104 protein-coding genes, 1 tRNA gene and 1 pseudogene (2 of these 106 cut by a window edge) are annotated in these 115,343 nt (G+C 72.9%); 48 read left to right on the forward strand and 58 right to left on the reverse strand.

Going from position 1 to position 115,343, the window contains the following annotated elements:
- From SJY06_RS01110 to SJY06_RS01130, 5 genes are all read right to left on the reverse strand, one after another.
- Positions 1-431, reverse strand: partial view of an RNA-directed DNA polymerase gene (locus SJY06_RS01110; RefSeq protein ID WP_380163772.1) — the 5' portion only. The gene continues 805 nt to the left of window position 1, outside the view; 431 of the gene's 1,236 nt are visible here — the first part of the coding sequence; it begins with the start codon at positions 429-431; its stop codon lies beyond the left edge, outside the window.
- Between the two features lie 724 nt (positions 432-1,155).
- A complete protein-coding gene (locus SJY06_RS01115; protein WP_380163774.1) occupies positions 1,156-3,633 on the reverse strand; it encodes a DEAD/DEAH box helicase family protein in 2,478 nt (825 codons plus the stop codon).
- Positions 3,626-5,848 (reverse strand): site-specific DNA-methyltransferase, encoded by a 2,223-nt coding sequence (locus SJY06_RS01120; RefSeq protein WP_380163776.1) that lies wholly within the window; start codon positions 5,846-5,848, stop codon positions 3,626-3,628. Before SJY06_RS01120 ends, SJY06_RS01115 begins: the two co-directional genes overlap by 8 nt.
- A 411-nt stretch (positions 5,849-6,259) precedes the next feature.
- Positions 6,260-6,961: a creatininase family protein gene (locus SJY06_RS01125; protein ID WP_380163778.1), complete on the reverse strand. Its 702-nt coding sequence runs from the start codon at positions 6,959-6,961 to the stop codon at positions 6,260-6,262.
- Between the two features lie 33 nt (positions 6,962-6,994).
- Positions 6,995-8,044: a helix-turn-helix domain-containing protein gene (locus SJY06_RS01130; protein ID WP_380163780.1), complete on the reverse strand. Its 1,050-nt coding sequence runs from the start codon at positions 8,042-8,044 to the stop codon at positions 6,995-6,997.
- Positions 8,045-8,324: 280 nt separating this feature from the next.
- Here SJY06_RS01130 and SJY06_RS01135 point away from each other — a divergent pair, with 280 nt between their 5' ends.
- The 7 genes from SJY06_RS01135 to SJY06_RS01165 all read left to right on the forward strand — a co-directional run bounded on the left by SJY06_RS01135 (position 8,325) and on the right by SJY06_RS01165 (position 14,209).
- Positions 8,325-8,741, forward strand: a complete 417-nt coding sequence (locus SJY06_RS01135; RefSeq protein ID WP_380163782.1) for a hypothetical protein — start codon at positions 8,325-8,327, stop codon at positions 8,739-8,741.
- A 13-nt stretch (positions 8,742-8,754) separates the two neighbouring features.
- Positions 8,755-9,033 carry a hypothetical protein gene (locus SJY06_RS01140; protein ID WP_380163784.1) on the forward strand — a complete coding sequence of 93 codons (279 nt, stop codon included), beginning with the start codon at positions 8,755-8,757 and terminating at the stop codon, positions 9,031-9,033.
- A 257-nt stretch (positions 9,034-9,290) separates the two neighbouring features.
- Positions 9,291-10,748 carry an FtsK/SpoIIIE domain-containing protein gene (locus tag SJY06_RS01145; RefSeq protein ID WP_380163786.1) on the forward strand — a complete coding sequence of 486 codons (1,458 nt, stop codon included), beginning with the start codon at positions 9,291-9,293 and terminating at the stop codon, positions 10,746-10,748.
- Complete coding sequence (locus SJY06_RS01150; protein ID WP_380163788.1) at positions 10,745-11,113, forward strand: WhiB family transcriptional regulator; 369 nt, start codon at positions 10,745-10,747, stop codon at positions 11,111-11,113. Before SJY06_RS01145 ends, SJY06_RS01150 begins: the two co-directional genes overlap by 4 nt.
- Positions 11,110-12,849, forward strand: a complete 1,740-nt coding sequence (locus SJY06_RS01155) for a replication initiator (protein ID WP_380163789.1) — start codon at positions 11,110-11,112, stop codon at positions 12,847-12,849. Before SJY06_RS01150 ends, SJY06_RS01155 begins: the two co-directional genes overlap by 4 nt.
- A 14-nt stretch (positions 12,850-12,863) precedes the next feature.
- Positions 12,864-13,106 carry a helix-turn-helix domain-containing protein gene (locus tag SJY06_RS01160; RefSeq protein WP_380163790.1) on the forward strand — a complete coding sequence of 81 codons (243 nt, stop codon included), beginning with the start codon at positions 12,864-12,866 and terminating at the stop codon, positions 13,104-13,106.
- On the forward strand, positions 13,106-14,209 hold the full coding sequence (locus SJY06_RS01165) for a tyrosine-type recombinase/integrase (RefSeq protein ID WP_380163791.1): 1,104 nt from the start codon (positions 13,106-13,108) through the stop codon (positions 14,207-14,209). The genes SJY06_RS01160 and SJY06_RS01165 overlap by 1 nt, the downstream gene beginning before the upstream one ends.
- 20 nt (positions 14,210-14,229) lie before the next feature.
- On the opposite strand, the gene SJY06_RS01170 is transcribed toward SJY06_RS01165, so the two are convergent.
- The 5 genes from SJY06_RS01170 to SJY06_RS01190 all read right to left on the reverse strand — a co-directional run bounded on the left by SJY06_RS01170 (position 14,230) and on the right by SJY06_RS01190 (position 17,229).
- Positions 14,230-14,688, reverse strand: a complete 459-nt coding sequence (locus SJY06_RS01170) for a hypothetical protein (protein WP_380163793.1) — start codon at positions 14,686-14,688, stop codon at positions 14,230-14,232.
- 140 nt (positions 14,689-14,828) lie between these two features.
- Positions 14,829-14,899: transfer RNA gene (locus tag SJY06_RS01175), tRNA-Gly, on the reverse strand.
- A gap of 68 nt (positions 14,900-14,967) precedes the next feature.
- Positions 14,968-15,474 (reverse strand): hypothetical protein, encoded by a 507-nt coding sequence (locus SJY06_RS01180; RefSeq protein ID WP_380163795.1) that lies wholly within the window; start codon positions 15,472-15,474, stop codon positions 14,968-14,970.
- A complete protein-coding gene (locus SJY06_RS01185) occupies positions 15,467-15,955 on the reverse strand; it encodes an RNA polymerase sigma factor (protein ID WP_380163797.1) in 489 nt (162 codons plus the stop codon). Before SJY06_RS01185 ends, SJY06_RS01180 begins: the two co-directional genes overlap by 8 nt.
- Before the next feature lie 137 nt (positions 15,956-16,092).
- Entirely contained in the window at positions 16,093-17,229 is a 1,137-nt protein-coding gene (locus SJY06_RS01190) for a glutathione-independent formaldehyde dehydrogenase (RefSeq protein WP_380163799.1), read from the reverse strand.
- Between the two features lie 145 nt (positions 17,230-17,374).
- Here SJY06_RS01190 and SJY06_RS01195 point away from each other — a divergent pair, with 145 nt between their 5' ends.
- Complete coding sequence (locus tag SJY06_RS01195) at positions 17,375-18,454, forward strand: hypothetical protein (protein WP_380163801.1); 1,080 nt, start codon at positions 17,375-17,377, stop codon at positions 18,452-18,454.
- On the forward strand, positions 18,451-19,005 hold the full coding sequence (locus SJY06_RS01200) for a hypothetical protein (RefSeq protein WP_380163803.1): 555 nt from the start codon (positions 18,451-18,453) through the stop codon (positions 19,003-19,005). The genes SJY06_RS01195 and SJY06_RS01200 overlap by 4 nt, the downstream gene beginning before the upstream one ends.
- Here the strand turns inward: SJY06_RS01200 and SJY06_RS01205 are convergent.
- Both SJY06_RS01205 and SJY06_RS01210 read right to left on the reverse strand, forming a co-directional pair.
- The gene (locus tag SJY06_RS01205) at positions 18,987-20,258 is read right to left on the reverse strand and encodes a hypothetical protein (protein ID WP_380163805.1); all 1,272 of its coding nucleotides are present in this window, start codon (positions 20,256-20,258) and stop codon (positions 18,987-18,989) included. The genes SJY06_RS01200 and SJY06_RS01205 overlap by 19 nt on opposite strands.
- A 10-nt stretch (positions 20,259-20,268) precedes the next feature.
- Entirely contained in the window at positions 20,269-21,384 is a 1,116-nt protein-coding gene (locus SJY06_RS01210; RefSeq protein ID WP_380163807.1) for an FAD-dependent oxidoreductase, read from the reverse strand.
- A 152-nt stretch (positions 21,385-21,536) separates the two neighbouring features.
- On the opposite strand from SJY06_RS01210, the gene SJY06_RS01215 reads away from it, so the two are divergent.
- The gene (locus SJY06_RS01215) at positions 21,537-21,677 is read left to right on the forward strand and encodes a hypothetical protein (RefSeq protein WP_380163809.1); all 141 of its coding nucleotides are present in this window, start codon (positions 21,537-21,539) and stop codon (positions 21,675-21,677) included.
- Between the two features lie 196 nt (positions 21,678-21,873).
- The gene (locus SJY06_RS01220) at positions 21,874-23,733 is read left to right on the forward strand and encodes an acyl-CoA dehydrogenase (protein ID WP_380163811.1); all 1,860 of its coding nucleotides are present in this window, start codon (positions 21,874-21,876) and stop codon (positions 23,731-23,733) included.
- Between the two features lie 88 nt (positions 23,734-23,821).
- Here SJY06_RS01220 and SJY06_RS01225 read toward each other — a convergent pair whose 3' ends face one another.
- From SJY06_RS01225 to SJY06_RS01245, 5 genes are all read right to left on the reverse strand, one after another.
- Positions 23,822-24,265 (reverse strand): PA2169 family four-helix-bundle protein, encoded by a 444-nt coding sequence (locus SJY06_RS01225; RefSeq protein ID WP_380163813.1) that lies wholly within the window; start codon positions 24,263-24,265, stop codon positions 23,822-23,824.
- A gap of 39 nt (positions 24,266-24,304) precedes the next feature.
- The gene (locus tag SJY06_RS01230) at positions 24,305-24,979 is read right to left on the reverse strand and encodes a nitroreductase family protein (protein ID WP_380163815.1); all 675 of its coding nucleotides are present in this window, start codon (positions 24,977-24,979) and stop codon (positions 24,305-24,307) included.
- Positions 24,980-25,088: 109 nt separating this feature from the next.
- On the reverse strand, positions 25,089-25,352 hold the full coding sequence (locus SJY06_RS01235; protein ID WP_380163817.1) for a DUF6458 family protein: 264 nt from the start codon (positions 25,350-25,352) through the stop codon (positions 25,089-25,091).
- Positions 25,353-25,388: 36 nt separating this feature from the next.
- Positions 25,389-27,392 (reverse strand): NHL domain-containing thioredoxin family protein, encoded by a 2,004-nt coding sequence (locus tag SJY06_RS01240; RefSeq protein WP_380163819.1) that lies wholly within the window; start codon positions 27,390-27,392, stop codon positions 25,389-25,391.
- 29 nt (positions 27,393-27,421) lie between these two features.
- A complete protein-coding gene (locus SJY06_RS01245) occupies positions 27,422-28,471 on the reverse strand; it encodes a GGDEF domain-containing protein (protein WP_380163821.1) in 1,050 nt (349 codons plus the stop codon).
- A 91-nt stretch (positions 28,472-28,562) separates the two neighbouring features.
- On the opposite strand from SJY06_RS01245, the gene SJY06_RS01250 reads away from it, so the two are divergent.
- Together SJY06_RS01250 and SJY06_RS01255 are read left to right on the forward strand one after the other, a co-directional pair.
- Positions 28,563-28,907: a DUF952 domain-containing protein gene (locus SJY06_RS01250; protein WP_380163823.1), complete on the forward strand. Its 345-nt coding sequence runs from the start codon at positions 28,563-28,565 to the stop codon at positions 28,905-28,907.
- Between the two features lie 46 nt (positions 28,908-28,953).
- Positions 28,954-29,922 (forward strand): endonuclease/exonuclease/phosphatase family protein, encoded by a 969-nt coding sequence (locus tag SJY06_RS01255; RefSeq protein ID WP_380163825.1) that lies wholly within the window; start codon positions 28,954-28,956, stop codon positions 29,920-29,922.
- Between the two features lie 26 nt (positions 29,923-29,948).
- Here SJY06_RS01255 and SJY06_RS01260 read toward each other — a convergent pair whose 3' ends face one another.
- The gene (locus tag SJY06_RS01260; protein WP_380163827.1) at positions 29,949-30,359 is read right to left on the reverse strand and encodes a YccF domain-containing protein; all 411 of its coding nucleotides are present in this window, start codon (positions 30,357-30,359) and stop codon (positions 29,949-29,951) included.
- Between the two features lie 161 nt (positions 30,360-30,520).
- On the opposite strand from SJY06_RS01260, the gene SJY06_RS01265 reads away from it, so the two are divergent.
- Positions 30,521-32,248, forward strand: a complete 1,728-nt coding sequence (locus SJY06_RS01265; protein ID WP_380163829.1) for a PHP domain-containing protein — start codon at positions 30,521-30,523, stop codon at positions 32,246-32,248.
- Positions 32,249-32,258: 10 nt separating this feature from the next.
- Positions 32,259-32,924 (forward strand): hypothetical protein, encoded by a 666-nt coding sequence (locus SJY06_RS01270; RefSeq protein ID WP_380163831.1) that lies wholly within the window; start codon positions 32,259-32,261, stop codon positions 32,922-32,924.
- A 58-nt stretch (positions 32,925-32,982) separates the two neighbouring features.
- Here the strand turns inward: SJY06_RS01270 and SJY06_RS01275 are convergent, their stop codons facing one another.
- Positions 32,983-33,891 carry a hypothetical protein gene (locus tag SJY06_RS01275; protein ID WP_380163833.1) on the reverse strand — a complete coding sequence of 303 codons (909 nt, stop codon included), beginning with the start codon at positions 33,889-33,891 and terminating at the stop codon, positions 32,983-32,985.
- A gap of 147 nt (positions 33,892-34,038) precedes the next feature.
- A complete protein-coding gene (locus SJY06_RS01280; RefSeq protein WP_380163835.1) occupies positions 34,039-36,093 on the reverse strand; it encodes a glycogen debranching N-terminal domain-containing protein in 2,055 nt (684 codons plus the stop codon).
- Between the two features lie 136 nt (positions 36,094-36,229).
- On the opposite strand from SJY06_RS01280, the gene SJY06_RS01285 reads away from it, so the two are divergent.
- From SJY06_RS01285 to SJY06_RS01300, 4 genes are all read left to right on the forward strand, one after another.
- Positions 36,230-37,252, forward strand: coding sequence for a LacI family DNA-binding transcriptional regulator (locus SJY06_RS01285; RefSeq protein ID WP_380163837.1), 1,023 nt, complete (start codon positions 36,230-36,232; stop codon positions 37,250-37,252).
- Positions 37,253-37,339: 87 nt separating this feature from the next.
- Positions 37,340-38,620: an extracellular solute-binding protein gene (locus SJY06_RS01290; protein WP_380163839.1), complete on the forward strand. Its 1,281-nt coding sequence runs from the start codon at positions 37,340-37,342 to the stop codon at positions 38,618-38,620.
- 67 nt (positions 38,621-38,687) lie between these two features.
- Entirely contained in the window at positions 38,688-39,902 is a 1,215-nt protein-coding gene (locus tag SJY06_RS01295; protein WP_380163841.1) for a carbohydrate ABC transporter permease, read from the forward strand.
- Entirely contained in the window at positions 39,899-40,807 is a 909-nt protein-coding gene (locus SJY06_RS01300) for a carbohydrate ABC transporter permease (protein WP_380163843.1), read from the forward strand. Before SJY06_RS01295 ends, SJY06_RS01300 begins: the two co-directional genes overlap by 4 nt.
- Before the next feature lie 8 nt (positions 40,808-40,815).
- On the opposite strand, the gene SJY06_RS01305 is transcribed toward SJY06_RS01300, so the two are convergent.
- Positions 40,816-41,577 (reverse strand): sulfite exporter TauE/SafE family protein, encoded by a 762-nt coding sequence (locus tag SJY06_RS01305; protein WP_380163845.1) that lies wholly within the window; start codon positions 41,575-41,577, stop codon positions 40,816-40,818.
- Positions 41,578-41,699: 122 nt separating this feature from the next.
- Between SJY06_RS01305 and SJY06_RS01310 the strand changes: the two genes are divergently transcribed.
- The 5 genes and pseudogenes from SJY06_RS01310 to SJY06_RS01330 form a co-directional block, all read left to right on the forward strand.
- The gene (locus tag SJY06_RS01310; RefSeq protein WP_380163847.1) at positions 41,700-42,281 is read left to right on the forward strand and encodes a YceI family protein; all 582 of its coding nucleotides are present in this window, start codon (positions 41,700-41,702) and stop codon (positions 42,279-42,281) included.
- A 194-nt stretch (positions 42,282-42,475) separates the two neighbouring features.
- On the forward strand, positions 42,476-43,027 hold the full coding sequence (locus SJY06_RS01315) for a DUF805 domain-containing protein (protein ID WP_380163849.1): 552 nt from the start codon (positions 42,476-42,478) through the stop codon (positions 43,025-43,027).
- Positions 43,028-43,055: 28 nt separating this feature from the next.
- Complete coding sequence (locus SJY06_RS01320) at positions 43,056-43,682, forward strand: DUF805 domain-containing protein (RefSeq protein WP_380163851.1); 627 nt, start codon at positions 43,056-43,058, stop codon at positions 43,680-43,682.
- Positions 43,679-44,089, forward strand: a complete 411-nt coding sequence (locus tag SJY06_RS01325; protein ID WP_380163853.1) for a DUF805 domain-containing protein — start codon at positions 43,679-43,681, stop codon at positions 44,087-44,089. Before SJY06_RS01320 ends, SJY06_RS01325 begins: the two co-directional genes overlap by 4 nt.
- A gap of 199 nt (positions 44,090-44,288) precedes the next feature.
- Positions 44,289-44,873: pseudogene (locus SJY06_RS01330) on the forward strand (DUF805 domain-containing protein); the annotation flags it as partial.
- A 45-nt stretch (positions 44,874-44,918) separates the two neighbouring features.
- Here SJY06_RS01330 and SJY06_RS01335 read toward each other — a convergent pair.
- From SJY06_RS01335 to SJY06_RS01350, 4 genes are all read right to left on the reverse strand, one after another.
- Positions 44,919-45,977 carry a Gfo/Idh/MocA family protein gene (locus SJY06_RS01335; RefSeq protein ID WP_380163855.1) on the reverse strand — a complete coding sequence of 353 codons (1,059 nt, stop codon included), beginning with the start codon at positions 45,975-45,977 and terminating at the stop codon, positions 44,919-44,921.
- A 25-nt stretch (positions 45,978-46,002) separates the two neighbouring features.
- Positions 46,003-48,087 (reverse strand): alpha/beta fold hydrolase, encoded by a 2,085-nt coding sequence (locus tag SJY06_RS01340; RefSeq protein WP_380163857.1) that lies wholly within the window; start codon positions 48,085-48,087, stop codon positions 46,003-46,005.
- Between the two features lie 79 nt (positions 48,088-48,166).
- The gene (locus SJY06_RS01345; RefSeq protein ID WP_380163859.1) at positions 48,167-49,750 is read right to left on the reverse strand and encodes a metallophosphoesterase; all 1,584 of its coding nucleotides are present in this window, start codon (positions 49,748-49,750) and stop codon (positions 48,167-48,169) included.
- Complete coding sequence (locus tag SJY06_RS01350) at positions 49,747-51,756, reverse strand: cytochrome c oxidase assembly protein (RefSeq protein WP_380163861.1); 2,010 nt, start codon at positions 51,754-51,756, stop codon at positions 49,747-49,749. The genes SJY06_RS01345 and SJY06_RS01350 overlap by 4 nt, the downstream gene beginning before the upstream one ends.
- A 224-nt stretch (positions 51,757-51,980) precedes the next feature.
- Between SJY06_RS01350 and SJY06_RS01355 the strand changes: the two genes are divergently transcribed.
- From SJY06_RS01355 to SJY06_RS01365, 3 genes are all read left to right on the forward strand, one after another.
- The gene (locus SJY06_RS01355; protein ID WP_380163863.1) at positions 51,981-52,427 is read left to right on the forward strand and encodes a MarR family winged helix-turn-helix transcriptional regulator; all 447 of its coding nucleotides are present in this window, start codon (positions 51,981-51,983) and stop codon (positions 52,425-52,427) included.
- A complete protein-coding gene (locus tag SJY06_RS01360; protein ID WP_380163865.1) occupies positions 52,424-54,175 on the forward strand; it encodes an MDR family MFS transporter in 1,752 nt (583 codons plus the stop codon). The genes SJY06_RS01355 and SJY06_RS01360 overlap by 4 nt, the downstream gene beginning before the upstream one ends.
- Before the next feature lie 266 nt (positions 54,176-54,441).
- A complete protein-coding gene (locus SJY06_RS01365) occupies positions 54,442-56,199 on the forward strand; it encodes an LVIVD repeat-containing protein (protein WP_380163867.1) in 1,758 nt (585 codons plus the stop codon).
- Positions 56,200-56,533: 334 nt separating this feature from the next.
- Here SJY06_RS01365 and SJY06_RS01370 read toward each other — a convergent pair whose 3' ends face one another.
- The 7 genes from SJY06_RS01370 to SJY06_RS01400 all read right to left on the reverse strand — a co-directional run bounded on the left by SJY06_RS01370 (position 56,534) and on the right by SJY06_RS01400 (position 64,565).
- Positions 56,534-58,120: a dihydrolipoamide acetyltransferase family protein gene (locus SJY06_RS01370; protein WP_380163869.1), complete on the reverse strand. Its 1,587-nt coding sequence runs from the start codon at positions 58,118-58,120 to the stop codon at positions 56,534-56,536.
- 28 nt (positions 58,121-58,148) lie between these two features.
- Positions 58,149-59,147, reverse strand: a complete 999-nt coding sequence (locus SJY06_RS01375; RefSeq protein WP_380163871.1) for an alpha-ketoacid dehydrogenase subunit beta — start codon at positions 59,145-59,147, stop codon at positions 58,149-58,151.
- The gene (pdhA, locus tag SJY06_RS01380) at positions 59,144-60,349 is read right to left on the reverse strand and encodes a pyruvate dehydrogenase (acetyl-transferring) E1 component subunit alpha (protein WP_380163873.1); all 1,206 of its coding nucleotides are present in this window, start codon (positions 60,347-60,349) and stop codon (positions 59,144-59,146) included. Before pdhA ends, SJY06_RS01375 begins: the two co-directional genes overlap by 4 nt.
- Before the next feature lie 152 nt (positions 60,350-60,501).
- The gene (locus SJY06_RS01385; RefSeq protein WP_380163875.1) at positions 60,502-61,596 is read right to left on the reverse strand and encodes a hypothetical protein; all 1,095 of its coding nucleotides are present in this window, start codon (positions 61,594-61,596) and stop codon (positions 60,502-60,504) included.
- A gap of 160 nt (positions 61,597-61,756) precedes the next feature.
- Complete coding sequence (hisC, locus tag SJY06_RS01390; RefSeq protein ID WP_380163877.1) at positions 61,757-62,827, reverse strand: histidinol-phosphate transaminase; 1,071 nt, start codon at positions 62,825-62,827, stop codon at positions 61,757-61,759.
- A gap of 31 nt (positions 62,828-62,858) precedes the next feature.
- Positions 62,859-64,247: a hypothetical protein gene (locus SJY06_RS01395; protein ID WP_380163879.1), complete on the reverse strand. Its 1,389-nt coding sequence runs from the start codon at positions 64,245-64,247 to the stop codon at positions 62,859-62,861.
- Positions 64,248-64,307: 60 nt separating this feature from the next.
- Positions 64,308-64,565 (reverse strand): hypothetical protein, encoded by a 258-nt coding sequence (locus tag SJY06_RS01400; protein WP_380163881.1) that lies wholly within the window; start codon positions 64,563-64,565, stop codon positions 64,308-64,310.
- 210 nt (positions 64,566-64,775) lie between these two features.
- Between SJY06_RS01400 and SJY06_RS01405 the strand changes: the two genes are divergently transcribed.
- Genes SJY06_RS01405 through purB form a run of 3 tightly spaced genes read left to right on the forward strand, consistent with a single transcriptional unit; the run spans position 64,776 to position 67,768 of the window.
- Positions 64,776-65,363 (forward strand): low molecular weight protein-tyrosine-phosphatase, encoded by a 588-nt coding sequence (locus SJY06_RS01405; protein ID WP_380163883.1) that lies wholly within the window; start codon positions 64,776-64,778, stop codon positions 65,361-65,363.
- Entirely contained in the window at positions 65,360-66,253 is an 894-nt protein-coding gene (locus tag SJY06_RS01410) for a fructosamine kinase family protein (RefSeq protein ID WP_380163885.1), read from the forward strand. Before SJY06_RS01405 ends, SJY06_RS01410 begins: the two co-directional genes overlap by 4 nt.
- 60 nt (positions 66,254-66,313) lie before the next feature.
- On the forward strand, positions 66,314-67,768 hold the full coding sequence (purB, locus tag SJY06_RS01415; protein ID WP_380163887.1) for an adenylosuccinate lyase: 1,455 nt from the start codon (positions 66,314-66,316) through the stop codon (positions 67,766-67,768).
- A 13-nt stretch (positions 67,769-67,781) separates the two neighbouring features.
- Here the strand turns inward: purB and cls are convergent, their stop codons facing one another.
- The 5 genes from cls to SJY06_RS01440 all read right to left on the reverse strand — a co-directional run bounded on the left by cls (position 67,782) and on the right by SJY06_RS01440 (position 73,820).
- Entirely contained in the window at positions 67,782-69,245 is a 1,464-nt protein-coding gene (gene cls, locus SJY06_RS01420) for a cardiolipin synthase (RefSeq protein ID WP_380163889.1), read from the reverse strand.
- Between the two features lie 51 nt (positions 69,246-69,296).
- Positions 69,297-70,610, reverse strand: coding sequence for a lycopene cyclase family protein (locus SJY06_RS01425; protein WP_380163891.1), 1,314 nt, complete (start codon positions 70,608-70,610; stop codon positions 69,297-69,299).
- 118 nt (positions 70,611-70,728) lie between these two features.
- Positions 70,729-71,742 carry an alpha-hydroxy acid oxidase gene (locus SJY06_RS01430; protein ID WP_380163893.1) on the reverse strand — a complete coding sequence of 338 codons (1,014 nt, stop codon included), beginning with the start codon at positions 71,740-71,742 and terminating at the stop codon, positions 70,729-70,731.
- 10 nt (positions 71,743-71,752) lie between these two features.
- Complete coding sequence (locus SJY06_RS01435) at positions 71,753-72,934, reverse strand: DMT family transporter (RefSeq protein WP_380163895.1); 1,182 nt, start codon at positions 72,932-72,934, stop codon at positions 71,753-71,755.
- A gap of 100 nt (positions 72,935-73,034) precedes the next feature.
- Positions 73,035-73,820: a hypothetical protein gene (locus SJY06_RS01440; RefSeq protein WP_380163897.1), complete on the reverse strand. Its 786-nt coding sequence runs from the start codon at positions 73,818-73,820 to the stop codon at positions 73,035-73,037.
- Between the two features lie 106 nt (positions 73,821-73,926).
- On the opposite strand from SJY06_RS01440, the gene hrpA reads away from it, so the two are divergent.
- Together hrpA and SJY06_RS01450 are read left to right on the forward strand one after the other, a co-directional pair.
- On the forward strand, positions 73,927-77,949 hold the full coding sequence (gene hrpA / locus SJY06_RS01445) for an ATP-dependent RNA helicase HrpA (protein WP_380163899.1): 4,023 nt from the start codon (positions 73,927-73,929) through the stop codon (positions 77,947-77,949).
- A gap of 352 nt (positions 77,950-78,301) precedes the next feature.
- Positions 78,302-79,825 (forward strand): IS30 family transposase, encoded by a 1,524-nt coding sequence (locus tag SJY06_RS01450; protein ID WP_380163901.1) that lies wholly within the window; start codon positions 78,302-78,304, stop codon positions 79,823-79,825.
- A gap of 393 nt (positions 79,826-80,218) precedes the next feature.
- Here the strand turns inward: SJY06_RS01450 and SJY06_RS01455 are convergent, their stop codons facing one another.
- Positions 80,219-81,019: an ABC transporter permease gene (locus SJY06_RS01455; protein WP_380163903.1), complete on the reverse strand. Its 801-nt coding sequence runs from the start codon at positions 81,017-81,019 to the stop codon at positions 80,219-80,221.
- A complete protein-coding gene (locus SJY06_RS01460; protein WP_380163905.1) occupies positions 81,016-81,969 on the reverse strand; it encodes an ATP-binding cassette domain-containing protein in 954 nt (317 codons plus the stop codon). Before SJY06_RS01460 ends, SJY06_RS01455 begins: the two co-directional genes overlap by 4 nt.
- Positions 81,970-82,051: 82 nt before the next feature.
- Here SJY06_RS01460 and SJY06_RS01465 point away from each other — a divergent pair, with 82 nt between their 5' ends.
- Positions 82,052-82,672 carry a TetR/AcrR family transcriptional regulator gene (locus SJY06_RS01465; RefSeq protein WP_380163907.1) on the forward strand — a complete coding sequence of 207 codons (621 nt, stop codon included), beginning with the start codon at positions 82,052-82,054 and terminating at the stop codon, positions 82,670-82,672.
- A gap of 131 nt (positions 82,673-82,803) precedes the next feature.
- On the forward strand, positions 82,804-83,346 hold the full coding sequence (locus SJY06_RS01470) for a GNAT family N-acetyltransferase (RefSeq protein ID WP_380163909.1): 543 nt from the start codon (positions 82,804-82,806) through the stop codon (positions 83,344-83,346).
- A 130-nt stretch (positions 83,347-83,476) separates the two neighbouring features.
- Here the strand turns inward: SJY06_RS01470 and SJY06_RS01475 are convergent, their stop codons facing one another.
- Positions 83,477-84,244, reverse strand: coding sequence for an aminoglycoside adenylyltransferase domain-containing protein (locus SJY06_RS01475; protein ID WP_380163911.1), 768 nt, complete (start codon positions 84,242-84,244; stop codon positions 83,477-83,479).
- Positions 84,245-84,595: 351 nt separating this feature from the next.
- Here SJY06_RS01475 and SJY06_RS01480 point away from each other — a divergent pair, with 351 nt between their 5' ends.
- Positions 84,596-85,087, forward strand: a complete 492-nt coding sequence (locus SJY06_RS01480; RefSeq protein WP_380163913.1) for a hypothetical protein — start codon at positions 84,596-84,598, stop codon at positions 85,085-85,087.
- Between the two features lie 139 nt (positions 85,088-85,226).
- Positions 85,227-85,721, forward strand: coding sequence for a DUF5956 family protein (locus SJY06_RS01485; protein WP_380163915.1), 495 nt, complete (start codon positions 85,227-85,229; stop codon positions 85,719-85,721).
- Positions 85,722-86,132: 411 nt separating this feature from the next.
- Here the strand turns inward: SJY06_RS01485 and SJY06_RS01490 are convergent, their stop codons facing one another.
- Together SJY06_RS01490 and SJY06_RS01495 are read right to left on the reverse strand one after the other, a co-directional pair.
- The gene (locus SJY06_RS01490; protein ID WP_380163917.1) at positions 86,133-86,822 is read right to left on the reverse strand and encodes a hypothetical protein; all 690 of its coding nucleotides are present in this window, start codon (positions 86,820-86,822) and stop codon (positions 86,133-86,135) included.
- A 1-nt stretch (position 86,823) separates the two neighbouring features.
- Positions 86,824-87,975, reverse strand: coding sequence for an OmpA family protein (locus SJY06_RS01495; RefSeq protein ID WP_380163919.1), 1,152 nt, complete (start codon positions 87,973-87,975; stop codon positions 86,824-86,826).
- Positions 87,976-88,229: 254 nt separating this feature from the next.
- Here SJY06_RS01495 and SJY06_RS01500 point away from each other — a divergent pair, with 254 nt between their 5' ends.
- Positions 88,230-88,883: a GPP34 family phosphoprotein gene (locus SJY06_RS01500; RefSeq protein WP_380163921.1), complete on the forward strand. Its 654-nt coding sequence runs from the start codon at positions 88,230-88,232 to the stop codon at positions 88,881-88,883.
- Positions 88,884-89,046: 163 nt separating this feature from the next.
- Here the strand turns inward: SJY06_RS01500 and SJY06_RS01505 are convergent, their stop codons facing one another.
- Positions 89,047-89,214 carry a hypothetical protein gene (locus SJY06_RS01505; protein WP_380163923.1) on the reverse strand — a complete coding sequence of 56 codons (168 nt, stop codon included), beginning with the start codon at positions 89,212-89,214 and terminating at the stop codon, positions 89,047-89,049.
- A 178-nt stretch (positions 89,215-89,392) separates the two neighbouring features.
- Between SJY06_RS01505 and SJY06_RS01510 the strand changes: the two genes are divergently transcribed.
- Complete coding sequence (locus SJY06_RS01510; RefSeq protein WP_380163925.1) at positions 89,393-89,782, forward strand: PadR family transcriptional regulator; 390 nt, start codon at positions 89,393-89,395, stop codon at positions 89,780-89,782.
- Positions 89,779-90,558: a hypothetical protein gene (locus SJY06_RS01515; protein ID WP_380163927.1), complete on the forward strand. Its 780-nt coding sequence runs from the start codon at positions 89,779-89,781 to the stop codon at positions 90,556-90,558. Before SJY06_RS01510 ends, SJY06_RS01515 begins: the two co-directional genes overlap by 4 nt.
- 189 nt (positions 90,559-90,747) lie before the next feature.
- Here SJY06_RS01515 and SJY06_RS01520 read toward each other — a convergent pair whose 3' ends face one another.
- Both SJY06_RS01520 and SJY06_RS01525 read right to left on the reverse strand, forming a co-directional pair.
- Positions 90,748-91,086: a hypothetical protein gene (locus SJY06_RS01520; RefSeq protein WP_380163929.1), complete on the reverse strand. Its 339-nt coding sequence runs from the start codon at positions 91,084-91,086 to the stop codon at positions 90,748-90,750.
- On the reverse strand, positions 91,083-92,126 hold the full coding sequence (locus SJY06_RS01525; protein WP_380163931.1) for a medium chain dehydrogenase/reductase family protein: 1,044 nt from the start codon (positions 92,124-92,126) through the stop codon (positions 91,083-91,085). The genes SJY06_RS01520 and SJY06_RS01525 overlap by 4 nt, the downstream gene beginning before the upstream one ends.
- Before the next feature lie 184 nt (positions 92,127-92,310).
- Here SJY06_RS01525 and SJY06_RS01530 point away from each other — a divergent pair, with 184 nt between their 5' ends.
- Positions 92,311-92,997, forward strand: coding sequence for a TetR/AcrR family transcriptional regulator (locus SJY06_RS01530; protein WP_380163933.1), 687 nt, complete (start codon positions 92,311-92,313; stop codon positions 92,995-92,997).
- Between the two features lie 798 nt (positions 92,998-93,795).
- Entirely contained in the window at positions 93,796-94,185 is a 390-nt protein-coding gene (locus SJY06_RS01535; protein WP_380163935.1) for a hypothetical protein, read from the forward strand.
- 396 nt (positions 94,186-94,581) lie between these two features.
- Here the strand turns inward: SJY06_RS01535 and SJY06_RS01540 are convergent, their stop codons facing one another.
- The 3 genes from SJY06_RS01540 to SJY06_RS01550 form a co-directional block, all read right to left on the reverse strand.
- Positions 94,582-94,869 carry a type II toxin-antitoxin system PemK/MazF family toxin gene (locus SJY06_RS01540; RefSeq protein ID WP_380163937.1) on the reverse strand — a complete coding sequence of 96 codons (288 nt, stop codon included), beginning with the start codon at positions 94,867-94,869 and terminating at the stop codon, positions 94,582-94,584.
- A 38-nt stretch (positions 94,870-94,907) separates the two neighbouring features.
- Positions 94,908-95,153, reverse strand: a complete 246-nt coding sequence (locus SJY06_RS01545; RefSeq protein ID WP_380163939.1) for a ribbon-helix-helix domain-containing protein — start codon at positions 95,151-95,153, stop codon at positions 94,908-94,910.
- Between the two features lie 900 nt (positions 95,154-96,053).
- Positions 96,054-96,587, reverse strand: a complete 534-nt coding sequence (locus SJY06_RS01550; protein WP_380163941.1) for a GNAT family N-acetyltransferase — start codon at positions 96,585-96,587, stop codon at positions 96,054-96,056.
- Between the two features lie 209 nt (positions 96,588-96,796).
- On the opposite strand from SJY06_RS01550, the gene SJY06_RS01555 reads away from it, so the two are divergent.
- The gene (locus SJY06_RS01555) at positions 96,797-97,462 is read left to right on the forward strand and encodes a hypothetical protein (protein ID WP_380163943.1); all 666 of its coding nucleotides are present in this window, start codon (positions 96,797-96,799) and stop codon (positions 97,460-97,462) included.
- A 335-nt stretch (positions 97,463-97,797) separates the two neighbouring features.
- Here SJY06_RS01555 and SJY06_RS01560 read toward each other — a convergent pair whose 3' ends face one another.
- A complete protein-coding gene (locus SJY06_RS01560; RefSeq protein ID WP_380163945.1) occupies positions 97,798-99,102 on the reverse strand; it encodes an epoxide hydrolase family protein in 1,305 nt (434 codons plus the stop codon).
- Here SJY06_RS01560 and SJY06_RS01565 point away from each other — a divergent pair.
- Entirely contained in the window at positions 99,002-99,976 is a 975-nt protein-coding gene (locus SJY06_RS01565; protein WP_380169658.1) for a helix-turn-helix transcriptional regulator, read from the forward strand. The two genes, SJY06_RS01560 and SJY06_RS01565, sit on opposite strands and share 101 nt — an antisense overlap.
- Before the next feature lie 48 nt (positions 99,977-100,024).
- Here SJY06_RS01565 and SJY06_RS01570 read toward each other — a convergent pair whose 3' ends face one another.
- Both SJY06_RS01570 and SJY06_RS01575 read right to left on the reverse strand, forming a co-directional pair.
- A complete protein-coding gene (locus tag SJY06_RS01570; RefSeq protein WP_380163947.1) occupies positions 100,025-100,801 on the reverse strand; it encodes an RCC1 domain-containing protein in 777 nt (258 codons plus the stop codon).
- A 382-nt stretch (positions 100,802-101,183) separates the two neighbouring features.
- Positions 101,184-101,501 carry an NIPSNAP family protein gene (locus SJY06_RS01575; protein WP_380163949.1) on the reverse strand — a complete coding sequence of 106 codons (318 nt, stop codon included), beginning with the start codon at positions 101,499-101,501 and terminating at the stop codon, positions 101,184-101,186.
- 394 nt (positions 101,502-101,895) lie between these two features.
- Between SJY06_RS01575 and SJY06_RS01580 the strand changes: the two genes are divergently transcribed.
- Positions 101,896-103,065: a hypothetical protein gene (locus SJY06_RS01580; protein WP_380163951.1), complete on the forward strand. Its 1,170-nt coding sequence runs from the start codon at positions 101,896-101,898 to the stop codon at positions 103,063-103,065.
- A 196-nt stretch (positions 103,066-103,261) separates the two neighbouring features.
- On the opposite strand, the gene SJY06_RS01585 is transcribed toward SJY06_RS01580, so the two are convergent.
- A complete protein-coding gene (locus SJY06_RS01585) occupies positions 103,262-103,750 on the reverse strand; it encodes a MarR family winged helix-turn-helix transcriptional regulator (RefSeq protein ID WP_380163953.1) in 489 nt (162 codons plus the stop codon).
- A 71-nt stretch (positions 103,751-103,821) separates the two neighbouring features.
- Here SJY06_RS01585 and SJY06_RS01590 point away from each other — a divergent pair, with 71 nt between their 5' ends.
- Entirely contained in the window at positions 103,822-104,532 is a 711-nt protein-coding gene (locus SJY06_RS01590) for an NAD(P)-dependent oxidoreductase (RefSeq protein WP_380163955.1), read from the forward strand.
- A gap of 213 nt (positions 104,533-104,745) precedes the next feature.
- Here SJY06_RS01590 and SJY06_RS01595 read toward each other — a convergent pair whose 3' ends face one another.
- On the reverse strand, positions 104,746-105,231 hold the full coding sequence (locus SJY06_RS01595) for a hypothetical protein (protein WP_380163957.1): 486 nt from the start codon (positions 105,229-105,231) through the stop codon (positions 104,746-104,748).
- 307 nt (positions 105,232-105,538) lie between these two features.
- Between SJY06_RS01595 and SJY06_RS01600 the strand changes: the two genes are divergently transcribed.
- Together SJY06_RS01600 and SJY06_RS01605 are read left to right on the forward strand one after the other, a co-directional pair.
- Positions 105,539-106,261, forward strand: a complete 723-nt coding sequence (locus SJY06_RS01600; protein ID WP_380163959.1) for a response regulator — start codon at positions 105,539-105,541, stop codon at positions 106,259-106,261.
- A complete protein-coding gene (locus SJY06_RS01605; protein WP_380163961.1) occupies positions 106,258-109,995 on the forward strand; it encodes an MMPL family transporter in 3,738 nt (1,245 codons plus the stop codon). Before SJY06_RS01600 ends, SJY06_RS01605 begins: the two co-directional genes overlap by 4 nt.
- Before the next feature lie 54 nt (positions 109,996-110,049).
- Here the strand turns inward: SJY06_RS01605 and SJY06_RS01610 are convergent, their stop codons facing one another.
- The 5 genes from SJY06_RS01610 to SJY06_RS01630 form a co-directional block, all read right to left on the reverse strand.
- A complete protein-coding gene (locus tag SJY06_RS01610) occupies positions 110,050-110,304 on the reverse strand; it encodes a three-helix bundle dimerization domain-containing protein (RefSeq protein ID WP_380163963.1) in 255 nt (84 codons plus the stop codon).
- Between the two features lie 88 nt (positions 110,305-110,392).
- Complete coding sequence (locus SJY06_RS01615) at positions 110,393-111,349, reverse strand: methyltransferase (protein WP_380163965.1); 957 nt, start codon at positions 111,347-111,349, stop codon at positions 110,393-110,395.
- A 26-nt stretch (positions 111,350-111,375) separates the two neighbouring features.
- Positions 111,376-111,864 (reverse strand): SRPBCC domain-containing protein, encoded by a 489-nt coding sequence (locus SJY06_RS01620; protein ID WP_380163967.1) that lies wholly within the window; start codon positions 111,862-111,864, stop codon positions 111,376-111,378.
- Position 111,865: 1 nt separating this feature from the next.
- Positions 111,866-112,216, reverse strand: coding sequence for an ArsR/SmtB family transcription factor (locus SJY06_RS01625; protein ID WP_380163969.1), 351 nt, complete (start codon positions 112,214-112,216; stop codon positions 111,866-111,868).
- Between the two features lie 61 nt (positions 112,217-112,277).
- The gene (locus tag SJY06_RS01630; protein ID WP_380163971.1) at positions 112,278-112,721 is read right to left on the reverse strand and encodes a hypothetical protein; all 444 of its coding nucleotides are present in this window, start codon (positions 112,719-112,721) and stop codon (positions 112,278-112,280) included.
- A gap of 191 nt (positions 112,722-112,912) precedes the next feature.
- Between SJY06_RS01630 and SJY06_RS01635 the strand changes: the two genes are divergently transcribed.
- Positions 112,913-115,343, forward strand: the 5' portion of a protein-coding gene (locus SJY06_RS01635) for a hypothetical protein (protein ID WP_380163973.1). The gene runs 518 nt beyond the window's last position; only the first 2,431 of its 2,949 coding nucleotides appear in the window; its start codon is at positions 112,913-112,915; the stop codon falls past the right edge of the window.

The following is a 115,343-nucleotide window of genomic DNA, read 5'->3' on the forward strand; positions in this document are numbered from 1 at the left end:
TCTCGCAAGATCTGCTCGTATCTCCCGAGCACTTCATAAGCCTCGGCGGTGGACGATGCATAGAAGACCATGTCGTCGACGAAACGAAATGCACGACTACTGAGTCTTGGAAATTCTCGACAGAGTGCCTCGTCGACACGCGCCAAAACCAGCTCCGACACGAGCAGTGAGGTGTCGGGCCCCACCGAGACGCCGATTGTTTGACCGTTGCGTGATTCGCGAACGTAAGCGTCCAGCAACTGACCCGTGGTGCGCGACGAAGAACGCATTGCACGCTTAGCGGCTGCCTTCCCGTGTACAGCCCAATCAATCGCATGCGTGTAAATCGACGAATAGAACGAGGAGATGTCTGTTCTTAGTGTCACCGAGCCGCCGGGCATGCGTGAGACCGCAATGCCGGATCGGCGGTCAACACCGTGAATGTAGCGCACGGATCGACCGCCTCGTGAGCTTCGGACTGGTCGAGTGAGGGAGATGGGGCTCTTGGCGGTCACGCGCTGTATGACGCTCCAGTGAGCTTCACACATACGGGTCAGGTTCAGTTGGCTCATTGGGTTTGGTATCTCCATGGATCGCCTTAAGCCGCCAGCTCGCGACAAACTGAACGAGACCGGTGCTGTCCAGGGACGTCGCCCAGACGGGGAGGGTAGACCGCCTGCTGCACCAGCGAAGCCCACTGAAGAGAATGAGCTAGGCATCTCCACCGGGAATAGACCGTGACTCAGAGCTTTGTCTGCTCGCATCAGGCCGAGCGTAGTCGGCCCGCGGTCGACACGGGTAGGAGTCGGGGAACTGTGCGAATCGGTAGCGTGCCGCCGCGGCTGCCACCAGATCCTAGGCGCGGCGCAACCCACCGGGATGCTCCCGCGCAGTCCGCCCGCGCCCGGAACGGCGCCCTCGCCGCATGCCCGGCGCGGGCGGGCCGGCGAAGCCGGCCCGCCTTGATCCCATAGAGGTCAACGGAGCAACCCGCTTGTGGCCTGGTGGTGCCTGCTCGTGCACTGCTCGCTGCTCGTCGGGCCAGGCACGATCAACTAGCTTCCGCCCGTGAATCCTTTCGCGCTGGCGGTCCTCGATCCGTTGCGCTTGTCGGTGCAAGTGCACTGATGGCTAGCGACCACGCAGCGACCTGGCCTTTGCGTGTGGGTCGGGTTGCTACTGCCCGAACCCCTTCATATGGGTCCATGAGCCAGCAGCGTCGGCAACGTCGTCTTCCGAGAGCAGCAGGTAGCGCCAGCGACCATTCGCCTGTCCAGAGTTGTTCACCGTGTTCGCCCAGGTCAACGCAGCTCGACGCTTCGCGATCACTTCTGCTGAGGTCATCTCGCGGTTCATCTTCGTCTCGACCAACCAGCAGGTTCGAGCCCCGTCCATCTCTTCGATGACGACTAGGTCGGGGTTGTACTCACGTCCCTCAATTGTCCACATGATCGGAATGTCGCCTCGGTGCAGGCGCGCCCAGACAACCACCGAAGGGTCGTTGTCGACTGCCTGCGCGGCACGGAACTCTGGCGAGCTGTCGAACCAAGCGAACTCGTACAGGTTCTTCTTCCAGTCGTTGTAAGCCACGGCACGACGGAAGGTCCCCTCGTGACTGTCTTCGTGAAGGCGCTGCGCTCTGCGAAGCTTGTCGAGGTTGTTGGTGCGCACTTCCTCGCTGAAGGTGACGTCGCTGCCAGCGAACTGCCGTAGCTGCCCCGCAACCAGGTCCTGCAGCCGCCGTGATGCGCGATCCAGATACGCAGACAGACTCGCCTCGGCGCTCTCACCCATGGCGTCAACGACTGCTTGAACGATCGCCTTTGCGGCTACGACCTCGCCAGCGCGGCGCTCCACGCCCCGTACTTGCATGACACTCTCCACGAGACTTCGCTGCAGTTCATCGAACGGCAGGTCAAACGCGGTGGCCTGAACGACATCCTCCGCTCGGCGAGCCTGGATGCGACCACCCTCGGCGGCGAGCACTGTGCGACGAAGGGCAGTGTCCGACTCGCTCGTCAACGTCCGGCCCAGGCGGGAGAAGGGCGTCATGTTGTGCACCTGGTTGAGGGAGACTGCTCGAGCCTGGGCCACACGTTGCACCCAGGGGACCTGGATCGGGGACCTTCCGAGGATTGGGAAATGTTCCCTCAATTCGCCTGAGGCCTCGTTGGCGCGTTCTTCGGCCTCTCGGACGCGCTCCTGAAAAGACTGAACCCTCGCCGCGGGCGTGGCCTCCTCCGTGCCCTGCTCCGACGTTTCGGCAACCTGGCGGGGCAGCTCTGTGGTCGGCTCGAAGGTGACAGGCGCCTCTTGGGTTTGCCGGCGTGCCACGGTCCTCCCGTCTCGCGTCTGACGGGCGGCGAAATAGACTCGGTGGTCGACAAACGACTTGTTGAGTGACTCTCGGCGCCGCAACAGATCTTCGTAGCGCTCATGAGCCAAGACCTCGACTGTGTTGAGCATCTCGTCATCCGTGTAGCCACCGAACGGCAGGCGCATACCGCGCCCAAGGGTCTGCTCCGTAAGCACGTCTGAGATGGATGGTCGCATCGAGGCGATTACGTAGACGTTCTTAACGTCCCATCCTTCCTTGAGCATCCCTACTGCGATGATGATCCGTACAGGAGAATCGGGATCCTCCACGGCGTCCAGAGCGGCAAGCCCGTCCTCCTTATCTTCGCCGGTCAACTCGGAGTGGATGAGCAAGGTCGATCCTTGCCATCGGCCACCATCGAAGGAGGAGGACTCGAACATGTCGCGGAACTCATCCGCACGTCCAATGTTCTCGGCGATGACGAGCATCACCGGATTGACTAGCGGCAGGTCATTCTCCCTGCAGAAACTATGTGCGACCCGCTCCTTGGCCCGCAGCAGGGTGACTCCGTCCAGCAATTTGGTGCGGTCGTCGTGACGGTCGTCCTGCCGCGCCACCAGCACCGGTGTTTTGACGAACTTGTCTTCGATAGCCGCGGCCAGGGGATACCGGAAGATAATGAGGTTTTCGTCGCGCCTATCAGGGGTGGCAGTAACTCCGATGACCACCTCCGGGTTGAGGTTTGCAATTGTACGGGCGAAGGCTTGGCCGCGGTAGCAGTGATGCTCGTCGGCCAAGATGACTAAGTCATCGAGGCCAGCAAGGAATTGGTAGAAAGAGCCCGCCAGCGTCTCCTGATACTCGTGCGTCTCCCGGCCGTCCCCTGTCGCCGAGGTTAGTGCTTGCACGGTGAAGACGTAGAGTTTGGTGCGGGACGCATCCTTCATGACGGCCAGCGTCGCTGGACTCTTGAAATTGTTCTTATCGATCACATATGGGTCTGAACGCAGGAGGTGTGTGATTGATTTGGGGTGTCCGGGCGTGAAGTTGTTGACCGACTTGTCCCGGATGGTGCGTCCGGGGGCCAGCAGCAAGAAATTGCGTGAAGCATCCTCAGCCCCCGCAAGGTATTCCATGATTCCCGCCATGATGTAGGTCTTCCCGACACCCGTGGCTGAGTCGACGATCATCTCCAGCGGTCTCTCTTTGCCTTCGACATCGAAGTACTGAGAGATCACGTTGGCGACGGATTCGACTGCAAGCGCGTTCGGGTCTCGCAATGTCAGACGATGACGGACCTCCTCAAGCAGGTTGCTGTCAACGTTTAGGTCAGACATTGGGTGTCCTCGGCTCCGTCGGGCTGCTGGCGTCCTGTTCGCTGCGCTTGCGGGTAAACGGAGACCCCTTGGCGGCTTTCCTCCGATACGAATTTAAGACTGAATCCGGAATGGCTTCCAGCCGTGACCCCGGCCGTTCCACGCGTAGCTTGGTGGACGCGCTGTCGTCGTATTGTGTCGCCCAGACTTGCACAATCTGACCAGTTGGCACCTGTTCGAGTATCGAGGCGATCGTGCCTTCTCCAACCAGCCCGTCCACGACGACGTAGCGCACAGTGCCCTTACTTGCCGCAAAAATGCCGTCTGGCTTGTAACGAACCTCCAATTGGGCGCACATGGCTTTTGCCAGCGCGCCGTGGGTCGCCCAGTCGGCCAACACAACAAAGCCATCAACGTCCTCGAACATTGATGGTCCGACCTCCAGATGAACGAATCCACCGCCGCCGTGCCAGAGTTGCGTCCTCACGTCGACGGTGTCTGTTCGCTTGACAAGGGCAGATTTCACGGACTTGGTGATGTCCAACTCCGACAAGTCGGAGTTGCTGACCTTGCGAAGTAGACGAGTAAGGTACGTGACTTCTTCCGGATTTAGGGGCGACACACCGGCTCGAGCGGCCTCTCGAATTGCCTTCAGCAGCTCGGCTCCGGCGTCCAGCGTCAGCGGGGCCGTGGCCACATCCTCGCTATCTCCTTCGGTCTCGGGTGTCTCCTCAGAGGCCAGGAGCCGTTTGAGATTCGTCTGCCACTGCTGAGCTGTTCTCGGGGCGACCTTCGACGGGAGCGTCACCCCTGGAGCGGCTTGACGCTCCACTCGGCTGGTGATCCCACCAGGATCTTCGCCCGCAACGACCTTCGTCAAGCGGGGCTTGGTGAAGGTGTTCATGGTTGCGGCACGCAATTCACTTGCTACCCACCGTCGACCCAATTTGTGGGCCACGGCGGCGGTCGTTCCGGAGCCGGCGAAGCAGTCAAGGACGATGTCACCGGGGTTGCTGCCGACACGAATGATTCGCTCCAACAGGCGCTCCGGCTTTGGAGTCGCGAACGGCGTGATGTCGGGGAACATGGCTTGGATCTCTGCCTTGCCCTCGATGTTGGCGCCGACTTCGGCGGCAGGCCACAGGGTTCCTGGGATGCGGTCTATGTCGGTCTGGTGTGCTTTCAACTGAATGCCACGACGGGCCTTGTTCGTTAGATACACGGACGGCCAGTTGCCTGCGTCATAGCGCGCCTTCGCCATCCTGGCCCCCACTTCAAGTGGTACCGCCAGCATGATTGCTTTAACGCCCTTGCGCACCTCGCCGGGCTTGACCCCACAGATGAATGCACGCTTAGGGGCATCGTCGATTTCGCGTAGCTCGTACGGGGCGTATTCAGACATTTGCTCCAAGAACCAGGACTGCTCCCGACCCCAGCAGCGCCCAACCTTGGTGTACATCAAGGCGCCAGTTATCGGGTGCTGAATGGCGTACACCATGCCCTGGTGAGATTTCGCGCCCGGTGCGTCGGTAGGATTATCGCGCCACGGAATCGGGTCCCCGTCCTGAGACTTGTGCCGCGAGTCCGACAATGCCAACCGCGGAAGACGATTGATTCGCCAAGCCCTCGATTTCTGATAGACCAGAATGGCGTCCTGCGAGACGGTCATCTTGTTTGTGTTGTTGCGGGGCGTGACAGCCTTCTGCCATGCAATCTCAGCAACGAAGTTCTCCGGCCCAAACTGTTCGTCCAGCACCACCCTGCAGCGGTGAGACTCGACATGGTCGAGGTGCACCCAGACTGATCCATCGTCGGATAGCAATGGCTTGATCTGCTTGAGGCGGTCCCGAAGCAGCGTGAGCCAGATTGAGTGATCAATGCTGTCCTCGTAGTGGTCGAACGTCTCGCCGGTGTTGAAGGGTGGGTCGATGTACACCAGTTTTACATTTCCGACGTAGCGCTCTGAATACTCGGGGGTTTTGCTGAGTGCGTCGAGGACGTGCATGGAATCACCAGTGACCAATAGGTTGTCGTCAGTCGGTTCGGGTAGCCCATCCGGGTAGCTGGCCGCGCGGATGCCCTCTACTTGCTCAACGAACTGAAGCAGACGCACCTCGGAGACGCGGTAGTCGCTCGGTTCAACGAACGTGTAGTCGTACTGGCCATCGCCCACCGACAAGATTGCCTTGTCCTTGTCCGTCCACGTCAGCTCCAGGCCACCGCTGTGCTTCCCCACTCGTCGTCTCCCCGTTCCTTGCGCTGGCTGCTGGTCGGGGGTCAGTCTGCCCCAGCGGAGCTGGGCGTCATGTCCGCCTCGGGCGAGTCCCCGACGCAGCCTGAGTAGGGTCCGGCTCGCTCAGGGCCAGGTGTACCGAGGCCTCGCGTGCTAGGTCACGGCCGACCCCGACCAGCTGCAGTCGAGTGGCGATCCCCTCGCGTCGGCGGTCTCCGTGTCGGGCGGGAGGTACGGATCCAGGGCTGGCACACCGACCGTGCAGCGGCATTAGCGTTGCTGCCGAACCTTCCGCCCGACATCTCCCTGCGGTCGCTGACGTGAGGGGATCACCACGTGGTTGGCTAACCGCCGCATCCTCGAGCGGAGGGCAGCGTGTGGGGCGGAGCCCCGCGGTCGTCACCGTTTGGCGCGTTATCCACCGATCGAGTGCAAACGGTCGGCGAAAATCTTCGTCAGGCTGGCTAGGGCGGCAGCGCCCTTCGCCGCGGTGGCTGCTGACGGCTTGCCGACCACGCCGGCGGTTGTCAGAGCCCGCATGCCTTGGGTTAGTAGGAGGCGGCGGTCCGGGGCGAAGTGGTCCGCGCGCTGCCACCCCTCGCGGACGAGAGTGTGGTTGAGGTGCAGCAGTAGGGAAGTTTCGAGCTCCCCGGCGTGCATGTCGGTGCTGTGGTCCGTGTCGCAGCCGGCGGCCGTCCGTGCCTCAGCCCATTCGGCCTTCTCCGGGTAAAGGGCGACATGTCGGGGTCCGCGGTTGACCTGTTGGACAACGTTGCTGAGGACGTAGTTGCCTCCGTGCCCGTTAACGATGACGGTACGGGTGATGCCCTGTCGTGCGAGGCTGTCGAGCACGTCATCCACTACGGCGGCAAGGGTGGTCGCACGAATGCTGACGGTGCCGGGGAAGTCCTCGTGCTCGTGGGAGCAGCCAATGGTGACGGGCGGCAGCAGGAAGAGTCCGTAGGCGTCGGCGATCGCGGTAGCGACGGCGGCAGCGACGAGGGTGTCCGTGGCTAGGGGAAGGTGACCACCGTGCTGCTCGAAGCTACCGACGGGCAACACCGCGATGTTGGGGCTGGCGTCGCGGACCTCGTGCGAGGTCGCTGTGGTGATCACTTGTGCCTCCTGTCGACAGCCGACGTGCAGGTATCAGCCTACGGCGGCGAGGCGAAGCAGGAGCGGCTGGACGGAGGGGTCCCGGCGGTGGGTGCTGAGACGGTTTCGGACACGGCGCAGCGTGCGTGCTGTCCGAGCCGACGGCGCCGCGGCGTGGATGGCCATGCTTGCGGTCGCCGCGTTGCACGCCTCGTCGACGGCGTCGAGGCAGGCGTGGGTATCCGCCAACCTCGCAAGGCACAGCGCCTGGTCTCGTTCCTGGTGGTACGGCCAGGCGTCGAGCGCGGCCACAAGGTGCTCGATGGCGTCCGGTGAACGGCCGAGGACTCGCAGCGCCTGGGCCGCCTCCATGTGAACGTAGGACGGAGAGCAGTAGTGGCCGGGGTGGTCGGCAGGGGTCGGCTCCCGGACGGCGGCCAGGGCTTGGTCGATGGCCCTCGCCGTCGCTGCGGTGTCTTCCACCTGCGCGGCGGCGAGAGCCACCTGGCGACCGGCCAGTGCCCTTGTCGCACCGGGAAGGCCCACCGCACGCCGTTGCGCGAGCTGGGCCAGGTCGAGGGCATCCTGTGCTCGGCCTGCATCACTAACGATGGCAGCGCGTCGAACGGTGACATAGGTTGCGAAGTCGTCGTCGCCCAGCACGTTCGCTTGGTCACCAGACCGGGCCGTCAACCGCTCTGCGAGCTTAAGGTCGCCGCTGTCCTGAGCCAGCCAGCCGGCCAGTTCGAGATAGCGGGCGCTGGCTCTCAGGAGTCGCTGCGCCGTCGCGCCGGACGCGCTTCGGCGCGCCTCCTCTAGCGCCTTCACCTGCGCCATGACGACGGGGCGGACGTCCGCAGGACCGACGACCTGGTCTGCAGTGACGTGAAGCCGAAACGCCGACTCGTAGTAGGCGACCAGGTCGGGACCGACCAGGCGCTTCGGCGCGAAGGGTTGCGGAGCAGGGTCATCGAACCCTAGATCTGCGACCGGCACGCCCAGGGCGTCCGCTAGTAGGCGCCGGTTAGTTCCGTCGGGGATCTGATGGCCGTTCTCCCAGCGAGACAACGCCACCTTCAGCGACGCGTCCGAAGCCAGCGTCATACCCCGACTCTCCGCTCCCGCGCGTACGGCATGCAGTAGACGCGACTGGGACCAACCGCGTTCACGACGTAGTGCGGAGAGCTGCGGTCGACTCCCTCGCAGGACAAGCCCGGCATCACCGTCCATAACGAACAGCATGACCCTCTTCGCCTGCCCCAGTGGGGACCGTTAGCGCGCCTGTGGACGAGTCGCGCTAACTGGCGCCATCTTCTGCGCCGCCACCAACTCCGCTGCCCTTGGAGCACGGCCCGGAACGGGCCCGAGACGAGAGGAGCGGGCAATGCCTGCATACGTGGTGGACAGCAGCAAGCAGCCGATGGTGGCCACAGGGGTTGTCGACGCGAAGTTCGACTGGGTCGAGACCGCCGGCGGTGGTCGCGCGCAGTCCGACGTCCAGACGCGAGACGACGACACCGGGATGCCGGTATGGGGCGTGGAGGTGATGTACCAGCAGGTGCAGTACGGCCGGACCAGCAGCGTCATCGCCTCCATCACGGTCCCGGCGTACGACCGCCCCGACGTCACCGCACTGGGCCCGATCACCTTCGAGGGCCTGAAGGTCGAAGTCCGGATCAACAAGAACACGGGCGGGCTGGTCGAGTACTGGTCCGCCGAGACCATCGCCGCTCCCGTGCCGGGATCCGGCCGCCGCCCGTCCGCCACGTCGAGCAGCACCAGCTCGTCCGAGGCGGCCTGACATGACCGCCGGCATGACTTCCACCAACGGCGCAGCTATGCCCTCTGGCCGGGTGGACGTCGTGGTGTGGGCCCGTGCTCTCGGCGTCGGCAACGGCGACGAGGTGTGGGACCACGTCATCAAGACCTCCGCGGACATCGCGCGGGTGCTGGACGAGCTCGCTGCCCTCATCGCCCGGGCCCGGGACTACCCCGACGACGAACTCCGGGGGGATCTCCTGCGGGCGTTCGGGCTGGTCGAGAACGTCGGCCACGAGGTGCTGCGGGTCGCACGCTCGACCCACGCCGACTGATGACGACAGCGCCCACGCCCCGTGAGACCACGGACGGTGTGAAGGCCCGCGACGGTCAGGGCCACTCACGCCGCTCTTGGGGGTCTTCCGGCCTTCTGGTCGTGATGTGCCGGCGCGGCTGGTGGGTTCTACGGCTCGTTCTGGCCGACGCGACGAGGCGCCCGGTCCGGACTCTCGTCGGCGTGGTCCTGCTGGGTCTTGGGGTGTACGTATGGGGCCTGTCCGCGCCCTGGCAGGTGCAGGCCAGGGTGGCTGCCGTGGCCGTTCTGTGCGGCCTGTTTCTGGCGCTGTGGCGGTGGCGGGCGCGCCGGTCGTACGAGTGGGCCATCGGCCGCTGGTGGGGCTCTTGGTGGCGCCGGCGGTACGTCTACGGCCCCTCGTGGAGGACGCTGGCGTTGCGGCACCGCTTGTACGTCACCGACCGTCGGGACGACCCGGGCGCTGGCCACGCCCTGACCCTCACCTGGGCCGACACCCCTCGGGCGCTGCGGCAGGAAGGTCAGTCAGTCGAGGTCGTTCGACTCAAGCGGGTTCGCTTCACCGGCTCCACCGATCACCTCATGATCGCGCTGCCCGCGGGCGTCTCGCCGGACACCGTGGCCGCGGCGTGCGACTCCCTCGCCCACGCGTGGCGGGCCCTGGCGGTCAGGGTGCGGCCGGCGGGTCCGGGGTGGGTGTGGCTGGACATCACCCGCGCCGACACCCTCGCCCGCCCCCTCGTCCTCGGCCGCGTCCCCCAGCTGACCGACCCGGTGGCGGTGCTCGCGGGGCTGGGTGGACTGTCGGTGGGGGTTCTTGAGGACGGCGCTTCGTGGCGGCTGCGGCTGCGTGGGGCGCACGTCCTCATCGCCGGCACGACGGGGTCGGGGAAGTCGTCGCTGCTGTGGGCGATCGTCGCCGGCCTCTCGACGGCGATTCATGCGGGCCTGGTGAGGGTGACGTGGTTGGACCCCAAGGGCGGCATGGAAGCCACCCCCGCCCGACCCCTCGCCCACGTCGTCGACCGCATCGACGACATGGCCGACGCCCTGGAGTCCCTGGTCGTCGAGCTCGACCAGCGCGCCGCCTCTTTGGCGGGCACCACTCGTCAGCACGTCCCGTCGTTGTCGTCGCCGCATCGGTTGGTGGTGGTTGATGAGCTCGCGACCCTGACCGCTCTGGCCGACAGCAAGACGACGCGGCGGGTCGAGGCCGCCCTCGGTGCCCTGCTGTCCCGGGGCCGGGCAGTGGGGTTCACGGTGATCACGACGACGGTGGATCCGTCCAAGGAGGTCGTGCGCTGGCGGGGTCTGCATGCGGTGCGGGTGGCGTTCCGGCTGGACGAGCCGATCCAGGTCGACATGGTCCTGGGCGACGGGGCCCTGCACCGCGGCGCCGTCTGCGACCGCATTCCCCTCGCCACCCCCGGCGTGTGCTTCGTCCGCCTCGACGGCATCCCCGACCCCCAGCGGGCCCGGGCGGTGTACGTCCCCGACGACACCATCGAGGAGCTCGGCCGCGCCTACCCCGCCCTTGCTGACGCAGGGCTGCCCGTCTTCGCGGGCCCTTCGACCGATGGGGGGATCGGTGGGGGTGAAGGGCTCTCCGGCAAGCCAGGCGAGGACGGGCAGCAGGGCCGAGTGGGGGAACTCGACCCGGAGCCCGACGCTACGCCTGGCTGGGCCAGCACCACCAGCCGTCCGGGCGTGGACGCCGGTTCGGCGGCGCACTCGTGAACAGCCACGCGCGGACCGTCACCCCGGAGACGCTGGCCGGGCTGGACCACCAGTGGATGACGCGCGCTTCGTGTGCCCGGCGACCGGATCTGCCCTGGACGGAGGACGCGCACCGGGTCCCGGACGGAGTTCGAGAGGCGATGGCGCAGCTCTGCCGGGCATGCCCGGTGTGGGATTGCTGCCGGCACTACGCCAAGGCGTCCTACGCGTCGGCCGGGTTCTGGGCCGGCAGCTTCCGCGACGGCGTCGACACCCCCGACCTCCTGAAACTGCTCACGGAGCTGGGCGACGAACCGCTCGGGGCGGACTGCGGCCAGGACGCCGACCGAGCCCGGCCGCCGCAGCGCAAGGCGGTGGCGACGTGACTGCCGTCCTCGACCGCGGCCTGGTCGACAAGGCCGGCACCCGGTGGACCACCGGAGAACAGCGCGTCGTCGACGACCCGACCCTGCGCGTGGACGGGCAGATGGTCCGCACCTGGGCCGAGCACGCGGGCGTCTGCGTCCGGCCCCTCCTTCGTCTGGTCGTGGACCATGAGACCGGGGACACGACCAGGGTCCCGATCCCCTGCAAGTCCACCCGGGAACGGGTCTGCCCACCGTGCGCGGCCAAGGCGCGGAAGGTACGGCAGCAGCAGTGCCGCGAGGGCTGGCACCGCGAGGACGAACCGGAACCTGATCTCGAGGACTCACCGGTGGATCAGGCGCCGGTCGACGAGGAAGGGGTTGACGCCGAGCTCGGCGACTCTGACGGTGATCGTCGGGTGCGATCGACCCGCCGCCGTGACGATGTGTCGGCTCTGCCGCGGGTGCCTCAGGAGAACCGCACGGTGGGCCGCACCTTCACCGGCAACCGCGGCCAGGTCTACCGACCGAGCATGTTCGTCACCCTGACCCTGCCGTCGTACGGGCGGATCACGCCCGGCACCGGCACCCCCGTCAACCCGGCCACCTACGACTACCGACGGGCCGCGCTCGACGCGATCCACCTGCCCCGGTTGTTCGCGCGGTGGGTGCAGAACCTCCGCCGCTGCGCCGGCTACAGGGCCCAGTACTTCGCCGCGATCGAGCCTCAGAAGCGCTTGGCGCCGCATGTGCACGTCGCCATCCGCGGTGCCGTCCCTCGGCAGGTGCTCCGTGAGGTGACGAAGGCGACCTACGTGCAGGTGTGGTGGCCCGCCTTCGACCACGTCGTCTACGACGAACACACCACCGGCGTCCCGGCTTGGTGTGACGGTGCCTACCGCGACCCCCAGACCGGCATGCCGCTGCCGGCGTGGGAGGAGGCGATGGACGACCTCGACGCCCAGCTCGACGCCGACCCGGGACAGCCGGCGGCGCACACGATGCGGTTCGGGCAGCAGACCGACGTCAAGGGCATCCTCGGCACCAGCGAGGACGCCGACCGGACGATCCGGTACCTGACGAAGTACCTGACCAAGAGCCTCGCGGACACGTTCACGCCCGAGGAGCCGGACGACCCGACCGCCGACCATGTCGGCCACCCCGACGAGTGGGACGCCCGCTCCGCCCGCCAGCAGGCCCGCGCCGCCGCCCGCCGCGCGGCGTACGAGACGCACGTGGACCGGTTGCACGAAGAGGTCCGCTGGCTGCCCTGCTCCCCGGAGTGCGCGAACTGGCTCCGCTACGGGATTCAGCCGAAGGACTGCCTGCCCGGCCTCGAACCCGGAAGGTGTGAGAAGCGGGCCCACGAACGGGACAACCTCGGCTACGGCGGCCGCCGCGTCCAGGTCTCCAAGCAGTGGTCCGGCAAGACCCTCGCCGAGCACCGCGCCGACCGCGCCACCGTCGTCAGGGAGACGTTGCTGGCGGCGGGCATCGAGGCCCCCGAGGTGGATCGGATGGGCGTCGATCATGTCCTCGACGACGGGTCCCCCCGGTTCACGTGGGAGGACGTCCCCATGCCTGAGGCGGACTACGCCGGCGCCATCTTGGCCGCGGTCCAGGAGCGCAACCGGTGGCGGGCGCAGTACGAGGCCGCGAAGCAACTGACGGCTACCACCGGACCCGGAGCGACCGGGCCACCCGGCGGGGCTGTGGATAACCCGCGAGGCAACCCGTCGAGCGGTCACGCTGCATAGGAGAGGAGAGGGCCATGGGGGCAGTGAGCACCACCAAGGAGCGGTCCCGACCACCCGGGGACGTCATGTTGACGGTCACGGAGGTCGCCGAGTGGCTCGGTGTGGCGCGTGGGTTCGTGTACCGGTTGGTGCACGAGCGCCGTATCCGGTTCGTTCGGGTCGGCAAGCACGTGCGGATTCCCGAGTCGGTCGTCCGGGACTACATCGCGGCCGGGACGGTCGAGCCCACCCCGCGACGCCGTGGGCAGGTGGCCTGATGCCTCGGCCCCGTCGACGGTTCGGTCGCGTCCGGCAACTGCCGTCCGGCCGTTGGCAGGCGAGGTATCACGGGCCAGACGGCATCGACCGGGCGGCGCCGCACACCTTCGAGCGGCGCGCTGACGCGGACCGTTGGCTGGCGCGTATCGAGGACGACCTTCGGGCGGGTGACTGGCTCGACCCGGACGCCGGCCGCGAGCCGCTCGGCGAGTACGGCACGCGGTGGGTGAGCGAGCGAGCTGGGCTGCGACCTCGAACGCGTCGCCTGTACGAGGGACTGTTCCGGTTGCACATCTCCCCCGGGCTCGGTGGACTGCTGCTGACGGACATCAGCCCGGCGCGGGTGCGGACGTGGCGCGCGGACCTGCTGCAGAAGGGCCTGGGTGAGGTGACGGTGGCGAAGGCCTACCGGCTCCTGAAGACCATGCTGGGGACGGCGGTAGAGGATCGGGTCCTGCGGTCGAACCCCTGTCAGATCCGGGGCGCGTCGACGGAGCGGATCGCTGAACGTCCGCTGCTCACGCTGTCGCAGGTGTCAGCGCTCACCGATGCCCTGCCTGAGCGGTTCCGGTTGCTGGTCGTGCTGGGCACGTTCTGCTCGATGAGGTGGGGCGAGCTGGCGGCCCTGACCCGCGACGCCATCGACCTGGACCGCGGCGTCGTGCAGGTGCGGGTGACTCTCGTCGAGCTAGCGGACGGTCGATTGGTGACCGGCCCACCGAAGTCGGCCGCCGGCCGTCGTGTCGTGTCCATCCCGCCGAGCCTCGTGCCGGTGGTGGCTTCGCACCTCGAGGAGTTCACCGGCCGGAAGTCCTCGGCGTTGGTGTTCACGGGGGCGAAGGGAGCGCCGCTACGGCGGAGCAATTTCCAGAAGCACTGGGTGGCAGCCATCGAAACGGCCGGTGTCCCTCCGGTGCACTTCCACGACCTGCGCCACACGGGCAATACGTTGACGGCCCACTCGGGCGCGACGTTGTCGGACCTCATGGCTCGGATGGGGCACAGCTCGACGCGTGCAGCGCGGATCTACCTGCACACCTCGTCGGACCGGGACCGCGATGTCGCGGCCGCGCTGGACACGCTGATCCTGGGGCAGCGATGAGACCGCCGGCTAGTGCCGGGTCACGGTTCCGGCACGAGGAGGTCCGGGGACATACCCAGGTCCCGGAGGCGGCCGTCAACTTCGGTTCTCTGGGCTGCGGTGAGCAAGAAGTAGCAGCTGGTGCCTGCGTCGTCGACGCCGTAGGCGATACCTCCGAGGTCGACGCTGAAGCCATGCGACGCCTGCGTGCGGGTGGCCAGGGCCAGGACGGCCTCAAGCACTGTTGCGTCGGCATCGCCGTGCTTGCCCAGCTCGATGTCCGCTTCCTGGGTGGGTCGGCGCCGGAACAGGGTTCGTCCTCGGTAGGGAGCGAGTGCGGCTACGGCTGCCGCAGTGTCCGGCGTATCGCCCAGGTCGGTGAGATCGATTATAAAGCCGTCGAGGTCCGACCAGATGGTGGTCAAGACGGCGCGGCAGATCGCATCCGTCTCGGCAGGGGACGCACGGTCGGAGACGGTGAGGTCTTCAGCATCCATCACGCGGCCCAGTCTGGCGGGAGGCGGGGCGACCACAAGTCCGACCCCCGCCGGCCTCGCCTCGAGGGCCACAACGGGCACGTAGCGGGCACGCGGGTCGATCTCGGGCTCTCGCGGCGGGCGGAACCCCGCTCTGACCTGGGAGCGGATGACGGGAATCGAACCCGCACTATCAGCTTGGGAAGCTGAAGTTCTACCATTGAACTACATCCGCGAACGCCCACCGTGGCGGGCGCGACTCGAGAGCATACCCGGCCTGGCGTCGCGGTCGACTCTCCCCTCCTAGGACGGTGCCTCGAACGACGGGTCGCGGGCCGTCGTCCAGCCGGGCACCGCCTCGACGCAGGCCCGGACCTCCGCGGCGTTGTCGCGTCCGGTCACACGGACCGACCACTGCATGGGTGAGGAGAAGAAACCCAGCGCGGCAGCGACGCCGGGCAGGTCGAAGCAGCGCGCGACGGCCTCGTGGCTCGTGTCCTCGCGGGCGTCCGCGTGGCCATCGCTCTGGACCCGGAAGCCGAAGGTCTGCGCGTCGTCCGCGGTCTCCGCTGCGACAGACTCCTGCCGCACCGCCGGCACCGTTGTCGTAGCCGAGTCACGTCCGCCCAGCAGCGCGCCCGGGACGAGGGCGGCGGCTGCGACGGCGAGGGCCGACACGGTGGCCCCTGCTGCTGCCGCCCGCCGGCGGTCGCGCCGACGCCGGCGTTCCGCGAGCAGGCCGAAGGGCGGTGGCTCCGCCGGCGTGTGGGCGGCGATCTCGGCCTGGACGGCCTCACGGAGCTCAGACACGGTCGTCCACGTCCTCTCGGAGCATCGGGGCCAGGGCGGCGCGGGCACGCGACAGACGCGACTTCACCGTGCCCTGCGGAACGTCGAGCTGCTGGGCGATCGCCGCGATGCCGAGGCCCGCGCCCTGCAGCACGACCACCTCGCGCTGGGCCCGGGGCAGCGAGGCCAGGGCCCGCCGCAGGTCCACGGCGTCGCCCGTCGGCGACGGAGCCTCGGGCGGAGGGCCGTGCCGCAGGACCGCCCGGACACCGTTGAGCACCTTGCGACGACGGTTGCTCGCGAACCCCAGCGCCACCTTGCGCACCCACGCCTCCGGGTCGTCGTACGTCGACACCTTCGGCCACTGGTCCAGCAGTCGGACGAACGCGTCCTGGACGGCCTCCTCGGCGTCCTGCCGGCTGCCGCACACGGCGCCGACGACGCCGACGAGCCGCGGGTACGTCGCGGCGTACAGCTCGCGCAGCGCCTGCTCGTCGCCCACCCCACCCGTCCTCACACCTCTGACCCCCGCGAACCCGGCGTCAGGTTCCATCGTGGGACGACACCACCCCCTCGCACGCCGACCGCCCGCCCCGCGGACGGGACGGGCGGTCGGGGACGTGCAGACGGACGGGTCGCTCAGGCGGCGGGCTTGAGCAGGACCTTGGTCCAGCCGTCGACGCGCTTGTCGAACTGGTCGTAGCCCTTGGGGGCCTCCTCCAGCGACAGCTCGTGCGACACGATGGCGCCCGGGTTGGCGCGGCCGGCGACGATCAGGTCGCGCAGCTCGCGGTTGTAGGCCTTGACGTTGGCCTGGCCGGTGCCCATGGTCTGGCCCTTGCTGAAGAACGTGCCGTAGTCCAGCGTGATCCGACCCTGCTTGAGGTCGTCGGTCGGGGCGCCCGGATCCTCGGGCAGGAACACCCCGACGACGCCGATGCCACCGGTGGCCTTGACCGCACCGAACAGCTGGTTGAGCGTCATGGCCGGGTCCTCGTCGCCGGAGGCGTCGTGGGCCTGGTAGCCGACGGCCTCGACGCCGCGGTCGACGCCCTTGCCGCCGGTCAGCTCGGTGAGCTGCTCGACGACGTCGCCCTTGCTGTAGTCGACCGGGGTGCAGCCGTACTGCTCGGCGAGCTTGAGCCGGTCGGCCTGCTTGTCGACGACGAACACCTGGGTGGCGCCGCGGATCATGGCGCTGTGGGCGGCCATCAGGCCGACCGGGCCGGCGCCGATCACGGCGACCGTCTCGCCGGGCTGCTGGCCGGACAGCTCCACGCCGTGCCAGCCGGTCGGGAAGATGTCGCTCAGCATCGTGAAGTCGTTCTCGTGCTCGGTGCCCTGCGGCAGCACGAGCGCGTTGAAGTCCGCGAACGGCACGCGCAGCAGCTCGGCCTGCCCGCCGCGGTACGGCCCCATCGACGCGTAGCCGTAGGCGCCGCCGGCCATGGCGGGGTTGACCGTGAGGCAGAACGCGGTCAGGCCCTTGTTGCAGTTGTTGCAGAAGCCGCAGCCGATGTTGAACGGCAGCGACACCCGGTCGCCGACCGTGAGGCCGCTGACGCCGGCGCCGACCTCCTCGACCACGCCCATGTTCTCGTGGCCGAACACGGTCCCGGGCTCCACACCCGTACGCCCCTCGTACATGTGCAGGTCCGACCCGCAGATGTTGGTCGTGGTGATCCGGACCACCGCGTCGGTGGGGGCCTCGATGGTGGCGTCGGGGACGTCGGTGACGGTGACGTCGAACGGGCCGTTGTAGACGAGCGCGCGCATGGTTCTCCTCTGATCGGGTGCGTCGTGGTGCATGGGTGGGGTACCCGCCTGACCGGTTCGTACACTTCTCAACCACATCCGGATCCGGTCGAGGTTGGGACCCCGGGCCCACCCGGGGTCGTCGGCGTGGGAGCACGCTCGGGCCGTGGGGAGACTCGGGGCACGACGCGGCGACGCCGGTGCAGGGGCGCTGGAGTACATCGGCGTCACGCTCGTGGTCGGGCTGCTCGTCGCCGCCGTCTTCACCGTGTTCGGCGGGGCCCCGATCGCGAGCCAGGCGGCCTCGGCCGTGCAGTGCTACCTGGGCCAGGGCTGCGCCGACGGCGACGGCGGCACGACCCCGGTCGCCGCTGGCCCCGACGGCGGGTCGGCCGACGCCGGCGACTCCGCGGACGAGGACGAGGACGAGACCGACCGCGGCGACACGGCCCGTGACGCACGGGGCGACCGCCGGGACGACGCCCGCCGCGACGACGACGACACCGAGCAGGACCCCGGCGCACCGGGTGACCCCGGCAGCGAGTCCCCGTCCGTCGGGGACGGCGTCCCCGGCACCACGCCCGTCTTCCCGGACCCGCCGCCGTGGGAGCCGGTCGACGCGGGAGCCGGCGACTACGACTCCGAGGACGCGGACCTGCGGCTGCGGGCCACCGAGGTCGCCGCGGAGGTGGCCGCGAACGCCATGTCGGGCCGCTGGCCCGAGGCGGCCCGCAACCTGCTGCACTTCCTCGGGGGCAGCGGTGACGCGCTCGAGCAGGACGTCGACGCCATGCTCGGCGACCTGCCCGAGTTCCAGCAGGCCACCGACGAGACCCGGCAGCTGCTGATCAACCAGGCCATCGCCCAGGCCCAGGCCGACGGGGCCACCGGGCCCGTGACGTTCCCGATCAGCTCCGGCTGGACCGGCTTCGGCTACGACGCCAACGGCCAGCTGGTCTACGACAGCCAGAACTACTTCTACGCCCTGGGCGGCTGGCAGTACTCCGAGACCGGCTACGTGACGGTCACGCCCCCCAGCACGCCGGGCGGGGAGTGGACGTACACCTCGGAGACCACCACGCACCTGCGGGACCAGTACAACTGGGACGGCAGCAAGTCCACGAACATCCTGGGGGTGGACATCACCGACGAGCAGCTGGCCGAGCTGCACCGGGCCGGCCTCGCCCAGGAGTTCACCGCGTACGGTCAGTCCTCGACCAGGCGGACCGAGGGGAGCACGCCATGACACGGCACGCACACGCCCGCACGGCGGCGCTGGGCGCCGCGGTCCTGCTCGGGCTGGCCGGCTGCGGCTACGACATCACGGGCAAGCCGACCGGGGAGACCACCGTGCGCGACAGCACCGACCGGGCCGCACCGGCGACGGGCGGCGCCTCGACCGCCCCGACCGTCGCCCCCAGCACCGCCACCGACGCCCCCGCCGAGCAGGCCTGGGCGCTGGCCGACCTGACACCGCCCGCGGACGCCGAGGTGGTGTCGTCGGTGCAGCGGCCCAACGAGCAGGACGTGGCGTCCTACCTCGTGGTGTCGACCACCACCCCCGAGGCGGCAGCCGCGCTGTGCGACCAGCTGGGCGGGCTGCTGCCGACGCTCGGGGCGCCCCTGAGCGACCGGCAGCGGGCGCCCTTCGAGCTGACGGAGGACCCCGAGGGCGAGCTGGGGCTGTGCTTCGGGGCCGTCGACGGCGCCGAGCGCGCGGTGCAGCGCGACGTGCTGGTGGCCGAGTCCGGCGGCACGGCGACCGTGTGGCTGTCGGTCTACGAGATGCCTCGCTGAGCCACCCCGACCCGGCCGCGCCGCACCGACCGCAGCAGCCACCGCGCCGCCCAGCCGGCCAGCAGCAGCGACACCAGCAGCCCTGCCAGGGGCCACGGCCACACCACCGCGGCCGTGCCGGTCCCGGCGTCGACCTCGGCGTCGGCCGGAGCCAGGTCGTCGGCCGGAGCCAGGTCGTGGGGCTGCGCCCGGGCCCAGACCAGGAACGCGTCCGCGACCGGCAGCACACCGCCGGCGTACCGGCGGGCCGGGCCCAGCTGGACCGGGACGCCCGCCCACTCCGCCTCCCGCTGCAGCGAGTCGGCGAGCACGGCGTCGCCGTGACGGCGCGCCCCGGCCAGCGCCACGGCCGACGCGCTCAGGCTGACCCCGGCCACCAGCGGGCCGGAGTCAACGTCGCCGAGCACGGGCGACGGCACACCGGCCGGGTGCTCCCGCACCCCCACCAGCCCGGCCCGGCGCACCACGAACACCTCGGTGACCACGGCCCAGCGCCGCGCCGACAGCGCCGGGTCGACGTCGGGCCAGAACGCCGACTCCAGCAGGCTGGACGTCCCCCGCGGGCCCTCGACCGGTCGCATCGCGGCGTCCACCTCGTGCGGCAGCAGACCGGTGGCCGGGTCGGCTACCGGCCCGGCGGCGTCGACCCAGCGCTGCACCAGGTCGTCGTCGGCGCCCGTGCGCGCCAGCGCCGACACCGCGACGACGGTGTCGACCGGCCACCGCCGGCCGGGGTAGGACTCCAGGAACGGCTCGCCGCGGTCCAGGCCCGCCCGCAGCGACGCGGCGAGGCGGGCGGCCCGCTCGGCCACGTCGGCGGCGTCGTCGGGGCGTCCGGTCAGGGCGGCGCGGCGCTCCTCGACCTGCAGGGCCCAGCCCTGCAGGAACACCCCGCCGCCCTGGACCCCGAACCGGGCCGCCGTCGCGGGGTCGCGCAGCACGCCGGTGGCCTCGTCGGCCGCGGCCAGCGCCTGATCCGTCCCTGACCCGTCGGCCAGGGCCAGGTCGAGCGCGGCCATCGCGACCAGCGCCTGCGTCAGCTCGCGGCCCTCCGGGAACAACCGGGCCATGTCGTCGTCGGCGCCGGCCGCGACGGCGGGCACGAGGTGGCGCAGCTGGGCCGCGGCGAGCTCCTGGTTGCGCGCCTCGTCGACCCCGACGACCGAGCGCACCAGCCCGACCCCGGCCAGCAGGCTGCCCAGCACAGCGAGCACCAGCAGCAGCGCGACGGCGACCGTGCGGCCGCGGCTCACAGGACTGGGTTCACAGGGCGCTGGAGTGGCCGGGGAAGACGTGCGCCGACGGGTCCAGGTCGACGGCCAGGTTGTTGACCGCCGTTGCCGCCTCGCCGAAGCCGGTCGCGATGAGCTTGACCTTGCCGGGGTAGGTGCAGACGTCACCGGCGGCGTAGACCCGCGGCCTGGACGTCGCCATCCGGGAGTCGACGACCACCGCCCGGTGGTCCAGGTCGAGGCCCCACGACCCGAGGGGCCCGAGGTCGGCGTGGAACCCCAGCGCGGCCACGACGGTGTCGGCGGGCAGCTCGTGCTCCTCGCCCAGCGTCGCGGGCATCCGGCCGGACACGACGACCGAGGCCAGCACGCCCTCGACGTCGGCCCGCAGCTCGCTGACCTCGTAGCCGCCCAGCACCGGCACGCCGAGCGCCCGGACGGCCTCCACCGTGCCGGCGTGGGCCCGGAACGCGTCGCGCCGGTGGACCAGGGTCACGCTGCCGGCCACGGGCGCCAGCATCAGGGCCCAGTCGAAGGCGGAGTCCCCGCCACCGACCACCACGACGTGATGCCCGGCCAGGTCGGTCGGCCGGGGCACGAAGTGGACCAGGCCGCGGCCCAGCCAGTCGTCGCCGGCCGCCGGCAGGGGCTTGGGCGTGAACTCCCCCATCCCGGCCGTGACCAGCAGGGCCCGCGCCCGCACGCTGCGCCCGTCGGCGAGCGCGACCAGCAGGCCGTCGCCGTCGGGCTCGTCGACGAGCTCGCGGGCCTGGCAGCCCAGCAGGTACGTCGGCGCGTAGCGCGACGCCTGCTCGACCAGCCCGGCGACCAGGTCGCGGCCCTTGACGGCGGGGAACCCGGCCACGTCGAAGATCAGCTTCTCGGGGTACATCGCGGTGACCTGACCGCCGGGCTCGGGCAGCGAGTCGACCAGCGCCACCCGCAGCCCCCGGAAGCCGGCGTAGTAGGCGGCGTACAGGCCGACCGGTCCGGCCCCCACCACGAGCAGGTCCACCGGCTCGGGGTCGGTGGCCACGGCCAGCGGCGACACCCCCGGCAGCGGGTCCACCGCAGCCTCGAGCACCGCGACCTCGGCCACCCCGGCCACCCCCGGTGCCCCCGCGCCGTCCCCGCTCGTCGTCTGCACCCGCCCAGGGTGCCCCGGGGGCACCGCCGCAGGGAAGGCTCACCGGGCCGTAGGCGGCGCTGCGGATCCGTGGGATGGTGCCGGGAGCGCCCATCAGCTGCCGGGGACCCCGGGCACGTGCTGGCGACGCCTCCAGGTACGAGGAGATCCTCATGGCAGGCAAGAACAAGGGCGGTCGCGAGACCAAGAAGCCCAAGGCCGACAAGAACAAGAAGGCCAAGGGCCAGACGCCCAGCGCCGTCAGCCCCGCGATCGCGGCCATCAGCAGCAGCGGTGGTGCGGGCCGGCGCTGACGCCGCCCGTGGCTCCGGGTCGTCCTCCGACCCGCCGCAGGGGTTCCCCGACCGTCGCACGAGGGTCGGGGACCCCCTGTCGGGTGACCGCCCTTGCCAAAGTTACCGGCGAGTAGCATCCTGGTGGTTGCCAGCGGGTAACCCACGCTGACCAGGTACGGGACGAGGTCGTCCCGCGAGCACGGAGGACAGGACCATGGGCCACTACAAGGCGAACCTGCGGGACATCGAGTTCAACCTGTTCGAGGTGTTCGGCCGTGACGCGGTGCTCGGCGCGGGCCCGTACGGCGACGTGGACCGCGAGGTGGCCCACGAGATCCTGACCGAGGTCGGCCGGCTGGCCGAGAACGAGCTGGCGGCCTCGCTGCAGGACTCCGACGCCCACCCGCCGGTCTTCGACCCCGCGACCCACTCCGTGACGCTGCCGGAGTCGATCAAGAAGTCGTACCAGGCCTACCTGGACGCCGAGTGGTGGCGGATGGACGTGCCCGCCGAGCTGGGCGGCACGGTGGTCCCGCCCTCGCTGCGCTGGGCCGTGGCCGAGCTCGTGCTGGGCAGCAACCCGGCCGTGCACATGTACTCCTCCGGCTTCGCGTTCGCCAACACGATGTACCGCCTCGGCAACGAGGACCAGAAGACCCTGGCCCGGCACATGGTCGAGCAGCAGTGGGGCGCCACCATGGTGCTGACCGAGCCGGACGCCGGCTCCGACGTCGGGGCCGGTCGCGCCAAGGCGGTCCAGCAGCCCGACGGCACCTGGCACATCACCGGGGTCAAGCGGTTCATCACCTCCGCCGAGCACGACATGACCGACAACGTCGTCCACCTGGTGCTGGCCCGCCCCGAGGGCGCCGGCGCGGGGACCAAGGGCCTGTCGCTGTTCGTCGTGCCCAAGCTGCACGTCGACCTCGAGACCGGGGCGACCGGCGAGCGCAACGGCGCCTTCGTCACCAACGTCGAGCACAAGATGGGTCTCAAGGTGTCGACGACCTGCGAGGTCCGCTTCGGCGAGGTCGACGGCCTCCCCGCGGTCGGCACCCTGCTGGGCGACGTCCACGACGGCATCGCCCAGATGTTCAAGATCATCGAGTACGCCCGGATGATGGTCGGCACGAAGGCCATCGCCACGCTGTCCACGGGCTACCTGAACGCCCTGGAGTACGCCCGGACCCGGGTGCAGGGCGCGGACCTGGTGCAGATGGCCGACAAGACGGCCCCGCGGGTGACCATCACCCACCACCCCGACGTCCGCCGGTCCCTGATGACGCAGAAGGCCTACGCCGAGGGCATGCGGGCGCTGATCACGTACACGGCGACGTTCCAGGACACGGTCGACGCGGCCGAGCGGGCCGGCGAGCACGACGAGCAGGCCGAGCGGGTCAACGACCTGCTGCTGCCGCTGGTCAAGGGCTGCGGGTCGGAGCGCTCCTGGGTGCTGCTGGGCACCGAGAGCCTGCAGACCTTCGGCGGGTCGGGCTTCCTGAGCGACTACCCCGTCGAGCAGTACGTCCGCGACGCCAAGATCGACACCCTGTACGAGGGCACGACCGCCATCCAGGGTCTCGACTTCTTCTTCCGCAAGATCGTCCGGGACAAGGGCCGGGCCCTGGGCTACGTGTCGGGGCAGATCATGGAGTTCGTCAAGGCCGACGACGGCTCCGGCGAGCTCGCGGCGGAGCGGGACCTGCTGGCGCACGCGGTGGACGACGTGCAGGGCATCGTCGGCACCATGGTCGCCGCGCTGACCTCGGCCGACCCCCGCAGCGGGCCGGAGGCCGACCCGCGCAACGTGTACCTGGTGGGGCAGAACTCCTCGCGGCTGCTGCTGGCCGCGGGCGACCTGGTCGTCGGCTGGCTGCTGCTGCGTCAGGCCGAGGTGGCCCTGGCTGCGCTGGGCGGCGAGGGCGTCAGCGCCCGGGACCGCGACTTCTACACCGGCAAGGTGGCGGCGGCCCGGTTCTTCGCCCGCACCGTGCTGCCGCGTCTGACCGCGGAGCGCCGCATCGCCGAGACGGTGGACAACGGCCTGATGGACCTGCCCGAGAGCGCGTTCTGAGCCTGCGGCACCGCACGACGGGCACCGCGCACGACGGAGGGGCCGAGCATGTGCTCGGCCCCTCCGTCGTGCTGCGTGGTGCTGGCTGTCAGCTGGCGACCTTGAGGCCGCGGACCTCGTCGCGCGCGGCGACGACCTCGGCGTGCTGGCGCTGCACGACGGTGCGGAAGCCGTCGCTGAGGTCCTCCTTGAGGGCCTCCTCGTAGGCCTGGACGCTGTGGTCCTCGCCCTGGACCGCGGCGTCGAGGACGCCGTCGGGGTCGTCGCCGGACACGGCGTCCTTGAGGGCGAGCCAGCCGCGGTGTGCCGCGGCGGCGACGGAGCCGCTCTCGTCGACGTCGTCGCCGTAGGCGTGGCCCATGTCCACGATCTCCTGCGCGAACTGGCCGCGCTGCGTCGCGAAGCGGCTCATGGTGGCGGCCCACTCGGGCCGGTTGCTGCTGGTCAGCTTGTCGGCGGCCTCGCCGAAGCCCTTCTGGCCGTCCTTCAGGGTCGTGACGAGGTTCTTGGCTGCGTTCTTGTCATCGGACATGCGGGGTGTGTACCCACGCAGACCGGACGTGAACCTCGCTCAGCGGTCGGGTTGGAGCGGGACACCGAACCGCCCGTCGTGGACCACGTCCGCCAGCGGGCGCCGCCCCCGTCGCAGGCTGGGCGAGCGCCGGTCGGGTGCGGGGTGGCCCAGGCTGACCACGCCCACCAGGCGCCGCCCGGCGGGCACGTCGAAGGCCGCGCGGACCGCGTCGTGCCGGTGGTCCGGCACCCCGAAGAAGCAGGCCCCGAGGCCGGCGTCGACCGCCCCCAGGAGCAGCAGCAGGGCCGACATGCCGGTGTCGACGTCCCAGTAGGGCACGGGCCAGGCCTCTGTCCCGGCGCCGCGCGCCGCGGCGCCGGGTGCCGCCCGGCTGCCGGCCTTGTCGGCTTCGGCGTAGCGCGCGACGTACCGGTCGGGGTCGGACAGGCACAGCACGAGGACGGGGGCGCTCCGCATGCCCCGCAGCCAGCGGTCCGGTTCCGAGAGCGGCCCGTCGTGGGACCCGTCGCCCGGGACCCCCGCGGCCACGTCCCAGAACCGGTCGCGGTCGGCGCCGCGCAGGACCAGCAGGTCACGACCCTGGGTGTGACCCGCTGACGGTGCGCGGCCGGCCTGCTCCAGCAGGTCGGTCAGGACGTCGTCGTCCACCGGTCGGTCCGGGTCGTAGCTGCGCACCATGCGTCGGGCGCGGACGACGTCTCGGTGCTCCACGACCTCAGCCTGCCCGCCGGGCACGCAGCAGGCACGCCGACCGGCGGTGGCCGGTCAGGCGTGCCTAGGGTGCTGCGGTGCGGTCGTCGACCTGTCGGTCGGTGACGTGTCAGTCGATGACGTTGTCGCTGCGGCGCACGGTCTCGGTGCCGTTGGCCGTCTGGTTCTGCTCGACGACCTCGGTCCGGCTGGTCCGGCGCGGCCCCGCCCGACGGGACATCAGGCCGATGCCGATGATGAGCCCCACGGCGCCACCCAGCATCAGGATGTAGCCGATGAACTGAAGGTTGAAGCCGCCGATCGCGTCGGACTCGACGCCGAAGGCGAGGATGGCGCCCAGGATGATGAGGCCGATACCGCTGCCGATAGTCATGCGGCCCGGGTACCCCGGCCCCGTCACGACGAAACCTCAGCCGGCCCGCTCGACCCCGCGAAGGTCCAGGTCGCACCGGTTCGTCCCGGTCTCGGACAGCCGCACCGGAATCCCCCAGTCCTGCTGGAACAGGTGGCACGCGGCGTGCTCGGGGACGTCGCCGGTCACGGGGTCGCCGTCGCAGGAGGCCGCCTGCACGCTGACGTGCAGCACCCCCTCGGCCCCCGGCTGCCCGCTGAGCCGGATCGTGCGGGTCAGGCCGGTGGCGGCGCCCCCGCCCCCGGCGAGCAGCTCGGGCGGGCTGGCCGAGACCGTCAGGCGCGTGGGGTCGCCCCAGCGGTCGTCCAGCTTCTGCCCCGACGGGGGGACGAAGGCGACGGCCAGCTCGACCGGGCCCGGGCGCAGCAGCGTCGTCGGGCGTCGGGTGCGCCGCTCGCCGGTGTCGAAGTGCGCCGCGCTGCGGGGCAGCCGCACGCGGACCACCTCGTGGGCGGCGGAGGCCACCACCAGCAGCAGGCTGCTGTCGTCCGGGTCGAGCCGGACGTCCGACGGCTCGGCCAGGTCGGTGGCCAGCGTCGTGACCTCGTCGCTGGCCGGGTCGTAGCGACGGACCGCGCCGTTGTAGGTGTCGGCCACCGCCACCGAGCCGTCGCCCAGCACGCCGACGCCGAGCGGGTGCTGCAGCCGGGCGGCCGCGGCCGGGCCGTCGACGTGGCCGAAGTCGAACAGGCCGCTGCCGACCGACGTCCCCACCACGTAGCCGGGCAGCGCGGCCGCGGCCTCGTTGGCCAGCCGGGTGTCGGCGACGTGCGGCGTGCCGCGGTCCGGCGCGGGCGCGGCGCCGTCGCCCTGCTCGCCGTCGGCGCGCTCCAGCCAGCGCAGGGCGCTGGTCTCGGAGTCGGCCAGCCACAGCCGCCGGCCGTCGGCGGAGACCGCCAGCCCGGAGGTCTGCGCGAACCAGGCCTGCTCGGCCGCGCCGTCGCGGATGCCCTCGGCCGACGTGCCGGCCAGCAGCCGGACCACGCCCGCGGCGGGGTCCGGTGCCGGGTCGAACGCCCACAGCTGGTGCAGCCCGGCCATGGCCACCACGACCTGCCCGTCGAACCAGGCCACGTCCCACGGGGTGCTCAGCGGCTCGCCGAGCGCCGGGCCGCCACCGGCCCGCTCGCGCAGCTGCTCCCCCGTGCCGGCCACCGTCCGCAGCGAGCCGTCGGCCAGCCGCAGCCCGCGCAGCACGTGGTTGGCCGTGTCGGCCACCACGACGTCGTAGCCCACCCGGGCCGCAACGTCGGGCGGCAGCAGCGCGAGGCCCTGCGGCTCGGCCAGCCGGGCGACGTCGGGGGCGCCGTCGCGCAGGCCCCGCTCGCCGTCGCCGATGCTGCGCAGCACCGTCTCGCCGTCGGCGTCGAGCTCGACCAGGCGGTGCCGGGCGGAGTCGCTGACCAGCAGCGTCGTCCGGCCGGCGGTGCTCAGCGGCAGCACCTTGCCCGGGAAGCGCAGCGTCGTGCCCTGCGGCGTGGGCGGCACGTACGGCCCGTCGCCCCGGCGCAGCGTGCCCTTGGCCTCGTGCTCGGCGACCAGCTCGTCGACGAGGCTCCGCAGCCCCGGACCGTGGCCCTCGCCCGACATCTGGGCGACGACGTAGCCCTCGGGGTCGACGACGGCCAGCGTCGGCCAGGCGCGGGCGGCGTAGGCCTGCCAGGTCAGCAGCCGCGGGTCGTCGAGGACCGGGTGGTGCACCTCGTAGCGCTCGACCGCGGCGGCCAGCGCGTCCGGGTCGGCCTCGTGCTCGAACTTGGGCGAGTGGACGCCGACGACGACCACGGTGTCGGCGTACTCCTGCTCCAGCGGGCGCAGCTCGTCCAGCACGTGCAGGCAGTTGACGCAGCAGAACGTCCAGAAGTCGAGCACCACGACCCGGCCGCGCAGCGCGGCCAGCGACAGGGGCTCGCCGCCGGTGTTGAGCCAGCCCCGCCCGGCGAGCTCGGGGGCCCGGACCCGGGCGCGGCTGCGGGCGGAGGCGGAGGTGGGGGCGCTCACGGCTGCATTCAACCGTCCCGGGCCGGTGCCTATGCCCGGGGTGCCGGCACCGGTGCCTCTCGGCCGGGCCGGGCGACGGCGACCTGGTCCCGTCCGCCCCGCTTGGCCTCGTACAGCGCCGTGTCGGCCGCGCGGTACAGCCCGGCCAGGTCGACGGCGTGGTCCGGGGCGTGGGCGACGCCCACGCTGACCGTGACGGCGACCCGGCGGCCGTCGTCGAGGCGGACGGGCTCCTGCCGCAGCCGCTGCCCGACGAGCTCGGCGCAGTGGCGCGCGGCCTGGACGGAGGTGCCGGGCAGCAGCACGGCCAGCTCGTCGCCACCGATCCGGCTGACCACCGCGTCGGTCCCGGCCACCTCCGTGAGCACCCGGGCGACGTGCACCAGGACGGTGTCGCCGACGGGGTGACCGAAGTGGTCGTTGACCCCCTTGAACCGGTCCACGTCGAACAGCACGAACGACGTGCCCGCCTCGGCGTCGGCCGCGGTCAGGGCGCACGAGGCCGCGTCGTCCAGGACCCGCCGCGTGACCAGCCCGGTCAGCGGGTCGACCGCCGCCAGGTGGCGCAGCTCGGCCAGCAGGTCGTCGGTGCGGCGGTTGGCCCGGACCAGCAGCGACGTGGTGATGACGGCGACCGCGCTCAGGTAGGCGGTGTCGGTGAGGGCCTCGGCGACGGGAAGCAGCACCAGGGTGGTGACCGCCTCGCCGGCCATGGCGACGGCCGTGATGGTCCAGGCCGCGGCCCGGCGCAGGTGGGCGGCGGCGAACACGACGGGCAGCAGGAAGAACACCTGGGCGGCGGCGGACGCGTCGTCGGTCGCGATGTCCAGCCCGGCCAGCACGACGACCCCGAGCACCAGGGCGATCGCGACCGTGGGACGGGGCAGGCCGGTGCGGTCCAGGACCAGGGCGGCGGCGCCCAGCAGCAGGGCGGCCACCACGACCCACGCCAGCAGCAGCGACACCCCGGGCGGCGGGGTGATCAGCGTGTAGGCGGCCAGCACGGCGGCGACCACCAGCATCATCGCCTGCAGGGACCGCCGGGCGCTCCTCGGGTCCCGGGGGGCGAAGACGTCCACGCCACCGGCCATCGGCAGCGGAGCGCGGCGCCTTGACCGGTTCGCACGTGCGTCCCTCGCCCGGGCGTGCCGCGCGTGCCAGGCTCGCCCGATGGCCGAGCTGCTGCACCTGACCGAGCCCGCCGACTGGGCCGAGGCCCAGCGGGCCGGGTCCTACGACCGCTCCTCGCGCGGGCTGTCCCTGGGCGAGGTGGGGTTCGTGCACTGCGCCTGGGCGCACCAGGTCGAGGCCGTGGCGGCCCGGGTGTACGGCGACCACGAGGGTGAGCTGGTCGTGCTGCGCATCGACCCCGACCGGCTGGGCGTCGAGGTGGTGCAGGAGGCCGCGGAGCCCGGTGGCGAGACGTTCCCCCACGTCTACGCCCCGATCCCGGTCGAGGCGGTCGTCGGGGTGGAGCCGGTGACGCGCGTGGCCGGGGCCTGGCGCCTGGGCTGAGGTCCCGCCCACCGCATCAGCGGGGCCGTGCGGTGCTCCTGGGGTCATGCGGGTCGTCACCTGGAACGTCGAGAACCTGTTCACGCCGTCGACCACGGGTGAGCCCGACCGGCCGTCGCAGGAGGTGTACGCGGCCAAGCTGCGGACGCTGACCGACGTGGTGGCCCGGCTGGACCCGCAGGTGCTGGCCCTGCAGGAGGTCGGCGACGAGCGCGCCCTGGACGACCTGCGGGAGACGCTGGAGTCGGCCACCGCGGGCGGCTGGGTCTCCCGCTGCTCGCGCGAGCCGGACGGGCGCGGCATCCGGGTCGCGTTCCTGACCACGCTGGACGTGCTGGAGACCGACGACGTGACGGCGCTGCCGCCGGGGCTCGCGCCGGTGCAGGTCGACGACGCCGGCCGGACGACCGACCGGATGGGGCGGGGCGCGCTGCGCATCCGGGTGCAGGGCGGGCTCGGCCCGGTGGACGTGGTCACCGCCCACCTCAAGTCCAAGCTGCTCAGCTACCCCGGGGGCCGGTTCGCCCCGCGCGACGAGGTCGAGCGGGCCCGCGCCGGGGCGTTCGCCCTGTTCCGTCGGGCCGCAGAGGCCGCGGCGCTGCGGGTGGCGGTCGACGACGTGCTGCGCGGCCGCGGGCGCGAGCAGGCGGTCGTGGTGTGCGGCGACCTGAACGACACCGTCGAGGCCGCGACCACCCAGCTGCTGCAGGGACCGGGCGGCTCGGAGCTGGGCACGGCCGGGGCCCTGGTCCCCGACCAGGGCGACGCGCACCGGCTGTGGAACGTGGCGCCGCTCATCGACGACCACCGCCGGTTCTCGCGCGTCTACCGCGGTCGGGGCGAGCTGATCGACCACGTGCTGGTGTCGCGGGCGTTGCTGGAGCGGGTCCAGCTGGCCGACAGCGCCGTCGACGCCACCGGCGCCCCGCTGGACAGCGTCACCGAGGACCCGCGACCCCGGGTGCGTACGCCGGGCTCGGACCACGCACCGGTCCTGGTGGACCTGGACTGGTGAGCCCCGGCTCGGGTCCCCGGGTCCGGTCAGGGGATCCGGGGCACGTACCGGCCGCGGGCCTCGGCGCTGCTGACGACCTCCTTGCCCAGCGGGTTGAACGACAGGATCGCCAGCTTGAGCACGGCGATCCCGAACGGGATGCCGATGACGGTCAGCATCAGGCTGACCGCGTACAGCACCTGCGACAGCGCGAGCCACCAGCCGACGAGCAGGAACCACAGCACGTTGCCGAGCGTGCTCATCACCCCGGCGCCGCGCCGGTCCACCACGGTGCGCCCGAACGGCCACAGCGCGTAGCCCGCGAGCCGGAAGCAGGCGATGCCGAACGGGATGGTCACGACCAGGACGCAGGCGACGACGCCGGCCAGGACGTAGCTGAGTGCCGTCGCCAGCCCGGCGAACACGAACCAGAGGACGTTGAGGACCAGGGCGATCACCCGTCGATGGTCCCAGGCCGGACCGACGGCCCGGTCATGGTGAGAGGTCTCTCATTGTTCGTCCGGTGTTCATCGGCCGGCCGTCACCCGGATGCACGGATGTCGACGTGTGCATGTTGCGTCGCCTCGTCCCCTCCCGCGCAGCCACCGGAAGGTCCCGCATGAGCCACGACCACGGCCACCCGCACGAGCACCCGCACGGCCACAGCCACGCGCACAGCCACACGCACGAGGCGGCGCCGGTCGACGACACCACCGCCGTCGCCATCGACACCGCCGTCCCGGACGCCGAGCTGAGCCCCACCCAGCTGTCGCGGCGCAACCTGCTGCGCGCCGCCGGGGTGGTCGGCTCGGTCGCCGCCGTCGGCCTGGGCCACACGGCCCCCGCCGCGGCCGCCGCCACCGGTCCGAGCCAGCCGCGCGGTCGCAACGTGGTCAACCAGTGGGTCGCCGGGGACCACCACATCCACACCCAGCACAGCTCCGACGCGATCTACACCGTCGCCGACCAGGCCCAGTACGCGAAGTCGTACGGCCTGGACTGGCTGGTCATCACCGACCACGGCGGCGCCACGCACGCCCGGATCGGCGTCGACATCGTCAACCCCGACATCCGCGCCGCCCGCGAGGCGCTGCCCGGCACCCTGATCTTCCAGGGGCTGGAGTGGAACATCCCGTCCGCCGAGCACGGCACGGTGTTCGTCGCCCCCGGCGACAACGAGGTCGCGGTCCTCAAGCAGTTCGAGACCGACTACGACGGCTCGGTCAACGGCACCAGCTCCTCCAGCCCCGCCAACGAGGCGCAGGCGATCGCCGGCGTGCAGTGGCTCGGCAAGCAGGTCGACGACAAGCGGATCGAGTCGGCGCTGTTCCTGGCCAACCACCCCGCCCGGCAGGGCATCGACAGCCCGCACGAGATCCGGGCCTGGCGTGACGCCGACCCGCGCGTCGCCGTGGGCTTCGAGGGCGCGCCCGGCCACCAGGCGGCGGGCCTGCCGAACGGGGCGGCGTCGGGCCGTGGTTTCTACACCAACGCCGGGACCAACCCGAACCGGTTCGTGCCCTACCCGCCGGAGTCGTTCCGCACCTGGGGCGGCTTCGACTGGATGACCGCGACCGTCGGCGGGCTGTGGGACTCGCTGCTGGCCGAGGGCAAGCCGTGGTGGATCAGCGCCAACTCCGACAGCCACTTCAACTACCTGGCCACGGCCGCGCGCGGGCCGGGCAGCAACTTCAACGCCGAGGGCCGCTACCGCGACCCGGTGTACTCCGGCGCCCCGGACGAGACCGCCGGCGACTTCTGGCCCGGCCAGTACAGCCGCACCGTGGTCGGGGTGAACCGTCCCGGCTACCTCGAGGTCATGCAGGGCCTGCGCGACGGCCGGGTGTGGGTCGACCACGGCCGCCTGGTCAAGGGCGTCAACATGGTCGTGCGTCGCCCGCGCAACCCGCGCAGCGACTCCCCCCTGGGCTCGACGGTCGCGGTGCCCCGCGGCACGGCGCTCGAGCTGTCGATCACGATCACGCTGCAGGACCTGCCCAACTGGGCCTCGTTCCTGCCCGTCCTCAACCGGGTCGACCTGATCCAGGGCTCGATCGACGTGGCCGGTCCGGCCGACCGCGACACGTTCCTGGCCCCGGACACCCGGGTGGTCCGGTCCTGGGACACCTCGGGCACGAGCGGCACCATCGAGCTGGTCCAGCCGCTCGGCAACGTCACCGAGCCGTTCTACGTCCGCGCCCGCGGCACCGACGGCAACTACTCCCAGCCCGGTTACCTGGGGGCGGCGATCGACCCGCAGGGGCCGAAGCTCGACGTCGTCGGCGACGCGGACCCGTGGGAGGACCTGTGGTTCTACACGAACCCGATCTTCGTCACGCCGCTCTGAGCGACGCCTCGTGATCCTCGGGGTCGACGGCTGGTCCCACGACGGCGAGGACGCCGACCACCTCGCGCACCGGGTGCGCGAGGTGGTCGGGGCGCTGCTCGGCGACGACGTCGGGCAACGCCTGGAGCTGGCCACGCACGAGGTGCGCTCGGGCCACCCCCACACGGCGGTGTCGTGCCGGGTACCGCTGGGGGTGGCGGCGCTGTCGACCCCCGGCCGGGTCGACGGCCTGCTCGACGTGCTGCACGACCTGGTCGCCCCGGCCGCGCGGGTCGGTGCGGTCGGGTCGGCCGGTCCCGACGGCGCGGTCGTCGCCACTGGCCCCGGCCTGGCCGACGGCGCCTGCCGGGGCGACGGGACGGCCGCGCTGGCCGGGGCGTGGGCCGCGGTGGCGGCCGCCGCGACCCGGGTGTCCGGGCGGCTGGTCCGCTACCCCGGCGTCGACGAGCTGCGCGGGGTGCTGAGCGTCAGCGAGCTCCTGGGCCGCTCGGTGGTCGACGAGGTCGTGGTGGTCGGCGGCAGCGGGCACGACGGCACCACGCTGGTCGACACCCGCGACTTCGTCCGGCCGGTGGTGACCGAGGGGCGGGTCCGGCTGCTGGTGCAGCCGGCCGTCGGTGGCGTCATGGTGCCGTTCGAGAAGCAGAACCCGGAGCGCTGCTGCGAGGACCACTGACGGGCGCGTCGGCGTCTGCGCACCGGCCGCGGTGGCCACAGCGGCACACGCAACGCCGTCACATCGCGTCGAGCCGTTGCAGACGACGTCCGATGTGTGGCCCTGCTCTACCGACGACCCGCTGGGAGGCCGCGACGAGGGCCTGCTCGCCCACCCAGCGTCGACGACGGAGCACTTGCTCGTAGGCGAAGCGGCGAGTTACCCACCCCTCGCCCTGGAGGTCGTCGTGGCGGGCGAGGTCGGCGGCGAAGGCGCGCCGGGTGCCGTGCACCCCGTACCCGTCCGCCTCGAAGGCCACGCGCCGGTCGGGGTCACCCAGGTCGACGCAGGCGAACAGCCCACGACCGGTCACGACGAGCTGGGGGACGAAGCCGCGCAGCCCCACCTGCAGGACCACGGCCCGCAGCGCGGACTCGAACGGGTTCGCGGCCCGCTCGTCGGCCTCGCGCACGACCCGCCGGGCCCGGAGGATGCCGGGCGCCCGGGTGCTCGCGGCCACGTGGGCGAGCTCGTCGTGGGTCACGAGCCCGGACCGCAGCGCCGAGTCGGCCACGGCGAGACCGGCGGCGAACGGCAGGGTCCGGGCGCAGTGGAGCACCGTCCGCACCGGTGAGGTCACACCCAGGTGCTGCTCGTCGGCGTCCAGGGCTGTCGCCGCCCACCGCGTGCCCGCCCGGTCCGGGTGCCGCCGGCCGCGCGGCACCGCCAGGTGCAGCCCGACGGGCAGGTGCAGCACACCCCAGCCGAGGTGGATCGCGGCCGACAGGTGGGACAGGCACGCCCCGTGCCCGAGCGCGGTCGCCAGGTCCGTCGGCAGCCCCGGCAGCGCGTAGCGGTTGCGACCCAGCCGGACCACCTGGCCGTGGGCGAGGGCACGGCGCAGGGCCGGCCGCCCGCAGGCCGCGGTGATGCGCCGGTAGGGCGCGACACCGCCGGACGTGGCCAGCAGCTCCGTGGGCAAGAGCACCGCGACAGCCTGGTCCGGGTGGGGCCCTCCCCGCTCCGGTCGTCCACAGGCCCTGGTCCCACGGCCCCTCGCGAGCCACGGCGACACACCGGACGACCCGATGACATGGTCACCGTCCGATCGACCCGTTCCGTGTGTCGCCGTGGCCTACCAGGTCAGTGAGGCCTCGCCGGTGGCGGTGACGGACAGGGCGACGTCGCGGCCGGCGGCGCGCAGGCCGGTGACCTCGGTGGCGCCGAAGGACCAGGGCCGCACCGGGGACGCGGTGACCTGCCCCGCCGGCAGGTCGGCGCGCAGGCCGGTGACCGAGGTCAGCAGCGACACCGCGGCGGCGGCGGACCAGGCCTGGGGGCGGCAGGCCGCCGGGTAGGGCACCGGGCTCGGGTGGGTGCTGCGGGCGTCGCCGGCGAACAGCTCCGGCGGGCGGCCGTCGAAGGCGTGCAGGGTGGCGAGCAGGGCCTCGGCCACCGGTCCCACCTCGGCCCGGCCCTCCGCCGCGAGGCCGGCCAGGCAGATAGCGGTGTCGTGGGGCCATACCGAGCCCACGTGGTAGCCGGTGGGCGAGTAGCCGGCCGCGTCGCGGGACATGGTCCGGACGCCGAAGCCGGACAGCATGTCCGGGGCCGCGATCCGCCGCGCCACGTGGTCGACCTCGTCGGCGTCCAGCAGCCCGGTGCCCAGCAGGTGGCCGACGTTGCTGGTCAGCGACACCACGGGCCGCTTGTCGCCGTCCAGGGCGATGGCCGGGAACGGGCCCTTGGCGTCCTCCACCCAGAACCGGCGGTGGAACTCCGCGCGCAGCCGCCCGGCCCACTCCCGCCACCGGTCGGTGCCGATGCGCCCGTGCGCCTCGAGCAGGTCCGCCCCGGCCAGCGCGGCCGCGTAGGCGTAGCCCTGCACCTCGCACAGCGCCACCGGGGCGCTGGCCAGCGAGCCGTCCACGCGGCGCACGGCGTCGCCGGAGTCCTTCCAGCCCTGGTTGGACAGGCCGTGCCCCGACGTGTCGACGTACTCCAGCAGGTGGTCGCCGTCGGCGTCGCCGTGCTCGACCAGCCAGGTCAGCGCCCTCTCCAGCGTCGGCAGCAGCGGCTCGACCGCGTCGGCGGCCAGGCCCCAGCGCCAGGCGTCGGACAGCGTGAGCACCCACAGCGGGGTGGCGTCGATGGTGCCGTAGTAGACCGGCGGCAGGGACCGGTCGACCCCGTCGTCGGCGTGCGCCTCGCCGAGGGAGAACGACGAGCCGCGGACCTCGTGGAGGATCTTGCCGGGCTCCTGGGCGGTGTCCGGGTCGACTCGGGTGCCCTGCCGGGACGCCAGGACGCGCAGGGTGGAGGCGGCCAGGTCGGTGGTGACGGGCAGCATCATCCGCGCCGCCCACAGGCTGTCGCGTCCGAACAGGGTCAGGAACCAGGGCGCCCCGGCCCCCACGAACTCCTCGTCGGGCGCGTCGGTCGTGGCCAGCCGCAGCAGGCGCAGGTCGTCCAGGGCCCGGGTCACGACCGGGGCCAGCCGCCGGTCGGCGCTGACGACGTCCACCGAGCGCCAGGAGGCGGGCCGGCTCGGGCTGGTGACCACGGCCCCGCTGTCGGCCAGCCCGAGCAGCAGCTCCCGGGAGACGGTCTGCCCCGGGTCGATGTCGACCTGCCACGAGACGACGACGGTGTCGCCGTCGCGGGCCCAGTCGGCGCCGTGGGCCCGCAGCGTGCCCCGGAAGCCGTCCAGGGACCACACCGCCTCGGGGCCGCCGACGTCGGTCGGGGCGACGAGCGGGTGCCGGTGGCCGCCCTTGACCGAGTCCAGCGGGGCCAGGTCCGCGGCCACCCGCACCTGCACGACGCAGCTGACGGGCGCGCTCGCGGTCGAGACCACGGCCACCTGCTCGCGCACCAGGCCCGGCTCCACCTCGCGGCGGCGCTCGACCCGGACGGTGGGGTCGGCCCCGGTGTCACCGAGGGAGCGGGCGACGGCCAGGAACACGTGCGCGTCCCCGCCGTCGGCGTGGGCGGTCAGCGGGGACGGCTCCTCGCCGTCGACCGTGAGCACGCACTCGCTGACGAACCGCCGGTCGGCGTGCAGCACGCCCTGGACCCCGCTGCGGCGTACCTGACCGTCGGCGCCGGACCAGACCTGGGTGGGTGCGGCGAGCACGAGGGCGAGGTCGTGCACCCAGGGCTGACGGGCCGGGGACATGTCTGCGGTCACGTGCTCCACCTTCTCCCACCGGCCGACCCCGTGACATCCGGGCGTCGGCAGGTTATGTTTTGAGCGCTCAAAGTTGAGCGCTCAAACCGTAGTCGGTCCACGCGACCGGCCGCCAGACCCGAGCGAGGAGGCCCGGATGTCGACCACACCCCCGGCCGCACGGACCGGTTCGGCCCTGCCGACGCTGGAGACGGTCGCCGCCCGGGCCGGCGTGTCGCGGCAGACGGTGTCCAACGCGCTGCACCGACCGGACCGGCTCGCCGCGGCGACCCGGGACAAGGTCATGCAGGCCGTCCGCGACACCGGGTACCGCCCGTCGCTGCCGGCGCGACAGCTGGCCACGCGGCGGGCCCAGGCCGTCGCCGTCCGGGCCGACCGCCCGCAGGACGGCATCTCCGGGATGGTGCTCGACATCTTCTTCCACGGCCTGGCCGAGGCCGGCCAGCGCAGCGGCAACCGGGTCGTGCTGTACCCCGAGCAGGCCGACGAGGCCGGCGAGCTCGCCCTGGTGGCGGACCTGGTGGGCAGCGGGGCCGCCGACGCCGTCGTGCTGACCGCCACCAGCGTCGACGACGGCCGGCCCGCCCACCTGATCGACGCGGGCCTGACCTTCTGCGCCTTCGGCCGCCCCTGGGGCACCGAGGAGCCGCCGCACGACTGGGTCGACGTCGACGGCGCCCACGGCACCGGGCTGGCCGTGGCCCACCTGCTGGCCACCGGCCGACGCCGGGTCGGGTTCCTGGGCTGGCCGGACGACGCCGCCACGGGCCGCGACCGCCGCCGCGGCTGGGCCGAGGCCCTGGCCGGCGCCGACCTGGCCGGCTCGCCCGCCGAGACGACCACCGTCAACACCTCCGAGGCCGCGCAGGTGGCCGCCGCCGACCTGCTGGACCGGGAGCCCGACCTGGACGGCCTGGTCTGCGCCAGCGACTCCCTGGCCCTGGGGGCGCACCGGGCCGCCACCGCCGCCGGACGCGACGTGGCGGTGGTCGGCTTCGACGCCACGCCCGTCGCCGCCGCCCTCGGCCTGGCCAGCGTGGCCCAGCCCATCCGGGACGTCGCCCACACCTGCCTGGAGCTGCTGCTGCCGCGCCTGACCGGCGGCTCCCCCGCCGCCCGGGGCGTGCTGCTGGAGCCCAGCCTCGCCCTGCCCGACTGAGCCCCCCGACCGAGCCGTTCGACCGACCGAGCCCGACCGATCCGTGACCCCGCACCTGCACGACCACCACGAAGGAGTGACACGACCATGACGAACCCCCTCACCCGCGCGGCCCGCTCGCGCCGGGCGACCCTGCCGGTCCTGACCCTGGCGTCCCTGGGCCTGCTCGCGGCCTGCGGCGGCGGCAGCTTCGACGACGGCGCCGCAGGCGGCGGCGGCGAGAGCGGCGCCCCCGCCTCGCAGGAGGGCCCCGCGTCGCTGCGGGTGCTGATCGCCTCCAGCGGCGACGCCGAGACGGACACCGTCACCACGGCCGCGGACGCCTGGGCGGAGGAGACCGGTAACGAGGTCGAGGTCGTCGTGGCCACCGACATCACCCAGGAGCTCACGCAGGGCTTCGCCGGCGGCAACCCGCCCGACCTGTTCTACGTCGACGCGAGCGCGTTCCCCGACTACGCCGTCAACGGCAACCTGTACCCGTACGAGCTGGAGGACGACGACGACTTCTACGAGTCGTTGCGGGAGACGTTCACCCTGGACGGCACCCAGTACTGCGCCCCCAAGGACTTCTCCACCCTGGCGCTGCAGATCAACACCGCCTCGTGGGAGGCCGCCGGCCTCACCGACGACGACATCCCCACCACGTGGGAGGAGCTGCAGACCGTCGCGGACACCCTGACCACGCCGGAGCAGGCCGGTCTCGTGATCGGTGGCGGCCGCGACCGGGCCGGGGCGTTCCTGGTGCAGAACGGCGGCTTCTGGGTCGATGGCGCCGAGGGCACGGTCACCGCGACGCAGGAGGGCAACGTCGAGGCCCTGACCTACGTCCAGGAGCTGCTGGCCAGCGGGTCCGCGGTCCTGCCCCCGACCGTCGACTCCGGCTGGGGCGGCGAGGCGTTCGGCACCGAGCGCGCCGCCATGACCATGGAGGGCAACTGGATCCGGGGCGCGATGAGCAACGACTACCCCGACGTCGAGTACACCGTGGCCGAGCTGCCCGCCGGCCCCGCCGGGCCCGGCACGCTGCTGTTCACCCAGTGCTGGGGCATCGCCGCGGACTCGCCGAACCAGGCCGCCGCGGTCGACCTCGTCGGCGCCCTGACCAGCGTCGACAACCAGCTCGCCAGCGCCGAGGCGTTCGGCGTCATGCCGAGCCGCCAGTCGGCCGAGGCGGACTACGTCGCCGCGTTCCCCGACGACGCGCCGTTCATCGCCGGCGGCGAGTACGGCCAGGGGCCGGTGACCCTGCCGGGCCTGCAGCCGGCGCTGGCCGACCTGGACTCCCAGCTGGAGCAGCTGGCCACGGCCGACCCGGCCGGGATCCTCGAGTCGTTCCAGACGAACGCCGAGGCCGCACTCCAGCAGTGAGCCCAGGTCCGGCCGGGCGGGGGTCCACCCGCCCGGCCGGGCCGCCACATCGGTCGAAGGAGACACGATGAGCACCGTCCGGACCTCCGCCGGGACGCCGGCGACGACCACCGACCCCCCGACTCCCCCTGCGGGCCGCACGGGGACCGGGCGCTTCGGCGAGCGCAACGCCGTCGGCTGGCTGTTCGTCAGCCCCACCCTGCTGGTGCTCGGGCTGTTCCTGTTCGTGCCCATCGTGATGGCGCTGTGGGTCAGCTTCAGCGACTGGAACGGGCGGGGGTCGCCGTTCGCGGGGACGGTCGGGTTCGTCGGGCTGGAGAACTACGCCCGGCTGCTCACCGACGAGGGCCTGACCCGCTCGGACTTCATGACGTCGCTGCGCAACAACTTCTACTACGTGCTGCTCGTCGTGCCGTTCCAGACCGTGTTCGCACTGTTCCTGGCCGTGGTGCTCAACAACCAGCTGCTCAAGGCCAAGGGCTTCTTCCGGACGGCGTTCTACTTCCCGTCGGTGACCAGCTCGGTGGCGATCAGCCTGGTGTTCCTGTTCCTGTTCAGCGGCACGGGCGTGGTCAACACCGCCCTGGGCCTGATCGGCATCGACGGCCCCGTCTGGTTCAACGACAGCCGCGGCCTGCTGCACCTGCTCGGCGACGGCGTGGGGCTGTGGGACGCCGGGTCGCCCCCGGCCGGGCTGGCCGACACCTCGATCCTGGGGCTGTCGGCCTGGCAGTGGCTGGCCGGGCCGAGCGTCGCCCTGTCGGTGATCATCATCCTGGTCGTCTGGACCACCACCGGGACGTTCATGCTGCTGTTCCTGGCCGCGCTGCAGGACGTCCCGGTCGAGGTCGAGGAGGCCGCCCGCGTCGACGGCGCCAACCGCTGGCAGACCTTCCGGGCGGTGACCGTGCCCCACCTGCGACCCACCCTGCTGCTGGTCATCACGCTGGGGATCATCGGCACCTGGCAGGTGTTCGACCAGGTCTACGTGATGACGCAGGGCGGGCCGGGCAAGACGACGCTGACCCCGGCCTACCTGTCGTACTCCTACGCCTTCGAGTCCCAGCAGTGGGGCGTGGCCGCGGCCATGGCGTTCATCCTCTTCCTGATCATCTTCGTCCTGACGTCGCTGCAGCGGTACGTGCTGCGCGACAAGGACGCCGCCAAGGACCGCCGGGCGCAGCGACGGGCCCGGCGACGCCGGCCGGACCTCGAGGCCCGCCGCGCCCACGCGACGGCCGTCCTCGGCAACCAGCAGTCCGGAACCGGAGGGTCCCAGTGAGCACCTCGACCACCACCCGCAGCCCCCGCCCGGCCGGCCCCGACACCGGCGACCGGCCCCGCCGCCGGGGCCCGAGCAACCGCGCGCTGCTCGTCGCGTTCCTGGCCTACGTGGTGCTCGTGGTCGGCGCGTTCGTCTACCTGTACCCGTTCGTCATCCAGGTCGCGACGTCGTTCAAGACCGCCCCGGACGCCACCGGCAACCCGCTGTCGCTCGTCGCCGACCCGTTCACGGTCGCGGCGTTCGAGCGGCTGCTCGACACCCGGTTCCCGCTGTGGTTCGCCAACTCGGTCGTGGTGACCCTGTTCGTGACCGCGGGGCGGGTGTTCTTCAACTCCCTCGCCGGCTACGCCCTGGCCCGCATCAAGTTCCGCGGCCGCGAGGCCGTCTTCAGCGCCGTGCTCGCGGTGCTCGCCGTCCCCGGGATCATCCTGCTGATCCCCAAGTTCCTGGTGCTGAACACCATCGGGATCTACGACACCTACCCGGCGCTGGTCCTGCCGCTGCTGGTGGACGCGGCGGGGGTGTTCATCATGAAGCAGTTCTTCGAGTCGATCCCGGTGTCGGTCGAGGAGGCCGCCCGCATCGACGGCGCGGGCACGTTCCGGATCTTCTGGTCCGTGGTGCTGCCCATGGCCCGCCCGGCCCTGATCACCCTGACGATCCTGTCGTTCCAGGGCTCGTGGAACGAGCTGCCGCACTTCATCGTGGCCAGCCAGGACCCCGACCTGGCCACCTTGACCAAGGGCGTGGCCTCGCTGACCAGCGGCCAGCTGGGCTCCGGCAACCAGTACCCCATCACCATGGCCGCGGCCCTGCTCATGACCATCCCGGTCGCGCTGGTGTTCTTCTGGCTGCAGCGGTACTTCATGCAGGGCGCGACCGCCGGGGCGGAGAAGGGCTGAGCCGGCGCTCAGCCGAGCAGCGCCCCCAGGAGCAGGGCGAGGCCCGCGGCGCCGGACAGCAGCAGGACGGCGCCGCGGAGCACGCCGGGCTCGACGCGGCGGCGCAGCGGGCCGGCCAGCAGGTAGCCCAGGACCACCGGCGGGACCAGGACCAGGCCGACCAGCATCTTCCGCACCGTCAGCTCGTCCACCACCGCGAGCGAGGCCAGGCTGAGCAGCGCGCCCACGGCGAAGAACACGGCCAGGGTCGACCGGATGGCCGGGCCGCCGCTGTTGCGGAACGTGATGGCCATCGGGGGCCCGCCGATCCCCGACGTGGTGCCCCCGAGCCCGCTGAGGGCGCCGGCGACGACGAGCGAGGTCCGCCGAGGGCGGCTGTCCTGCCGGCGGGGGCGACGGTCGGCGACCACGGCGGCGGCGACCGCCAAGCAGACCGTGGCCGCCACCAGCAGCTGCAGGCCGCGAACCGGCAGCAGGGCGACCGCCACCGCCCCGCCGGCCCCGCCGGGCACGCGGCCCACCAGCGCCCATCCGATGCCGCGCAGGTCCACGTGGGAGCGCTCGCGGACGGCGCTGACGAGCACCAGGGGCAGCACCGCCACCAGGATCCCCGCCGGGACGAGCTCCGGGGCCAGCCAGGCCAGGACGGGCACCGACAGCAGGGCCAGGCCGAAGCCGAGCACGCCCTGGACCAGCGCTCCGAGGCCGACCGCCAGGGCGCAGGCGACGACCACGAGCGGGTCGCCACCGAACACCCCCCACACGTCCACGGGCGACGACGGTAGGCCCTGCCGGGTGAGGGGCTGGCGCCCCGTCCGGGAATACGCCAAGGTAGTTGAGAGTTGAAGCGCCCGATCAGATCGACCACCCGCTGACCCGTCCAGGAGGACACATGAGCGACACCGGTTTCGACAAGGCCCCCTCCGAGGCCATCACCGACCTGTCCGGCACCTACGCCGTCGACGCCTCGCACACCCGGCTCGGCTTCCAGGCCCGCCACGCCATGGTGACCAACGTCCGCGGCAGCTTCGGCGAGTTCGAGGGCACGGTCGTCATCGACGCCGCCGAGCCCACCAACTCCAAGGTCGACCTGACCATCCAGGTCGCGTCCGTGTCGACCGGCTCCGCCGACCGGGACGGCCACCTGCGCTCCGGCGACTTCTTCGACGTCGAGAACTACCCGACGTGGACCTTCACGTCCACCTCCGTCGAGGACGTCGACCAGGCCGCGGGCACCTTCGTGCTCGTCGGCGACCTGACCATCCGCACCATCACCAAGCCGGTGCGCATCGACGTGACCTTCGACGGCTCCGCCAAGGACCCGTTCGGCAACCTCCGCGCCGGCTTCGAGGGCAAGGCCGTCGTCAACCGCAAGGACTGGGACCTGACCTGGAACGCGGCGCTGGAGACCGGCGGCGTCCTGGTCAGCGAGAAGATCAAGCTCGACTTCGACGTGTCCCTCGTCAAGAGCTGACCTCGCACCACCGCCTCGCAGGGCGGGGTCCCGCCGAACCCCGGTCGGGACCCCGCCCTCGGTCGTCCGGGCGGACGTCGGCCCGATCGCATGACACGGGGGCACCGCATGGCCTTGGATGTGACCCGCGCGACCGCCGTCCGGCGCCGCGCCCGTCGGCCCGGGACGACCCGGGCGAACCAGGGGGCCCACTCGTGTCGTTCGGTGAAGCAGTCACATCCGTCTTCCGGCAGTACGTCGGGTTCAGCGGGCGCGCCCGTCGCGCCGAGTACTGGTTCTTCTACCTGTTCTGCGTCCTGGCGTTCGGGGCGCTCTACGCGATCGCCCTGGCCCTGCTGGCCAGCGGCGCCGCCGGCGACCCCGACGCCCCCAACGCGCTCGGCACGCTCATCGGCGCGGTCATCGCCATCGCCGCGTTCGCGGTGTTCCTGCCCTCGCTCGCGGTGGCGGTCCGCCGCCTGCACGACACCGGCCGCAGCGGCTGGTGGTACCTGATCAACCTCGTGCCCTTCGTGGGACCGATCGTCCTGCTGGTCTTCCTGCTGCTGGACTCCGAGCCCGGCGCCAACCGCTTCGGGCCCAACCCCAAGGGCGCACCGGGCCTCGTCGGCGCCTACGGGAACCAGGGCTACGGGAACCAGGGCTACGGGAACCAGGGCTACGGCGGCCAGGGCTACGGCGGCCAGGGTTACGGGCCGGGCCCGTCGGCGCCCGACCAGCGCTTCGGCAACCCGCCGCAGGGCTGAGCGGGCGGCGGCGCGGGGACAGGGCCTCGTGGGTCCCGTCGAGGCGGTCCGCAGCGTCCTGGCCCGCTACGCCGACTTCGAGGGACGTGCCCGGCGCTCGGAGCTGTGGTGGTTCGCGCTGCTCCACGGGCTCGTGGTCTCCCTGCCACTGACTCTCGGTGGCGTGGCGGCGTACTCGGGCCTGGTGCTGCTGGCGGTGGGGAGCGGCGCCGCACCGGTCTGGCTGGGCGCGGCCGCCTACCTGCTGGTCGTCGGGGGTGCGGCCGCGGCGGCCCTGGTCGTGCCGTGGTACGCCGTGGCCGCGCGACGGCTGCACGACACGGACCGCGACGCCGTGTGGCTGCTGGTCGTGCTCGTGCCGTACGCCTCGCTGGTCCTCTACTGGTTCTGGGCCGAGGACGGCCGACCGGGGCCGAACCGGTTCGGGCCGGACCCGAAGGGCCGGGCCCCGGCGTGGCCCGCCGCGCCCTGGCCCGGGGCGCCGTGGCCCGGGGCGCCGTGGCCCGGGGCACCGTGGCCCGGCGCACCGTGGCAGGTTGCACCTCGGGCCGCCGCACCGTGGCCTGGCCCGCCGGGGGACCGCGGACGGCCCGTGACAGGTGGCCCCGGCCGCGGTTTGATGGGTCCCCCCAGCTCCGGGAGGCGGGTGCCATGACGTTCCAGGAGGCCATCGGCCGCTGCCTGCGCCGCTACGCCGAGCTGCACGGTCGCGCCCGCCGATCCGAGTACTGGTGGTTCACGCTCTTCTTCGTCCTCGTCGTCACCGCCGGCGGCCTGCTGGACCAGGCCTTCGGGTTCACCGAGGCCCCGGAGGGCGGTGGACCGGTGGCGGGCCTGCTGACCCTGGCCCTGCTGCTGCCGCTGCTGGGCGTGGGCGCCCGGCGGCTGCACGACACCGGCCGCAGCGCCTGGTGGCTCACGCTGGGACTGGTCCCGGTCGGCGGCGTCGTCGTCCTGCTGCTGTGGGCCGCGCAGCCGTCCCAGCCGGACGCGAACGAGCACGGCCCCGCACCTGTCGACGGTGCGCCGGTCGGTCGCGCGCCCGACCTCACCCGCCCCTGACGGCCCGGCGCTCGGTCGCACCTGACGGCCCGGCGCACGGCGGGGTTGGCGCACGGCCGTGACCGGCGGGTCCGTCCGGTCGGGCGCAGCGTCGCGGCACGGGACAATGGGTCGATGACCTTCACCCAGGCCGTCAGCTCCGTCCTCGGCCAGTACGCCGGCTTCCGGGGCCGGGCCCGGCGGGCGGAGTTTCTGGTGGTGGAACCTGTTCACGCTCCTGGTGGGGGTCGCGGTCGCGGCCACCGAGGTCTCGCTGGGGCTCGGGAGCGAGTCCGGCGGCGGCCCGGTCTCGACCCTGCTCGCGGTGGTCCTGCTGCTGCCCAACGTGAGCGTGAGCGTCCGCCGGCTGCACGACGTGTCCCGCTCGGGCTGGTGGCTGCTGATCGCCCTGGTGCCGCTGGCGGGTCTCGTGGTGCTGCTGGTGTTCTTCCTCAGCCGCTCCACGCCGGGGTGGAACGCCCACGGCCCGGACCCGCGCGTCCCGCTCGACGAGCAGGGACCGCCCCCGACCCACGACCCCGGGCACGAGCGGCTGCCCGACCCGGGCGCGTTCCCCGGAGCGGCCACGACCGGAGCGCCCCCGGCCGGACCGACCCCGACCGAGCCGGTGACCGGGCCCGCGGGGACCACCCCGACCGGTGGGACCGCGGACGTTGCCGAGGGCGCAGCCTGGGTCCCGCCCGGCTGGGACCTGCCCAGCGCGGCCGAGCCCGGGGCGGGACGGCCGCGGCAGGACCCGTCTTCGGCCGACGACGAGACCGGTCGGGAGCGTCCCGGCGGCTGAACATCCCGGCGGCGGCCCGTACGGCGAGCGGTCCGGCCGTCGTCCTCAGATCGCGGCGGGGTCCTCGTCGTGCCGCACGCCCAGGGCGTGCAGGGCCTGCTCCAGGACCGACATGACGGCCAGGGTGTCGTCCAGCGGCATGGTCGCGCTCTCGGTCAGCCCGGCCCGCAGGCAGCGGTGCACCTCGTCGAGCTCGTGGCTGTACCCGGTCCCCGTGGCGGGCAGGACCAGCTCCTCGCTGTGCTCCACCGAGCGCCCGCCGGCGGTCCGGTGCAGCACGATGCGGCCCGGGTGGTGGAAGCGCGGCGGCACCTCCAGCCAGCCCTCGGTGCCGAACACGGCCGCCTGGCCGGGCAGCGGCGACAGCAGCGAGCAGGTGCCGACCCCGTGCCGACCGTCGGCGGTGCGCCACAGCAGCGTCGACTCGGCGTCCACGCCGTTGGGCCCGAGCACGCCGGCGACGTCCAGCCGGTCGGGCACCCCGCCCAGCACCAACTGCAGCCACGAGGTCGGGTAGACGCCCAGGTCCAGCAGCGCACCGCCGCCCTGGGCGGGGTCCCACAGCCGGTCGGCCGGGTCGAAGGGCACCCGCAGGCCCAGGTCGGCCCGCACCGAGCGGACCTCGCCCACCGCACCCTCGCGCAGCAGCTCCTGCAGCCGCACCACGGCCGGCTGGAACCGCGTCCACATCGCCTCCATGACGAACACCCCGCGGGCGCGGGCCGCGTCCACCACCTGCCGGGCCCCGGCGTGGGTGACGGTGAAGGCCTTCTCGACCAGCAGGTGCTTGCCCGCCTCGACGGCCGCCAGCGCGATGCCGTGGTGCTGCCGGTGCGGGGTCGAGACGTAGACGACGTCCACGTCGGGGTCGGCCAGCAGCTCGGCGTAGCTGCCGTAGGCGACGGCGGCGCCGTGCTCGTCGGCGAACGCGCGGGCCCGGTCCAGGCTGCGCGAGGCCACGGCGTGCAGCACGCCGTCGGCGGCGCACTGCTCCCGCAGGTCACGGACCACCCCGGCGGCGATGCGACCGGGGCCCACCACCCCCCACCGCACGGGACGGTCGGTGACGGGGGCGTAGCCGGGGGTCGTCGTCGGTTCGCTCACCGGTCCAGACTTCCACGCCGACGGCTCACCGCAGCAGCTCCGGGGTCACCCACTCCTCGCCCAGCACGTGGTGGGCCAGGAACGCGAAGACGGTGGCGTACCAGACCGTCGAGTGGTTGGGGGTGAGGATCCAGTGGTTCTCGTCCGGGAAGTACAGGAACTTGTGGGGCAGGTTGCCGTCGGCGTCGGTGTCCTTGCTGGTCAGGTCCCACCACAGCCGCAGCGCCTCGCCGATCGGCACCCGGTAGTCCTTGTCGCCGTGGATGACCAGCGTGGGCGTCACCCACCGGGCCAGGGAGCGGTGCGGCGAGTGCTCCTCGGTCATGGTCTGGCTCATCTCGCGGCTCCAGTAGTGCGCGACGTCGGTTGTGGCCGCGAACTGGTCGAGCGCGTACAGCGAGGCGTGGGTGACGATGGCGCGGAACCGGTCGGTGTGACCGCCGACCCAGTTGGCCATGTAGCCGCCGAACGACCCGCCCAGGGCCGCCGTCCGGGTGCCGTCGACGTCGTCGCGGGCCGTGGTGACGTCGGTGACGGCGAGCAGGTCGGTGTAGGGCGCGTCGCCCCAGCGGCCCCAGCCCCGACGGACGAAGTCGGTGCCGTAGCCGGTCGACAGGGCCGGGTCCGGCAGCAGGACCGCGTAGCCGCGGGACACGGCCAGCCACGGGTTCCAGCGCCAGCTCCACGCGTTCCAGGACCCGAGCGGGCCGCCGTGGATCCACAGCAGCAGCGGCGCGGGCGAGCCCGGACCGGCTCCGTCCGGCAGGCACAGCCAGGCCCGCAGCGCGGTGCCGTCCTCGGCGGTGGCGGTGACCTCCTCCACGCGGCCGGGCACGACGGGCTCGGGCACGGGGCCCCGCAGCGTGGTCGGGTGCTGGTGCGGCGTCACCGGGTCCAGCCGCACGGGCGTGGGGGGCGAGGCCACGGCGGAGCGCATGGCGTACAGGTGCCGACCGTCCGGGCTGACGCACGGGTCGGAGTAGGCGGCGTCGTCACCGGTCAGCTGGGTGACCTCGCCCGAGGCGACCTCGACGCGGAACAGCGGCGCCCGGCCGTCGGAGTCCGCGTGCACGACCAGGGCCTGCCCGTCCGGGGTCCAGGTCGGGCGCCCGGACCAGCGGTCCCAGCCGGGTGCGACCAGGCGAGCCTCGACCTCGCCGTCCCCCTCGTCCGGCCGGGGCAGCGGCGCCACGGCCAGGGCGTACCCGCCCGGGTCGTCGGGGGTCGAGCGGGTGTAGACCTGCAGCGCGACCTGGCGGCCGTCGGGCGAGATGCGCGGGTCCTCGTACTCGTGGTCGACGTCGGCCAGCAGCGTGCGACGCGCCCCGGTGGCCAGGTCCACCGACACGAGGGTCATCCGGGCGCTGGCCCGGCCCTCGACGACCTCCCACGTCGCCACCGCGGTCCGGCCGTCGGCGGTCACGTCGAGGCTGGTGTGGTGCAGCGCGTGGCCGGTGTGACCCGTCACCTGCCGCAGCTCGAGGTCGGGGTCGGTCGCGACGTCACCGTCCAGCCTGCCCGTCAGCAGGCGCGGGCCGCCCGGGCCCAGGTCGTGGTCCCAGTAGCGCACCGGGTACTGCTCGTGCAGGACGGCGGTCACCTTGGCGTCGGTGCGGGCCTTGCGGCGCTCGGCGTCGGAGTCGGCGTCGTCACCGGACCCCGGCAGCGCGTCGGTCAGCAGCACGACGTCGCCGGAGCCCGGGGCCACCACCAGGCCGGTGAGCCCGCCGGGCCGGCTGGCCACGACCCGCGCCTCGCCCCCGCCGGGCGGCAGCGCCCACAGCGCCCCGCGGGTCGAGTCGTCGCCCTCGGGCACGTCCGGGTCCGGGCGCGTTGAGGTGAACAGGAGGGTGCCGTCGGGCGTGAACGCGCCCAGCTGCTCGCCCTTGGCCGAGCGGGTGAGCCGGCGCGCGGGCCGCTGCCCGGTGGGGTCGACCTCCCACAGCGCGGTGACGAACCGGTTGGCGTCCGGGTTGAGGGTCTGCAGACCGGTCACCAGCCGGGTGCCGTCCGGGGACAGCGCCAGACCGCCCGCACGGGGCAGCGCCTGGAACGCGTCCAGGTCGGCGAAGGGGCTGGTGGGGGCCTCGGTGGGGTCGGCGTCGCTCACGCCCGGCATGGTGCCACGGTCCCCGGACAGCGCCCGGCGACCCCGGCCCGAGGCCGCCGCGGACGCCGCCGCGGACCCGTCAGGGCGCGGGCTCGACCGTCGCCGGCCCGGTCGGCTCGTCGACCGGCTCGGGGGCGATCGCGGAGGCGGTCCGGCGTTGGAAGGTGACCTGCTCGCTGCCGATGCCGGCCACGGTGATCTCGTCGACCGCGACCAGGGTCCCGTCGGCGGGGTCGAAGCGCAGGATGGACATGTCCAGCGGGGTCGCCGCGTCGTCGGCGCCGTCGAACGTGCGCAGCCCGGCGCCGCCCGAGGACCCCTGCGTCAGCTCCAGCGTGCCGTCGACCCGCTGCTCGCCACGACGGTGCACGTGCCCGTCGAGGACCAGCGGCACCACCCCGTGCAGCGGTCCGGCCATGGGCGGCTCGTGGACCAGGGCCACGTCCACGTCGCGACCCCGGACGGCGTCGGCCAGGTCCTGCCCCGTCTGCACCAGCAGCTCCTCCTGCGCGGCCGACGCCTCCGCCACCTGGCGGACCGGGGTGAAGCGGGGGTCGCCGACGCCGGCCAGCCGCAGCCCGGCCACCTCGACCACCTCGGGCCCGTCGAGCACGACCACGTTGGGCAGGGACTGCATGAACAGCTGCGTCCGGGACGAGTCGTGGTTGCCCCGCACCCACACGTAGGGCACGCCCAGCCGGCTGACGGGGGTGATCAACGGGCTCTCGACGGTGCTGCCGAGGTCGGTGGAGTCGCCGGTGTCCAGGACCGCCGCGACGTCGAACTGGTCGACCATGGCCGCCATCACCCGATAGGCGGCGGGGTTGTTGTGCACGTCGGACACCCAGAGCACGGCCGTCGTGTCGGGGCCGGGGACCTCCGGCAGGTCGCCGAGCGCGCCGTACAGCTGGGCGACGTTGCCGGTCAGCTCCGTCAGCCGCGCGCCATAGCTGTCCACGGCGGTGCGGGCCTGCGACACGCCGCCCACCAGCTCCGGCGCCTGGGCTAGCAGCCCCTCGAACTGCGGCTCGTCCAGCGCGCGGGAGGAGAACGTGGCCGCCGCCACGCCGCTGCAGACCAGCATCGCCGCGGCCGCCGCCGCGGTGCCGGCCACGACCTCCCGGAGCCGGCGGAACACCAGCGCCGTGGCCAGCGCCGCCCCGAGCAGGGCCACGACGACCGACCGGACGGCGAGCCGCACGACCCCGTCCTGGATGTCGGCGGCGAACGTCGCCGACGTCGGGACCACACCGCCGCGCACGATGTCCGACACCGCGGCCACGTCGACGTTGCGGACGTCGGCCCGCAGCCGCAGCGGACCGGCGTGGGTGGCCATCGACAGCCGGCCCACCGGGGGGACCGCGACCTCGGTGCCGCCGGAGGGGCTGAGCACCACCGACAGCTCGGTCTCCACCGGCCCGACCGAGGCCTGCACGTCGCCCAGGGTCACCAGCGCGGCCGCGGCCGCGGCGAGGGCCACGAGCAGCACCGCCGCCGCGTGCGACAACCGGCGCGGCCGCCCGCGACGGCGGGGCGCCCCGTCCACCTCGGGCGCCCCGTCGGCCCCGTCGGCCCCCTGGGCCCCGTCGGCCCCGTCGGCCCCGTCGGCCCCGTCGGCCCCGTCGGCGTGGCGGGTGTCGTCCGGACCGGGCTGCTCGCTCACCGGTCCCGCTCGCCCAGCCGGCCGAGCATGGCGTTGTACGCGGCCAGGTCGGCCTCGCCGTCACGGTCGGCCTTGCGGTCGCTCCGACGGGCCTCGCGGGCGTCGTCGGTCACCCAGCGGACCGCGACCAGGACGGCGAGCGCGATGGTCGGCACCTCACCGATGCCCCAGGCGATGGCCGCGCCGTACTGCTGGTCGGTCAGCGGGTCCGCGCCCCAGCCCCGGTCGGCGAACACGGTGTCGAACCAGCCCGGCTGCAGCACCGTGGTGCTGCCCATCAGCGTGACGCCGAAGAACGCGTGGAACGCCATGGTCGCGAACAGGATGAGCAGGCGCAGCGGGTACGGCGTCGGCCGGACCCCCGGGTCGGTGCCGATCAGCGACCAGACGAACAGGTACCCGGTGAGCAGGAAGTGCACGTGCATGGCCTCGTGGCCGTAGTGCGTGCGCAGCGCCAGGCCGAACAGCGGCGAGTAGTAGAAGACCATCAGGCTGCCCGTGAACAGCGCCGCCGCGGTCACCGGGTGGGTGAGCACGCGCGAGACCCGGGAGTGCAGGCCGCGCAGCAGCCACTCGCGCGGGCCCAGCGAGCCGTCCCGGCGCGGGGCGAGGGCGCGCAGCGCCAGGGTGATCGGCGCGGCCGGGACCAGCAGCAGCGGCGCCACCATGCTCATGGTCATGTGCTGCACCATGTGGGTGCTGAACAGCACCCGGCCGTAGGCGGCGAGCCCGGAGCTGGTCACCAGCAGCACGACCACCAGGCCGGACAGCCACAGCAGGGTCCGCCACAGCGGCCAGCGGTCCCCGCGCGCGTGCAGCCGGCGCACGCCGAGCAGGTAGGCCGCCGCCAGACCGGCCACGACCACGACCCACAGCAGGTCGGGCCGCCACTCGGTGAGCAGGCGGGTCAGGGTCTGCTCCGGCGGCATCTCGAAGCCGATCAGCACCTCGCCCGGGGTCCAGTCCGGCGGGGAGTCGGTGTCCGAGACCGGGGGCGCCGTGCCCGACACCGCGACGGCGACGCCGACGGTGGCGGCCATCACGGCCAGCTCGACGGCGACCAGGCGCCAGAACGGCCCGGCAGCTCCCGAGGCCAGCCGGGGCACGGTCCGGCGCCGGTGCCACCAGCCCATGACCACCAGCACGGCGACCAACGCGGTCTTGGCCACCAGCAGCAGGCCGTAGCGCGATCCCAGGTCGGCCGGGGTGGCCAGCCGGGTGGCGGCGTTGAGCACCCCCGAGACCGACACGACCACCACGGCGGCGAGGGCCAGGCCGGAGAAGCGGTGCACCACCCGCTGGAGCTGCTCGCCGTGCAGCACGGGCCGCAGCAGCACCAGGGTCAGCAGGCCCCCGGCCCACACCCCCAGGCCCAGCAGGTGCAGCCCCATCGCGGTGACGGCCGTCTCGTGGTCCTCCGCGCCGCCGGAGTGCCCGGACAGCGCCAGCGGCAGCAGGCCCGCCAGGGCCAGCACGGCGGCCGTCGCCGTGCCGCGCGGCCCGGTGGAGGCCGCGGCGACGGTGGCCACCAGGCCGGCCAGCACCACGGTGGCCAGCAACGACTGGCCGACCTCGAACCCGGTGACGAAGCTGCCGAGCTCGGCCCCGAAGGCGGGGTCGGTGGGCGTCGTGCCGGAGACGCTGGCGTAGGTCAGGACCAGCACCGCGATCGCGGCCAGCGTCCACACGACGGCCGCACCGGTGGCCACGCGGAGCGTACGGGCGGCGGCCGGGGTGCCGAACGGGACGGCGACGGCGGCGAGCACCAGCGAGCCCACCGTCAGCAGGACGGCCAGGTCGTGCACCGCCTCCGCGGCCGGCAGCCCCCAGCGCACGGCCGCGCCGGGGTCGGCGAGCAGCGTGCTCGCCCGCGGGGCCAGCACGACGGCCGCGACGACCGCGACGATCACCGCGGCGCCCGTGGTCAGCACCGGCCAGACCGGCCGCCCGGACGGGGCGCCGCCGGCCGCCGCGGACGGGCGGGCCGACACCGGGCTGGTCACCACCGGCGCAGCCCTCGGGGCGCCGGCACGACCACGCGGATGGACCTCACGCGACAACGGTACGGGCTGGCCCGTGGCCGGGACGTCTCGGGCGGGCGTATAGTTGCATGGTGCACACACGTGAGACGGCGGACCCTTCGCCCCCCGCCCGCACCGCTCCCGCCGCCGGGCCGTGCGGCCCAGGTGCGGGCGGTCCGGCTGGGGCGGGCGGTCCCGACGACGTCGGCATGCAGCTCGTGCGGCTGCGCAAGTCGATGGAGGCGTTCCGGGCGCGGGTGCTGGAGGTCGGGGGGCACGGCCTGGAGGGCTCCGGCCTGGCCGTGCTCTACCACCTGACCTCGGCCGGCCCGCTGCGGACCTCCGCCCTGGCCGAGCGGCTCGGCCTGGACCCGTCCACGACCTCCCGCCACGTCGCCGGGCTCGAGCGCAGCGGCCACCTGGAGCGGGTGCCGGACCCCGACGACGGCCGCGCGTTCCTGCTGCGGGCCACGAGCCGCGGGACGCTCGCCTTCGAGGAGACCCGCCGGCTGCGCAACGAGCTGGTCGCGCTCGTGCTGCGCGACTGGTCGCCCGACGAGGTCGCCGGGTTCGCCGACGTCCTCCGCCGCTTCAACGACGCGGTCGCCGACCTCGACGTCGCCCAGCACGTCCCCTCGAGGAAGGACCGCGCATGAGCGCGACGCCGCACGAGCCCCCCGCCGACACCGCCGCGGCCGCCCCGGAGGCCCCCGCCGTGCCCCGGCTCAGCCAGCGCCAGATCTACGCCATCTTCGGCGGGCTGATCGCGGGCATGTTCCTGGCCGCGCTGGACCAGACCATCGTGGCCACGTCCATCCGCACCATCGCCGACGACCTGCAGGGCCTGTCGCTGCAGGCCTGGGCCACCACGGCGTACCTGATCACGGCGACCATCTCGACGCCGCTGTACGGCAAGCTCAGCGACCTGTACGGCCGCAAGCCGTTGTTCTCGACCGCCATCACGGTCTTCGTCGTCGGCTCGGTGCTGTGCGCGTTCGCGACCTCGATGGTCGAGCTGGCCGCGTTCCGCGCCGTGCAGGGCCTGGGCGCGGGCGGGCTGTTCTCGCTGGCGCTGGCCATCGTCGGCGACATCGTGCCGCCGCGGGAGCGTGCCCGGTACCAGGGCTTCTTCCTCGCCGTGTTCGGCACCGCGAGCGTGCTGGGCCCGGTGGTCGGCGGGTTCTTCGCCGGCGCCGACGAGCTGGCCGGGATCACCGGCTGGCGCTGGGTGTTCCTGGTCAACGTCCCGATCGGGATCATCGCGTTCGTCGTGGTGCAGCGCGTCCTCAACATCCCGCACACCCGCCGGCCGCACCGCATCGACTGGCCTGGCGCCCTGCTGCTCGCCGGGGGCCTGGTGCCGCTGCTGGTGCTGGCCGAGCAGGGCCGCGAGTGGGGCTGGACGTCCCCGGCGGCCCTGGCCACGGGGATCGGCGGCGTGGTCGTCCTGGTCCTGTTCGTCCTGGCCGAGAGGCGCTTCGGTGACGACGCGCTGCTGCCGCTGCGGCTGTTCCGCATCCGCACGTTCGCCGTGGCGACGCTGTCCAGCCTGGTCATCGGCATCGCGATGTTCGGCGGGCTGGCGTCGCTGCCGCTGTACCTGCAGATCGTCAAGGGGCAGAGCCCGACGGTCGCGGGGCTCTCGCTGCTCCCGCTGACCCTCGGCATCATGATCAGCTCGATCACGTCGGGGCAGCTGATCAGCCGGACCGGGCGCTACAAGCTGTTCCCGCTGGTGGGCACGGCGCTGCTGGTCGTCGCGTTCGTGCTGTTCGCCCAGGTGACCGCCACGACGCCGCTGTGGCAGACGTCGGTGGTGATGCTGCTGTTCGGCCTCGGCCTGGGCGGCAACCTGCAGCCCATCGTGCTGGCGGTGCAGAACGCGGTCCCGCCGACCGACATCGGGGTCGCGACCAGCTCGGCCACGTTCTTCCGCCAGATGGGCGGCACGCTGGGCACCGCGGTGTTCCTGTCGATCCTGTTCGGCGGGGTCGGGGCCCGGATCGCCGACCGGTTCGCGACGGCGTTCGGCGACCCCCGGTTCCAGGCCACGGTCACCGATCCGCAGGTGCTCGCCGACCCGGCCAACGCGGCCGTCGTCGACCAGCTCGCGCAGGCCCAGGCCGCGATCGAGGCCGGCGGCACGCCCGTCATCGACGGCACCGGCGTGCTGGACGACTCGTCGTTCCTGTCGACGCTCGACCCGGTCCTCGCCGCACCGTTCCAGGCCGGGTTCGCCGACGCCATGCAGGTCGTGTTCTGGATCGCCGCGGGCATCACCCTGCTCGGCCTGATGGTCATCAGCCTGCTGCCGGAGGTGCCGCTGCGGACCCGTTCGGCCATGGAGGAACGGGAGGACGCCGTCGCGGCGGCCGCCGAACAGGGACAGACCGGGCAGCGGTAGCAGCCGCAACACGATCGACACGTCGGAGCTCTTCCCGAACGGTCGTTCGCCCCATAGGGTCCGACGATCAGGTTGCGGAACGTGACCGCTTGGCCCGATCGGGCGAGTGGGTGCGGCTCCGCGTTCGACTTCCCGGGTCGCTGCCGCACCCCCTCCCGAAGGGCTCCCGAATGCTCCGTCCCACCCATCCCTCCGCCAGCAGACGGCGAGGTGTCCGGGCCCTCGGCCTGCTCGCCGCTGCCGCCCTGATCGGCACCATCAGCCCGATGGCCGCCAACGCCTCCTCGGTCGACGACGACCCGCGGGCGGGCCTGGCCCCCGGCCTGTTCGACGCCGCCACCGCCTCGGACAGCCTCGAGCTGCTCTCGACCCAGCCCAAGCCCGCGGGCGTGGACAACACCAACTCCGACCTGGCGTTCTCCGGCGACTACGTCTACAGCGGCAACTACAACGGCGTGAACATCTACGACGTGTCCGACCCGGCCAACCCGGTGCTGGACACGTCCGTGCTGTGCCCGGGCAACCAGAACGACATCTCGGTCTACGGCGACCTGCTGATCCTGTCGGTCGAGGCCACGTCCGGCCGGATCGACTGCAAGACGACCGCCGAGCTGCCCGGCGGCTCCGCGAACCCGCAGAACGTGTTCCGCGGCATCCGCATCTTCGACATCTCCGACCGGACCAACCCGGTCAACATCGCCGAGGTGCAGACCTGCAAGGGCTCGCACACCCACACCATCGTGGGCGAGAAGGACGGCGACCTGTACGTCTACGGCTCCGGCACCGCCGGCGTCCGCAGCGCCGCCGAGCTGGCCCGCTGCTCGGCCGCGAGCTCGCTGCTCGACCCCGACACGGCCAACTTCGCCATCGACATCATCAAGATCCCGCTGGACGACCCGGCCTCGGCGGAGTGGGTCGACAACGCCCGGATCTTCTCCACCTGCGGCTCCAGCGCCTGCGAGGACCAGCACGCCTCGGGCGCGCTCAACGGCTTCCCGCTGTCCAACCCCCAGCCCCGAGTCGACGAGGGCATCCAGGCCCCCGGCGGCCAGTCCGCGTCGCAGGTCGTCACCTGCCACGACCTGACCTCCTACGCGGCCAAGGGCGTCACCGCCGGCGCCTGCCAGGGTGCGGGCCTCCTGCTCGACACCAGCGACCCGGCCAACCCGGTCCGCATGGACGCCGTCGTCGACCCGAACTTCGCCTACTGGCACTCGGCCACGTTCAACAACGACGGCACCAAGGTCATCTTCACCGACGAGTGGGGCGGCGGCGGCGCCGCTCGCTGCACCCCGACCTCGAACATCCTCGGCGGGACCCGCGACACCCCCACCAACTGGGGCGCCAACGCGCTGTTCGACATCGAGGGCACCGACGAGGCCCCCACGATGGAGCTCGCCAGCTACTTCAAGATCCCGAACATCCAGAGCGGCCAGGAGAACTGCGTCGCGCACAACGGCTCGCTGATCCCCGTCCCGGGCCGCGACATCATGGTCCAGGCCTGGTACCAGGGCGGCACCACGGTGTTCGACTTCACCGACTCGGCCAACCCGGTCGAGATCGCCTACTTCGACCGCGGCCCCATCGCCGGTGACCGGCTGGTCTCCGGGGGCTACTGGTCCTCCTACTGGTACAACGGCACGATCTTCGGCAACGAGATCGCCCGTGGCTTCGACTCGCTCGACATCACCGAGAGCGACCACCTGAACGCGGTCGAGATCGCGGCGGCCAAGCAGGTCGTCACGGACGAGTCCAACGTCCAGGCCCAGGCCGAGATCGTCTGGCCCGCCACCTTCACCACGGTGCGCGCCTGGCAGTCCGCCGCCAACCGTCAGGACGAGCTGGCGCCGAACGTCGACGCCAACCTGACCAAGTTCATCGACCGCGCCGAGCGCTTCAGCACGGGCCCGCAGTCCCGCGCGGCAGCGAACAACCTGCGCGCCACCGCGCGCCAGCTCGGTGACAGCGACGTGGAGGACGGCCTCGAGGCCGCCCTGCTCGAGCTGGCCGACGAGCTCGGCTGACCCACCCCGCACCCGCACCACGAGGAAGGCCCCCACCACCCGGTGGGGGCCTTCCCGCGTTCCCGGGTCGGCGTCCGCGCCGCTCCAGCGCGCCCCCACGCGCCCCCGCGCACCAGCGGCACCAGCGCCCCTGTGGCCCCAGCGCGCCTGTGAAGCGCGTGAGATCGACCTGACGACGGCGACACGCCGGGCGGGCACCGTCGTTGGACCGATCTCACCGCTCACCGCCGGGCGCCGAGGGCCGGACGCCCGGCCGCGGCCGGAACCGACGCAACGGCACACGGCGTCGGATAGACCGACGCAGAGTGCCGTTGCGTCGAAACGGAACGGGGGGTCAGGTCCAGGCGAGGGCGTACCCCGGGTCCTCCAGGACGCGGGCTACGTCGGCGAGGTAGCGGCTGCCGAGCTCGCCGTCGATCATGCGGTGGTCGAAGGACACGGCCAAGGTCATGACGTCGCGCGGCACGACCTGCTCGTCGGCGCCCGTGCCGACCACCCACGGCATCCGGCGCACCTGGCCGCAGGCCAGGATCAGGCCGGTGCCCGGCGGCAGGATCGGGGTGCCGCCGTCGACACCGAACACCCCGACGTTGGTGACGGTCAGGGTGCCGCCCGCCTGCTGGGCCGGCTGCAGCCGACCCGCGCGCGCCGTGTCGACCAGCTCGCCGATCGCGCCGGCCAGGCCGGCCAGGTCGTGGGCGTCGGCGCGCTCGACCACGGGCACGACGAGGCCCCGCTCGGTCGCGGCGGCGAAGCCCAGGTTGACCTGGCCGTGGACGACGATCTCCTGCGCGACCTCGTCCCAGGACACGTTGACGGTGGGGTGCCGCCGGGCGGCCAGGCACATGGCCCGGGCGACCAGCGTGAACGGGCTGAGCCGGACGTCACGCATGGCTCGGTCGGCCTTGAGCCGCTCGAGCAGGCGGACGGAGGCGGTGACGTCGACCTGCACCCACTCGGTGACGTGCGGCGCGGTGAACGCCGAGGCCACCATCGCCGCGGCGGTGTGCTTGCGGACGCCCTTGACGGGGATGCGGGTGGTGACGCGCTCGGCTCCCACGCCTCCGGCGGCGCCGGTGCCGGGCGTGCCGGTCGGGCTGCCGGTCGTGCCGTCCGGTGCGTCGGGCCCGTCGTCAGGGCCCCCTGCGCCCGCCGCGGCGGCCTCGACGTCGGCGCGGCTGACGACCCCGCCGGGTCCGGTCGGGGTGACGGTGCCGAGGTCGACGCCAAGGTCCTTGGCGAGCTTGCGCACCGGAGGCTTGGCCAGCACCTTGACGGGCCGACCCGCGTCGTCCGTGGCCGACGAGACCACCGGCGCGGCGGTGACCGGCGCGTCCTCCGCCGACGCGGCGGAGCCGGGCGGCGCGGACCCGGCGACGGCGCGGCGGGCCCGGCGGCGGGTGGCTCCCGCCGCCGGGCCGTAGCCGACCAGCACCGCGGTGCGCCCCGCGCCGGCCGCGGCCTGGGTGCTGGGGTGGGCGGCCGTGACCGCGCTGGGCCCGACCGGGGCACCGGTGTCGTCGGCGGGGGCCGCGTCACCGACCGCGGGCTCGCCCTCCCCCTCGTCCTGCCCGGCGGCCGGGTGCGCGTCCGCCGCCGGACCGGCCCCTGCAGCGGCGCCGGCTCCGGGACCGCTCGGAGCGGCGTCGCCCTCAGAGGTCCGCACGGCCAGGATCGGCGTGCCGACGGCCACGGTCTCGCCCTCGGCCGCCATCAGCTCCACGACCGTGCCGGCGAACGGGCAGGGCAGCTCGACCAGCGACTTGGCCGTCTCGACCTCGACGACGACGTCGTTGACGTCGACGACGTCACCGACCGCCACCCGCCAGGTGACGACCTCGGCCTCGGTCAGACCCTCGCCCGCGTCGGGCATGCGGTAGTGCTCGACGGTGCCGGTGGCACCGGTGCTCTGGACGCTCACGGCGTCGCTCCTCTCCTCGACCCGCGCGTCAGTGCGCGAGCACCCGGTCGACCGCGTCCAGGACGCGGTCGAGGTCGGGCAGGTACTCGTCCTCGATCTTGGCGGCCGGGTAGGGGGCGGAGAAACCGCCGACCCTGAGCACCGGCGCCTCGAGGTGGTAGAAGCAGCCCTCCTGGATCCGGGCGGCGAGCTCGGCACCGAGGCCGAGGGTCAGCGGGGCCTCGTGCACCACGACGGCGCGACCGGTGCGACGCACCGAGTCCATCACCGTGGGCAGGTCAAGGGGCGACAGGCTGCGCAGGTCCACGACCTCGACGTCCGCCGTCCCGTCCGCCGCGGCCGCCTCGGCCGCCGCGAGGCAGGTCCGGACCATCGGCCCGTAGCAGAGCATCGTGACGTCGGCGCCGGAACGGACCACGCGAGCGGTGTTGAAGGGCCGCGGCGCGTCGTCGTCCGCGCGCAGCACCGCCCCCTCGGGCACGTCTCCCTTGTCCCAGTAGCGCCGCTTCGGCTCGAGGAACACGACCGGGTCCGGGCAGGCGATGGCCTGCTGGATCATCCAGAAGGCGTCCTCCGGCGTCGACGGGCTGACCACGCGCAGGCCGCCGGTGTGGACGAAGTACGTCTCCGGGGACTCCGAGTGGTGCTCGACCGCGCCGATGCCGCCGCCGTAGGGGATCCGCACCACGACGGGCAGGCGGACGTGCCCGGCGGAGCGGTTCCCCATCTTGGCCAGCTGCGTGACGATCTGGTCGAAGGCGGGGAACACGAAGCCGTCGAACTGCATCTCGACCACGGGGCGGTAGCCGCGCATGGCCAGGCCGACCGCGGTGCCGACGATGCCCGACTCCGCCAGCGGCGTGTCGATGACGCGGTCCTCGCCGAAGTCCTTCTGCAGCCCGTCGGTGACCCGGAACACCCCGCCCAGGGCGCCGATGTCCTCGCCCATGAGGACGACCTTGGGGTCGTGGTCCATGGCCGCCCGCAGACCGCGGTTGATGGCCTTGCCCAGGCTGGTGCTGCTCATGCGTGCGCCCCCTCGGCGTCGTCGACGAACCCGGCGCGGTAGGCGAGGTACTCCTCGCGCTCGGCGTCCAGCACGGCGTGCGGGCCGGCGTAGACGTCGTCGAACATCGACTCCGGCGCGGGGTCGGGCAGGGCCCGGCAGGCGGTGCGCAGCTCCTTGGCGATCTCGCCCGCCTCGGCCTCGACCTCGGCGAAGAACGCCTCGTCCGCCGCGCCCTTGCGGGCCAGGTAGGCCTTGACGCGGGCGATCGGGTCCTTGAGCTTCCACTCCTCCAGCTCGGCCGCGATGCGGTAGCGGCTCGGGTCGTCGGAGGTGGTGTGGGCGCCCATCCGGTAGGTGTACGCCTCGACGAAGGTCGGCCCGCCCCCGGAGCGGGCCCGCTCCAGCGCGGCGCGGGTCACGGCCAGGGTGGCCAGCACGTCGTTGCCGTCCACCCGCACGCCCGGGATGCCGAAGCCGGAGGACCGCTTGTACAGCGGCACCCGGGTCTGGCGGGTGTTGGGCTCGGAGATGGCCCACTGGTTGTTCTGGCAGAAGAACACGACCGGGGCGTTGTAGACGGCCGAGAACACCAGCGCCTCGCTGACGTCGCCCTGGCTGGTGGCGCCGTCGCCCAGGTAGGCGATGACCGCGGCGTCGCGGTCGGGCTCACCGGTGCCGACGGCGTGGTCGCGCTGGATGCCCATCGCGTACCCGGTCGCGTGCAGGGTCTGGGAGCCGATGACGATCGTGTACAGCGCGAAGTTGTGCTCGGCCGGGTCCCAGCCGCCCAGGCTGGCCCCGCGGTACAGGCCCAGCAGGGTCCTGGGCGGCACGCCACGGCACCAGGCCACGCCGTGCTCGCGGTAGGTCGGGTAGGCGAAGTCCTGCCGGCGCAGGGCGCGCCCGCTGCCGACCTGTGCGGCCTCCTGACCCAGCAGGCTGGCCCACAGGCCCAGCTCGCCCTGCCGCTGCAGGGCCGTGGCCTCGGCGTCGAAGCGCCGCACCACGACCATGTCGCGGTACATGCCGCGCAGGTCGTCGTCGGTGACGTCCTCGACGTGGCGGGCGTACTCGGCGGTGGCGCCGGTGGGGTCGGGCCGCTCCCCCTCGGGGGTGAGCATCTGGATCATGGTGTCGGCCGGGCTGTCGATCTGGGGGTCGGGGTCGACGTGGTGCGCCCGATCGGGGCTGCCAGCCGGTCCGACGACGGTGTCGGGCACGTGTACCTCCTCGCCTCGGCGGGGGATCACCCCGCCTCGCCGACCCGGGACGACACGTGCCGTGAAGCCGCCGGAGCCCGAGGGATCGGCCCCGGGCAGTGCAGACCTTACCCATCGACGACGGCGGGTCGAGCCCTGCCGCCCCGACCGGGTCAGCCCCTGCCGCCGCCCTTGCCCTTGTCGTTCCCCTTGCCCTTGTCGCTGCCCTTGCCGTCGCCCTTGCCGTCGCCCTTGCCCTTGCCGTCGCCCTTGCCGTCGCCCTTGCGCTGGTCCTTGCGGTCGTCCTCGCGCTGCTCCCCGTCGCGGCCCCGGTCGGCGCGCCCCTCACGAGGGGCGGAGGTGGGGGCCTCGGCCTTGGGCTCGGGCTTGGGCTTGGGCTTGCGGTTCTCCGTGCCGCGGCCGCGGTCGTCCTTCTTACCGCGGTCGGCGGAACGGTCCGGGCCGGCCGTGGGCCGGACGGTGGGCTTGGGGTCGGGCGAGGTGGTGGGCCGCGGCGCGGTGGTCGGACCCGGGTCGGGGGCCACGGTGGGCCGCGGCGGGGCCGGCGGCTCGGGGGCGGCGGTCGGACCGGGCTCGGCCGGCGGCGCACCGGTCCCGGGCGCCGGGGTCTCGGCGGGCGGCGTCGGCTCGACCGGCGGCGTGGTCTCCGTGGGCGGCGCCGGCTCGGGGGAACCGGCCTCGATCGGCTCGGTCGGGCTGCTGGTCGGGGTGTCCGTCGGGGTGTCCGTCGGGGTGCTGGTCGGGGTCTCGGTCGGCGTCGCGGTGGGCGTCGCGTCGGTCGGCGCGGCCGGGTCCGTGGGGGCGTCGGTGCTGCTGGGCTCGGCGGCCGTGGGCTCGGTGCCGGTGGAGCCGTCCACGACCAGGACCAGGTCGGGCAGCGCGGCCACGACGACGTCGATGACCTCGACGTCCTGGGGCAGCGGCGAGGGCAGCGTCGAGGGCAGGGCGGAGGGACCGGCCGACGGCTCGACCGAGGGTGCGGCGGCGAGCGCGGCCTGCTCGGCCTCGACGCGCTCCTGCTCGGCCGCGGCGGCGACGGCAGCCACGCGCTCGGGGGTGAAGCCCACGTCCTCCAGGGCCGGCGCACGCACCGTGGCGGCCGCGGTGGGGATCTGCCCGCCGCTGGCCACGACCGAGGGCGTGTAGGCGGACCACCCGACGATGGCGACGGAGGCGACCGAGGCGGTGGACACGGCGCCGAGGGCGATGGTGGCGACGACGAACGACGCTCCCTGGCTGATGCTCATGGTCCCCTCCTCCGTGGTCTGGTCCTGCTGCGGTGCGGCCGGCTGATCGTGCCCCACCGGGGGCGGTACTGCTGCACCGAAGACGGTATCGGCCAGAAGGTCCGGTTTCTTTAGCCCGAACCGGTAGGGAACTGTGGGTGATCGGACGGGACCGGCCTCGTCACGGGGCGAAGGGTCCTACCGTGCCGATGAGCAGGTCGTTCGCCTCCCGCTCGCCGATCGAGCAGCGCACGCCCTCGCCCGCGAACCCACGCACGGTGACGCCGGCGGCCTCGCACGCCGCGACGACGTCACCCGTCCGGTCCCCCGCCGCGAGCCAGACGAAGTTGCCCTGCGGCTCGGGGACGTCCCAGCCGACCTCGGCCAGTCCCGCCCGGACCCGCTCGCGCTCGACCACGAGCTCCGCCACCCGGTCGAGCAGCTCCGCCTCGGCGTCCAGCGACGCCACGGCCGCCGCCTGGGCGGGGCCCGAGACCCCGAAGGGCACGGCGGTGGTGCGCAGCGCGTCGGCCACGACGGGGTGGGCCAGGGCGTAGCCGACCCGCAGCGACGCCAGACCGTAGGCCTTGGAGAAGGTGCGCAGCACGACGAGGTTGGGGTGCTCGGCCAGCAGGGCCGGGCCGTGGACCGCGTCGGGGTCCCGGACGAACTCGGTGTAGGCCTCGTCCAGGACGACCACCACGTCCTCGGGGACCCGGGCGAGCAGCTCCCGCAGCTCCTGCTCGTGCACGGCGGGACCGGTCGGGTTGTTGGGGCTGCACACCAGCAGCAGGCGGGTCCGCTCGGTGACGGCGGCCGCCATGGCCGGCAGGTCGTGGCGGGCCCGGTCGTCCAGCGGGACCCGGACCGCGGTGGCGCCGCTGACGCCGACGACGATGGGGTAGGCCTCGAACGAGCGCCAGGCGAAGACCACCTCGTCGCCGACCTCGCAGGTGGCCTGCACGACCTGACCGAGCACCCCGACGCTGCCCGTCCCGCAGACCACCTGCTCCGGCGCGAGGCCGTGCCGCTCGGCGAGCCGGTGGACCAGACCCGTGGCGAACATGTCGGGGTAGCGGTTGATGTCGCGGTCGGCGTCGGCGAGCACGGCCAGCACCGACGGCAGCGGCGGGTACGGGTTCTCGTTGGACGACAGCTTGAACGACGGGCCGTCCCCGGCCGCGGGCGCCCGGCCGGGCCGGTACGCGGGCAGGGCGGACAGGGCGGCGCGCAGTCGCGGTGTGGTGGGCACGGCCCGACTCTAGGCGGGAGCGCAGGGCCAGTCACCGGGACGGCACCGGGTCCCGGGACAGGACGACGTGCCGGCTGCTGCAGGCGGCGCCCGTCCGGTCCAGGAACGGGGCCAGGCCCGCGCGGTAGGCCACCAGCGAGGGGTGCCGGGAGGCGTCGACCCGCTCGGCGGTGACGACGTAGGCGCTGGAGGAGTGGGCCGGCACCGCGTCCCGGTGCCACGGGCCCCCCGGCGCGGGGGCGGTCACGGTCACCTGGTCCGTCCGGTCGGGGTGGCGGCGCCCGTCCAGGCGGGGCACCAGGTCGTCGCGGTGCTCCAGCGCGAGCACCTGCACCCCCGGCGGCAGGGTGCGACCCGGCAGCGGCGACCCGGCCGTGACCACGTGGGTGATGCGGGCGACCCGGCGCAGGCCGGGGTCCGCGGCCAGCGCGACCGCCGTCATGCCGCCCTGGCTGTGGCCGACGACCGCGACCGGCTCGTCCGGCCGGGCCCCCGCCTCGACGAGGGCCCGGGCGACCCCGTCGGCCACCCCCGTCGGCGCCCCGCCGACCAGGGCCACGTTGGCGGCCAGGTCCATCGGCGAGCCATGGCCGTCGCCGTCCCACTCCTGCGTGCCCGGCACGTGGACCACCCATGCGACCGCACCGTCCGCGCCCTGCACCCGGTCGATGCGGACCTGGCCCCGGACCGGGCGCGGGGCACCGGGCGGCAGCGTGTCGTGCCCGCCCGGTCCCGGCTCGCGCCAGGCGGCCACCGACTGGCCGCGGCGCAGCAGGTCCGCCACCCCGCCGGCCGGGGCGGTGCAGCCGGCGGCGGGCAGGTCGGTGACGCGGACCGGCGTCTCGGCCAGCAGGCCGGTGGCCGTGCCCGCCCGGGACACGACCAGTGCGAGCCCGGCCACGTCGGGGACGCCCAGCCCCGCGGGCAGGCCACGCACCAGCAGGTCCAGCGGGCCGGGGGCGCCGCCCGCCGCACCGGCCCCCACGAGCACCAGACCGCCCACGGCGGCCAGCCCCGTCGCGGCCAGCGGCAGCGGTCCCTGCGCGGCTGCCACCGCGACCGTGGCCCGAGCCCGGGCGGCGAGCACCGCGGGCACGCCCCGCGCAAGGGCCCCGACCGCGGCCTCCCCCGCCCGGTAGGCCGCCGCGCTCGCGGCCACCCCCGCCGCGACCGTCGCCAGCCGCCCCCCGGCCAGGCACAGCGCCGACGTCGCCGCCGCCACCCCCTCGGCCACCCGGGCCAGCGCCCACGGGTCGCCCGAGGCGTCGGCCAGCAGCGACGGGTCCGCCGCCCAGCGCACCACCTGGGCCACCAGCCGGGCGCAGTCGCCCGAGGCGTCGGTCAGCGCGACCGCGAGCGCGTCCAGCTCGTCCAGCTGCACCGAGACCCCACCGGCCCCGCCGCGAACCGTGGCCGTCACGCGGCACCACCCCTCCCAGCACCGCCCCTCCCAGCACCACCCCGCACTCCGAACCGCCCCTCACGAGGCGCCGAGCCGGCGGGCGGCCTCCCGCGCCCGCAGCAGCGCGTCGGCGGCCCCGTCCAGCAGCCGGACCGTGCGGGCCAGGCCGTCCTCGAACGCCTCCGACGCCGGTCCCGTCCACGAGGGCGGCGGCAGCCGACGCACCCGGCCCGCCAGGTCATCCACCTCGGCCACGGCGTCCCGCACCCCGGCGTCCCGCACCCCGGCGTCCCGCACCCCGTCCCGCACCCCGTCGTCCCCGTCCTGCGCCACCACGGCAGCACCCGCCCCACGTCCCCTCGACCACGCCGACCGCCCCCGGTGGCCGGCCCACCCCGAAGGCTGCCGCGGCCCGGGCCTACCGGTCCCGGCCGCCGGCCCACGCTGGGGACGCAGCGCCCGCGACCCCGGCTGTGGACACCGGACGGCCGGATCTCCTCGCGCTCAGGGGTGCCGCGGCGGGCGTCGCTGGGGAAGGATGCCCCCATGTCCCCGGGTCCGGTGCGCGTGTGCTTCGTGTGCTCGGGCAACATCTGCCGCTCCCCCATGGGCGAGGTCGTGCTGACCCGGATGGCGGAGACGGCGGGCCTCGCGGGACTGGTGCTGGCCACGTCGGCCGGCACGGGCGACTGGCACATCGGGGAGCGGGCCGACCACCGCACGCTCACCGCGCTGGCCGCGCGCGGCTACGACGGCCTGCCGCACCGCGCCCAGCTGTTCGAGCCGCAGTGGCTGCCCGAGCTGGACCTGGTGCTCGCGCTCGACCGGGGTCACCAGCGGACGCTGCGCGGCTGGACGACCAGCCAGGACGACCGGGCCAAGGTGCGGCTGCTGCGCACGTTCGACCCCCGGAACGCCGAGGTCTCCGACCGGGCCGGTCGCGGGGAGGACGTGGGCCGCGCGCTCGACGTGCCCGACCCCTACTACTCCGACCTGGACGCGTTCGACCTGGTGCTGGACCAGGTCGAGCAGTCCTGCGTCGGCCTGCTGACGCACCTGCAGCAGGTCCTGGTGCAGCCCGGTGACGGTCTGCACCCGGGCCTGGCCCCGGACGGTCAGCGGGGTGCGTGGTGAGCGGTCACGGCCCCGCCACCCGGGAGCACGCCGACGCCGACCCGACCGGGCCGGGCCGGACGGGCCCTCGGAGCACGACCGACCGGACCGCCGCCGACGACTGCGGCAGCACCGCGGCCGCGCTGCAGGACGACCAGCTGTTCGTCAAGCGCCGCCGGGACGCCCCGCCGGGGTACTTCGCCGTGGAGGCGGCCGGGCTGCGGTGGCTCGCTGCGGCCGACGGGGTCGACGTGGTGCAGCCCCTGCGGGTCGCCGAGGACGCACTGGTGCTGCCGCGCCTGCCCGAGGTGACCCCCACGGCGCAGGCGGCGGAGCAGCTGGGGCGGGGGCTCGCGCGCACCCACGCCGCCGGCGCGGCGCAGCACGGCACCGGCCCCGACGGCTGGCAGGGCGACGGCTACATCGGCCCGCTCGTGCTGCCGCTGCGCACCGGCACCGCCTGGGGGCCCTGGTTCGCCGAGTTCCGGCTGCTGCCGTACCTGCGTTCGGCCCACGACGCCGGGGTGGTCACCGAGGCCGAGTCCGCGACGGTGTCCCGGCTGCTCGACCGCCTGGTCGCCGACCCGGGGCTGGCGGGCGACCCGGAGCCGCCCGCCCGGCTGCACGGCGACCTGTGGAACGGCAACGTGATGTGGACCGCCGACGGGGTCGTGCTGGTGGACCCGGCCGCCCACGGCGGGCACCGCGAGACCGACCTGGCCATGCTGGCGCTGTTCGACCTGCCCCACCTGCCGCGGGTGCTGTCCGCCTACGACGAGGCGGCCCCGCTGGCCGCCGGCTGGGCGGAGCGGGTGGCCCTGCACCAGGTGCACCCGCTGCTGGTGCACGCGGTGCTGTTCGGCGGCGGCTACGGCAGCCAGGCGGCCGGGCTCGCCGCCCGCTACGTCTGAGGCCGCGGGGTTCGCCGGCGGCGTTCGCTGGTGGGGTCCGGAGTCTGTGAGGATCACCCCGTGAGCGAGAAGTCACCCGCCGTGTCCCGCACCGCCGCCCGTGTCGCCGCCGACCTCGGCGAGGCCACCCTCAGCCCGCTGGACGGCCGGTACCGGCCCGCGGTCGAGGGGCTCCTGGAGCACCTGTCCGAGCCGGCGCTCAACCGGGAGCGGCTGCGCATCGAGGTCGCCTGGCTGCTGCACCTGACCAAGCAGCAGGTGCTGCCGGGCGTGCGGCGACTGGACGACGTCGAGGTGCAGCGCCTGCACGGCATCGCCGCGGACTTCGACGCCGACACCGTCACCCGGCTGCGCGAGATCGAGCGGGTCACCGTGCACGACGTCAAGGCCGTGGAGTACCTGCTCAAGGAGCGGATGGCCGGCACGTCGCTGGCCGACGTCAGCGAGGTCGTCCACTTCGCCTGCACCAGCGAGGACATCAACAACCTGGCCTACGCCCGGCTGGTCCAGCGCGCCGTCCGCGAGGTGTGGCTGCCCGCGGCGACGGCCCTGACCGAGCAGGTCGCCGCCCTTGCGCGGCAGTACCGGTCGGTGCCGATGCTGGCCCGCACCCACGGCCAGCCCGCGACGCCCACCACGATGGGCAAGGAGCTCGCGGTCCTCGCGTTCCGGCTGCGCCGCCAGCTGGACCGGATCGCGGCCGCGGAGTACCTGGGCAAGATGAACGGGGCGACCGGCACCTACGCCGCGCACCACGCCGCCGCGCCCGACGTGGACTGGCAGGCGGTCTCGCGCGGGTTCGTCGAGGGCCTCGGCCTGACCTGGAACCCGCTCACCACGCAGATCGAGTCGCACGACTGGCAGGCCGAGCTCTACGCCGACGTGCAGCGCTACAACCGGGTGCTGCACAACCTGTGCACCGACGCCTGGACCTACATCTCGCAGGGGTACTTCACCCAGGTCGCGCCGGCCGGCTCGATCGGGTCCTCGACCATGCCCCACAAGGTCAACCCGATCCGGTTCGAGAACGCCGAGGCGAACCTCGAGCTGTCCGACGGTCTGCTGGAGGTGCTGCAGCGCACCCTGACCACGTCGCGGCTGCAGCGCGACCTGACCGACTCCACCACCCAGCGCAACATCGGGGTCGCGCTCGGGCACTCCGTGCTGGCGATCGACAACGCCGCGCGCGGGCTGCGCTCGGTCGACGTCGACACCGCGGTGCTGGACGCGGACCTGGAGTCGTCCTGGGAGGTGCTGGGCGAGGCGGTGCAGACGGTGATGCGGCTGCACGGCCTGGACAACCCGTACGAGCGGCTCAAGGAGCTGACCCGCGGCAAGCGCGTCGACGGCCCCGCCATGGCCGAGTTCGTCCGGGGTCTCGGCCTGCCCGACGACGTCACCCAGCGCCTGCTGGAGCTGACGCCGCAGTCCTACACCGGCATCGCCGACGACCTGGTCGACCACCTGGCGCCGGCCTGGTCGCCGGACGACGGCGCCGACGAGCTGCTGGTCTGAGGACCGGCGGTCCTCACTGCAGCGCCGACGTCAGCCGGGCCAGGTTGTCGGTCACCTTCTGCCAACGGGGCCGGGCCAGCCAGCCGGCCAGGGTGAGCTCCCGGCTGACGGCGCGGTAGCCGTCCTCGACCTCGCGCAGCTGGTCGCGGAACGAGCGGCCGTGCACGAGCAGCGTGCACTCCAGGTCCAGGGTGAACGAGCGGATGTCCAGGTTGCTGGAGCCGACGACGCTGATGTCGGAGTCGACGCCCATGTGCTTGGCGTGCAGCACGTACGGCGCCGGGTACAGGTAGATCCGGATGCCCGCCCGCAGCAGCTGCTCGTAGTAGGACCGCTGCGCGTGGTGGACGAAGAACTGGTCCGCCTGCTCGGGCACGAACAGCTCGACGTCGACCCCACGCAGGCCGGCGGCGGTGACGGCGTACAGCAACGACTCGTCCGGCACGAAGTACGGGCTGGTGATGCTGATCCGCTCCTGCGCGCCGTACATCAGCGAGTTGAACAGGTTGAGGTTGTTCTCGTTCTCGAACCCGGGCCCGCTGGGCACCACCTGGATGTGCAGGTCGCCGTGCGGGGTCTCGCTGGGCTCGGGGGTGCCGACCTCCAGCAGCTCGTCGGTCTCGCTGAACCAGTCGGTGACGAACAGCGCCTCGAGCGCCTGCACCACGGGCCCTCGCAGGCGCACCATCAGGTCCTGCCAGCGCAGCCCGCGACGGCGGTTGGCGCGCTTGTTGTAGCTGGCGTCGACCAGGTTCTGGGAGCCGGCCCAGCCCACCGCCCCGTCGACCACGACCAGCTTGCGGTGGTTGCGCAGGTCGGGTCGCTGGTAGCGGCCCCGCAGCGGCTGCACCGGCAGCATCAGGTGCCACTGCGCGCCGATCTCGTCCAGGCGACGAAGCGTGCGGCGGTAGCCCGGTGAGCCCCACGAGCCGATGTGGTCCAGCAGCACCCGGACGGTGACGCCGCGGGCGACGGCCCGCTCCAGGGCGTCGAAGACGGGGGCGGTCGTCGCGTCGAGGGCCAGGATGTAGAACTCGACGTGCACGAATTCCCGCGCCGAGTCGACGTCCGCGGTGATGGCCTGCAGGGACGACTCGTAGCCGGTCTCGACGAACGCGCTGTTGCCCTGCAGCATCGGCAGCGCGCCCGTGCGGTGGTTGAGCCGGACCACCTGCTCCAGCCAGCGCGGGCCGGGGGTCGGCTGGTCGCCGAGGCCGTACTCGCGGGTGCGCTCGTTGATCAGCCGGTCGATGCTGCGTTGCTTGACCCGCCGGGCCAGGGGCAGCTGCGGGCTGCCGATGAAGAAGAACGCGATGACGCCGACCACCGGGACGAAGATGATCAGCACGATCCAGGCCGTGGCCGAGGACGGCCGCCGGTCCCGGGGGACCACCACGAACGCGGTGAACAGCACGACGACGGCGAAGACGGCCGCCACGACGCCCGAGGCCACGAGGTACAGCTGTTCGAGGGTCACGGGGGTGCCAGACGTCCTTCCGGGGCCCGGCCGTCCCGGGTGACGCGGAGCCTAGCGGGGGGCGGGCTGACCGGTCGTGGGCACCGGGACGGCGGGGACCCGGTCCTGACCGCCTCGCCGTCGGGGCCACGGTCCGCCCAGCCCGGCCCGCACGGCGGTCCAGGTCATCGGCCAGGTGGGCGAGGCCGCCATGATGCCGAGGTCCTCCACCAGGTCGGTGGTGCCGTCGAGGAACGACAGCACCTGCGCGGCCGGGCGGCGGGCGAACAGGTCGGTGAAGAACCGCGGGCCGTCGATCCGCCCGGCGTCCAGCGCCTGCAGCTGCACCCCGTCCATCCAGCGGTGCCGGGCCGGGTAGGCCGGCGGCAGCCGGACGGCACCGGGGCCGGCCAGGGCGCCGTCGGCCACCGCGGCGGCCACCGCGGCGCCGTCGCGCAGCATGGCGGCGAACGTGTAGCCGGTGGAGCCGCGGGTGGCGCCACCGGCCGTGCCGATGCGCACCACGCGGGAGGCCACGTGGCGGTCGAAGCGGCCGTCGGTCATGGGGATGGCCCCGGTCTCCACGTGGTCGGGCACGACGTCACGACCGACGCCCAGCAGGTCGAGGTAGCCGCGCAGGGCCCGGTCGTAGCCCGCGTCGTCGAGGCGGTCGGGCGAGAACTCGGTGTACTCCGCCAGCGCGCGGCCGTCGGGCAGCGGCAGCAGGTAGCCGAACGACAGGCCCGCCGCGGGCTGCGCGGTGCGGAAGTCCATCAGGCTGGCCACCGGCCCTGCGCCGCGGCGCTCGGGCAGCGAGCCCGGGGGCAGCGTCCAGCCCCGGAAGTGCTGCCACCAGAACACCCGGCCGGCGACGGCGGGCCGGGCCGGACGCGAGTCGAGCACCAGTGAGGCGCGCAGGCTGCGCCCGGCGACCTCGACGTGGGCGTGGTCCCGGCAGGACACGACCTGCTCGGCCGGGGCCACGACGCGCTCGACGTGCAGCCGGGGTGCGCGGGCCACCTCGTCGGCCACCAGCGCCGCCAGGTCCGGCGAGCGCACCAGGTGGTACCGGTAGGGCGCGAGGTCCAGCACCAGGTCGCGGGTCGCGTCGCTGACCCGGACCTGCTGCCAGGTGGCGTGCACGGCCGGGGCGACGCTGACGTCGCCCTGCGCCCAGAAGCACCAGGTGCGGTGCCGGGCCTCGGTGTCGTGGTCGGGCACGGGGTCGACGACGACGACCCGGACCGGGCCGGGCAGGCCGTCGGTCAGGTCGCGGTGGGCCAGGGCGTGCAGCACGGCCAGGCCCGCACCGCCGGCTCCCACCAGGACCAGGTCGGCCTGATCGGCCGCCGCCTCGCCCCCTCGTGGGGACCCGCTGTCGTTCACGGTCGGAGTATCGCCGGGGCGGGTGCTCCCGGTCACCTCGGGGGCCCGGGAGGCCTCCGGGGTCTCGGGGTGCCAGCAGACCTCAGGGCGCCAGCAGGCCACGGGGCGCGAGCAGGCCTCAGGGCGCGAGCAGGTCCGTGGTGACGTCGGCGACCGTCGGGGCGCCAGCCAGGGCCATGGTGTGGGCCAGGTCGTCGGCCAGCCCCGACAGCACCGCGTGCACGCCGTCGGCGCCGTCGACGGCCAGCGCCCACAGCACCGGCCGGCCGAGCAGCACGGCGCGGGCCCCCATCGCCAGGGCGCGCAGCACGTCGGTCCCGGTCCGCACCCCGCCGTCGACGTAGACCTCGGCCCGCCCGTCGACGGCGGCGACGACCTCACGCAGGCAGTCGGCCGTGGCGACGGCGCCGTCCAGCTGCCGGCCGCCGTGGTTGGACACCAGGACCGCCGCCGCCCCCGCCTCGACCGCCGCGCGGGCGTCGTCGGCCCGCAGGACGCCCTTGACGACGACCGGCAGGCCCCAGTCCCGTCGCAGCCGCGCCACCTCGTCGAACGTGATGTCCGCGGCCTGCTCGGCCGAGGCCGCGTCGGCGCCCGGCCCCAGCGCCGCCAGGAAGTGCTCCTCCGACACCGCACCCGCCCGGTCGTTGCGGTGCTTGCGGGCCACCACCGGGGTGTCGGCGGTCAGCACCAGCGCCCGCGCGCCGGCGGCGGCGGCGCGGGCGGCCAGCCGGGCCGTCAGGTCGCGGTCCCGCATGACGTAGACCTGGAACCACCACGGGTCGGCGCCGATGTCCTCGACCGGCAGCGACGACCGCGTCGACACCGTCAGCAGGGTCCCCGCCCGGGCCGCGCCCAGGGCCGTGGCCCGATCGGCGTCGGCGTGGACCAGTCCCTGGAACGCCATGGGCGCGACGAGGACGGGCGCGGCGACCGGCGTGCCGAGCACAGTCGTGGCCGTGTCGACCCGTGACACGTCCCGCAGCGCCCGCGGCCGCAGCCGGACCCGGGACCAGGCGGCGGGGTTGTCCCGCAGGGTCTGCTCCCGGCCGGACCCGCCCGCGTAGTAGTCGACGACCTCCGGCGGCAGCAGGTCGAGGGCACGGGCCTCGTAGTCCGGCACACCCACCACGGTCCGCAGGCTAGCGAGCGGCCGTGCCCGCGGGGGTGCGTTCGGCGCCACCCGGTCCACCCGGCCCACCCGGACCACCCGACCCGGTCGGCCCCGGGCGGGCGCGGCGCGGTCGGCTCGCCGCCAGCAGGACCGCCGCGAAGATGACGACCGCCGCGGTCAGCTCGACGACGCCCGGCCGGCCGGCCGCGGTGGGCAGCAGCTCGTCCAGCGCGATGGACCCGACCAGCTGGCCGGCCGTGTTGCCCAGGCCGAGCAGCAGCACGCCGAGGGTGCGCACCAGCAGGGCGGCCAGCACGATGAACGACAGCCCGATCGGCCCGGACAGGTACGCCCACCACTGCGTGGGCAGGGCCGCGGGCGCGGCCGTGCCGACCAGGACCAGGCGCAGCACCAGCAGGGACGCGACCCCGGCGGTGAAGTTGACCACCCCGGCGGTCCAGGGCGACCCGGACCGGACCGCGACGTGGCCGTTGACCGCCTGCTGCGCCGAGGTGCCCACCCCGACCACGAGCGCCAGCACCAGGACCAGCACGAAGGCGACGACGCCGGCGTCGGTGGTGAGGCCGCCGGCCAGGCTGCCGGACACGCTCAGCCCGACCCCGGCCACCGCGAGCGCGCAGCCGACCACCCGGCGTACGGTGAACGGCCGCGCCCCGTTGGGCGACAGGCCGAACCGGTCGACCAGCAGCCCGCCCACCGTCAGGCCGGCCACCACGGTGACGGTGAACACCGCGACGCCGAGCACGGGCACCGCGATGCCCTGGGCCGCGACGAACGCCGCCCCGCCGACCCCGCCGAGCAGCTGCCACCAGCGCAGCCCGCCGGAGCGGGCCGAGGCCCGCAGCGCCCGCAGGCCCCGGCGACCGCGCGGGGTCGCCAGGGCCCCGGCCACGACGAGCACCCAGCCGATGCCGAACGACAGCAGCGCGGCGTCGAGCCCGGCCGCGACCAGGTCCGGCGCGGGGCCGCGCCAGCCGAACCCGGCCTCGGCCGCCGGGACCAGCACGGGCGCGAGCTCGCCGTTGATGCGGGACTGGGCCGCGACCAGGACACCGACGGCCAGGGTGCCCAGCAGGCTGAGGACGACGACGAGGCCGTGCCGGTGGCGGTCGTGCGCGCCGGGTCCGGCCGTGGCGTCACGGCCGGGGGTGCCACCCCGGGACGTCGTGGACGTACCGGGTCGGTGCACCGGACCAGGGTAGGTCGGCCGGGACGGGTGCTCGACCGGGGACGGGGTGACGCCGGACACGTGCGGGCGACGACGGGCGGCGGTCCGCGAGCCGTCCTGGTCAGGGGGCCAGGCGGAGCCCGGCGCGGGCCAGGGCCTCCCGCAGCCGGTCCAGCGCCAGCGGGCCGACGCCGTGCAGCGCGGCCAGGGCTCGTTCGCCGGCGCCGTCGAGGTCCTCCAGGGTCGCGTACCCGGCGGCGCGCAGGGCGCGGGTGGCGGGGGCGCCGATGCGGGGCCACGGCGAGCCCGCCAGAGCCGGTCCCCGCTCGCACCGCACCCCGTCGGCGTCGAGGACGGCCTGACCGCGCGGGGACAGCCGGTAGCCGATGTCGAAGGACTCGGTGAGCCCCAGCTCCTTGAGCTTGCGGACGTCGCGCTTGAAGTCGGCCGTCGGTCGACCCACCACGGCCGCCAGGTCCGGGGCGCGCACGGTCGGGTGCCGGTCGATCAGCTCGAGGGTCTGCTGGGTCCACGGCCCGGTCGACGAGGCCCGGTCGAGCCGGTCCAGCCGGGCCCGGACCGCGCGGGCCTCCTCGGCCGTCGGCACCGTCACGCGCAGGGCGTCCCGCGGGTCGGGCCCGGCGTGGCGCAGGCCGACCCGGTAGACGTCGCCGGTGCGACCGGTGAGCAGGGCCCGCAGCTCCGCCGCCGTCGCGGCGCCGGCCCGGTGGGCCTCGGCGGCCGTGATGCGGGACGCGGCGACCCGGTCCACGGCGGTGACCTCGACCAGCCCGACCCCGGTCTGCATCCGGGTGCCCACGACCACCCGGGGGCGGTCCCAGCGACGGAACGCGAGGTCGACCTCGCCGCGCTCGATCGCGGCGAGCACGGCGGGGCGCAGCAGCACGGACCCAGGGTAGGAGCGCGACCGGCGCCGCGACAGGGCCGCGGCGGTCGGGGTCGTGACCCACCGTCCGGCCGGCCCGGCGGCTTCGGCATAGGCTCGTCGGGCCATGTCCTCCCCCTCCGGTCGTCCGCGCGGGCGCCGCCCCGCCCGCGGCCGCTCCGGCGACCGCCGGTCAGGCGCGCCGCAGCAGGCGCAGCGTCAGGCGCAGCGCCAGGTCGCCCGCCTCGCCGCGGCTCACGAGACCCTGCCTCCGCTGCGCTACCCCGAGGAGCTGCCGGTCACCGGCCGGCGCGAGGAGCTCGTCCGGCTGATCCGGGACCACCAGGTCGTCGTCGTGGCCGGCGCCACCGGCTCCGGCAAGACGACCCAGCTGCCCAAGCTGGCGCTGGAGGCCGGCCGCGGCACGACGGGGCTGATCGGGCACACCCAGCCCCGTCGGATCGCGGCCCGCAGCGTGGCCGAGCGGATCGCGGAAGAGGTCGGCACCCCGCTGGGCCAGCACGTGGGCTTCGCGGTCCGGTTCACCGACTCGACCGGGCCGTCGACGCTGCTCAAGGTGATGACCGACGGCATCCTGCTGGCGGAGATCCAGCGCGACCCGATGCTGCGCCGCTACGACACGATCATCGTCGACGAGGCCCACGAGCGGTCGCTGAACGTCGACGTGCTGCTGGGCTACCTGCACCGGCTGCTGCCGCAGCGGCCCGACCTGCACCTCATCATCACCAGCGCCACCATCGACCCGCAGCGCTTCGCCGAGCACTTCGGCGGCGCGCCGATCGTCGAGGTGTCCGGGCGGACGTACCCGGTGGACATCCGCTATCGGCCCTACTCCGGGGACGAGGCCGAGGCGGGTGACGACCGCGACGAACCGCAGGCGGTCGTCGACGCCGTCACCGAGCTGCTGACCGAGGGCGACGGCGACGTGCTGGTGTTCTGCTCCGGCGAGCGCGAGATCCGCGAGGCCGTCGACGCGCTGACCCGCCAGCTGTCCGGCTCGGTGCTGGGCCTGGAGGTGCTGCCGCTGTACGCCCGGCTGTCGGCCGCGGACCAGCACCGGATCTTCGCCCCGCACGCCGGCACCCGGGTCGTGGTCAGCACCAACGTGGCCGAGACGTCGCTGACGGTGCCGGGCATCCGCTACGTCGTCGACACCGGTCTGGCCCGGATCAGCCGCTACTCGCTGCGGACCAAGGTGCAGCGGCTGCCGATCGAGCCGATCAGCCAGGCGTCGGCGACCCAGCGGGCGGGCCGCTCCGGGCGGTTGGCGCCCGGCGTCGCGATCCGGCTCTACGGCGAGGCCGACCACGACGCGCGGCCCGAGTTCACCGAGCCGGAGGTCCGCCGCACCAACCTGGCCAGCGTCCTGCTGCAGCTGACCAGCCTGGGCATCGACGACATCGAGGAGCTGGACTGGCTCGACCCGCCCGACCCGCGGCAGGTCAAGGACGGCCTGGCCCTGCTGGAGGAGCTCGGCGCGGTCGCGGAGGAGATCGAGCAGGACGAGCGCGGCCGGGCCAGCCGGCACCGCCGCCTGACCCCGGTGGGGCGCACCCTGGCCCGGCTACCGGTGGACCCCCGGCTGGGCCGGATGCTGCTGGAGGCCGACCGCAACGGCTGCCTGGACGAGGTGCGCGCGCTGGTGGCGGGGCTGTCGATCATCGACGTCCGGCAGCGACCGGCCGACGACGAGGCCCGCGCCGAGCTCGCCCACCGGCGCTTCCGGGTCGAGGGCTCCGACCTGCTGACCCGGTTGGCGCTGTGGCGCTACCTGCGGGCGCGGCGCGAGGAGCTGTCCAGCTCGGCGTTCCGGCGGATGTGCCTGGCCGAGCACCTGCACCACGCGCGGGTGCGGGAGTGGTTCGACCTGGACGGGCAGCTGCGGCAGGTCTGCAAGGAGGCGAAGCTCGGCCCGAACGGCCTGCTGCGTCCCGAGGACGAGCCGCGCCGCGGGTCCGACGCGGGCGCCTACGCCCAGTTCGAGGCGTCGGTCGCCGACACCGTGCACCGCAGCCTGCTGCCCGGCCTGCTGTCGCACATCGGCTTCCGGGAGGGCGACGCGACCGACTACCTGGGGGCCCGCGGCGCGCGGTTCTCGATCGGGTCGGGCTCGGTGCTGCCCCGGCCGCGGCCGGCCGGCAGCGCCGGGGCCAAGCGGGCCAAGAACGCGGGTCCCCGCTGGGTGATGGCCACCGAGCTCGTCGAGACGGCCCGGCTGTTCGCGCGCGACTGCGCCGTCATCGAGCCGGACTGGGTCGAGCCCGTCGCCGGGCACCTGGTCCGGCGCACCTACTCGGAGCCGCGCTGGAACGCCGGCCGCGGGCAGGTCGAGGCGACGGAGAAGGTGACGCTGTACGGCATCCCGCTCGTGGCCGCGCGCACGGTCGGCTACGCGCGGGTGGACCCGGTCCTGTCGCGGGAGCTGTTCATCCGCCACGCCCTGGTCGAGCGCGACTGGGAGTCCCGGCACGCGTTCCTGGCCGCCAACGCCGCGCTGATGGCCGAGGTGCGCGAGATCGAGGAGCGCACGCGGCGTCGTGACGTCGTGGTCGACGACACCGCGGTGCACGCGTTCTACGACGCCCGCGTGCCCGCCGACGTGGTCTCCGCCCGGCACTTCGACGCCTGGTGGAAGCGGGCCCGGCCCGACACCCCGGACCTGCTGACCATGACGCGCACGGACGTGCTGGCCGGCGACGGGCACGCCGGGGCGGTCGTCGAGCAGTTCCCCGACCACCTGGACGTGCCGCACCTGGACGGCACCGTCGCGCTCCCGCTGGCCTACCGGTTCTCGCCCGGCGCCGGCGACGACGGCGTGACGGTCACCGTGCCGGAGCAGGTGCTGCCGGGCCTGGACGCCGACGCCCTCGGCTGGCTGGTGCCGGGGCTGCGCGAGGAGCTGGTGACGGCGCTCGTCCGGTCGCTGCCCAAGGCGCTGCGGCGCTCGTTCGCACCGGCACCGGACCATGCGGCCGGCGTGCTGGCGCGGGTCGCCCCCGGCGGGGTGGCCCCGCGTGGTGAGGTGCGCGCCGTGGTGGCGCACGCCCTGACCGACCTGGGCGGGCCTGTCGTGCAGGCCGACGACCTCGACGCCTCGAGCCTGCCGCCGCACCTGCGGGCCCGGGTGCGGGTGGTCGACACCAAGGGCGGGGTGCTGGCCGAGGGCGGTGACGTGGCCGAGCTGCGTCGCCGCCTGGCCGGCCGGGCGCAGGACTCGCTGCAGCGGGCGACGGCGTCGATGGAGCGCCGGGGCCTGGACGCGGCCCCGGAGCAGGTGCTGCCGGAGGTGGTGGAGCGGCAGGTCGCCGGGCACGAGGTGCGCGGCTGGCCGACCTGGGTCGACGAGGGCGCTGCGCTCGGGGTACGGGTGCTGCCGTCGCGCCCGGCGGCCGTGGTCGCCCACGACCGCGGCGTGCGACGGGCCGTGCTGCTGGGGCTGCGCTCGCCGCTGGGGGCCATCACGTCCGCGCTGGACGTGCCCACCCGGCTGGCGCTGTCGTGGACGCCGTACCCGTCGGTGCTGGACATGCTCGAGGACTGCCTGGCCGCGGCCGTGACCCGGCTGGTCCGGCAGCACCGACCCGACGGCACGTGGGCCGTGCGCGACCGGGCCGCGGTCGACGCGCTGCGCGAGCAGGTGCGCGCCGACGTGCACCCCGTGACCGAGGAAGTGGTGCGGACGGTGTCGCGCGTCCTGTCGGCCGCCCACGGTGTCCGCGACCGGGTGTCCCGGCTCACCTCGCCCGCGCTGCGCGACACCGTGGCCGACGTCCGCGCGCAGGTCGACTGGCTGGTGGCGCCGGGGTTCGTGCTGGCCACCGGGGCCGAGCGGATGCCGCACGTGCTGCGCTACCTGGCCGCCGTGGAGCGCCGCCTGGACGCGGCCGAGGTCGACCCCGGCCGCGACGCGACGCTGCTGGACCGGGTGCTGCCCGCCTACGACGCCTACCTCGACGTGGTCGACACGCTGCCCGAGGGCGCCGCCGTCCCCGCGTCGCTGCTCGAGGTCCGCTGGATGGTCGAGGAGCTGCGGGTCAGCGTCTTCGCCCAGCAGCTCGGCACGGCGCACCCGGTCAGCGAGAAGCGGATCCGCAACGCGCTGAACGCCTGGGTGGCGGCGCGCGGCTGACGGGTCCGTTCGGACGGGGGTCAGTGCGGCGTGGGGCGCGCCGCGTGCCTACGGCCGCAGTCGGCCCGGGCGGCCGGCTCGGGTGCCCCAGAAAAGGTGCGCCGAGTTCTACTGATCGACGCAACAGCCCGATCGACGGGTGTCACGGATGCATCTGCACAGAGATTCTCCTGCTGGACGGCGGTTCTTCGCCGCGTTGCGAGCCGGTACCAGTCTCAAGAAGTCCGCCCGGGCGGCCGGCGTTGGGAAAGAAACAGCTCGCCGGTGGACTCGAGAAGCGTTCAACGAGTTGCGCGATGACGGGCTCGACATGGCGCAAGCACAGCGCAGTCTCGGCTTTGTCTCCTCTCTCATGCCGGCCTGGGACGAGGCGCGCCTCGAAGCCGGTGACTACCGCCACCACTGTCGACGACCCGCCGGGACGGAGGCGCTGTTCTGGGCCGCGTTCGATGCCGGCATGACCCCGAGCGTCGCCGCACGCACCCTGGGAGTGGGCCGCTCCACGGCCTACAGGTGGCTGCACCGCCGGTTCCTCGAGCAGCGCGAGGACCAGGTGGGGGTGCGAGCAGCGGCACGAGCCCTGCGCCTGGACGACGGACGGGCCGAGCGGTGGGAGCAGGAGCGACGCCACGGCCTCGCCCGGGCCGAGAGGGCCGCCCGAGCCACCCTCCACGAGGCCGTGACGACCTCGGCACGGCACGCCCAGGCGCTGCTGCAGCCGCGAGCATCCACCGCCACGCAGGCCCGACACGCGCGCTACTGGGACCTCATCGGCCAAGGCCACAGCAACAGCGAGGCTTGCAAGATCATGCGCCTGCACCCGAAGACCGGCCGGAACATCCGAGCCCGCGGCAACCCGTCCGCCCGCCCCCAGGACAGCGTCGGGGCCGGGCGCTACCTGAGCCTGCACGAGAGGTTGCAGATCGCGGACCTGCTCGGCCACGGCGTCACCCTCCGGGCTATCGCCGCCGAGCTCGGCCGGTCCACCTCGACCATCAGCCGCGAGCTGCAAAGGCACCGTGACCAGCACGGTCGCTACAACCCGCACCAGGCCGAGCAGGCCGCCGGACAGCAGCGCCTGCGCCCGCGGCAGTCCAAGCTGGTCCTGGACAGCCGGCTGCGCCAGCTCGTGCAGCGCAAGCTCAACCGGTACTGGTCACCGGAGCAGATCGCCGGCTGGCTACGCACCACACGCCTGCACGACACCGGTCGCACCGTCTGCACCGAGACCATCTACCGGGCGCTCGTCGTCCCCGGCGCCCGCTGCCTGCACGAGCGCTACACAGCGAGGCTGCGCACCGGTCGACGACTCCGACGCGCCCACCACATCACCCGCTCCTTCAAGGACGGCGCGGTCCGGAACATGACCTCCATCCGAGACCGGCCCGAGACGGTCGCAGCCCGCATCGAACCCGGCAACTGGGAGGGCGACCTCATCATCGGGCTCGGCTCGGCCTCGGCGATGATCACGCTGCGAGAGCGCGTGACGCACTACGGAATCATCGTCAACCTGCCCGGCGACCACACCGCACTGACCGTGAACGCCGCACTGCGACAGGTCTTCGACGAGCTCCCGCCGCACCTGACCCGGACCTTGACCTGGGACCAGGGCGTCGAGATGGCACGCCACCAGGAACTCGCCGCGGCGACCGGGCTAGAAATCTACTTCGCCGACCGAAGCAGCCCATGGCAGCGCGGCGCGAACGAGAACTACAACGGCCTGGTCCGGCAGTTCTTCCCAAAGAACACGGACCTGTCCTCGCACAGCCACGAGCACGTGACGACCATTACGCGCCTGCTCAACGACCGGCCACGAAAGACCCTCGACTTCCAGACGCCCACGGCCCGGTTCCGCGCCGCTCTCCGAACAGGCTGACCTGCCCAAGTAGCCCACCAGCAGCCATCACCAGTACGGTTCACACGGAATAGTTCACTCATTGTTGTTGCGTCGATCGTTAAAATTCGCCGTGCCCACGCGGGAACGGGCACCGGACGGGTCTGTCGGGACGGGCCGGCGGAAGGGGCGAGGCGCAGGGCCGTGATGAGCGGGTTTGTCGGATGGGGGTCGGGTCGCGGGACGGGTCGCCCCCTCCCGGGGGCCGCTGGACTGGGCACGCCGGCGACGGCAGCCTCGCGTGGCGACGTCTGGCGGGTTGAGGGGATTTCACGTTGCCCTCGGGTACCGAAGGAAGCCCCAGAAACCGGAGGGCTGGGGCTTCCTTCTTGATAGGCCGTGAGGCGTCTTCGTGCTGGTTTGTGGCCGCCAGTCCTAGTCGCGGCGGTAGGCCCGGAGGGCGAGTGGGATGGCGACTGCGGTGAGTGCCAGGGACCACAGCAGAGAGCCGACGATGTAGTACCCGAGGCCGTGGTCGAGGGTGCCGACGAAGGGGTCACCGAGCAGCAGGCCGCGGCATGCGTTGACCATCATGGTCAGCGGTTGGATGTCGGCGACGAGGCGTAGGACGGCTGGGAGGGTGTCGACGGGCACGAAGGCGCTGGAGAGGAACGAGAACGGAATGGAGAGGATGCCCAGACCTTGGGCCGCTTGGGGGCTGCTGGCGACGAGCCCGATCCACACGTAGACCCACGCGAACGCCAAGCTGTAGACCGCGAGCAGGGCCAGTGCACCGACCGACCCCGCGGCCCCCCCGTGGACCCGGAAGCCGACGGTGATGCCAGCGAGCAGGGTGATGGTGCCGATGGCCACCATGAGGGCGGCGTCGGCCACCGCTCTGCCGCCCAGGACCGCCGATCCGGCCACGGGTAGCGACCGCAGGCGGTCGTACAGGCCTCCTGCGGCCTCCTCGGCCACGGCGACGGCGCTGCCGCCTCCGGTGAACAGCAGTCCGGCGACCACCAGTCCGGGGACCACGTAGTCCACGTACGTGGCACCGGGTAGCTCGATCGCGCCGCCGATGACATAGCGGAACATCAGCAAGAACATCAGCGCCTGCAGCACCGCGATGCCGATGACCTGCGGACGGCGCAGCATCGTGAGGGCGGTGCGCCCAGCCATCACCTCGGTGGTGGCCGCGGGTCCTGCGGTGGAGGAGGGAGTCAGCGAGCTCATGTGAGGGTCTCCTGGGTGGATGCAGTGGTTGCGTGGCCGGTCAGGGTGAGGAAGACGTCGTCCAGGGTCGGGCGTCGCAGGGCGATGTCGTCCAGTGCGATCCCGGCCCGGCACAGCGCTTGTACGGCGGTGACGAGCTGCTCGGGACCGCCATCGGCGGGCCGTGCGACCCTGGATTCACCGGCGTCGATGCTGGCTTCGGGACCGAGAGCTTCGGCTGCCTTGCGGAGGTCGTTCGCGTCGCGGATCTTGGCGTCGATGACGTCCTGTCCGACCCGGGACTTCAGCTCATGGGCGGTTCCTGAGGCGACCAGCCGTCCGCGGTCGATGATGGCGATGCGGTCGGCGAGCCGGTCGGCCTCTTCGAGGTACTGGGTGGTCAGGATCATGTCGGTGCCCTGAGCAACGAGCGCTTCGATGGCGCGCCACAGCTCGATGCGGCTGCGCGGGTCCAGCCCTGTGGTGGGTTCGTCCAGGAGCAGGAGCCGAGGCGCGCCGACCAAGCTGGCGCCCAGGTCGAGGCGTCGGCGCATGCCCCCGGAGTAGGTCTGCACCGGGCGGTCGCCAGCCTGGCTCAGGCCTAGCTGGTCGAGCACCGCGTCGGCGGCGGAGCCGGCCTGGCGCCGCCCGTGACCGAACAGGCGGGCCACCATCCGCAGGTTCTCCCGACCGGTGAGCACCGGCTCGACCGCGGCGTACTGGCCGGCCAGGCCGATCGCCCTTCGCACGCGCTGCGGTTGGCGCACCGCGTCGATCCCCGCCACGCGAAGGGTGCCCGCATCCGGGCGGGTCAAGGTGGCAATGGTGCGGATGAAGGTGGTCTTCCCTGCGCCGTTGGGGCCGAGGATCGCCAGTACCTGACCGGAGGGTGCGACCAGGTCGAGGCCGTTGAGCGCCGCGAGGCTGCCGAAGTGCTTGGTGAGGCCGTGAGCCTCGATGAGTGGGTCCATGGCACAAATAGTCATCCGCATGTCCAGTCGTGTCAACCATACAGATGGATGACCGTGTTGACCGTGCTTTAGTCTTGGTTCGATGACGAGCAGCCCGCGCCGGTCACCCGGCCCTCAGGAACGCCAGCGTGATGCCGAGCGGACGAGACAGGCACTCATCGAGGCCGGCCGGGCCGAGTTCGCGGCCAAGGGGCTGGCCGGTGCCCGGGTCAGCGAGATCGCGGATCGAGCGGGCGTCAACAAGCAGTTGATCTCCTACTACTTCGGTGGCAAGGAAGGGCTCTACCACGCAATCCTCGACAGGTGGCGGACCGAGTCCGAGCAACTAGCCGATCCCGAGATCAGCCTCGCCGAGATGGCGTTCCGCTACCTCGAGGCCGCGCACAGCGGACCGGACATGCGCATCGCCATCCGCGAGAAGTTGGCCGAGGACGTGAGGGGGATCGACTTCGACCCCGATGCCCCTGAACTGGTGCACCTGCGCCGACGGCAGGCTGACGGTGAGATCGACGAGACTCTCGACCCCGCCTTCGTGCTGCTGCTGATGCAGGTCGTCGTCGCGGCGGGCTTCGTGTTTCCTGCCGACGTCAAGCGCTACATGGGCCTGGACCCCGACTCATCTGAGTACCTTGAGCACGTCGGTGGTCAGCTGCAGTTGCTGCTCGCCCGACTGGCCCCGCCAGCCCAGGCGCCAGCCACCTGACCCGCCGGCGCTTCCGGCGTAGGTGCCGAACGCGCTCGCTGGAAGTGCTGACTGGAGTGGCTCTACCCGCTGGCTGGCGCGATCGAGCCCCAGTACACGATCCCCTGCGGACAGGTTTGTAGGGTCGTCCGGTGGACGTGCGGATCAGGCTGGTCGCCGAGGACGACGCCGCCGCGCTGACCGGTCTGCTCCGGCGCAACCGCGAGTTCCTGGCCCCGTGGGAGCCCCACCGCGAGGACGCCTTCTTCACCGAGGACGTCCAGCGCGACCAGCTGCGAACGGTCTTGGCCCGCCACCGGGCCGGCACGGCCGTGCCGCTCCTGATCGTCGCCGACCGACGGATCGCCGGGCGCATCACCGTCAACGACATCGTCCGAGGCGCCTTCCAGTCCGCGCACCTCGGCTACTGGGTCGACCAGGCCCACGGCGGTCGCGGTGTGGCCACCGCGGCCGTGGCCGCCGCGGTTCGCCTGGCCTTCGATGACCTCGGCCTGCACCGGCTGCAGGCCGACACCCTCGAGCACAACGCTGCCTCACGGGCGGTGTTGGTCCGCAACGGCTTCACCGAGATCGGTCGCGCTCCGCACTACCTGCGCATCGCCGGCCGATGGCAGGACCACGTCTTGCACCAGCTCCTCAACGAGCCCTCGCCAGCTTCCGCGTCTGAGCATTGAGGCACGTGCCCCTTCGTCGGCTGGGGATCGGCTGTCGGGACGAGCACCATGAGTGATTCGGAGTGGTTCGAAGTGGCTCGCGTCGCCGGACCTCTCCGAGATTAGTTGGCCCGGCGCGGGGATCGCTGACTCACAGGGGGGCGAGTGAGGCGCTCGTCTCTTCAACGAAGCGACGGACATCGGCGGTGCGTGGTGGCTCGTCATCGCTCCCGCCCCCGTACCACCAGTCCCGAGCCCACAGCACGACGTCCGTCCAGGCAGGCACCTCCCGGGCGACGTGCGTGGCCGCGGCCTTCTTGGACACCTGGTCGCCGGTCGTCAGCAGCACCGCGGCCCGGCACAGGCTGAGGACCGCGTATGCCTGCCCACCTGCCGTGGCCATCTCGCGCACCCACACGGGCCAGTCCCGGACGTGATGCAGCAGCGCCTCCTTGACCGTCTCCTCGCTGAACGAGGGAAAGACCTCCTGCGCCGGACGCCCGACCAGGGTGCGGCTGTGGCGGCGCACCAGTGACCAGCCCAGGATCCGGTGCGGGGTGGCGGGGAGCAGGTGCAGAAGCTCACCCGGGCTGATGCGCGCGATCACGCCCGGCGTCTCGACGGGTCCGCCCGCCGCGTGCTCGAGCAACGTCTCCAGGGCCACGTACTCCACTTCCACGTGCCCACGCCATGTCGGGAGGAGCCGGCTGACCTCGTCGTGGACTCGGCCCAGGTGGTCGAGCAGGTCATCGTCGGGCTCAACCGTCAGCACCGCGACGACGTCCACGTCGCTCCGCCCTGGTGCGAAGTCGCCGACAACGAGCGAGCCGTGCAGGTACAGGCCTGCCAGCACAGGACCGAGGCTGTCGGCCAGCAGGTCGACGAGCTTCGCGAGGAGCTGGTCGACGTCTTCGGGCAACGGTGGAGGCCGGTCGCCTCTGGCCTGGACCACCCTTGAAGCGTCCCGGACGATGACAAGCCGGTGCCACCGGTTTACGGCGAGCGTCGCCACTTGTGGTGGCAGGGGAATCGCCCGCGGGGGCGCGTCGAGGCGCTGATCGTCGCCGCTAGCCGATCCCCTGTGGGACGGACTCGTCACGCTTGCCGGCGTCCGTCCTGCGGTCGGCTTCGTCGCCGGTAGCCGGTCGGCAACCGGGACCGCACGGGATGGCTGGGCGAGAAGTGGGTTACGCGGTCCGTTGCCACGGCCGGGAGCCGTGGCAAGACAGGGATCGGGGCCGGCGCCCCGTCCGACGCGTAGGTTGCCACCGTGGCCAGGCGCAGCACCGACGGGACTCCAGAGGCATCCAGTGCGGTGCACCGCGGTCCGCTCTGGTCGGTGGCAGCGTTGATGCTGTTCTCCTTCATGTCCTTGCAGTTGGTGATGGCGCTGGTTCTCCCGGACCAGGAGCGAGACCTCCGCTGGATCCTCGCCGCGGCGGTGCTGCTGGCCGTGATCTGGGCCTTGATGGCGCGGTCCTGGCTTCGCATCTCGGCCACGGAGCTGCGGGCCGGACGTGGTCCGTTCACCCACAAGAGGCTGGCCCGCGCAGAGGTGGTCGTCGTGCGGGAAGACGACAGGTCGCTCAACCGCCGTGCCCGCTCTGTGAAGGACCTGGCCTGGCTGCTAACCGGTCGACGCCTCATCATCGAACGTGACACCGGCTACGTCTTGGTCGTCGCTGTCTCGGACGTCGTAGAAGCGCTAGACGACCTACGTGCGGCTGGTTTCCCGGCGTCGTCGACCAGCCAACTCGATTGAACGAAGACGGATCCTCTGTGGGACGGACGCCGGCGTCCCGACGGCCACTCGTCAGCTCGCTGGCCGTCGCCGGTAGCCGGTCGTCTGTCGGAACGTTGACGAACGCACTGTCGTACGGGCTGCCTGGCAGACTCCGCCCATGGTGGGCGACTGGGCTGCCGACGAAGGCCAGCTCCGGGACGAGTTGCCACATGAGCCGTTGCCGCCGGAGCTATTGCCCGCCGTCATGGCCGCCAGTGAGCGAGGGTGGTTCCTCGCGCCTGAAGCACCGATGTGGTGCTTCCTGCCGGCCGTCTGGCCGAGTGCCCAGCGGGCATGGGTGCCCGACCGGTCACTGCGCGTCGTTCGGGTGCGGCGGGAGGGTGCGGCCGAGACGGTCATTCCCTTCTCGGCGTGGGACTTCGAGGAGCAGGAGGAGTTCATCAACCAGGTCCTCGTGTCTGCCGGTGTGCCACCTCGGCCGTTCGGGAGGTTGTGGCTGCTGCGACCGCCCCAGCGTTTTCGCGACCTGAGCGCAGTGGTCGACGCCCTCGATGCCGGTGTCGATGCCGAGGGTGTCCCCGCATGGTGCTGCCCGGAGCTCGTGGCGTGGACGCGAACAAGAATCAGGACGTGGTTCGTCACCACCTCGTGAGCTCTCGCATGTGTCTGCAGGGCGCAGCTGCACATCGCGTCACTCACCGATCCCCTGTGGGACGGCGCGACCCGGTCGCCGGCGGCGTGGCTCTGGCTGCTGATCGTCGCCGGCAGAGGGTCCCCTATCGGACAATTCTGGGTGCCCGTCGGGCAGGTTCGGCGACTATGCAGACAAACGCGACCTCTCGATATGGCGGGCGGTCGTCATTACCCTGATCTTCGGCCTCGTGCTGGGCTTCGCCGTGACACCGACCGTCGGAGTGATCGTCGGGCTTGTTGCCCGCGTTGTCTGGCTGGCGATCGAACTCATCACTAGGCGAGGCATGGCACAGCCCCTACGTCAGTAGCCCGGCCAGGGGTGGGTGACAGGGCCCGGTGGACGTCGGGCAGGGCCCGGCTCATCGATCCGTCAATTCGTGAACGGCGCCACCGGCAGGTCGGGGAGGTCGACGCCGCCCGGCGCCGTCAGGCTCACGGTGGTCACCCCGTCGGGCAGCGGGCCGTAGAGGGCCTCGAACACCAGCGGCTCGGGGCTGAGGGTGAAGTCGTTGCCGCGGTAGGGGCAGATGCACGAGTTGGGTGGGCCGTCCGCCGGCTCGAGGTCGTCGGTGTTGGGTCGCAGCCAGGACAGCGGCCGGTAGCGGATGCCGTTGCTGCCGTCCTCCAGGGCGAAGAGGCTGAAGAACTCGACGTCGACCTCGCGGTTGCGGAACGCCTGCGGACCGAGCTGGACGCCGGGCTCGGCGCTGGACATCTGCATGGTCAGCAGGGTGGCGTTCTCGGTGCGCTGCACGGACAGGACGTCGATCGTCACCTCGGTGCCCGGGGTAGGGGTCGTGTCCTCCACGGCGAGGGTCTGGCTGGCGATCGGCTCCCCGACGGGCGCAGCGGCGGCGTCGATGACCTGGGCGGACAGCTCCTCGGGACTGGGTCCCTCCGCCGACGGCTCAGGTGTCGGCTCGGACGTCGTGGCGTCGGTGGCCGGGGCGGAGCCGGCCGGTCGGTCGGTCGGTGCGGCCTGCTCGCCGCCGGACAGGGTGCACCCGCCCAGGGCGAGCACGGCGGCCACGACGGTGGCGACGACGGTGGTGCGGCGCACGTCAGTCCTCCTCGATCTCGGTGAAGGACACGGTGACGCGGCGGTTGAGCTGCTGCCCCTCCTCGGTGCTGTTGTCGGCGACGGGTTCGGCCTCTCCGCGGCCCTCGACCACCAGGTCGAGCTCTGCGTCGGCCAGGGCGGGCTGCAGGACGTCGGCCACCGACTGCGCGCGCCGTTGCGACAGCTCCTGGTTGTAGTCGTCCGGGCCGTTGTCGTCGGTGTGGCCCACGATGGCCAGCTCACCGGGCGCGGCCCGTTCCAGAAGCTCCTGGGCCAGCTCGTCCAGGCGCGCGACGGCCTCCTGCGACAGGTCGGCGGAGTCGAAGGCGAACAGCACGTCGGCGGCGATGTCGATCGTCACCTGCTCACCGGCCTCGGCCTCGCGGCTGAAGCCGTCGATGTCCTCCGACGGGGAGAACAGGGGCCGGGTCGAGAAACCCGGCGCCTCGACCGGGGCCAGGAGCGCCTCGGGGATCTCGGGCCAGCCTGTGCCCAGCGGCACGACGGGGCCCTCGACGGTGGGTTCGAGCAGGCCGTCCTCCACCGGCACGCCGGTCACCACGTCGGCGAAGCCGAGCGTCACGTCGACCGTGTCGACGTCCTCGGGAAGCGGCGGCAGCACGGTGTACATGACCCCCATCACCCCCGGCTCGGTGGGCAGGGCCTCCCGGTCGGAGGTGGCCGCCCGCACCAGGTTGAACGTCGGGTCGGGCACGCCGTACAGGAACTGGCCCTGCTGCGGCAGCGCGATGTTGACGAACGGCGCAGAGCTGTACGTGTCGAAGACGGCGAGCGCGAACGGTCGGCGCCCGAAGGCGGCGAAGGAGCGGAACTCCGGCTCCTCGGCCCAGCCCACGGACCAGTACACGACGGTGCGGTCAGGGGTCCGCCGGACCGCGTGGACTGCCTGGTAGACAGGGCTGAGCTCGCTGTTCATGTCGACGGCGACCTCGGCCGTTCCGTAGGTGACGACCTCGACGCCCTCCGAGGAGGTCTGCGGCGCCGCCAGGTCCTTGGTCGAACCCGGGGCGGCGGAGGAGCCCGTCGTGGTCGCCCCGTCGCTCGGTTCCGCGCTGCCGCCCCCGCTGTCGACGGTGCCGGCCGTGGCCGTCGTCGTCCCCAGCAGGCCCACGCACACTGCGGCGACACCCAAGTCGCGCAACTTCGGACGCATTCGTGCCCCCCCCGGCTCGATGGTCACAACCGCGGCGAACCGTACAGGGGTCCCCGGGTCCTTGCGGCGCGAGCAACCTCCAGACCGCACCGCTGACCCCTAGATCGCCGTCGGGGCGCCGCCGACGGGTTGTCCGGCTGGGGATCGGCATGCGGAGCGTGCCAGTGACCGATCCCTTGCCGGCGTCACCCCGTGGCGGGGCACGCGTCCGCCTCGGCTCCTACAGTGCAGGGATGGACACAGCGGTGGAGGTCTTCCTGCTTCTGACCAGTGACGAAGGCGGCCCGGCGAGTTGGGGCACCCAGACCGGGTGGGCGCTCAGCGCCGCATCGATCGCCGATCTGCTCATCGAGGGACGACTGGTCCTCGAGGACGGAAAGGACCCCCGCGTGCGCGTCGTGGACACGACACCGACCGGCAGCGCGGTGCTCGACCGGGTCATGGTTCGTGCAGCCGAGAAGAACGGTGCTCGACTCTCTACACTCGTGCAGGACCGGAAGCTCAATCCTGAGGACGAGGTCGTGCAAGCACTCAAGGCCGGCGGCGTAGTCGACGTCGTCCCGAGGCGGATGCTCGGCCTCGTTCCAGAGAAGCGCCCCACCCTGGACCCACAACCCGAGCGTGAGATCCGCGATCGGCTCCGCGTCGTCCTGGCCGGCGGGCGCCCCGCGCCGACCGACGCGACGATACTTGCGATCCTCCAGGGCCTGGGGGTGGCGAAGAAGGTGCTCGCCGCGGAATCCATGGGCATGTCGTCGCGTGGGGTGCAGGAGGCCGCCAGCGAGATCGCCGTCGGGTCGGCGATCAAACGGGCCATCGACAGCATGAACGCGGCCATCCTCACCGCGGTCATCGTGCCGATAGTCGTCTCAGGTGGCAGTTCCTGAGTCCTCACGCACGCCAAGGCATGCTTACAGCACCTCGGCGGAACACGCCTGAACCCCTGAGCACCATTCCCTGTTGGACGGGGAGGGCGCGTACAGCGCCGGCCGTGCCGTCGCCCGGCTCGCGGCCGGTAGCCGATGCGCAGCCGGTGACCGTCGGTTGAGGCTAGGAGCGTCGCTGCACCATGACGCCGACCACCAGCAACATCGGGCCGCTGACCAGGAAAGCCCAGTGCGCTGGAGTCGATTCGCCGTTGATGAGGGCGAGGATGGCCATCGTCAGCGTAAGGATCCCGACCAGGACGATGGCGGTTCCGACGCGACGGTTCTTCACGCTCGAACCTTAGGGGCGGTTGGGTTCACGAGCTGCGCGGGCCCCGCCACCCGCCGCTAGCGGTGTTCGATCGGCGTTCGCCAGCTGGGGATCGCTGATCGGGACGCCCGGAAGGAGCAGCAGTCGCCGTGAATCCCAAGGGCTAGACAGACGCGCTAAGTAGGTGCACTGTCTAGCCATGCCCACGAGCGACACACCCAGCGAGTGGCTCAGAGGTGTCCTCGAGCTGTGCGTCCTGCGGGTGATGGCCGCAGGCCCGACCTACGGCTACGCCATCGCCGCCGACCTCGCCGCCGCAGGCTTCGGAGACATCAAGGGCGGCACCCTCTACCCACTGCTGGCCCGCCTGGAGAAGAACGCCCTCGTGAGCGTCGAGTGGCGCACCGGCGAGGGCGGGCCCGGGCGCAAGTACTTCACCCTCACTGCCGCGGGCCGCGACCAGCTCCACGCCGGCCTCGCTCAGTGGCACGTCTTCTCCACCAGGGTCACCGACCACCTCTCCCCCACCAGCGCCACCCCAGCCCCCGCACCGACCGGGCCACAGACCTCCTCGAGGAGCACCGCATGAGCAGAGCAAACCCTCCCCGGCCCACCTCCACCCAGGAGGTCTGGGAGCGGCCCTTCGTGAAGACCCACGACGCGTGGTGCGGCGGCTTCGTCCTCGAGCTGCGACACCGAGACGTCCCCGGCCCGGTGATCGGCGACCGCCTGGCCGAGGTCGAGGCGCACTGCACCGAGACCGGCGAGGCGCCCTCGGAAGCTTTCGGCGACCCGACCGACTACGCGGCGCACCTCGATCATGACAGCGCCCCTGAACACGTGCAGGGGGTCTGGACGGTCACCGCCGTGGCTGCAGCCCAGGTCCTGGCCATGCTCGTCGGCACCTCAGCGGTCCCGGCCTGGGTCCGCGGAGAACACCTCACCTACAACCTCGCCCAGGTCGCCTGCCTCGGACTGGTCCTGTTCATCCTGCTGAGCCTCCCGCTGCTGCTGCGACCGATGCTGCGTCGCCCCTGGACCGTCGGCGTCCCCTCGGCCGCGGTACTTCTCCTCGGGGCCGGCGGCGCGGCCCTGTCCGGCCGAGCCGACCTGCCGACCGTCGCTCAGCTCCCGGCCCCCGCAGTCGCGGTCGGGCTGTTCGTGACGGTGCTGGTCCTGGCGTGGATCGAGTACCGGGCACTGGCCCGTGACGCCGAGGGTGACCTCGTGATCTCCCCCCTGGCCACGCCCACCGGGCAGCCGGCGGCCGCAGACGGTCGCGGGCGACGGGCCGCGATGACGGCGGCAGGCGTGATCCCCGCCGTCTACCTCGCTTTCGCAGCCCTCGGCTGGTTCACCGCCTGACCCACCCCCGTCCCACCAGGCGATGGCGGCCTCAGTCGGTCGGGACAGCGGCCCGTGGCGTCACGCGGCCACCTTCAGGAACTCGCAGCACAGCCCGGTGCGGGGTCGCACCGATGGAGGGTCGTCCATCGGGCACCGCCCGGTGCCACGGATGAGGTGTGACCTGATGTTCAGCGGACCTCCGATGACCTACGGACGTTCTCGGTGCTGGCGCCGTTGGCGGTGCGCGGTGATGATCACGCCGATGGCGGTGGCGACGATGGCTGCGGCGAGGGCGGGGTGCATGTCCTTGGACAGGCTCTGGGCGCGGTCGGGGCGGACGGCCCAGATGGTGAGGGGCACGGTTGATGCTGCCCCGAGGGCGAGGGACCAGTAGCGCAGGGCACCGGTCCGGAACCGCCGCACGACGGTGATGACGACGATGGCGACCGGGATGATGGCGAGGAACGCGAACTGGCCTATGACCATGATAGGAACGGCGTAGGCGGAGATCAGGACCTTGCGGGGCACATCGGCGTCGGTGCTCATGGCAGCAGGACGACCTTGCCGTTCAGGGTGCGGGACTCGGCCAGGGAGAACGCGGCCGCGGCGTCGGTGAGGGGGAAGCGGGCGGCGATGTTGGCGGTGATGGTGCCGTCGGCGAGCAGGGCGAACACGCGCCCGAGGTCCTCCTCCAGGTGTCGGCGGAAGCGGGCGGGGCGCAGGGTGTGCCCGGACCAGAGGTCGTAGAACGTGGCGCGCCTGCCGTTGGGCAGGGCGTTCCACAGCATGGTCTGGCCGATGGCTTTGGCGAAGGGGAGGGTGAGGCTGCCGGTACCGCTGGCGGCCTCGATGATGGCGTAACCCACGAGCGTGCCGCCCGGCGCGAGCAGGGACCACGCGGTCCGGGTGGTCGCGCCGCCGACGTTGTCGAACACCGCGTCGACCCCGTGGGGCGCGAGCTCGCGGACGCGGTCGGCGAGGTGAGGGTCGGCGTAGTCGACGGGCTCGACGCCGGCGGAACGCAGCGCGTCATGGTGCCGCGGTGAGGCGGCGCCGATGACCCGGGCACCGTGGTGCTGGGCGAGCTGGATGAGGATGCCCCCGACCCCGCCGTTGGCCCCGAACACCAGGATGGTCGCGCCGGGCTTCACACGGGCGGCGCGGTGGAGCATCTGCCAGGCGGTGACGCCGTTGACGACGACGGTCTCCGCGTCGGCGGGGGTGATGCCGTCGGGGACCACGACGCTGTCGAGGGTCTGGACGAGCGCGTGGCCGGTCCAGGCGCCGGTCTTGGTCATCGTCGCGACCCGGCGACCCACGAGGGCCGCGTCGGCGGGCGATCCGGCGGCGAGGACGGTGCCGACCAGGTCGTAACCCGGGACGAACGGGAAGGCGGGCTGGCCGTAGTAGCGGCCCCGCCGCATGGCCTGCTCGGCGTAGGAGATGCCGGTGGCCTCGACCGCGACGAGAAACTGCCCGGCCGCCGGTGGAGTCACGGGCACGGTCCTGACCTCCAGGCCGTCCGGCTCGACCAGTCCGGGCAGGAAAACCGCGGTCGTGGTGGTGGGGATCGACGAGGGAGGCATGAGTTCTCCGGTGGGGATCGAGGGGACCATCGGGCGTCTGGCCAACTTGAGGTGGGTGCTCACAGAGTGAGTGGGCTTCACATTAAGACACTTACTCTAATGTGTAAACAGTTCACACAAGGAGGCGACCATGACCACGGCTACCCCTCGGCCGACCCGCCGTGCGCAGAGACGGATCCAGACGGTGGCGGAGATCAAGGCTCTTGCCATGGCGCAGGTCCGTGCGGGCGGCCCCGAGGCGCTGTCCCTCGCCCAGGTCGTCCGCGACATGTCCATGTCTCCGGCGGCCCTCTACCGGTACTTCGAGAGCAAGGACGCCCTCCTGAGCGAGCTCGTCGTCGACGCCTACGGCGAGCTCGCCGACTTCGTCGTCGGATCGGCACCGCAAGCCGCCTCTTCGCTGGACCGGCTGGCTGCGGTGCTGGGCTCCATCCGCGCCTGGGCGCTGGCCCACCCCAACGCCTATCGGCTGGTCTTCCAGACGGAGGCCGGCTCCGGTCGCACGCTGGAGCCGGAACGGACCAAGGCCGCAGCGTCACGCAGCATGGCGGCGATGATCACCGCCCTCGACGCTGCGAGGGCGGAGGCGGGGCGCGGACCGGACGACACCCGTGCCGTGCTCCCGCCGACGCTCGACGCCGCGGTCAGCGAGTGGTCCCGCCGCTCGGGCCTGGAGGCCTTTGCCCCGGACGTGCTGGCGCTGGGGCTCCTGTCCTGGACGAGGCTGCACGGGGTGATCAGCCTCGAGCTCGCCGGTCACCTACCGGCCACCGGCCTGGACCCGGCGGCGCTCTACGACGCGGAGGTCGCAGCGATCGCTCGCGCGGCAACGGATGCGGCTCTCGACCGCAGGGGGCGTGAGGCCAGGTAGCGCGCCCCGGGCGCGAAACCGGCGGGACGGACGGTGCTGGCGTGTGGTGTGCCGACGAATGAGTCAACTCGCTGGGTGCCCCACAGGTCGCCGACCACGACAGCCCCACCGTCGTGGCTGACATCACGACGCCTCTGCAAGGGCGGAGCACGTGGCCCCCGCGGGTACGAGATGTCAACCCTCGGTGGGGCGGCCTTCGACGACATAGGGGGCGGCGCCGGCGCAGCATCGGCGCGGGCAGGCTCGAGGGCCTCGAGGTCGCTCTGGCGCAGCTCAACCGCGGGCATCTGCGTTCTGGCGGTGCAGCCAGCCCACGAGAGACCAGTTTCCCGCGATAGCGGCGGGCGACGGCCCTCCGGACCCCGAGTTCGCTCACTGACCGAACCGTGAGGTCCAGGCGGCGTCACCCTGGAGGAGCAGCTGCCCGAGGCGGTCGCCGCGGCCGCCTTCGAGTTTCATCACAGGCCCGCTCCGCGCCGACCCTCACCCTGTCGGCAAGCCCTTGCGCGAGCCGCTGGCGCCCTTGTGGTCGGCCCGCCGCGGCGAGTTACCGGGTGCTCAACCGAATTATCGAACGACGCCTCGTCCTCGAGGTCGCGTCTGTGGCCCACCGCCGCGACGCGTATTGCCGGCAACCGATCCGCTCGGGACGACCGAGCGCGGTGCCGGCCAGCGGCGACTCGACGTGCCAACGGGCGATCGCTGGCCGGCTCTGCCTGAGTGACTGACCACGCTGCCGCGCCTGGGTTAGCCTCCGCCGAAGGCGCCGCAAGGGCGGAGCAGAACCAGGGGACGGTCATGGGCAATCTCGCGAGTTCCGGGGTCTACGCCAATGCCGCTCGCGAGCCGGTGCCGCCGGCACCGCCGCTCGCCCCCTCTCCGCGTGGGCTCGTCGCCTGGGGCACCAGCGCCGTCGTGATGGGTGTGTTCCTGTGTGTCGGGGGCCCCTGGGTGGCTCTGGCCCTCCTCCCCGAGCTGAGCTACTACCTGCCTAGTGTCGGTGGATGGGTGGCCGGTCTGCTGACGACGGTCGCCGTCGTGCTGAGCATCGTCGCGGGGGTCGCGATGATCACCTTGGGACGCGGAGTGCGGGCACTCGCATGGCTCGCCCACCGCGCGCTTGAGCAGGACGCCTCCAAGCCCGTCAGCAACCCCTCAGCGTTCGAAGGAAGGGCGCGACGAAGTTGAGGCAAGCGCTGACCCATTCACCGGCCGTCCAGACGACGTCGCCGTCCGGGCGAGGCACCGCAGCCCTGAGCCGCGGTCGCGCCGCCTCCCATGCCGTTACCGCATCCGCGCCGTCGAACCAGTCCAACTGCTGGCCGCCGTACCAGTGCAGAACGAGTGGAACGCCGGCGGCGATCAAGTCATCGACCTGACGGCGGCGCATGCGTGTGGAGCGTCGCTTGTAGCGCCTGCCGTCCGGCCCTTGCAGCGCCCCGGAGGACACGGCCTCCCACTGCTCGACGGCGAGCCCAACCTGCATGCACGAGGTCTGACAGCGGCTGCGGGACCCCGCGAGGCTTCCTTCCCAGTCGACGACCGGTGTGAGCCCTGGTTCGAGGGGCGGTTGCAGACCCGTCGCTACGGGATGAAGAGGTCGAAGGCGTCGCCGATCGCGCGGGCCAGCTCGGGCTCCTGGTCGTCGAAGAGCAGCCCGATAGCCTTCCCGACTGCTTCGGCGGGGACCGTGGTGATGTTGTCGCAGCTGACCACGCTGTCGTGATCGAGGCCGTTGCGTGGCCCGACGATGACCTCGCTGGTGATACCGCGGAGGGTGCCCGTGATCGGCGCGACGGTGACCCAGCGCAGCAGGTGCAGCTTCGACTGCCGGGTCAGCACGAGAGCGGGTCTGTTCTTGTCCAGCTGCACGACGGCGATGCTTCGCATGCTGGCGGCCTCGCCCCGTGTCAGTCCAGGACCGGGTGGGAGGCGCGATCGCGGCCTTGGGGGTGGATGTCGGGGTAGAGCTCCTCGCCGCGTCGCGCGAGCTCGAGGAGCGTGGTCTCTTCAGCCTGGTAACGCTGCTCGCGCTGCAGGCGGGCGATGCTCCTGCGGACGGCCTCGGAGCGGTTGGCGGCGCGGCCGGCCATCACTTCGGCGTCCAGCGCGGCGAGCTCGGCGTCGTCCAAGCGGATGGCGATCTGCGTAGACATGGGTTCATGCTACTCCGGTCGTCAACCATTTGGTATGCACGGGCAGGTAGTGGTCAGAGGGTTACTCGCCCCGGTCCAAAAGCCGATCGGCGCATCCTTCACCGGCACCTGCCAGAGCTGGCTATGCGAGCCCCAGATCGGTCCGGCGGTCCGCCCCTGCCCGACGACCGCCTCAGTACGACCTGGCCCCAGTCCGGTCAGCGTCCGCGGGAGACACCCGCGGGCGCCTCGTCCCGCCGAACACACGGGTGCTGAGCGGACCGAGTTCGAGTTCGAGCGGCACCTCGGGCCAGGTGCCGGCCCACCCCGGCTCCTCCTCGATCGGGCGGATTCCGCTGTGGTCCCAGAACCAGAGCCACACGTCGAGCTGGTGCGCCAGGGACCGCACGTGCGGGCCCGGTTGATCCTCCGGGTTCCAGACGGAGACCTCGGTGCGGTCGGTGCCCGTGGCGCCGGACACCAGGGGAATCGACCGTTGGTGAGCGGCAGCCAGTGCCTCGGCCACAGCTGCGGGTCTTGGGTGTTGCAGGCGGACCAGCGTCCGTAGTCCCTCACCGCTGCCGCCAGCGGCATCAGGCAGGTCCCCGGGAAGACCTGCCCGGCGTCGAGGGCGTCGGTCGCGGTGCCCTCCGTCCCGTCCGCCCACCGCCACCAGGCCCGCTGCTCCTCGTCCAGCCGGTAGCCGATAGGGGCGACGACGGCATCCATCTGCTCATCGGTCAGGCCGGGACGCAGACGCATCGCCTCTCGGCCGCCGTGCGCCCGCCATCGCCCCTCGAGAGCCTGCAGCCGTTCCGTCACATCGATGCCAGCCACGCTCGACTCCCCCCAGGTGAGACCCGCCTCCGACCCGGAGCCTCTCACCACCCAGTGGCCGTGGGGCTGGCTTGCCGGGGCGCGTCAGGACGCTGGTGGCCGTCCCAACCGCGAGGCGCTTGCACCCGTGTTGCACAGGCTCGGTAGGTCAAGGTGCATGGCCGCGTTGGCCAGCACCTCCCCTCGGGTGCGGTTGCCGGGGCGGTCGACGTCGACGACGAAGCCCAGTCGTTCCAGGAGCGGCTGCAGGACCCGGCTGGCGCGCACGTCGACCCGACGCAGGCCCCGGCGGCTGGCTTCTGCGGTGACGGTGGCGACGAGGGCGTGAGCCACCCCGCGGCGCGCGGCGTCGGGGTGCACGAAGAGCATGTCGAGCTCGCCGCCGTCGGTGAGGTCGGCGAAGCCCACGACGCGGTCGTCGTCGACGGCTACGACGGTCCACGCCTCGGCGCGGCGCCGAGCCCAGCGATCGAGGTTGACGTCGTCGGGAGCCCAGGCCTCCACCTGCGCCTCGGTGTAGTGGCTGAGGGCGGTTCGACGGACGGCGGCACGGAAGACCCCGTACGTCGCGGCGGCATCCGCGGGTGCGTAGGCACGGAGAACGACGTCGGCATTCACGCGGACAGCGTGGCAGCCCCCCCTCCAATTCACCCTGACCGTCGAGCCGACGCCCGTCTGTCTCGCCGAGGATCACCGGCTGCCGATCCTCCGCCGGACGGAGCACCTTGCGCCCTGCCGGGGTCATGTGTGTCGGGTGCGGGGCGGCAAGGCGGGGTCTGGGAACCTCCCTGTAGCGATTCATGGGGATGCCACTTACGGGGGGAAGGATGAGCAGGCTGCCGGAACAGGTCCTGGGTGTGGTCGGGTTCGCGCTGATGACGATCGGTTGGACGGGGTTCCTCACGACGGTCCCGCTGTCGGAGCTGGTGAGCATCGACAACGCCGCGGACGGGTGGGCGATCATCTTCGTGTGGCTGCAGGGCGCGGTCCTGCTGGTGCTGGCCGTCGTGCTCGCTGTCGTCCGGCGACACTCGCGCTCGGGCGACGTCGACGCGGTGAGGTGGCCGTGGCCACCTGCGCGGACCGCCGTCGGTGTCGGGATCATCGTCGCGACTGCTGCGACGGTGGGGCCGTTGTTTGCTCTGCCGCTCCTACTTGTCGCCGCGGTCGTGACGGTTCGTCGAGGCAGCGGCGGTGATGGTCGCGGGACGGGGTGGGCGTCGTGGCTGGACCTCTCGGTCCTGCTGGTCATGATCTCGGCCGGCGTCTACGGCGTGGTGTTCGGTGCCCCGGGGGTCGTGGCCTACTCCGTGGAGGTGCTGGTGGCCAGTGCCGGGCTGGCCCAGCCGGCCGGTGTGACCGCTCCGCCGTTGCCCGCGCTGAGTCTCTGGGGTCCGTTCATCGTGTTGACCGTGTCCTGGGTCGTGCTGCTGACGTCCGACGTGATGGCCCGGCGAACTCGGCGCGCAGACGTCATCGGGGGCGTCTCGTGAGCCGAGTCGTGCGAGACGTCGAGCCGATCGACCAGCCGACCTGGCAGCGGCTGTTCGGCGCCTACGCCGCCAGCGGCGGGCGGTCGTTGGCGCCGCTCTGCAGGCCGTCTGCACCGCGCGTGGGTGGGACGTGATCCGATGGACCACAGCCGAGGACAACTACCGGGCCCGAACCGCGTACGACCGGCTCGCGGTGCCGACCCGTCGCGCCACCTACGACCTGCCTGTAGACGGCCACGCCGACACCGGACCCCCTCAGCCCCGGGCCTGACCCCTGTTCGCAACGGATCCTTACGGAGTCCGGTGGGCTTCGTGGCTTGCCGGCCGACGCGGGGTCAGGAGATGCCGCGGAGGAAGGTGCGGATGTCGTCCGCGAGCAGCTTCGGTTCCTCCATCGCGGGGAAGTGGCCACCCGTGGTGAACTCGCTCCAGTGGCCGATCGCCTCCCACGGGTCCATCGCGCGGCGCATCAGCGGGTGGGTGTCGAACACGGCCCATCCGGACGGCACGTCGGGGGCCATGGCGATGCCGGCGCCGGCGTGCTCGGACTCGTAGTAGAACTGCGCGATCGACGCACCGCTGCGGGTGAACCAGTACAGGCTGATGTTCGTGAGCAGCTGGTCACGGTCGACGTCCGGCGTCCGGTAGCCGCCATCGGTCGTCCGGACCTTGAACTTCTCGGCGATCCACGCGAGCTGACCGACCGGCGAGTCGGTGCGCGCCGCGCCGATGGTGCCTGGTCGGTGGTTGTGCATCCCGATGTATCCGCGCTCTGCCGCACTCTCGGTGCGCACTGCCTCGATCTGGGCGATCTCGTCGTCGGACAGGCCGTCGGGGCAGGGGAGCTTGTCGCCGACCAACCCGAGCCACCCGCGGTCAGCGCCGAGGTGGGTGCCGATGACGCGTTCCGGGTAGACCGCCGCAAGGCGCCCGGTGGTGCCCGCACCGACGTCCGTGCCGTGGGCCGCGAATCGCTCGTAGCCCAGACGCGTCATGATCTCGGCGTAGGCGTCCGTCGTGCGCGCCAGGTCCCAGCCGGCGCCCGACAGCGGGGTCGAGAATCCGAGGCCGGGCAGCGAAGGGATGACCACATGGAAGTCGTCGGTCAGCAGCGGCACGAGTCGCTGGTACTCGACGAACGACCCCGGCCAGCCGTTGTTCAGGAGCAGCGGGGTGGCCTGCGCGTCGGCTGAACGCGCGTGCACGACGTGGAACGTCTGGCCGTCGACGACCGTCGTGACCTGCTCGTACTCGTTGAGCCTCGCTTCCTGCACACGCCAGTCGAACCCGTCGCGCCAGTACTGGGCGACGTCCTGCAGGTACCCGAGCGGGGTGCCACGGCTGAAGTCGGTGTCATCGCCCCGGCCCGGAACGGGGTGCGGCCACCGCGTGCGGGCCAACCGTCGGTGCAGGTCGTCGACGTCGGCCTGCGGGATGTCGATGCGGAAGGGCTCGAGCCCGTTGTTCTTGGTCATGACGTCGACGTTTCCAGGCATTCCGGCAGACCGGCTTCCGCGATTGCTTGGGACGATCGACACCGTGCTGCAGACCTCGGCCCGCCTGCTCGAGCTGCTGTCGTTGCTCCAGCTCCGGCGCGACTGGACCAGCGCCCAGCTCGCCGGCCGGCTCGACGTCAGCACGAGAACCGTGCGCGCCGACGTCAGCAGGCTTCGGACCCTCGGCTATCCGGTGGATGCGCGCCCCGGGGTCGCCGGCGGGTACCGACTGGCCGCCGGGACGGCGATGCCCCCGCTCCTGCTCGACGACGACGAGGCCGTCGCCGTCGCCGTCGGACTGGGTGCGGTCGCCACCCAGCGGCTCGGCGTCGAGGAGACGTCGCTCACCGCGCTCGCGAAGCTGGAGCAGGTTCTGCCTGCGCGGCTGCGCCGGCGCGTTGAGGCGGTTCGTGCGGCGACGAGCGTCGTCGCACGAACTGAGCCCCCGCTCGACCTGTCGGTTCTCGGTGCCGTCGCCGCCGCGATCCGCGGCCACGAACGACTCCGGTTCGGGTACACCAAGCCTGGGGGCTCGGAAGAGGCCCGCCACACCGAACCGCAGCGGCTGGTGAGCTGGGGGCCGCTCTGGTACCTGCTCGCGTGGGATCTCGACCGCGACGACTGGCGCGTCTTCCGCGTCGACCGCATGGTCCCGCACGCACCGACGGGTGCGCGGTTCCGGCCGCGCCCGACCCCGCAGGACGATGTCGTCGACTACGTCGTCAGACGCGTCAGCAAGGCGGCCTGGAAGTACCGGGCCCTGGTGCTCGTGCACGCTTCCGCCGCTGCGGTGGCCGCGAAGATCCCCGTACCGGTCGACATCGAGGAGGTCGACGAGTCCAGCTGCCGCGTCGAGCTGGGTTCCGACGACCCAGATCAGCTCGCCCTCTGGATGACACAGCTCGACGTCGACATCGAGGTGATCGACGGCGACGAGCTCGCGGTGGCGTTCGAACGCCTCGCGGCAAGGTGTCGTCGGACGGCGGGTGGCGCAGCCCCGACGTCGAGCTCGGCCTGACCGCTGTGACCGCCGAGCCGTAGGCCGATCGGCTACCGGAGGCAATCGTCATCCGGCGTGCTGCCCGACCTCGTCGCTCCGACCTCCCCGGCTCCGGCAGCGCCAGCCGGCGACGGCGCACTGACCGTCGGAGTCGTCACCGGCGGCCAGGACGGTGCCGTCGGCGCGCAGGCCCAGCGTGTGCACGGCGCCCGCCGCCACCTGCACGACGTCGCGCCAGCCGTCGACGTCGCACTGGCCGTGGTCGTCGGCACCCGTCGCGCACACCCGGCCGTCGCCGGTCAGCGCGACGCTGTGGTGGCTGCCCGCCGCGACCGCCACGACGTCCCGCCAACCGCTCGTGTCGCACGCCCCGGTGCCGCTGCGACCGGTGGCCAGGACCGAGCCGTCACCGCGCAGCCCGATCGTGTGCAGGTACCCGGCCGCCACGTCGACCAGGCCGCGCCAGTCCTGGACCGCGCACTGCCCGAACCGGTCGCTGCCGGCGGACACGGCCGTGCCGTCGACGCGGACACCGACGGTGTGCCAATCACCGGCCGCGACGGCGACGACCTCGCGCCACGACGCCACGTCGCACGCCGACTCCGCCGTACGCCCGGTGGCGAGGACCCGCCCGTCGCCCAGCAGGCCGACCGAGCGTCGCCAGCCCGCCGCGACCGCCACGACACCCCGCCACCCTGCGACCCGGCACTGGCCGTCGGCCTCCCACCCGCACGCCAGCACCGTCCCGTCCGCGCGCAGGCCCACCGAGTGCGACCTCCCCGTGTTGCGCGCCGGGTGCACGTTGCCGGCGGCCACCGAGACGACATCACCCCAGCCCTGCACGGCGCACTCCTGCCCTGCGCGGCTCCCCGCCGCGACCACCATCCCCCCGGGCAGGACCCCCAGGGAGTGGCGCCTGCCGCACGCCACCAGACTCGGCGCATCTCTCGCGACCACGCTCACCTCCAAGCCCCGGCGGCCGATCCTGCCCGAGAACGAAACCGGTCGCGGCAGCACGCGCGGTACCCGACCGAGGGTCGTCACCTCATTGCGGTCGGCCGGGATGGTGAGCCCGAGGGCCGACGACGCCCCCGGGTCGGGCGTCCTCGGTCGTCGGTGTCGGGCCGGCGCCCCCCGCCCTACGCGAGGGACCCGGGCGGCGCGGGCGTCTCAACCCGACTTGGCCCCGGCGTTGCGCCCCGGCGGCGCCCGCCGGCGGGGCGCCCTAGTCGCGGAGTGGCCGCATCATGGTGCGGTCCCAGCGGATGACGCAGCCCGTGTCCGTCCGCAGTCGGTCCGCGGCCATGAAGTCTGGATCCACACCGAAGTGCGCGCGGTACGCCTCGTAGGCGCTGAAGCTCTCGAAGGTGAACAGCGCCAGGGCCTTGTCGCTCGCTCCTTCTGAGGGGAGAAAGTACCCGTGGTGCACACCCCCTTCACGCCGGACCAGTTCCACCCAGCGACGGGAGTAGAGCTCGAACTCGGCGAGCTTGCTCGCGTCGATCGTGTACTCGATGACGACGGTGACGGGTGTGCCCGACATGGAGGGGACCCTTCTGTGAAGCGGACACCGAGCGGCCCGGTTCTGCTGCCGGTGCGGGAGGTCTGCCGTCGGCCCAGCGCGTTCGTGACAGCGATGGGGTCGAGGTCCCCCCAGTGGACGCCCCCGGAGTGACGGCGGAGGCGCAGCGGTCGATCGAGAGCTACCCGGTGCTCATGGTGTGACCTTGGAAGGCGCACCCACCGCGAACCACACGTCTTCGGCCTCGCCTACGTGCACGGCGAGGTTACGGGGCGACGGCACCATCATCCAGTGCGCTCGAGGATCGGATCTGGGGGTGGCCTCAGGGTCGGCGTGGGTGGAGGCGACGTCGGCTCGCCGGTAGCGCCTCGGTCGTGGCGTTGCGGGTGACTGGACGCTGGGTCACGGTGGAGGGATGAGCAGGGCACCTCTGAAGCGGCGCACCCTCAGGCGCGGGTGCGCGATCGCGGGTGGTCTCCTGTTGTCCGCGGCCACCGTCAGCGCCTGCAGCGGGGCCCAGGACGCGGGGACGACCAGCGGGAGCGCGGCTCCGGTCGTGCCGTCGACGCAGGCCCCGGGCTCAGCTCCGGCGGCGACCACCGGGGTGGGTGAGCCCTCCGCGACCACCAGCGACAGCGGGACCATCAAGTCCTCCGACGACGCGGGCGACGCGACCTCCTCCGGCGGAGACCCGCTGCTACCCCAGGGCCAGGTGCTCGTGGCCAACGAGGACGGGGTCACTCTGCTGGCCACCCGAGGCACCGGTGGGGTGGTGGTCGAGGACAGCGCCGTGCGGGCCTTCGACGACGGACGCGGCGGTCTCGTCTACCAGTCCGCCGCGCCCGAGGGGGCAGGCGGGATCCTCTGGCAGCAGTCGGTCGACTCCGAACCGGTCGAGGTCGTGGAGCCAGGGCTCGCGGACCAGGTCGAGCTCGAGGGTGCGGCCGTCGTCGAGGGACAGCCGACCGTCGTGTTCAGCGTCGCCGTCGTCGGTGAGCGGCCGGACGACTACGAGGAGTCGATACAGAGCGTGCGACTGCCCTCGGGTGACCGTCGGCGGGTCGACTTCACCGGCGGTTTCGAGTCCGGACTGTCCGGTGCCACGCTTGCCGCGACCGGTGTGATGTCGCTGCAGACCTTCGACACGGCCGCGACGGTCTTCCGCTTCGTCGACCTGACCGGTCGTGACGTCGCGGTCCCGGCGAACCCTCTGGCCGACGGCGCGTGCGGGGACGAGCCCGACTGCCCCACCGGGCTGACGCTCGGCCTCTCAGGGGATCGAGCCGCCTGGCTGCAGGCCGAACCCGTCGAGGGTGGCGCGCGCTACGACCTGGTCGTCCAAGGCGTCGAGGCCGACGAGCCTTCGACGGTCGTGCCGATCGACGCCGCCCTGCTGCCGGACGGGGTGCTGCCCTCGACAGTCGAGCTGGCCGGTGACCTCGCCCTCGTCAACCGGGGCAGCACCGACGGCCCGAACCCTCCGGTGGCCTCGGCCCTGATCGTCGACCTCACCTCAGACGAGGTCACCGAGCTGCCTGAGGCCGGCTACGCGTCCCTGACCCGACCGGGCAGCCCGAACCGTTAGCACGTGCCGCCCGACCGTGTCCCGAGGGCAACTCGGTCGGCAGGCCCACGGACCGTACGGGAACGCCGGCCCGGTGCTCGTCGGCGCCGATCACGGGTCGTGCCGGTCGGTCCGGCGGTGGGTGACCGCCGGCTCCGGTCAGCGGCTCAGGGAGAGCCGTCTGGAGAGTTGGTGGCTCGTGTCGAGGCCGACGGACCTAGCGGTCGGACCAGTTCCACGCCGAGTCGTCGCTGAGCCTTCCGCGGCTGGCGCCGACCACCTTCAGCAGGAGACGGTTGAGGTGGGCTCCCTCCTCGGCGGTCAGGCCCGCGTCGCGCATGTCGTTGCTCGCGGCCGCGACGTCCCAGGCCGACTTCAGCGCGCCACGGCCGGCGTCGGTGATCTGCACCGGGTTGCGGCGCCCGCGAGCACGGCTGCCGGTGCGTTCCAGCAGCCCGCGCCGCTCCAGACCGTCCAGCACCGGGGCGATGCTCTGCGGCCGCAGCAGCACCGCCCGGGCCAGGTCGGCCTGGGACAAGGGCCCGGTGATGTCCAGCTGCGCGAGCACCCCGAAGTGCACCGGGTGCAGCTCCTGGGTCGCCAACCGCTCGGCCAGCCGCTGCCCGAGGAAGCGCGCCACCCGCACCACGTTCCACGTCACCACCTGGTCCAGCTCGACCTCGGTCAGCGCACGGTCCGTGTCCACCTACCCATCGTGCAGCACGACCGGCACACGCCCGGACTTGCAGAAACCTGTTAGTTGCGTACGTTGCAGGTATGGCCACTCCTCACCAGGACGACCGCACCCGCCTGCTGGTGCTCGGGGCGAACGGGCCGACGGGGCGCCAGACCGTCCACCAGGCCCTGACCCGCGGCCACCAGGTCTCCGCCTTGACCCGGCACCCCGAGACGTTCCCGCTGCACCACGACCGGCTGCAGGTCATCGCGGGTGACGCCACCGACGAAGGCGTCATCGACGCCGCCGTCGCCGCGACCGACGCGGTGATCTGCACCATCGGTGCCGCGTTCACCCGCCGACCGGTCGTCGTCTACTCCACGAGCGCCCGCCTGCTCGTCGAGGCGATGGACCAACACCACAGACGACGGCTGATCGTGGTCACCTCCGGCGGGGTGGACGCCGACCACAGGCCGGCCGGGTTCGCGGCGCGGCTGTCCCGGTCGGTGGTGCGCGACCACGTCGGCAAGACCGTCTACGACGACATGGCGAAGATGGAGCGGGTGGTCTCGGCCAGCGACCTGGACTGGACGGTCGTGCGCCCACCCGGGCTGACCGACGAGCCCGGCACCGGGTACGCCGTCGCGGAGGACAGCATCGACGGCCCGGTCATGTCTCGGGAGGACCTCGCCGGGATGCTGCTGGACCAGCTCGAGGACGACCGGTTCCTCCGCAAGGTCGCCGCGGTCACCACCCCCGGCTTGACGGTCAGCGCCTGGCGCATGCTGCGCCGCGAGGTCCTCAAACGCTGACCGGCACCCGGACAGCTCGACCCACCACCCCGAAGGACGCCTCCACCAGCGCACCGCCCCAGGCTCGGTCACCCGTCGCCCGAGGACGCGGCGCCACGGCAGGGCAGGGCCGTCCAGCGGTCGGCCGAGCCGGCGCCACGCAGCGTCTGCCGGCCCGGATCGGTGTGGTCGTGGTAATCACGGGGCGGTCCGCCGGCGGGCTCGTGCTAACCCTCAGGCCCCGGTCGGACACGTGTCCCCGGCATCGCCGCGACGGAACAGCGCCGACGGAGGCAACGACACGGCGAGGTCCAGACCTTCCTCACCTACCGCAACAGCCTCGATCTTCACCCCCGACGGGACGCCGGGGCCGTCGAGCGCCAGGACCCGCGGGTCCAGCAGGTCCGTGTCGCGCCCGGCGGCGGCGCGGGCGAGTTCGACCGGCATCTCACGACCGCCGACCGAGAGGGTGACGGGGGTCAGGAGGAGCTCGCCCGAGCCGGCGAGCTCCGGGCGCATGGTCACGCCGACGGGCAGGCCACGGACCTCGGTGCGGGCCAGGACGGCTTCCCCGTCGGCCTCCAGCGTGACCGCGGACGCCCTCGGGCCGTCCCCGAGCCGCTCGGCGGCCACGACCCACGGGACATGCACCTCCGCCGCGCCGCTCGAGCCGGATACCGCGCCCGACGTCAGCGGGAAGACGGCTACGTCGGTTCGCACGATGACGCCCTCGACGACGCGGCACCGCGCCCGTTCCTGGGCCACCGCGCCCACGGCCGCATCACCCGCCCAGGCCGTGACAGCGGTCGCCGCGACCGCCACGCCGAGCGTGCGGAGACGACGTCGCCGGGCTACGGGCGGGCCGGACGAAGGCGGCGGCGCAGGAGTGGGCGGGGGAGTCACGGCGGGCACAGGTCACGACTGTTCGCGACGGGCCGGAACGCGCGCGCCGCGGCGGCTGAGGGTTGCCCGGCCGTCTTCCTGAGGGGCCGCTGAAGGCCGCACCTGGTGCGCCACACTGGGGCTCGTGGCCGCCACAGACCGGTCCCGGCGTCTGCGTGCCCGGGCGCCCGCGCACGTGCTCGTCGTCGAGGACGAGCCCGCCCTGCTGCAGCTGATCGGGCGGACGTTGGAGGTGTCGGGCTTCACCGTCCGGCGAGCGGCCACGGCCACGGCCGCTGTCGTCGCGGTGGCGGACCAGCCGCCGGACCTGGCCGTCGTCGACGTCATGCTCCCCGACGGATCGGGCTTCGACCTCATCCACCGCCTGCGTGACGTCCGCCCGGACCTGGCTGTGGTCCTGCTGACCGCCCGCGACGGGGTCGAGGACCGGCTGACCGGCTTCGCGGTCGGCGCCGACGACTACGTGACGAAGCCGTTCGCCGTGGCCGAGCTCGTCGCCCGGGTCAACGCGGTCCTCCGGCGCAGCCGCCCTGCCGAGGACGTGCCTGAGGTCCTCGAGGTCGCTGATCTCCGCCTGGACGACGCCGCCCATGTCGTCACCCGCGGTGAGCAGCTGATCGACCTCTCTCCCACGGAGTACCGGCTGCTGCGCCACCTGATGACCCACGCGGGCAGGGTGCTGTCCCGTGCGGAGCTCCTCGAGCACGTGTGGGAGTACCCGGACACGGCAGGGGCGGCGGTCGTGGAGAAGTTCGTCAGCCAGCTGCGCCGCAAGGTCGACGTCGAGGACCGTCCCCCCCTGCTGCACACCGTCCGGGGGTTCGGCTACGTGCTGCGGGCGCCGTGAGCCTGCGGAGCCGGCTCGCCCTGGCGACGACCGCGCTGCTGTCCCTGGTGCTGCTCGCCTCGTCGGTGGCTTCGTACCTCGCCCTACGGTCCTCCCTCGACGACCAGACCGAGAGGCTGCTCCAGCAGGCGGTCCAGCGCATCGAGGCGGTGCCCGACGACGGCTACGTCACCACGACCGCCAGAGAGCTGTGGCAGGACGCCGCGCCGGCGGGGGCCTACGTCGCCGCCCATGACACCACGGGGGCCGTCGTCTCGGAACGGGTCCCGGTCGGGGCCCGCTCGGCGCCCGCGGCGACATCGGTCGACATGCTGGCCCTCACCCGCCCCACCGTCGTGCTCGCACCTGGGGGCGGCACCGACTACGTGCTGCACACGGCCCACTGGGTCGACCCGGTGACGGTGCAGACGGCCGACGGTGCCGTGGACAGGGACGTCGCCGCCGTGACGGTCGGCGTCCCGCGCGATGCCCGCGACCAGACGCTCGCCGACCAGCGGGAGGAGCTCGCGACCATCTGGTTCCTCGCTGTTGCCGCATGCCTAGTCGCCGCCGAGGCCGTGGCCGGGGCGGCTCTTCGACCGTTGCGGCAGATCGCCGCTGCCGCGCGCCGCTTCGCGAACGGCGAGAGGGGCCGGCTGCGTCCGGAGTCGGCGCCGCGCGCGCGCACCGAGGTCGACGAGGTCGCCGCGGCCCTGGACGAGGCGTTCGGCTCGCGGTGGCGGGCGGAGGACCGGATGCGGGACTTCGTGGCCGACGCCTCCCACGAGCTGCGGACGCCACTGGCCGCTGTGCACGGGTGGGCCGACCTGTACGCCGAGCAGGCGGCGGCCGGGCGGGCGACCCCCGATCTGGCCGAGGAGGTCGTCGGTCACGTCCGCGCGGAGAGCACGCGGATGCAGGGCCTCGTCGAGGACCTGCTGCGGCTGGCCCGGCTGGAGTCCCTGGGTCCCGAGTCGTCGGAGGAGGTCGACGTCGCCGGCCTGGTCGCCGACCTGACGGCCGAGACCGCAGCGCTCCACCCGGGTCACGAGCTGGAGCCCGTCCCGCGGGAAGGAGCGGCACACGCCGTGACCGATGCGGCGGCCCTTGGTCGGGCCGTACGCAACCTGCTGGTCAACGCCGTCCGACACACCCCGCCCGGAACGGTCGTCGCCACCCGTGTGGCCCCGGTCGTGGTCGACGGCGTCGCGTGGATCCGCATCGAGGTCGCCGACGACGGACCGGGCATCGCCCAGGAGCACCTCGCCGCCGCCCACGAGCGGTTCTGGCGGGCCGCCGCGGGCCGGGACCGCGGGGACGGCGGTGGCGGCGGGCTCGGTCTGGCGATCGTCCACGGGACCGCCCAGGCCCTGGGCGGCTCGCTGACCCTTCGCGCGACCGGGACGCGCGGCCTGACCGCCGTCCTCGACATCCCTCAGCGAAGCGTCAGCAACGCCGCCGCTGGGACTCAGGACATCGTCGGCCTGGGCGGAGCCTCGCCGGATGTACTTCCTGGTGTGCATGACACGACGCCAGCCCTCGCCTCTGCCGTCACCCGTCACCCCCGGCCTGGTGGGCTGAGCGCCCTCGGCCGGGTCTGCGCCTGCCACCCGCTGGCCGTCATCGGCCTCTGGGTCGCCGTCCTGGTCGCCGTCCAGATCGGCGCCCAGCTGGCCGGCGGGACCTACGACGACGAGGTGGACGTGCCTGACGGCGGCGCCAGCATCGGCGCCAAGCTCCTCGAGGACGCCGGCGCGGGCGGGGACTACTCGAGCTCGGTCGTGTTCCACACCGACGACGGCGGCGTCGCCGAGCGCGAGGGCGAGATCCGCGACGCGCTGGTCGAGGTGTCCACCGTGCCCGGGATCACCGGCGTCGGCGACCCGTTCGACCCCACCTCCGGGACCGGCGCCGTGAGCGAGGACGGCACGATCGCCTACGCGAGCCTGTCCTACGCCGAGCAGGCCAGGACCCTGTCCGACGAGACGCTGGCCGGCGTCGAGGACGCGTTCGCCGGGCTCGGCGAGGTCGGTGTCGAGGTCGACTTCGGGCCACAGCTCGGCACGTTCGTGGAGGCGGACGGTCACAACCGGTGGGCGGAGCTCGTCGGGCTCGTCGTCGCGCTCGTCGTGCTGCTGGTGTCGTTCGGCAGCATCGTCGGCGCCCTGCTGCCGTTGGGCACCGCGATCCTGGCCGCTGCCGTCGGCCTGGGGGTGCTCGGCCTGCTTACCGCGGTCCTGGCCTTCGCGTCCCAGTCACCGGTTCTCGCCACGATGATCGGCCTCGGGGTCGGCATCGACTACGCGCTGTTCCTCGTCACCCGCTACCGCCAGGACCTCATGGACGGGGTCGCGCCGGTGGACGCCGCCGCGAGGGCGGTGGGGGCCAGCGGGCACTCGGTCCTCGTCGCGGCCGGGACGGTGGCCGTGGCCCTGCTCGGGCTGTACGCGTCGGGGCTCACGTTCATCGGCCAGCTCGGGCTGGCCGCCGTCATCACCGTCGTCACCGCGGCGCTCGGGGCCATCACCCTGGTGCCTGCCACCCTCGGCCTCGTGGGGCGGGGCATCGACCGGTGGAGCCTGGGAGCACCCAAGGCCGAGCCTCGAGGCTCCTCGACGACGTGGTACCGCTACTCCCGGTGGGTCTCGCGCAACCCGTGGAAGGTCGCCTCCGCGGCCACGGCCTTCCTGCTGCTGCTGGCCGCCCCCCTGCTGGACATCCGCCTCGGGCACATCTACCCGAACGCGGATCCGGCGGGGTCGACGACCCGGCAGGCGTACGACCTCCTCGCGGAGGGGTTCGGGCCCGGCGTCAACGGACCGCTCACCGTGGTCGTCGACGTGGCCACCGTCCCCGCCGAGGACGTGCCGGGGGTGGTCTCGACGATCGACGAGGCGCTGGCCGGGGTCGACGGCACCGCCTCCGTCACACCGGTGCAGCCCGTCTCCGACACCACCCTGGTCGCCACGGTCGTGCCCGGCACCGGGCCCGAGGACGAGTCCACCACCGCCCTCTTCCGGCTGCTCAGCGCCGAGGTCCTCCCGGACGCCGTCGGAGGCACGGGCGCGCAGACCTACGTCTCCGGAGAGGTCGCCGGGTTCACCGAGTTCACCGACCTCACGACCGACCGGCTCGCCGTGGTCATCCTGATCGTGGTCCTGGCCGCCTTCCTCCTGCTCACCGCGACGTTCCGCAGCGTCGTCGTCGCGGCCAAGGCAGCGGCGCTCAACCTCATCTCGATCGGTGCGGCGTACGGGGTCCTCGTCGCCGTCTTCCAGTGGGGCTGGGGCGCCTCGCTGATCGGCGTCGACCAGCCGGTACCCATCGAGTCCTACGTGCCCCTGCTCATGTTCGCCGTCGTGTTCGGGTTGTCGATGGACTACGAGGTCTTCCTCCTGTCTCGCATCAAGGAGGCGTGGCTACGCACGGGGGACAACACGACGTCGGTCGCCGAGGGCCTCGCGGCCACGGGCCGGGTCATCACCGCCGCAGCCCTGATCATGATCAGCGTGTTCTCGGCGTTCGTGTTCGAGGACGACGTCGTCATCAAGATGCTGGCCGTCGGCCTCGCCGTCAGCGTCCTCATCGACGCGACCATCGTCCGCATCCTGCTGGTTCCGGCGACCATGACGCTGCTCGGCAGCCGGAACTGGTGGATCCCCCGGTGGCTGGACCGCCTCCTGCCCCACGTCGAGCCCGAACCGCTGCCGCAGGTCCACCCGCGAACCGCCGGATCGTCGTCCGACCAGGCCTGAGGTCAGCGGGCTGACAGGATCGCCGGGCCCCAGGAGCCGCCTGCCGGATCGTCGTCAGGCGGGGTCCGGCTCGTCCTCACGCTGTTCGGTGTCGTCGGCCATCAGCCCGTTCACGACCTCGTTCTCGGCCAGCAACGGGGTGAAGGTCTGCACCGGCTTGTCGGACAGATCGTCCACCGACGCCTCCGCCAGCGTCCGGATCTCCTCCCGCGAGGCGTCCACCGAGGGGCGCCGCTCGACCTTGTCGGAGACCTCCTCCACGATCCGGTCCCTGCTGCTCTGCTCTTCGGGTGCTGCGTGCTCGGTCACGAGGGTGTCCTCTCCGTGGGCTGAGGACACCACAGTGACAAGGACAGGCCCAGCACCCCCAGCCGAGACCCGCCCCGTCCGGCACAGTTCAGGCAGTGTTCATCCCCGCGCGTGCCGCGTGGGAGCTACCCGCTGACCCACCTGACGTCCCGACCCCACCGCGGGCGGTGACCAGGAACGCCGGGGAGGACCAGTAGTCGTGCAGGGGCCGGGTGGTCACGTCGGTCCAGCCCGCGCGCTGCAGCTGCCGGGCCCAGGCCGTGGCGGGCTGTTCGAAGGTGGCGCGCACCGCACCCGGGCGCAGCTGGCCGGTGAGCACGGGCATCAGGAAGCCCTGGGCCACCAGGTCCCGGTCGTCGGAGTACTCGGCGAGGCCCTGCTCGTAGGTCCGGTGCAGGAACCGCAGGTGGTCCGGGCTGCCGACCGCGACGTCGGGGACGTCGAACTCCACGACGGCCAGCCGGGCCACGTGGGGACGCAGGTCACGAAGCACCGCGGCGCGCTGGTCGTGGTCGATGGCGTGCAGGGCGAAGGTGGACTGCACCAGGTCCCAGGTCCGCGCCGGGTCGGGCTGCGCGGCGAGGCCGGTGGTGAAGGCCTGGGCGGTGACCGGATGGGCGTGCACCTGGGTCCGCGGGTCGGAGCCGGCCCGCTGCCGGAGCCGCTCGAGGGCGGCGCCGAGCAGCGGGGCCGAGGGCTCCAGCAGGTCGAGGTGGGCGGGGTGGTGCCGGGCGGCCTGCAGCGCGGGCAGCAGGGCCGTGCCGTCACCGCAGCCGACGTCCAGCAGGGCGGCGGGCCGGAACCGGTCGTAGAGGTCGGCCAGCGCGGTGCCGACCGCCGCGTACAGCGCGACGTTGCCGCCGCCGCGGATGAACGCCTCGAAGGCGGCGGGCCGGTCGTAGACCGACCCGTGGCCGTCAGCCCTCAGGTGCTCGGCCAGGGCCCTCTCGAGCCGCGAGCCCCCGCCGGCCACCTCGCGACGGGCGAGGTCGACGTCACCGTCCACCAGCGCAGCCGGAGCACGGACCACCGCCTGCTCACCCATGCCGGCAGTGTGCCGCCCCGCCACGCTCACCCGGCGGCGAGCAGGTCGTCGATCTGGTTGATGGCCGTCGAGGCGCCCTCGACGACGCCCATGTCCAGGACCTGCTGGAGCGCCTCGGCGGAGGCGTACGTGCTCACGTAGGTCGCCCGCGTGCCGCCGTCGTGCGGGGCGAAGGAGTACGAGCCGTGACTCACGGGCATGTCGGGGTTGACGGTGAAGTGCTCGTCGGCGAAGGCGTCCTCGAACGTGAACCGGGTGGGCTCCTCGACGGTCCGGATGTCCCAGACGCCGGCGAACTTCTCCCCCTCCGGGGAGGTCATGTAGTAGGTGGACCGAGACCCCGGCGTCAGGGTGTGGTCCACGAACGTGGCGGGGTAGGTCGGCGGGCCGAAGACCTTCTCCAGCTGGCGGGCGTCGGCGTACACCTGCCAGATCCGCTCCACGGGCGCCGCGAAGTCGGCCACGATGGTCAGGGTCAGGGCGTCGATGTCGTGCTTCACGTCGGTGACGGGCATGTCAGTCGTTCCTCTCGATGGACGGGTCGGTGGCGATCAGTTCGTCGATCCGGGCGATGCGACCGCGCCAGACGGCTTCGAGCTCGGTGAGCATGGCGGCCACCGAGCGCACGGCCTGCACGTCACCGCTGGTCAGGGACTCACGGCCGCTGCGTCGCTTGGTGACCAGGCCAGCCCCCTGCAGGACCGCGACGTGCTTCTGGACCGCGGCGAAGCTCATGTCGTAGGACGCCGCGAGAGCGGAGACCGAGTGCTCCCCCGCCAGCACCCGACGCAGGATGTCGCGTCGGGTCCGGTCGGCCAGCGCGTGGAACAGGGCGTCGGCCCGGTCCTCGTCCTGGTCGTCGGTCACAGGAGAAACTTACAACCGACCGGTTGTAGGTTGTCAAGCCCCGGTCGGTCGATCCCTGCGTTCAGTCCAACCACCAGCTGGTGAGCGGTCCGAGCGCGACGTACGCCGCCAGGACCGCGAGGCACAGGACCAGCACGAGCAGGGACGGGAGCGTGTCCCGCCACGGTCGGCCCGGGCCGAGCGCGACCACGACGTCGGCACCGACGAGCAGCGCTCCCACGACGCAGGCGAACGGCGTCAGCAGGATCGCCAGGTAACCCAGCAGCACCGAGCCCTCCGACGGCAGGACCGGGGGCCCGGGCCGGCCGGAGGCACCGACACCAGGCTGCGACAGCGGGAGGACGTCGAACCCGTTGGCCGACCAGCTGGCCAGGACGGTGGAGCCGTAGACGACGGCGCACGACCCCACGACCAGGGCGACCAGCAGCAGGTGCCGCAGCCGGAGCGGTGCGACGGGACCGGTGCCGGAGGCGTCCTGGACGACGTGGGCCTGCCCGTGGCTCATGGCTGAGCCTCCCGCTGCCTGGCGCGGACCACAAGGACCGTCCTGGGTCGGGCGGCCACCGGCGGATCGACGACGAAGGGCCGTCCAGCCCTCCGGGGTCCACCCAAGGCCGCCTGACCCGTTCGGACGACCTTCCGGAGGATTCGGGCAGACTCCTTGACCGGCAGCGACCGTGACCAGATGCTCCTCTCGTGACACCGACCGCGCGGCGGCGGCGGATCGCGGTGGGGGTGGCGCTGTCGCTGCTCGGTTCGTTCGTGGTCGCGCTGCCCGCAGACGCCTCCGCCCTCCCGTCGACGTCGACCCCGTCGGCTCTCACCCGCGCCGACGACCACCGGCCGTGGACCGACGTCCAGGTGCCAGACCGCTTCATGGGCCGGCAGGCCCTGTTGCGGGGGGTGTCACCGGAGGGCGTCCTCGCGCTGGTCGAGACGGAGCCCCCCTACCGCGAGATGACCTGGTTCCCCCACGACGGCGCGCCCGCCCCGGTCGGGGTACGGGACGACGCCGCCCTCGCCGGGTCCACCGCGGTGGAGGCGCCGATGACGGCGTGGGACGGCACGTGGCGGCTCGTCGATCTCGCGAGCGGCGCCGTCGAGCTCGTCCCCGAGCCGCTACCGGGGGAGCGTGACCGTCTCGTGTCCGTGGGCGAGGACAGCCGCCTCGTCGAGGAGGCGACCGAGGAGGCGGGCATCCGGCGGCTGGTCGTGGAACGCGACGGGGTACGCACACCCATCGACGGGCTGCCCCTCAGCTCTCGGCCGTGGGGGTCTTTCCAGCTTCCGTCGCACGTCCACGGACCCGTCGCTGCGGTCGTCGTGCCGGGAGGGGGGGTGTGGCTGGTCGACACGGTGTCGGCGGCCGCGTCGCCGCTGAGTCCCGGTGAGGCGTCCATCGGGTTCGACACCCTCATCGTCGGGACCGGCGCCGTCGCCTGGCTGACCGAGGTCGACGGCCACGTCGGCGCCGCGGTCGTACCGGTGGAGGGAGCCCGGAGCACCGGGCCGATCGTCGTGCACCGGTTGGACGAGCCGGCGCCGACGCAGGGTCGCGCGTTCCCGCTCTCGCTCGCGGTGGTCGGTGACGCCGTGCACATCGGCGTCGACCGTCGCGCCGGGACCTTCGACGGCCGCACCCGCCTCCGGACGGTGACGGCGGGCAGCACCGCTGCGCCGGACGTGGGCGACCTCGTGGGCAACGTCGCCGCTGACGGTGGTCAGGGGCTGGTCGTCGTCCGGCCGGGGCGGGGTCGCGCCACCACCCTCGAACACCGCGGTCCCGACGGAGGCGTCGACGTCCTCGCGAGGCTCGACGCCGTGCCGGACGGCGGCCAGCCCTCGGTCGGTGGAGAACGGCTCGTGGTCTCGGGGGCAGGGTCCCTGTGGTCGTGGCAGCTGGACGGGGCCGGGCCCCTGGCGGAGCCCACGAGGTCCCCGGTGTCCACCCAGGACGTCGCCACCGACGGGGTCACGACCGCGGCGATGGGACCGGACGGCGTCGCGGCGCTCCTGGGTGACGGCACGCTGGGCCCGGTCGCGGCCGGGACCGCCTCGCTACGGGACCTGCGCAGGGCAGGGGACGGTTACGCCCTCGCGCGGCAGGCGGAGCGGGAGGTGACGGCGGTCGTCGATCTGGGCGGCGCCGCACCTGACGCCCGCTACTTCTCCGACGCCACCGACCTGCAGGGCGGCAGCACGTGGCGCAGCGGGTCGGAGGTCCTGCGGCAGAGCCCGTACGGCATGGGACGCGAGTGGCCGTGGGCGGTCGTGCAGCAGGACCTCCGCACCGGCGCCGCGACGGTCCACGACGTCGGCGACGGCTGCTACGCGACCCATCCGCAGGTGGCCGGCCGCTGGCTGGTGGTGCGCTGCAACGCGGTCGACGAGGGCGAGCCCGAAGGGCTCGTGGTCGACCTCGACGGGGAGCACCCGCGTCGGCACGTCACCGACATGCAGGGGGACGTCGTGGTGGGGGACGGTGTCGCGATCCGGGCGGTGGAGGTGCCGTCCCGATACCTGGAGGCCCCGAAGCACGAGGTGGTCGTCCAGTGGCTCGACCTGCGAGACGTGACGGCGGGCTGGCAGGAGGCGGACCGCTTCCCCCTGCAGGGACGCCCGGTGCGCCCCGCCGTGAACCAGTCCGGCGGGACGTTCTCCGCCGCCTGGTACCGCGGTGACAGCCAGGTGCGACTCCTGCACGCCCCCGGTCCGGCGAGCACGCCCCGGCCCGGGCCGACGAGGCGGCTCACGGCACCGCCTCCTGTCACCGGGGTGACGACCAGCCCCGCCTCCGGCGGCGCGGTGGTGCGGTGGGCGCACGATGCGCCCGCAGGTGCCGCCGCCGAGGGGTTCGCCGTCGTGGCCACTCGGACCAGCTCTCCCGGGACCGAGCACCGGGCGACGGCCCGGGCCGACCAGCGCGAGCTGCAGCTGCCCGGCCTGACGAACGGCGCCGCGTACACGGTGCAGGTACGCGCGCTCAACCGCACCGGCCTCGCCGCGCCGGTGGTCGGCCCCCGGGTCGTGCCGCACGGCACGTTGCCCGCCGCTCCTCACGCGACCGAGCTCGTCGTCGACCCGTCCACGGACCGGGCGACGATCCGCTGGGTGCCCGGCCAGGACC

The sequence above is a fragment of the Jannaschia sp. R86511 genome, from assembly GCF_042466345.1.
Lineage (GTDB): Bacteria > Actinomycetota > Actinomycetes > Actinomycetales > JBBAYJ01 > Aquipuribacter.

Bases quoted from the DNA above. Each gene is read 5' to 3' on its own strand.
- SJY06_RS01225 (WP_380163813.1), bottom strand. From the start codon at position 24,265: ATGTCCGATGACAAGAACGCAGCCAAGAACCTCGTCACGACCCTGAAG.
- SJY06_RS01450 (WP_380163901.1), top strand. From the start codon at position 78,302: ATGCCGGCCTGGGACGAGGCGCGCCTCGAAGCCGGTGACTACCGCCAC.
- SJY06_RS01250 (WP_380163823.1), top strand. From the start codon at position 28,563: ATGGCCGAGCTGCTGCACCTGACCGAGCCCGCCGACTGGGCCGAGGCC.
- SJY06_RS01290 (WP_380163839.1), top strand. From the start codon at position 37,340: ATGACGAACCCCCTCACCCGCGCGGCCCGCTCGCGCCGGGCGACCCTG.
- SJY06_RS01515 (WP_380163927.1), top strand. From the start codon at position 89,779: ATGAGCAGAGCAAACCCTCCCCGGCCCACCTCCACCCAGGAGGTCTGG.
- SJY06_RS01200 (WP_380163803.1), top strand. From the start codon at position 18,451: ATGACACGGCACGCACACGCCCGCACGGCGGCGCTGGGCGCCGCGGTC.
- SJY06_RS01190 (WP_380163799.1), bottom strand. From the start codon at position 17,229: ATGCGCGCGCTCGTCTACAACGGCCCGTTCGACGTCACCGTCACCGAC.
- SJY06_RS01310 (WP_380163847.1), top strand. From the start codon at position 41,700: ATGAGCGACACCGGTTTCGACAAGGCCCCCTCCGAGGCCATCACCGAC.
- SJY06_RS01235 (WP_380163817.1), bottom strand. From the start codon at position 25,352: ATGACTATCGGCAGCGGTATCGGCCTCATCATCCTGGGCGCCATCCTC.
- SJY06_RS01520 (WP_380163929.1), bottom strand. From the start codon at position 91,086: ATGAGCACCGACGCCGATGTGCCCCGCAAGGTCCTGATCTCCGCCTAC.
- SJY06_RS01615 (WP_380163965.1), bottom strand. From the start codon at position 111,349: ATGGGTGAGCAGGCGGTGGTCCGTGCTCCGGCTGCGCTGGTGGACGGT.
- SJY06_RS01220 (WP_380163811.1), top strand. From the start codon at position 21,874: ATGGGCCACTACAAGGCGAACCTGCGGGACATCGAGTTCAACCTGTTC.
- SJY06_RS01555 (WP_380163943.1), top strand. From the start codon at position 96,797: ATGAGCAGGCTGCCGGAACAGGTCCTGGGTGTGGTCGGGTTCGCGCTG.
- SJY06_RS01140 (WP_380163784.1), top strand. From the start codon at position 8,755: ATGACTTCCACCAACGGCGCAGCTATGCCCTCTGGCCGGGTGGACGTC.
- SJY06_RS01525 (WP_380163931.1), bottom strand. From the start codon at position 92,126: ATGCCTCCCTCGTCGATCCCCACCACCACGACCGCGGTTTTCCTGCCC.
- hrpA (WP_380163899.1), top strand. From the start codon at position 73,927: ATGTCCTCCCCCTCCGGTCGTCCGCGCGGGCGCCGCCCCGCCCGCGGC.
- SJY06_RS01365 (WP_380163867.1), top strand. From the start codon at position 54,442: ATGGCCGCCAACGCCTCCTCGGTCGACGACGACCCGCGGGCGGGCCTG.
- SJY06_RS01325 (WP_380163853.1), top strand. From the start codon at position 43,679: ATGACGTTCCAGGAGGCCATCGGCCGCTGCCTGCGCCGCTACGCCGAG.
- SJY06_RS01215 (WP_380163809.1), top strand. From the start codon at position 21,537: ATGGCAGGCAAGAACAAGGGCGGTCGCGAGACCAAGAAGCCCAAGGCC.
- SJY06_RS01130 (WP_380163780.1), bottom strand. From the start codon at position 8,044: ATGACGCTGGCTTCGGACGCGTCGCTGAAGGTGGCGTTGTCTCGCTGG.
- SJY06_RS01575 (WP_380163949.1), bottom strand. From the start codon at position 101,501: ATGTCGGGCACACCCGTCACCGTCGTCATCGAGTACACGATCGACGCG.
- SJY06_RS01620 (WP_380163967.1), bottom strand. From the start codon at position 111,864: ATGCCCGTCACCGACGTGAAGCACGACATCGACGCCCTGACCCTGACC.
- SJY06_RS01535 (WP_380163935.1), top strand. From the start codon at position 93,796: ATGGGCAATCTCGCGAGTTCCGGGGTCTACGCCAATGCCGCTCGCGAG.
- SJY06_RS01580 (WP_380163951.1), top strand. From the start codon at position 101,896: ATGAGCAGGGCACCTCTGAAGCGGCGCACCCTCAGGCGCGGGTGCGCG.
- SJY06_RS01590 (WP_380163955.1), top strand. From the start codon at position 103,822: ATGGCCACTCCTCACCAGGACGACCGCACCCGCCTGCTGGTGCTCGGG.
- SJY06_RS01360 (WP_380163865.1), top strand. From the start codon at position 52,424: ATGAGCGCGACGCCGCACGAGCCCCCCGCCGACACCGCCGCGGCCGCC.
- SJY06_RS01135 (WP_380163782.1), top strand. From the start codon at position 8,325: ATGCCTGCATACGTGGTGGACAGCAGCAAGCAGCCGATGGTGGCCACA.
- SJY06_RS01265 (WP_380163829.1), top strand. From the start codon at position 30,521: ATGAGCCACGACCACGGCCACCCGCACGAGCACCCGCACGGCCACAGC.
- SJY06_RS01355 (WP_380163863.1), top strand. From the start codon at position 51,981: ATGCAGCTCGTGCGGCTGCGCAAGTCGATGGAGGCGTTCCGGGCGCGG.
- SJY06_RS01255 (WP_380163825.1), top strand. From the start codon at position 28,954: ATGCGGGTCGTCACCTGGAACGTCGAGAACCTGTTCACGCCGTCGACC.
- SJY06_RS01160 (WP_380163790.1), top strand. From the start codon at position 12,864: ATGGGGGCAGTGAGCACCACCAAGGAGCGGTCCCGACCACCCGGGGAC.
- SJY06_RS01455 (WP_380163903.1), bottom strand. From the start codon at position 81,019: ATGAGCTCGCTGACTCCCTCCTCCACCGCAGGACCCGCGGCCACCACC.
- SJY06_RS01405 (WP_380163883.1), top strand. From the start codon at position 64,776: ATGTCCCCGGGTCCGGTGCGCGTGTGCTTCGTGTGCTCGGGCAACATC.
- SJY06_RS01295 (WP_380163841.1), top strand. From the start codon at position 38,688: ATGAGCACCGTCCGGACCTCCGCCGGGACGCCGGCGACGACCACCGAC.
- SJY06_RS01115 (WP_380163774.1), bottom strand. From the start codon at position 3,633: ATGTCTGACCTAAACGTTGACAGCAACCTGCTTGAGGAGGTCCGTCAT.
- SJY06_RS01500 (WP_380163921.1), top strand. From the start codon at position 88,230: ATGGACACAGCGGTGGAGGTCTTCCTGCTTCTGACCAGTGACGAAGGC.
- SJY06_RS01460 (WP_380163905.1), bottom strand. From the start codon at position 81,969: ATGGACCCACTCATCGAGGCTCACGGCCTCACCAAGCACTTCGGCAGC.
- SJY06_RS01485 (WP_380163915.1), top strand. From the start codon at position 85,227: ATGGTGGGCGACTGGGCTGCCGACGAAGGCCAGCTCCGGGACGAGTTG.
- SJY06_RS01375 (WP_380163871.1), bottom strand. From the start codon at position 59,147: ATGAGCAGCACCAGCCTGGGCAAGGCCATCAACCGCGGTCTGCGGGCG.
- SJY06_RS01545 (WP_380163939.1), bottom strand. From the start codon at position 95,153: ATGTCTACGCAGATCGCCATCCGCTTGGACGACGCCGAGCTCGCCGCG.
- SJY06_RS01285 (WP_380163837.1), top strand. From the start codon at position 36,230: ATGTCGACCACACCCCCGGCCGCACGGACCGGTTCGGCCCTGCCGACG.
- SJY06_RS01465 (WP_380163907.1), top strand. From the start codon at position 82,052: ATGACGAGCAGCCCGCGCCGGTCACCCGGCCCTCAGGAACGCCAGCGT.
- SJY06_RS01165 (WP_380163791.1), top strand. From the start codon at position 13,106: ATGCCTCGGCCCCGTCGACGGTTCGGTCGCGTCCGGCAACTGCCGTCC.
- SJY06_RS01510 (WP_380163925.1), top strand. From the start codon at position 89,393: ATGCCCACGAGCGACACACCCAGCGAGTGGCTCAGAGGTGTCCTCGAG.
- SJY06_RS01385 (WP_380163875.1), bottom strand. From the start codon at position 61,596: ATGAGCATCAGCCAGGGAGCGTCGTTCGTCGTCGCCACCATCGCCCTC.
- SJY06_RS01630 (WP_380163971.1), bottom strand. From the start codon at position 112,721: ATGAGCCACGGGCAGGCCCACGTCGTCCAGGACGCCTCCGGCACCGGT.